105 protein-coding genes, 9 tRNA genes and 1 pseudogene (1 of these 115 running past the window's edge) are annotated in these 111,209 nt (G+C 71.0%); 65 read left to right on the forward strand and 50 right to left on the reverse strand.

All coding sequences use genetic code 11. The features are described from left to right. Window positions 1–884: 884 nt before the first annotated feature. A complete protein-coding gene (locus I4J89_RS14010) occupies window positions 885–1,853 on the reverse strand; it encodes a pectate lyase family protein (RefSeq protein WP_196414390.1) in 969 nt (322 codons plus the stop codon). Window positions 1,854–2,009: 156 nt separating this feature from the next. Here I4J89_RS14010 and I4J89_RS14015 point away from each other — a divergent pair, with 156 nt between their 5' ends. The 4 genes from I4J89_RS14015 to I4J89_RS14030 are packed head-to-tail and all read left to right on the forward strand — an operon-like array spanning window position 2,010 to window position 7,763. After that, window positions 2,010–2,471 carry an anthrone oxygenase family protein gene (locus I4J89_RS14015; RefSeq protein WP_196414391.1) on the forward strand — a complete coding sequence of 154 codons (462 nt, stop codon included), beginning with the start codon at window positions 2,010–2,012 and terminating at the stop codon, window positions 2,469–2,471. Window positions 2,472–2,497: 26 nt separating this feature from the next. Then, window positions 2,498–3,832: a TrkH family potassium uptake protein gene (locus I4J89_RS14020; RefSeq protein ID WP_196414392.1), complete on the forward strand. Its 1,335-nt coding sequence runs from the start codon at window positions 2,498–2,500 to the stop codon at window positions 3,830–3,832. Further along, on the forward strand, window positions 3,825–4,496 hold the full coding sequence (locus I4J89_RS14025; protein WP_196414393.1) for a potassium channel family protein: 672 nt from the start codon (window positions 3,825–3,827) through the stop codon (window positions 4,494–4,496). The genes I4J89_RS14020 and I4J89_RS14025 overlap by 8 nt, the downstream gene beginning before the upstream one ends. Window positions 4,497–4,526: 30 nt before the next feature. Next, window positions 4,527–7,763, forward strand: coding sequence for an ATP-binding protein (locus I4J89_RS14030; RefSeq protein WP_196414394.1), 3,237 nt, complete (start codon window positions 4,527–4,529; stop codon window positions 7,761–7,763). On the opposite strand, the gene I4J89_RS14035 is transcribed toward I4J89_RS14030, so the two are convergent. Then, on the reverse strand, window positions 7,745–8,512 hold the full coding sequence (locus I4J89_RS14035) for an ABC transporter permease (RefSeq protein WP_196414395.1): 768 nt from the start codon (window positions 8,510–8,512) through the stop codon (window positions 7,745–7,747). The genes I4J89_RS14030 and I4J89_RS14035 overlap by 19 nt on opposite strands. After that, window positions 8,509–9,492 (reverse strand): ATP-binding cassette domain-containing protein, encoded by a 984-nt coding sequence (locus I4J89_RS14040; protein WP_196414396.1) that lies wholly within the window; start codon window positions 9,490–9,492, stop codon window positions 8,509–8,511. The genes I4J89_RS14035 and I4J89_RS14040 overlap by 4 nt, the downstream gene beginning before the upstream one ends. A gap of 269 nt (window positions 9,493–9,761) precedes the next feature. On the opposite strand from I4J89_RS14040, the gene I4J89_RS14045 reads away from it, so the two are divergent. The 3 genes and pseudogenes from I4J89_RS14045 (at window position 9,762) to I4J89_RS14055 (ending at window position 13,359) form a co-directional block, all read left to right on the forward strand. After that, the gene (locus I4J89_RS14045; protein ID WP_196414397.1) at window positions 9,762–10,541 is read left to right on the forward strand and encodes a S1 family peptidase; all 780 of its coding nucleotides are present in this window, start codon (window positions 9,762–9,764) and stop codon (window positions 10,539–10,541) included. 1,403 nt (window positions 10,542–11,944) lie between these two features. Then, a pseudogene (locus I4J89_RS14050) lies at window positions 11,945–13,060 on the forward strand (S1 RNA-binding domain-containing protein); the annotation flags it as partial. 2 nt (window positions 13,061–13,062) lie between these two features. Beyond that, a complete protein-coding gene (locus tag I4J89_RS14055) occupies window positions 13,063–13,359 on the forward strand; it encodes a CU044_2847 family protein (protein ID WP_196414398.1) in 297 nt (98 codons plus the stop codon). Window position 13,360: 1 nt separating this feature from the next. On the opposite strand, the gene I4J89_RS14060 is transcribed toward I4J89_RS14055, so the two are convergent. Beyond that, window positions 13,361–13,864 carry a hypothetical protein gene (locus I4J89_RS14060; RefSeq protein WP_196414399.1) on the reverse strand — a complete coding sequence of 168 codons (504 nt, stop codon included), beginning with the start codon at window positions 13,862–13,864 and terminating at the stop codon, window positions 13,361–13,363. Between the two features lie 80 nt (window positions 13,865–13,944). Between I4J89_RS14060 and I4J89_RS14065 the strand changes: the two genes are divergently transcribed. Then, entirely contained in the window at window positions 13,945–15,306 is a 1,362-nt protein-coding gene (locus I4J89_RS14065; protein WP_196414400.1) for a glucose-6-phosphate dehydrogenase, read from the forward strand. Here the strand turns inward: I4J89_RS14065 and I4J89_RS14070 are convergent. After that, window positions 15,290–16,078: a class I SAM-dependent methyltransferase gene (locus I4J89_RS14070; protein WP_196414401.1), complete on the reverse strand. Its 789-nt coding sequence runs from the start codon at window positions 16,076–16,078 to the stop codon at window positions 15,290–15,292. The two genes, I4J89_RS14065 and I4J89_RS14070, sit on opposite strands and share 17 nt — an antisense overlap. 48 nt (window positions 16,079–16,126) lie before the next feature. On the opposite strand from I4J89_RS14070, the gene I4J89_RS14075 reads away from it, so the two are divergent. Further along, window positions 16,127–16,711 carry a TetR/AcrR family transcriptional regulator gene (locus I4J89_RS14075; protein ID WP_196414402.1) on the forward strand — a complete coding sequence of 195 codons (585 nt, stop codon included), beginning with the start codon at window positions 16,127–16,129 and terminating at the stop codon, window positions 16,709–16,711. Here I4J89_RS14075 and I4J89_RS14080 read toward each other — a convergent pair. After that, window positions 16,683–17,057: a DUF2784 domain-containing protein gene (locus I4J89_RS14080; RefSeq protein ID WP_196414403.1), complete on the reverse strand. Its 375-nt coding sequence runs from the start codon at window positions 17,055–17,057 to the stop codon at window positions 16,683–16,685. The genes I4J89_RS14075 and I4J89_RS14080 overlap by 29 nt on opposite strands. Window positions 17,058–17,144: 87 nt before the next feature. Between I4J89_RS14080 and I4J89_RS51485 the strand changes: the two genes are divergently transcribed. The 14 genes from I4J89_RS51485 to I4J89_RS14150 all read left to right on the forward strand — a co-directional run bounded on the left by I4J89_RS51485 (window position 17,145) and on the right by I4J89_RS14150 (window position 23,103). Further along, window positions 17,145–18,752: a LuxR C-terminal-related transcriptional regulator gene (locus I4J89_RS51485; protein WP_309238310.1), complete on the forward strand. Its 1,608-nt coding sequence runs from the start codon at window positions 17,145–17,147 to the stop codon at window positions 18,750–18,752. A gap of 75 nt (window positions 18,753–18,827) precedes the next feature. Then, window positions 18,828–19,910 carry a flavin-containing monooxygenase gene (locus I4J89_RS14090; protein ID WP_196414405.1) on the forward strand — a complete coding sequence of 361 codons (1,083 nt, stop codon included), beginning with the start codon at window positions 18,828–18,830 and terminating at the stop codon, window positions 19,908–19,910. Window positions 19,911–20,102: 192 nt separating this feature from the next. Further along, window positions 20,103–20,175, forward strand: a tRNA-Trp gene (locus I4J89_RS14095). 39 nt (window positions 20,176–20,214) lie between these two features. Beyond that, window positions 20,215–20,287 (forward strand) — tRNA-Arg (locus I4J89_RS14100). 54 nt (window positions 20,288–20,341) lie between these two features. Further along, window positions 20,342–20,415, forward strand: a tRNA-Gln gene (locus tag I4J89_RS14105). A gap of 28 nt (window positions 20,416–20,443) precedes the next feature. Then, window positions 20,444–20,517, forward strand: a tRNA-Leu gene (locus tag I4J89_RS14110). A 21-nt stretch (window positions 20,518–20,538) separates the two neighbouring features. Continuing rightward, window positions 20,539–20,613, forward strand: a tRNA-Leu gene (locus I4J89_RS14115). A gap of 5 nt (window positions 20,614–20,618) precedes the next feature. Continuing rightward, window positions 20,619–20,691: transfer RNA gene (locus tag I4J89_RS14120), tRNA-Ala, on the forward strand. Window positions 20,692–20,702: 11 nt separating this feature from the next. Beyond that, a tRNA-Ser gene (locus I4J89_RS14125) sits at window positions 20,703–20,793 on the forward strand. Between the two features lie 14 nt (window positions 20,794–20,807). After that, window positions 20,808–20,879: transfer RNA gene (locus tag I4J89_RS14130), tRNA-Met, on the forward strand. 1 nt (window position 20,880) lies between these two features. Continuing rightward, a tRNA-Lys gene (locus tag I4J89_RS14135) sits at window positions 20,881–20,953 on the forward strand. 539 nt (window positions 20,954–21,492) lie between these two features. Continuing rightward, on the forward strand, window positions 21,493–21,876 hold the full coding sequence (locus I4J89_RS14140) for a hypothetical protein (protein WP_196414406.1): 384 nt from the start codon (window positions 21,493–21,495) through the stop codon (window positions 21,874–21,876). A 239-nt stretch (window positions 21,877–22,115) separates the two neighbouring features. Further along, entirely contained in the window at window positions 22,116–22,664 is a 549-nt protein-coding gene (locus I4J89_RS14145) for a helix-turn-helix domain-containing protein (RefSeq protein WP_196414407.1), read from the forward strand. Window positions 22,665–22,683: 19 nt separating this feature from the next. Continuing rightward, a complete protein-coding gene (locus tag I4J89_RS14150) occupies window positions 22,684–23,103 on the forward strand; it encodes a protein-export chaperone SecB (protein WP_196414408.1) in 420 nt (139 codons plus the stop codon). Between the two features lie 49 nt (window positions 23,104–23,152). Here the strand turns inward: I4J89_RS14150 and I4J89_RS14155 are convergent, their stop codons facing one another. Together I4J89_RS14155 and I4J89_RS14160 are read right to left on the reverse strand one after the other, a co-directional pair. Then, the gene (locus I4J89_RS14155; RefSeq protein WP_196414409.1) at window positions 23,153–23,554 is read right to left on the reverse strand and encodes a hypothetical protein; all 402 of its coding nucleotides are present in this window, start codon (window positions 23,552–23,554) and stop codon (window positions 23,153–23,155) included. Between the two features lie 822 nt (window positions 23,555–24,376). Further along, window positions 24,377–24,874: a hypothetical protein gene (locus I4J89_RS14160; protein ID WP_230858952.1), complete on the reverse strand. Its 498-nt coding sequence runs from the start codon at window positions 24,872–24,874 to the stop codon at window positions 24,377–24,379. Window positions 24,875–24,947: 73 nt separating this feature from the next. On the opposite strand from I4J89_RS14160, the gene I4J89_RS14165 reads away from it, so the two are divergent. Further along, window positions 24,948–25,535 (forward strand): dihydrofolate reductase family protein, encoded by a 588-nt coding sequence (locus tag I4J89_RS14165; RefSeq protein ID WP_309238311.1) that lies wholly within the window; start codon window positions 24,948–24,950, stop codon window positions 25,533–25,535. Here I4J89_RS14165 and I4J89_RS14170 read toward each other — a convergent pair. Next, complete coding sequence (locus I4J89_RS14170) at window positions 25,525–26,094, reverse strand: NUDIX hydrolase (protein WP_230858953.1); 570 nt, start codon at window positions 26,092–26,094, stop codon at window positions 25,525–25,527. The genes I4J89_RS14165 and I4J89_RS14170 overlap by 11 nt on opposite strands. Before the next feature lie 66 nt (window positions 26,095–26,160). On the opposite strand from I4J89_RS14170, the gene I4J89_RS14175 reads away from it, so the two are divergent. Together I4J89_RS14175 and I4J89_RS14180 are read left to right on the forward strand one after the other, a co-directional pair. Further along, complete coding sequence (locus I4J89_RS14175) at window positions 26,161–27,123, forward strand: GNAT family N-acetyltransferase (RefSeq protein ID WP_196414412.1); 963 nt, start codon at window positions 26,161–26,163, stop codon at window positions 27,121–27,123. A 196-nt stretch (window positions 27,124–27,319) separates the two neighbouring features. Next, complete coding sequence (locus I4J89_RS14180) at window positions 27,320–28,072, forward strand: class I SAM-dependent methyltransferase (RefSeq protein ID WP_196414413.1); 753 nt, start codon at window positions 27,320–27,322, stop codon at window positions 28,070–28,072. 41 nt (window positions 28,073–28,113) lie between these two features. Here the strand turns inward: I4J89_RS14180 and I4J89_RS14185 are convergent, their stop codons facing one another. Next, window positions 28,114–29,973 carry an elongation factor G gene (locus I4J89_RS14185; RefSeq protein WP_196414414.1) on the reverse strand — a complete coding sequence of 620 codons (1,860 nt, stop codon included), beginning with the start codon at window positions 29,971–29,973 and terminating at the stop codon, window positions 28,114–28,116. A gap of 224 nt (window positions 29,974–30,197) precedes the next feature. Here I4J89_RS14185 and I4J89_RS14190 point away from each other — a divergent pair, with 224 nt between their 5' ends. Together I4J89_RS14190 and I4J89_RS14195 are read left to right on the forward strand one after the other, a co-directional pair. Next, window positions 30,198–30,842: a CPBP family intramembrane glutamic endopeptidase gene (locus I4J89_RS14190; RefSeq protein ID WP_196414415.1), complete on the forward strand. Its 645-nt coding sequence runs from the start codon at window positions 30,198–30,200 to the stop codon at window positions 30,840–30,842. Window positions 30,843–31,009: 167 nt separating this feature from the next. Next, window positions 31,010–32,584 (forward strand): DHA2 family efflux MFS transporter permease subunit, encoded by a 1,575-nt coding sequence (locus I4J89_RS14195; protein WP_309238312.1) that lies wholly within the window; start codon window positions 31,010–31,012, stop codon window positions 32,582–32,584. Window positions 32,585–32,651: 67 nt separating this feature from the next. On the opposite strand, the gene I4J89_RS14200 is transcribed toward I4J89_RS14195, so the two are convergent. Continuing rightward, a complete protein-coding gene (locus I4J89_RS14200) occupies window positions 32,652–33,347 on the reverse strand; it encodes a hypothetical protein (protein WP_196414417.1) in 696 nt (231 codons plus the stop codon). Window positions 33,348–33,349: 2 nt separating this feature from the next. Continuing rightward, window positions 33,350–33,709 (reverse strand): PadR family transcriptional regulator, encoded by a 360-nt coding sequence (locus tag I4J89_RS14205; protein WP_196414418.1) that lies wholly within the window; start codon window positions 33,707–33,709, stop codon window positions 33,350–33,352. Window positions 33,710–33,778: 69 nt separating this feature from the next. On the opposite strand from I4J89_RS14205, the gene I4J89_RS14210 reads away from it, so the two are divergent. Both I4J89_RS14210 and I4J89_RS14215 read left to right on the forward strand, forming a co-directional pair. Then, window positions 33,779–34,423, forward strand: a complete 645-nt coding sequence (locus I4J89_RS14210) for a phosphotransferase (RefSeq protein ID WP_196414419.1) — start codon at window positions 33,779–33,781, stop codon at window positions 34,421–34,423. A 41-nt stretch (window positions 34,424–34,464) separates the two neighbouring features. Continuing rightward, complete coding sequence (locus I4J89_RS14215; RefSeq protein WP_196414420.1) at window positions 34,465–35,262, forward strand: alpha/beta fold hydrolase; 798 nt, start codon at window positions 34,465–34,467, stop codon at window positions 35,260–35,262. 20 nt (window positions 35,263–35,282) lie between these two features. Here I4J89_RS14215 and I4J89_RS14220 read toward each other — a convergent pair whose 3' ends face one another. From I4J89_RS14220 to I4J89_RS14230, 3 genes are all read right to left on the reverse strand, one after another. Then, window positions 35,283–36,488 (reverse strand): vWA domain-containing protein, encoded by a 1,206-nt coding sequence (locus I4J89_RS14220; protein ID WP_196414421.1) that lies wholly within the window; start codon window positions 36,486–36,488, stop codon window positions 35,283–35,285. Beyond that, entirely contained in the window at window positions 36,485–37,669 is a 1,185-nt protein-coding gene (locus I4J89_RS14225) for an AAA family ATPase (protein WP_196414765.1), read from the reverse strand. Before I4J89_RS14225 ends, I4J89_RS14220 begins: the two co-directional genes overlap by 4 nt. Before the next feature lie 95 nt (window positions 37,670–37,764). Then, complete coding sequence (locus I4J89_RS14230; RefSeq protein WP_196414422.1) at window positions 37,765–39,090, reverse strand: hypothetical protein; 1,326 nt, start codon at window positions 39,088–39,090, stop codon at window positions 37,765–37,767. A gap of 159 nt (window positions 39,091–39,249) precedes the next feature. Between I4J89_RS14230 and I4J89_RS14235 the strand changes: the two genes are divergently transcribed. The 3 genes from I4J89_RS14235 to I4J89_RS14245 all read left to right on the forward strand — a co-directional run bounded on the left by I4J89_RS14235 (window position 39,250) and on the right by I4J89_RS14245 (window position 43,330). Beyond that, complete coding sequence (locus I4J89_RS14235) at window positions 39,250–41,319, forward strand: M14 family zinc carboxypeptidase (protein ID WP_196414423.1); 2,070 nt, start codon at window positions 39,250–39,252, stop codon at window positions 41,317–41,319. A 776-nt stretch (window positions 41,320–42,095) separates the two neighbouring features. After that, the gene (locus tag I4J89_RS14240; protein WP_196414424.1) at window positions 42,096–42,701 is read left to right on the forward strand and encodes a response regulator transcription factor; all 606 of its coding nucleotides are present in this window, start codon (window positions 42,096–42,098) and stop codon (window positions 42,699–42,701) included. A gap of 47 nt (window positions 42,702–42,748) precedes the next feature. Continuing rightward, on the forward strand, window positions 42,749–43,330 hold the full coding sequence (locus I4J89_RS14245) for a VanZ family protein (protein WP_196414425.1): 582 nt from the start codon (window positions 42,749–42,751) through the stop codon (window positions 43,328–43,330). Here I4J89_RS14245 and I4J89_RS14250 read toward each other — a convergent pair. Next, window positions 43,245–44,477 (reverse strand): glycosyltransferase, encoded by a 1,233-nt coding sequence (locus I4J89_RS14250; RefSeq protein WP_309238313.1) that lies wholly within the window; start codon window positions 44,475–44,477, stop codon window positions 43,245–43,247. The genes I4J89_RS14245 and I4J89_RS14250 overlap by 86 nt on opposite strands. A gap of 454 nt (window positions 44,478–44,931) precedes the next feature. Between I4J89_RS14250 and I4J89_RS14255 the strand changes: the two genes are divergently transcribed. The 6 genes from I4J89_RS14255 to I4J89_RS14280 all read left to right on the forward strand — a co-directional run bounded on the left by I4J89_RS14255 (window position 44,932) and on the right by I4J89_RS14280 (window position 51,858). Next, window positions 44,932–46,926 carry a polysaccharide biosynthesis protein gene (locus tag I4J89_RS14255; protein ID WP_196414426.1) on the forward strand — a complete coding sequence of 665 codons (1,995 nt, stop codon included), beginning with the start codon at window positions 44,932–44,934 and terminating at the stop codon, window positions 46,924–46,926. A 38-nt stretch (window positions 46,927–46,964) separates the two neighbouring features. Then, the gene (locus I4J89_RS14260; protein WP_196414427.1) at window positions 46,965–48,221 is read left to right on the forward strand and encodes a nucleotide sugar dehydrogenase; all 1,257 of its coding nucleotides are present in this window, start codon (window positions 46,965–46,967) and stop codon (window positions 48,219–48,221) included. Window positions 48,222–48,234: 13 nt separating this feature from the next. Then, the gene (locus tag I4J89_RS14265) at window positions 48,235–48,888 is read left to right on the forward strand and encodes a sugar transferase (RefSeq protein ID WP_196414428.1); all 654 of its coding nucleotides are present in this window, start codon (window positions 48,235–48,237) and stop codon (window positions 48,886–48,888) included. Next, window positions 48,878–49,954 (forward strand): hypothetical protein, encoded by a 1,077-nt coding sequence (locus I4J89_RS14270; RefSeq protein ID WP_196414429.1) that lies wholly within the window; start codon window positions 48,878–48,880, stop codon window positions 49,952–49,954. Before I4J89_RS14265 ends, I4J89_RS14270 begins: the two co-directional genes overlap by 11 nt. 79 nt (window positions 49,955–50,033) lie before the next feature. Continuing rightward, entirely contained in the window at window positions 50,034–51,269 is a 1,236-nt protein-coding gene (locus I4J89_RS14275) for a hypothetical protein (RefSeq protein ID WP_196414430.1), read from the forward strand. A gap of 166 nt (window positions 51,270–51,435) precedes the next feature. Next, window positions 51,436–51,858: a hypothetical protein gene (locus I4J89_RS14280; RefSeq protein ID WP_196414431.1), complete on the forward strand. Its 423-nt coding sequence runs from the start codon at window positions 51,436–51,438 to the stop codon at window positions 51,856–51,858. A gap of 389 nt (window positions 51,859–52,247) precedes the next feature. On the opposite strand, the gene I4J89_RS14285 is transcribed toward I4J89_RS14280, so the two are convergent. Both I4J89_RS14285 and I4J89_RS51490 read right to left on the reverse strand, forming a co-directional pair. Continuing rightward, window positions 52,248–52,901, reverse strand: a complete 654-nt coding sequence (locus tag I4J89_RS14285; protein WP_196414767.1) for a response regulator transcription factor — start codon at window positions 52,899–52,901, stop codon at window positions 52,248–52,250. Beyond that, on the reverse strand, window positions 52,898–54,001 hold the full coding sequence (locus tag I4J89_RS51490) for a sensor histidine kinase (protein ID WP_196414432.1): 1,104 nt from the start codon (window positions 53,999–54,001) through the stop codon (window positions 52,898–52,900). Before I4J89_RS51490 ends, I4J89_RS14285 begins: the two co-directional genes overlap by 4 nt. Before the next feature lie 173 nt (window positions 54,002–54,174). Here I4J89_RS51490 and fdhA point away from each other — a divergent pair, with 173 nt between their 5' ends. Then, the gene (gene fdhA, locus I4J89_RS14295; RefSeq protein WP_196414433.1) at window positions 54,175–55,422 is read left to right on the forward strand and encodes a formaldehyde dehydrogenase, glutathione-independent; all 1,248 of its coding nucleotides are present in this window, start codon (window positions 54,175–54,177) and stop codon (window positions 55,420–55,422) included. Window positions 55,423–55,461: 39 nt separating this feature from the next. Here the strand turns inward: fdhA and I4J89_RS14300 are convergent, their stop codons facing one another. Both I4J89_RS14300 and I4J89_RS14305 read right to left on the reverse strand, forming a co-directional pair. Further along, window positions 55,462–56,403: a hypothetical protein gene (locus tag I4J89_RS14300; protein WP_196414434.1), complete on the reverse strand. Its 942-nt coding sequence runs from the start codon at window positions 56,401–56,403 to the stop codon at window positions 55,462–55,464. Window positions 56,404–56,447: 44 nt separating this feature from the next. After that, window positions 56,448–57,491, reverse strand: coding sequence for an oxidoreductase (locus I4J89_RS14305; RefSeq protein WP_196414435.1), 1,044 nt, complete (start codon window positions 57,489–57,491; stop codon window positions 56,448–56,450). Window positions 57,492–57,553: 62 nt separating this feature from the next. Between I4J89_RS14305 and I4J89_RS14310 the strand changes: the two genes are divergently transcribed. After that, window positions 57,554–57,904, forward strand: coding sequence for a MerR family transcriptional regulator (locus I4J89_RS14310; protein WP_196414436.1), 351 nt, complete (start codon window positions 57,554–57,556; stop codon window positions 57,902–57,904). 285 nt (window positions 57,905–58,189) lie between these two features. Here the strand turns inward: I4J89_RS14310 and I4J89_RS14315 are convergent, their stop codons facing one another. The 10 genes from I4J89_RS14315 to I4J89_RS14360 are packed head-to-tail and all read right to left on the reverse strand — an operon-like array spanning window position 58,190 to window position 69,962. Further along, window positions 58,190–59,206 (reverse strand): GNAT family N-acetyltransferase, encoded by a 1,017-nt coding sequence (locus I4J89_RS14315; protein WP_196414437.1) that lies wholly within the window; start codon window positions 59,204–59,206, stop codon window positions 58,190–58,192. Window positions 59,207–59,231: 25 nt separating this feature from the next. After that, window positions 59,232–60,464, reverse strand: coding sequence for an FAD-dependent monooxygenase (locus I4J89_RS14320; protein ID WP_196414438.1), 1,233 nt, complete (start codon window positions 60,462–60,464; stop codon window positions 59,232–59,234). Window positions 60,465–60,473: 9 nt separating this feature from the next. After that, window positions 60,474–61,496 carry a GNAT family N-acetyltransferase gene (locus I4J89_RS14325; RefSeq protein WP_196414439.1) on the reverse strand — a complete coding sequence of 341 codons (1,023 nt, stop codon included), beginning with the start codon at window positions 61,494–61,496 and terminating at the stop codon, window positions 60,474–60,476. 19 nt (window positions 61,497–61,515) lie between these two features. Then, the gene (locus I4J89_RS14330; protein WP_196414440.1) at window positions 61,516–62,655 is read right to left on the reverse strand and encodes a hypothetical protein; all 1,140 of its coding nucleotides are present in this window, start codon (window positions 62,653–62,655) and stop codon (window positions 61,516–61,518) included. After that, the gene (locus I4J89_RS14335; protein WP_196414441.1) at window positions 62,652–63,851 is read right to left on the reverse strand and encodes an O-antigen ligase family protein; all 1,200 of its coding nucleotides are present in this window, start codon (window positions 63,849–63,851) and stop codon (window positions 62,652–62,654) included. The genes I4J89_RS14330 and I4J89_RS14335 overlap by 4 nt, the downstream gene beginning before the upstream one ends. After that, window positions 63,848–65,143 carry a lipopolysaccharide biosynthesis protein gene (locus I4J89_RS14340; RefSeq protein ID WP_309238314.1) on the reverse strand — a complete coding sequence of 432 codons (1,296 nt, stop codon included), beginning with the start codon at window positions 65,141–65,143 and terminating at the stop codon, window positions 63,848–63,850. Before I4J89_RS14340 ends, I4J89_RS14335 begins: the two co-directional genes overlap by 4 nt. Then, a complete protein-coding gene (locus I4J89_RS14345; RefSeq protein WP_196414442.1) occupies window positions 65,136–66,794 on the reverse strand; it encodes a tyrosine-protein kinase domain-containing protein in 1,659 nt (552 codons plus the stop codon). The genes I4J89_RS14340 and I4J89_RS14345 overlap by 8 nt, the downstream gene beginning before the upstream one ends. A gap of 18 nt (window positions 66,795–66,812) precedes the next feature. Then, the gene (locus tag I4J89_RS14350; RefSeq protein WP_196414443.1) at window positions 66,813–68,048 is read right to left on the reverse strand and encodes a glycosyltransferase family 4 protein; all 1,236 of its coding nucleotides are present in this window, start codon (window positions 68,046–68,048) and stop codon (window positions 66,813–66,815) included. A gap of 8 nt (window positions 68,049–68,056) precedes the next feature. Next, window positions 68,057–69,199 carry a DegT/DnrJ/EryC1/StrS family aminotransferase gene (locus tag I4J89_RS14355; RefSeq protein ID WP_196414444.1) on the reverse strand — a complete coding sequence of 381 codons (1,143 nt, stop codon included), beginning with the start codon at window positions 69,197–69,199 and terminating at the stop codon, window positions 68,057–68,059. Further along, window positions 69,192–69,962 (reverse strand): polysaccharide deacetylase family protein, encoded by a 771-nt coding sequence (locus tag I4J89_RS14360; protein WP_196414445.1) that lies wholly within the window; start codon window positions 69,960–69,962, stop codon window positions 69,192–69,194. Before I4J89_RS14360 ends, I4J89_RS14355 begins: the two co-directional genes overlap by 8 nt. Before the next feature lie 233 nt (window positions 69,963–70,195). Between I4J89_RS14360 and I4J89_RS14365 the strand changes: the two genes are divergently transcribed. Then, complete coding sequence (locus I4J89_RS14365; protein WP_196414446.1) at window positions 70,196–71,239, forward strand: lipid II:glycine glycyltransferase FemX; 1,044 nt, start codon at window positions 70,196–70,198, stop codon at window positions 71,237–71,239. Here the strand turns inward: I4J89_RS14365 and I4J89_RS14370 are convergent. Both I4J89_RS14370 and I4J89_RS14375 read right to left on the reverse strand, forming a co-directional pair. Further along, window positions 71,187–72,389 (reverse strand): RNA polymerase sigma factor, encoded by a 1,203-nt coding sequence (locus I4J89_RS14370; protein ID WP_196414447.1) that lies wholly within the window; start codon window positions 72,387–72,389, stop codon window positions 71,187–71,189. The two genes, I4J89_RS14365 and I4J89_RS14370, sit on opposite strands and share 53 nt — an antisense overlap. Next, window positions 72,377–72,748 (reverse strand): YciI family protein, encoded by a 372-nt coding sequence (locus I4J89_RS14375; protein ID WP_196414448.1) that lies wholly within the window; start codon window positions 72,746–72,748, stop codon window positions 72,377–72,379. Before I4J89_RS14375 ends, I4J89_RS14370 begins: the two co-directional genes overlap by 13 nt. Before the next feature lie 85 nt (window positions 72,749–72,833). Between I4J89_RS14375 and I4J89_RS14380 the strand changes: the two genes are divergently transcribed. Beyond that, a complete protein-coding gene (locus tag I4J89_RS14380; protein WP_196414449.1) occupies window positions 72,834–73,256 on the forward strand; it encodes a YybH family protein in 423 nt (140 codons plus the stop codon). A gap of 67 nt (window positions 73,257–73,323) precedes the next feature. Here I4J89_RS14380 and I4J89_RS14385 read toward each other — a convergent pair whose 3' ends face one another. After that, a complete protein-coding gene (locus I4J89_RS14385) occupies window positions 73,324–74,001 on the reverse strand; it encodes an NADPH-dependent F420 reductase (protein ID WP_196414450.1) in 678 nt (225 codons plus the stop codon). Between the two features lie 91 nt (window positions 74,002–74,092). Continuing rightward, on the reverse strand, window positions 74,093–74,602 hold the full coding sequence (locus I4J89_RS14390) for a pyruvoyl-dependent arginine decarboxylase (protein WP_196414451.1): 510 nt from the start codon (window positions 74,600–74,602) through the stop codon (window positions 74,093–74,095). 111 nt (window positions 74,603–74,713) lie between these two features. Between I4J89_RS14390 and I4J89_RS14395 the strand changes: the two genes are divergently transcribed. Beyond that, window positions 74,714–74,977 (forward strand): zinc-ribbon domain-containing protein, encoded by a 264-nt coding sequence (locus I4J89_RS14395; protein WP_230858954.1) that lies wholly within the window; start codon window positions 74,714–74,716, stop codon window positions 74,975–74,977. Between the two features lie 39 nt (window positions 74,978–75,016). Next, a complete protein-coding gene (locus tag I4J89_RS14400) occupies window positions 75,017–75,580 on the forward strand; it encodes a hemerythrin domain-containing protein (RefSeq protein WP_309238315.1) in 564 nt (187 codons plus the stop codon). Window position 75,581: 1 nt separating this feature from the next. Here the strand turns inward: I4J89_RS14400 and glpK (I4J89_RS14405) are convergent, their stop codons facing one another. After that, window positions 75,582–77,075 carry a glycerol kinase GlpK gene (glpK, locus tag I4J89_RS14405; protein WP_196414452.1) on the reverse strand — a complete coding sequence of 498 codons (1,494 nt, stop codon included), beginning with the start codon at window positions 77,073–77,075 and terminating at the stop codon, window positions 75,582–75,584. Beyond that, window positions 77,072–77,821 carry an IclR family transcriptional regulator gene (locus tag I4J89_RS14410; protein ID WP_196414453.1) on the reverse strand — a complete coding sequence of 250 codons (750 nt, stop codon included), beginning with the start codon at window positions 77,819–77,821 and terminating at the stop codon, window positions 77,072–77,074. Before I4J89_RS14410 ends, glpK (I4J89_RS14405) begins: the two co-directional genes overlap by 4 nt. Window positions 77,822–77,947: 126 nt before the next feature. Between I4J89_RS14410 and I4J89_RS14415 the strand changes: the two genes are divergently transcribed. From I4J89_RS14415 to I4J89_RS14425, 3 genes are read left to right on the forward strand one after another with little or no spacing between them, the layout of a single operon-like run. Beyond that, the gene (locus I4J89_RS14415) at window positions 77,948–78,793 is read left to right on the forward strand and encodes an MIP/aquaporin family protein (RefSeq protein ID WP_196414454.1); all 846 of its coding nucleotides are present in this window, start codon (window positions 77,948–77,950) and stop codon (window positions 78,791–78,793) included. Beyond that, window positions 78,786–80,303 carry a glycerol kinase GlpK gene (gene glpK, locus I4J89_RS14420; RefSeq protein WP_196414455.1) on the forward strand — a complete coding sequence of 506 codons (1,518 nt, stop codon included), beginning with the start codon at window positions 78,786–78,788 and terminating at the stop codon, window positions 80,301–80,303. Before I4J89_RS14415 ends, glpK (I4J89_RS14420) begins: the two co-directional genes overlap by 8 nt. Before the next feature lie 2 nt (window positions 80,304–80,305). Next, complete coding sequence (locus I4J89_RS14425; RefSeq protein ID WP_196414456.1) at window positions 80,306–82,000, forward strand: glycerol-3-phosphate dehydrogenase/oxidase; 1,695 nt, start codon at window positions 80,306–80,308, stop codon at window positions 81,998–82,000. 38 nt (window positions 82,001–82,038) lie between these two features. Here I4J89_RS14425 and I4J89_RS14430 read toward each other — a convergent pair whose 3' ends face one another. The 6 genes from I4J89_RS14430 to I4J89_RS14455 all read right to left on the reverse strand — a co-directional run bounded on the left by I4J89_RS14430 (window position 82,039) and on the right by I4J89_RS14455 (window position 87,114). Further along, window positions 82,039–82,875, reverse strand: coding sequence for an SDR family oxidoreductase (locus tag I4J89_RS14430; protein ID WP_196414457.1), 837 nt, complete (start codon window positions 82,873–82,875; stop codon window positions 82,039–82,041). 56 nt (window positions 82,876–82,931) lie between these two features. After that, entirely contained in the window at window positions 82,932–83,291 is a 360-nt protein-coding gene (locus tag I4J89_RS14435; RefSeq protein ID WP_196414458.1) for a 4Fe-4S dicluster domain-containing protein, read from the reverse strand. Then, entirely contained in the window at window positions 83,288–84,889 is a 1,602-nt protein-coding gene (locus I4J89_RS14440; RefSeq protein ID WP_196414459.1) for an FAD-dependent oxidoreductase, read from the reverse strand. The genes I4J89_RS14435 and I4J89_RS14440 overlap by 4 nt, the downstream gene beginning before the upstream one ends. 211 nt (window positions 84,890–85,100) lie before the next feature. After that, window positions 85,101–85,664 carry a hypothetical protein gene (locus I4J89_RS14445; protein ID WP_196414460.1) on the reverse strand — a complete coding sequence of 188 codons (564 nt, stop codon included), beginning with the start codon at window positions 85,662–85,664 and terminating at the stop codon, window positions 85,101–85,103. After that, window positions 85,661–86,410, reverse strand: coding sequence for an ABC transporter permease (locus tag I4J89_RS14450; protein WP_196414461.1), 750 nt, complete (start codon window positions 86,408–86,410; stop codon window positions 85,661–85,663). The genes I4J89_RS14445 and I4J89_RS14450 overlap by 4 nt, the downstream gene beginning before the upstream one ends. Further along, on the reverse strand, window positions 86,407–87,114 hold the full coding sequence (locus tag I4J89_RS14455; protein WP_196414462.1) for an ABC transporter ATP-binding protein: 708 nt from the start codon (window positions 87,112–87,114) through the stop codon (window positions 86,407–86,409). The genes I4J89_RS14450 and I4J89_RS14455 overlap by 4 nt, the downstream gene beginning before the upstream one ends. 98 nt (window positions 87,115–87,212) lie before the next feature. Here I4J89_RS14455 and I4J89_RS14460 point away from each other — a divergent pair, with 98 nt between their 5' ends. From I4J89_RS14460 to I4J89_RS14470, 3 genes are all read left to right on the forward strand, one after another. Further along, window positions 87,213–88,064, forward strand: a complete 852-nt coding sequence (locus tag I4J89_RS14460) for a sensor histidine kinase (protein ID WP_309238316.1) — start codon at window positions 87,213–87,215, stop codon at window positions 88,062–88,064. Between the two features lie 50 nt (window positions 88,065–88,114). Beyond that, a complete protein-coding gene (locus I4J89_RS14465; protein ID WP_230858996.1) occupies window positions 88,115–88,717 on the forward strand; it encodes a response regulator in 603 nt (200 codons plus the stop codon). 480 nt (window positions 88,718–89,197) lie between these two features. Beyond that, complete coding sequence (locus tag I4J89_RS14470) at window positions 89,198–90,127, forward strand: type IV toxin-antitoxin system AbiEi family antitoxin (RefSeq protein WP_196414464.1); 930 nt, start codon at window positions 89,198–89,200, stop codon at window positions 90,125–90,127. Here the strand turns inward: I4J89_RS14470 and I4J89_RS14475 are convergent. After that, a complete protein-coding gene (locus tag I4J89_RS14475; protein WP_196414465.1) occupies window positions 90,100–90,726 on the reverse strand; it encodes a DUF4360 domain-containing protein in 627 nt (208 codons plus the stop codon). The genes I4J89_RS14470 and I4J89_RS14475 overlap by 28 nt on opposite strands. Before the next feature lie 275 nt (window positions 90,727–91,001). Between I4J89_RS14475 and I4J89_RS14480 the strand changes: the two genes are divergently transcribed. After that, window positions 91,002–91,364: a nuclear transport factor 2 family protein gene (locus tag I4J89_RS14480; protein WP_196414466.1), complete on the forward strand. Its 363-nt coding sequence runs from the start codon at window positions 91,002–91,004 to the stop codon at window positions 91,362–91,364. 66 nt (window positions 91,365–91,430) lie between these two features. Here I4J89_RS14480 and I4J89_RS14485 read toward each other — a convergent pair whose 3' ends face one another. Beyond that, on the reverse strand, window positions 91,431–91,640 hold the full coding sequence (locus I4J89_RS14485) for a hypothetical protein (protein ID WP_230858956.1): 210 nt from the start codon (window positions 91,638–91,640) through the stop codon (window positions 91,431–91,433). 352 nt (window positions 91,641–91,992) lie between these two features. Here I4J89_RS14485 and tuf point away from each other — a divergent pair, with 352 nt between their 5' ends. After that, window positions 91,993–93,183, forward strand: a complete 1,191-nt coding sequence (gene tuf / locus I4J89_RS14490) for an elongation factor Tu (RefSeq protein ID WP_196414467.1) — start codon at window positions 91,993–91,995, stop codon at window positions 93,181–93,183. Between the two features lie 41 nt (window positions 93,184–93,224). Here the strand turns inward: tuf and I4J89_RS14495 are convergent, their stop codons facing one another. The 3 genes from I4J89_RS14495 to I4J89_RS14505 are packed head-to-tail and all read right to left on the reverse strand — an operon-like array spanning window position 93,225 to window position 96,574. Beyond that, window positions 93,225–95,441 carry a heavy metal translocating P-type ATPase gene (locus I4J89_RS14495; protein WP_196414468.1) on the reverse strand — a complete coding sequence of 739 codons (2,217 nt, stop codon included), beginning with the start codon at window positions 95,439–95,441 and terminating at the stop codon, window positions 93,225–93,227. A gap of 9 nt (window positions 95,442–95,450) precedes the next feature. Further along, a complete protein-coding gene (locus I4J89_RS14500; RefSeq protein WP_196414469.1) occupies window positions 95,451–96,365 on the reverse strand; it encodes a DUF8832 domain-containing protein in 915 nt (304 codons plus the stop codon). After that, entirely contained in the window at window positions 96,362–96,574 is a 213-nt protein-coding gene (locus I4J89_RS14505) for a heavy-metal-associated domain-containing protein (protein WP_196414470.1), read from the reverse strand. The genes I4J89_RS14500 and I4J89_RS14505 overlap by 4 nt, the downstream gene beginning before the upstream one ends. A gap of 100 nt (window positions 96,575–96,674) precedes the next feature. On the opposite strand from I4J89_RS14505, the gene I4J89_RS14510 reads away from it, so the two are divergent. Both I4J89_RS14510 and I4J89_RS14515 read left to right on the forward strand, forming a co-directional pair. Continuing rightward, entirely contained in the window at window positions 96,675–96,971 is a 297-nt protein-coding gene (locus tag I4J89_RS14510; RefSeq protein ID WP_196414471.1) for a metal-sensitive transcriptional regulator, read from the forward strand. Between the two features lie 146 nt (window positions 96,972–97,117). After that, on the forward strand, window positions 97,118–98,032 hold the full coding sequence (locus I4J89_RS14515; protein ID WP_196414472.1) for an aminoglycoside phosphotransferase family protein: 915 nt from the start codon (window positions 97,118–97,120) through the stop codon (window positions 98,030–98,032). A 64-nt stretch (window positions 98,033–98,096) separates the two neighbouring features. Here I4J89_RS14515 and I4J89_RS14520 read toward each other — a convergent pair whose 3' ends face one another. Further along, window positions 98,097–99,149 (reverse strand): XdhC family protein, encoded by a 1,053-nt coding sequence (locus tag I4J89_RS14520; protein ID WP_196414473.1) that lies wholly within the window; start codon window positions 99,147–99,149, stop codon window positions 98,097–98,099. 124 nt (window positions 99,150–99,273) lie between these two features. Between I4J89_RS14520 and I4J89_RS14525 the strand changes: the two genes are divergently transcribed. From I4J89_RS14525 to I4J89_RS14560, 8 genes are all read left to right on the forward strand, one after another. Continuing rightward, window positions 99,274–100,161, forward strand: coding sequence for an FAD binding domain-containing protein (locus tag I4J89_RS14525; RefSeq protein ID WP_309238343.1), 888 nt, complete (start codon window positions 99,274–99,276; stop codon window positions 100,159–100,161). 4 nt (window positions 100,162–100,165) lie between these two features. Then, window positions 100,166–100,654, forward strand: a complete 489-nt coding sequence (locus tag I4J89_RS14530; protein WP_196414475.1) for a (2Fe-2S)-binding protein — start codon at window positions 100,166–100,168, stop codon at window positions 100,652–100,654. Next, window positions 100,651–103,044, forward strand: a complete 2,394-nt coding sequence (locus I4J89_RS14535; RefSeq protein ID WP_196414476.1) for an aerobic carbon-monoxide dehydrogenase large subunit — start codon at window positions 100,651–100,653, stop codon at window positions 103,042–103,044. Before I4J89_RS14530 ends, I4J89_RS14535 begins: the two co-directional genes overlap by 4 nt. Window positions 103,045–103,108: 64 nt before the next feature. Continuing rightward, window positions 103,109–104,089: an XdhC family protein gene (locus I4J89_RS14540; protein ID WP_196414477.1), complete on the forward strand. Its 981-nt coding sequence runs from the start codon at window positions 103,109–103,111 to the stop codon at window positions 104,087–104,089. Window positions 104,090–104,185: 96 nt separating this feature from the next. Beyond that, complete coding sequence (locus I4J89_RS14545) at window positions 104,186–104,764, forward strand: nucleotidyltransferase family protein (protein ID WP_196414478.1); 579 nt, start codon at window positions 104,186–104,188, stop codon at window positions 104,762–104,764. Further along, window positions 104,751–105,614: an AAA family ATPase gene (locus I4J89_RS14550; RefSeq protein WP_196414479.1), complete on the forward strand. Its 864-nt coding sequence runs from the start codon at window positions 104,751–104,753 to the stop codon at window positions 105,612–105,614. The genes I4J89_RS14545 and I4J89_RS14550 overlap by 14 nt, the downstream gene beginning before the upstream one ends. Further along, window positions 105,611–106,618 (forward strand): SRPBCC family protein, encoded by a 1,008-nt coding sequence (locus I4J89_RS14555; RefSeq protein ID WP_196414480.1) that lies wholly within the window; start codon window positions 105,611–105,613, stop codon window positions 106,616–106,618. The genes I4J89_RS14550 and I4J89_RS14555 overlap by 4 nt, the downstream gene beginning before the upstream one ends. 1 nt (window position 106,619) lies before the next feature. After that, entirely contained in the window at window positions 106,620–107,846 is a 1,227-nt protein-coding gene (locus I4J89_RS14560; RefSeq protein WP_196414481.1) for a vWA domain-containing protein, read from the forward strand. Here the strand turns inward: I4J89_RS14560 and I4J89_RS14565 are convergent. Further along, window positions 107,830–108,786 (reverse strand): LysR family transcriptional regulator, encoded by a 957-nt coding sequence (locus I4J89_RS14565; protein WP_196414482.1) that lies wholly within the window; start codon window positions 108,784–108,786, stop codon window positions 107,830–107,832. The genes I4J89_RS14560 and I4J89_RS14565 overlap by 17 nt on opposite strands. 149 nt (window positions 108,787–108,935) lie before the next feature. Between I4J89_RS14565 and I4J89_RS14570 the strand changes: the two genes are divergently transcribed. Together I4J89_RS14570 and I4J89_RS14575 are read left to right on the forward strand one after the other, a co-directional pair. Next, window positions 108,936–109,706 carry an alpha/beta fold hydrolase gene (locus I4J89_RS14570; RefSeq protein ID WP_196414483.1) on the forward strand — a complete coding sequence of 257 codons (771 nt, stop codon included), beginning with the start codon at window positions 108,936–108,938 and terminating at the stop codon, window positions 109,704–109,706. 107 nt (window positions 109,707–109,813) lie between these two features. Then, window positions 109,814–110,518 carry a GntR family transcriptional regulator gene (locus I4J89_RS14575; protein ID WP_196414484.1) on the forward strand — a complete coding sequence of 235 codons (705 nt, stop codon included), beginning with the start codon at window positions 109,814–109,816 and terminating at the stop codon, window positions 110,516–110,518. On the opposite strand, the gene I4J89_RS14580 is transcribed toward I4J89_RS14575, so the two are convergent. Next, window positions 110,515–111,209: the 3' portion of a VOC family protein gene (locus I4J89_RS14580; protein WP_196414485.1), read on the reverse strand. Its footprint extends 247 nt past the window's final position; 695 of the gene's 942 nt are visible here — the last part of the coding sequence; the start codon falls outside the window, past its right edge — the gene reads right to left on this strand; the stop codon is at window positions 110,515–110,517. The genes I4J89_RS14575 and I4J89_RS14580 overlap by 4 nt on opposite strands.

Consider the following 111,209-nt stretch of genomic DNA (forward strand, 5'->3'; position numbering starts at 1 on the left):
GAAGGCCTCCGGTGCTGGTCAGTGGTTTCTCGACAACTCCACTGCATCGCTGGAGGCCTTCATCGTTCACAGAACCAGCTGATGATCGTCAGATCGAGTGGTCACACTTCCTCGACCAACGTCCCCGAACATCACAACTAGAGAGCTTCCGTGCTCAGGGTCTTGGCCCAACGCGGGTGCTCGGCCTAGCGCTGCGCGACAAAGACCCGCTCGGCGCGGCCCGGCGCGGTCCGGGAGGCGGTGACAGCCATCAGGCACAGCCGGGCCCGCTTTTTCGGCCTGTTTGATCATTCGGCTGTGCGCGAGGGCTGCTTCCCGGCCGTTCAGGCAGCCCTCGCGCACGGCCGGCCCGCACAACCCCGCCTTGTCGACCACCGAGCTAGCAGTGGTGGCTGTCTCGCTGATCCACACCACACTCGCCATGCCCGGACGGGCGGCCGGCAAGGACCGGCCGAGCGCAGCCGGCGTCACCAACCGTGAGTGGGCACTCCGGCCGCTGGCCAGCAGCGACTGGTCGGCCGCAGCCGGCGCCACGAACCGTGAGTGGGCACCCCGGCCGCTGGCCAGCAACCACCGGCCGACCGCAACCAGCTCTGCAAACCGCAAGCGGACGGCTCCACCCAGGTCCGGCGGTCGCGGTAAGGCCAGGACACAGGCACTCAGCTCGCGCGGGAACGCGGAGTACACAGCGTGAACGCGTACCCCAAAGAAGCTGACAACCGTGACCCGGAAAGCTGCCTAGCCCCCAGCGCGCCGGCGCGCACCGAATCCGGCCTCCGTTGCGCAGCTCAGTGATGCCCGGGCCGGCCGCCGCGTGGGGAACCGGCGCGCCGGCCGAGCACTACCGAAAGGGGTGCCCTCCCACAGGGGGAGGGCACCATGGATCACACGCTGATACGCCCAGCGCCCGCGTTGGCAGTCACGATGCTCTTGACATTGGCGGGTGCGTCCGCGGTGTACGCATACGGAATGGCCCGAACGCTGCCACCCGTCTGCCCACTGCCGGAGTTGACCAGCAAATTGTTGCGGGCGACCAAACTACCCTCGTCCGAGGACCCTTCGCCGAGGTGGAACGGATCTTCCACGTTCTCGAACGAATTGGCCTCGACCAGCACGCCAGCGCCCTCGGTGGAGGCGACGCCGTACCCGCTGTTGTTGTAGTAGTAGTTGTTGTAAACATGCACCGGGTTGCCGAAGCGGACCCGCGGGTGCCGCTGCGTCGACGCGTCGAACCAGTTGTGGTGGTAGGTGACGCGCAGGTGACCGGTGTCCTGCGACGCGTTGCTGTCGCTGTGACCGAGCAACATGGACTTGTCGTGATTGAAAACGCGGTTCCACGAGACCGTGATGAAATCGGATCCGCGTTTGATGTCCACCGCGCCGTCGTTGCCGTTGCTGAAACTGTTGTGATCCACCCAGATGTTGGTTGCCGACTCCTGCACGTTGATCGCGTCGTCGTTCCAATTCCGGAAGGACAGGTTGCGGATGATGACGTTGCGGTCACCGTTGATGTTGAATCCGCAGCCGACGATCGCGGCACCGGCGTTTCCGATGATCGTCTTGTTGGACCGGACCCGCAGCATGCCGCTGCAGTTGATGGTCCCGGAGACCCGGATGACCGCGGCCGATGACGAGCCCAGCGCCGATGTCAGCGCGGATGCGCTGGTCACGGTTGTGGTCCCGGCACTGCCACCGCCGGTCGTGCCGCCGTTCTGGGTGGCCCAGCCGACCAGGTCGGTGATCGCGAAGGTTTGCACCGGTGCCGCCGAGGCGTTGGGGGTGACGCCCAGGACCGTGCCCGCGAGGACGAGCGGAAGAGCGGTCGCGGCGAATCGGGGAATTCGACCTGACATTTCTCCAGCTTTCTTTCTCGATGTGAAATACCTGGGGATGGGGAGCGCTCCCGGCCACAGACAAACATAGGCATGACTCGATGTGAAGAGATTTTCGTTTGCAGGTTTTTTGCAAACCGGTACTGTCGCGGGTGGACAACTGGGAGGGGGACCCGGGTGCGCACCACGATTCTGCTGCTCGCCGTCGTCGCGCTGGGGCTGATGGCCGGGCTCTTCTACGCGTACTCCGGCTCGGTCATGCCCGGCATGCGCCAGGCGGACGACCGCGCCGCCGTCGAGGTGATGCAGCGGATCAATGTGGCCATCCAGAACCCGCTGTTCCTGCTGATCTTCGCCGGCGCGCTGGTCTTCACCGGGATCGCGGTGTTCCAGAACGCGGGCACCACCGACGTGTTCGTCCCGCTGCTGGTCGCGTTGCTGCTCTACGCGGCCACACTGCTGGTCACCGCCGTGGTCAACATCCCGCTGAACAACCGGCTCCACGCCGCCGGCACCCCGGGCGACCCCACCGCGGTGTGGGCCGCCTTCTTCCCCCGCTGGGTGCGGTGGAACCACCTGCGCACGCTCACCAGCACCGGCGCGTTCGCCGCCGCCTGCTGGGCTCTCGTGCAGTACTGACGCGCGCCGGGTGATATTACTCAGCGGTGAGATCAGGTTGGCAGCATCCGGCGCGGATCGTCCCACTGGCGTTCCTGTGCGCGATCGCGGTGGGCACCGCTTTGATGATGCTGCCCGCCGCGCGGGCCGAGCCGGGTCACGCCCCGTTCGTCACCGCGCTGTTCACCGCCGCCTCCGCGGTCTGCGTCACCGGCCTGGCCGTGGTCGACACACCCACCTACTGGTCCACCTTCGGCCACGTGCTGCTGACCGTGCTCACTCAGGTCGGCGGCTTCGGCATCATGACCCTGGCCACGCTGCTCAGCCTGCTGGTCTCGCGCCGGCTGCGGCTGCGCGGCCGGCTGCTGGCGCAGGCCGAGAGCGCCGGCCTGGCCAGCGGCAACATCGGCGCCGTGCTGCTGCGGGTGGCGCTGGTCATGCTGATCTCGGAGAGCCTCATCGCCGCGGTGCTCACCGTGCGTCTCTGGGTGACGTACGACTACGCGCTCGGCCGAGCCCTCTGGGAAGCGGTGTTCCACGCGGTGCAGGCGTTCAACAACGCCGGGTTCGCGCTCTACTCGGACAGCATCGTCCGGTTCGTCACCGACCCGTGGATCTGCCTGTCGCTCGGGTTCGGGGTGCTGGCCGGTTCGATCGGGTTCCCGGTGCTGTTCGAGCTGGCCCGCGAGTGGCGTAGCCCTGGATGCTGGTCGACGCACACCTGGCTGACGGTCGCCGGCACCGTGGTCTTCTCGGTCCTCGGCACGCTGATCTTCCTGGCCTTCGAGTGGCGTAACCCCGGCACGCTGGGCCCGCTGAACGTGCCGGGCAAGATGCTCGCCGCCTTCACCCAGGACGTGATGACCCGCTCCGGCGGGTTCAACAGCGTCGACCTCGGCAAGGCGAACAGTGAGACGGTCGCGATCACCATCGGCCTGATGTTCATCGGCGGCGGCAGCGCCAGCACCGCCGGCGGCATCAAGGTCACCACGTTCCTGCTGCTGGCGTACGTGATCTGGGCCGAGATCCGGGGCGAGCCGGACGTGGTGATCCGGCAGCGGCGGATCGCCGAGGACACCCAGCGGCAGGCGATCACCGTGGCGTTGCTCGGCGTGCTGCTGGTCGCGGCCGGTACCGTCGCCCTGGACGCGCTGACCGTGGACGTGCCGTTCGACCGGGCCCTGTTCGAGGCCACCTCGGCCTTCGCGACCGTGGGTCTGAGCACCGGCATCACCCCGGGCCTGCCGCCGTCCGCCCACGTCGTACTCGTCATCCTGATGTACGTCGGCCGGGTCGGCACGATCGCGGTGGGCACCGCGATCGCGTTGAACACCCGCCGCCGGCAATACCGCTATCCGGAGGAGAGGCCCCTCGTTGGCTGAGAAGAAGAAGTCGCAGGGCGGCAACGTGGTGGTGGTCGGCCTGGGGCGGTTCGGCGGCGCCGTGGCCGAGCAGCTGCTCGACCTCGGCTACGAGGTGCTGGGCCTGGACACCAACGCCAAGATCGTGCAGGACTGGTCGGACCGGCTGACCCACGTCGTGGAGGGCGACGCCACCGACGAGGACGTGCTGCGCCAGCTCGGCGTGCAGGACTTCCCGCGCGCCGTGGTCGGCATCGGCACCAACCTGGAGACCAGCGTGCTGACCGTGCTCACGCTCACCGAGCTGGGCGTGCCGGAGATCTGGGCCAAGGCGACCAGCGTCAAACACGGCAAGATCCTCTCGTCGGTCGGCGCGGACCACGTCATCTATCCCGAGGTGGAGATGGGCGAGCGGGTCGCCCATCTGATCAGCGGACGGATGCTGGACTACATCGAGTTCGACGACGGCTTCGCCATCGCCAAGGTCCGGGCGCCGCGCGGCGCCGCCGGGCGGACCCTCGCGGACCTGGCGTTGCGCACCAAATGGGGGGTCACCGTGGTCGGCACCAAACGGCCCGGCGAGGATTTCGTGTACGCGAGACCCGAGACCGCCGTCCCCGAAGGAGCCGTCCTGATCGTCGCCGGGGACACCGCGAAGGTCGAGAGGTACGCCGACGAGAATTGACCGGTTGTCCGCCCGCGAGAGGATCGTGACGTGAGCGAGCACCGGTTGCGAGTCGATCTGCTCGGCGCCCTGTCGGTGCGCCGGGGCGACGACGCCGTGCCGGTGCCCGGAGCGCGGCTGCGCGGCCTGCTGACGCGTCTCGCGGTGGCGGCCGGCCACCCGGTCGCCGCGGCGTCGCTGGTGGACGCCCTCTGGCCCGCGGACCGCCCGGCCGATCCGCTCAACGCCCTCCAATCGCTGGTGTCCCGGCTGCGCCGGCTGCTCGGCGGTGACACCGTCACCCAATCCGAGGCGGGCTACCGGCTCGCCGCCGACGTCGACGCCGTCCGGTTCGACAGCCTGGCCGCCGCCGGCCGCGAGCGGCTGCGCGCCGGTGACCCGGCCGCCGCCGCCACGGTTCTCGGCGAGGCCGTCGCGCTGATGCGTGGTCCGATCGCACCCGAGGTCGGCGAGGTCGCGCCCGCCCATGCCACCCGGTTCGCGCAGGCGGTCGCCGAGGCCGTCGCCGGCCTGGCTGAGGCCGAGCTGGCTCTGGGCCGGGCCGAGGCGGCCACCGCCCGGCTGACCGTGGCCCTGGCCGAGGACCCGCTGAGCGAGCGGCTGGCGGCGCTGCTCATCGACGCCCTCGCCGCGCAGGGCCGGCAGGCCGACGCCCTCGCCGTCTACGAACGGATCAGGGAGAGCCTCGCCGACCAGTTGGGGGCCGACCCGGGGGCGGCATTGCGGGAGCGGCATCTGCGGCTGCTGCGGGGCGCTCCGGCTGGACCCGTGCCCGGCGCGAGTGGACCGCCACCGACCAACCTGCCCGCCCCGCTGACCAGCTTCGTCGGCCGCGACGACGACCTGGCGCGTATCGACACCCTGTTCACCGCCGGGCGGCTGGTGACCGTCCTCGGTCCGGGCGGGGCCGGCAAGACCCGGCTGGCACTGGAGGCGGCCCGGCGGCGCGCGGACGCGTACCCGGACGGCACCTGGCTGATCGACCTGGCTTCGGTGACCGAACCTGCCAAGGTCGGCGCCGCGGTGGTGGCCGCCGCCGGCCTGCGGGGCGCGGCCCTCTTCGAAACCACCACCCGGGTACGCCCCGAGGGCCGCGACGACCTCGACGTGCTCGCCGAGCGGCTCGGCAGCCGGGCCATCCTGCTGGTCGTCGACAACTGCGAACACCTCGTCGACGCCGTCGCCCACCTGACCACCGCGCTGCTCGTGCGCTGCCCGCGCCTGCACGTGCTCGCCACCAGCCGGGAACCCCTGGCGGTGGACGGCGAGTCACTCGTGCCCCTGGGCCCGCTCGGACTGCCGGAGCCGGACGACGAACCGGGGCAGGCCGTCCGGGCCGCCGCGGTCCGCCTCTTCGCCGAGCGGGCCGCCGCTGTCCGGCCCGGCTTCACGGTCGACGACGGCACCGTGGGCGACGTCGTACGGATCGTCCGCGGCCTCGACGGCCTGCCGCTCGCCCTGGAACTGGCCGCCGCCCGGCTGCGCACGCTCGCCCTGCCCGAGCTGGCGGCCGGCCTCTCCGACCGGTTCCGGCTGCTCACCAGCGGCAGCCGGACCGCCCAGCCCCGGCACCGTACGCTGCGGGCGGTCATCGCCTGGAGCTGGAATCTGCTGTCCGGCGACGAGCGGGTGCTCGCCGAACGCGTCGCCGTCCTGCCCGGCGGGGTCACCGCCGACTCGGCCGCCGCCCTGACCGGCGCGGCCGGGCCCGATCTGCTCGCCGCCCTCGTCGACCGGTCGCTGTTGCAGCTCACGCCGGACGGCCGCTACCGGATGCTGGAGACGATCCGGGAGTACGGCATCGAACGCCTCACCGAGCAGGGCCTCCTGGATCAGGTGCGGGATCTCGCCGCCGCCCACTTCGCCGCGCTCGTCGCCCGCCTCGACCCGCTGCTGCGCACCGCCGACCAGTTCGCCGCGCTGCGGGTGCTGCGCGCCGAGTACGACAACGCCCTCGCCGCCCTGCGCCATCTCTGCGACTCCGGCGACGCCCGGGCCGCGCTCCGGCTGGCGCTGGACCTGTGCTGGTACTGGCACATGTTCGGCCGCAACGCCGACGCCGCGTACTGGCTGGCGCGGGCTCTCGCCGTGCCGGGCGAGACCGACGCGCTCGCGGCCGACTGCGCCGAGGCGGTGCTGGTCCTGAACCGCACCGGCATGGAGCCGGGGCTGATGACCGAGACCGCTGAGCAGCGCCGGAGCCGCCTGCGCGAGCTGGCCCGGCGTATCCTGACCCACCCGGAGCCGCCCGGCCCGATCGGGGTGATCGTCGCCGCGGTGCTCTACTTCGCCGAGGAGAGCGCGGCCGCGATCGAGCGGATCGACCGGATCATCGCCGGCCCGGATCTCTGGCTGTCCTCGATGGCCCACCTGTACCGGGCCCAGGTCGCCGAGAACGCCGGTGACCTGGGGCAGCTCAGCCGGGACGCCGCCGCCGCGCTCGACGGGTTCCGCACGATCGGCGACAAGTGGGGCCAGGCCACCGTGCTGCCGCTGCGTGCCCTGATCCGCCAGTACGACGGTGACCTCGACGGCGCCCTCGCCGACCTACGCACCGCCCGTGCCCTGGCCGGCGAGTTCGGCTCCCTGGACGCCGCCGACGAGATCTTCATCCACCTGCGCTGGGCCGACCTGCACCTGCGGCGCGGCGAGCCGGCCGAGGCGACGGCCGCGATCGCCCGGGCCCGGGCCCGCGTCGACGGGTCCGCGTCGGGTGAGCTGGCCCTGCTGGTGGACGCCCTGGAGGCCGGCATCCTGATCTGGCAGGGCGACCTCGACCGGGCCGGGGAGCTGCTGTCCCGGGCCGCCGCCGGGCTGGGCCGCGACGGTATGCCGGTGATGGGCGGCGACCACGGCACCGCCATCGTCGGCGCGATCCGGGCCTCGCTCGCCCTGCGCCGCGGTGACCCGGAGACCGCGGAGAAGGCGCTCGCGGTGGCCTATGCGGCGGCCCTGGAGACGCAGGACATGCCGATCGTGGCGATGGTCGCGGTGACCGCCGGTGGGCTGGCCGTGCTGCGTGGCCGGCATCGCGACGCGGCGGTGCTGCTCGGCGCGGCGGCCCGGCTGCGGGGTTCGCACGACCACACCGACCTGGGTGTGACCGATGTGTCCGGCAAGGCGCGGGCGGTGCTGGGGGACGAGGTGTTCGGGGAGGCGTACGCGGTCGGCTGGTCGCTGGACGCGGCGGCCGCGCAGAGTCAGGTCGACCCCGCGCGGCTCACCCAGCCGTCCCTGCCGCCGGCCCCTCAGGCCCGGCGCGCATAGGCCCGCAGCGCCAGCGGCACGAAGACCACCAGCAGGCCGGCCATCCAGGCCAGCGTCGCCGCCAGGTGCCCGGCCACCGGGCCGCCGATCAGCAGCCCGCGGATCGTCCCGACCAGCGGCGTGATCGGGTTGACCTGCACGAACGCCTGCAACCAGCCGGGCAGCGTCTCGGTCGCCACGTAGACGTTGCTGCCGAACGCGAGTGGCAGCACCAGCAGGAACATGATGCCCTGCACGGCGCCGGAGGTTCGGACCAGCATGCCGACCCAGACCGAGATCCAGCAGAAGCAGAGCCCGAACCCGATCGACAGCGCCACCGCGGCCAGCGCCGGGACGAACCCGGTCTCCACCCGGAAGCCCATGATCGTGCCGAAGCCGAGCATCACCACGCAGACCGACAGGTAGCGCACCACGTCCGCGAGGACCGCGCCGACCAGCGGTGCCGACCGGGACACCGGCAGCGACCGGAACCGGTCGAAGACGCCCTTCTCGATGTCGGCGTTGAGGTTCTGGCCCAGCGCCACCCCGCCCATCGCCAGCGACTGCGCCAGCATGCCGGGTAACAGGAATTGCAGGTACGCGTGCCGGTCGCCGTCCGCGATCGCACCACCGAACAGGTACGTGAACAGCAGCAGGAAGATCACCGGCTGGATGGTGACGTCGATGAGCGCCTCGGGCGTCCGCAACGTCTTGATCAGGCTGCGCTGCGCCAGCGCGCCACTGTGCCGTGCCAGAGCCGTCGCGGTCATACCAGTTCCTCCGCCTTGACCGAACCCGTGAGGGTGTGGAAGACCTCGTCCAGGCTGGGCAGGTGCAGGGCCAGTTCGGTCACCTCGACCCCGATCCGGCGCAGCTCGGGCACCACGTCGCCGAGCGCGGCGTCGCTGGTCACCGGCACCGACGCGGCTCCCGGCCGGCTGCCCGCCGCCGCGTCCTTGGTGGCCGTCGTGCCCGGTGCCGCCACCGCGTCCAGCACGTGCAGCACGTCCGGCAGCCGTTCCGGGTCGGCCGGCCGGACCCGCAGCGTCTGGCCACCGACCCGGCGCTTCAGACCGTCCGCGGTGTCGTGCGCGATCACCCGCCCGTGGTCCACCACCACGATCTCGTCGGCGAGCGCGTCCGCCTCCTCCAGGTACTGGGTGGTCAGCAGCACGCTCGCACCCCGCGCCACCTGCGAGCGGACCACACCCCACATGTCCTCGCGCTTGGCCGGGTCGAGCCCGGTCGTCGGCTCGTCCAGGAAGATCACCTCGGGCCGGCCGACCAGGCTCGCCGCCAGGTCGAGGCGGCGGCGCATGCCACCCGAGTAGGTCTTGGCCGGCCGCTGCCCGGCCTCCGTCAGCTCGAACCAGGCCAGCAACTCGTCGGCCCGCAGCCGGGCCTGCTTGCCGGTCAGGTCCAGCAGACGACCGATCAACACCAGATTCTGTACGCCCGTCAGGTCCTCGTCGACCGACGCGTACTGACCGGTGAGGCCGATCCGGCGGCGTACCTCCTGGGGGTTCTTGAGCACGTCGACACCGGCCACGAACGCGCTGCCCTCGTCCGGCCGCAGCAGGGTGGCCAGTACGCGTACCGCGGTGGTCTTGCCGGCCCCGTTCGGCCCGAGCACGCCGAGCACGGTGCCCCGCCGCATGGCCAGGTCGACGCCGTCGAGCGCCTGCGTCTTGCCGAACCGTTTCCGCAGCCCTTCGGCGCGGACCACGAGATCTTCCACGATGTGTCGCATCCCTCCGTGTGTGCCGGGCGGATCGCCGCCCGGCTGTCTCAGAGGTTCGCGGGTCGCGCTGGCACGGTCCGCACACGCCGCTGTCAGCCGCCGCATGCCGCTGTCACCCCGCTTGTGCGACGACTTTTGCGGTTCTGAAGGACCCCGGTACCGTGTTCCTTCTGGCAGTCGTCGCAATTCGCCGCCGATCGGATCGGTCAATGCCATATTCGTCGCAGAATCTCGGCGATCCGCCGAAGCGAGCCGTCGGACCCGATGATTCCTATTGGGTGACCATCGAGCAGGACTCCCGGATATTGGGCGGTGGGTTCCTGCTCTCACCGGCGTACGTGCTGACGGCTGCCCACTGCGTCCGCGAGGCCTGGGCCGCGGACCGGCCGGACGTGCAGCTCGCCGGTGCCGGCCGGAGCGCGGTTCCGGCGCAGGTGATCGAGGTGCTGCCGGAACCCGATCTCGCGCTGGTCGAGGTGGCCGGGCTCGACTTCGCCGGTGTGGGCGTTCCGGACACCGACCGATGCCAGAAGGACGACCTGTGGTCAGCGCCCTATCGGCCGTCCGACGGGGACGCCCTTCTCTACGGCTTCGTGGAGAACGGCGAGATGGACTTTCAGGCCGCGTCGGGTGCCCTGATCCGGGCGCTGCAACTGCGTGCCAACTCATCGTTCGGCGACTATTCCGGCTACTCCGGCGGCCCGGTGGAGCGCCATGCCTCCGGCTCCCGGACCCTGGTGGGCCTGCTGATCGAGCAGTACCCGGATCGGCACAGTCCGGATCGCGCCGCGCCCGTCCTGTTCGCCGCCACCATTCAGGAGGCGCTGCGCCAGTTCACCCGGTTCCGTGACCTGCTACAGGTGGCGACTCTCTTCGGTGAGACGGCCGCGCCCGAGCGGAGCGTCCTGAGCGACGCGGCGAAACTCACCATGGCCAAGGCCGACCAGGTTCTGGAGTACCTCCGGGACGGCGTGCAGGCCGGGACGGTCGACATCGCGGTCAGCTGCCAGATGCAGGTCAAGGTCCTGAACCGTGTGATCGAGGAGGCCTTCGAGTGAGGTATCCGCTCGCCGGTCTGATAACCCATGCCGAACGTGAGCTGCTGTCGGGCGACACCGACGCGATAGGGCGCGAATTTCTCCGGGTAAGCGTCCCTGGTGCGATCCTCGAGACCGACCCGGCGCGGCCGGCCATCGACGACTGGTGCTATCTGGCCGGCCTTCTGTCGGGACTCGGCAATACCGATCTGGCGGTGGACGCGCTCCAGGCACTGGGGGCCCGGAGCGCGGATCCGGCGGTGCGGGCACGACTCAGCAACCTGCGCGGAGTGCTGCTGACCGAGGCCGGACGCCTGCACGAGGCCCGTGCCGCGTTCCAGGACGCGTTGATCGACATCGCCGGTGACCCGGTGGCCGCCTACCGGACCTACGCGAACCTGGCGGCGCTGGAATTCCAGCTGGGTGATCCGGCACAGGCCGAGACACTCGCCGCACGCGCCGAGTTCTCGGCTCTGGACCTGCCGGTGGACCCGAGGTGCACCTTCACGATCCAGATGACGAAGCTTCAGGTCGTCGTGCTGCGCGAGGACGGGGGGATGGCGGAGAGCACGGTCCGGTTGCTCGCCGCGGCATGCGAGAAGGTGCTCGCTTCTCTGCCCGCGCAGCATCCGACCGCGGTGGCGGCGATCGCCGACCTCGCCTTCGCACGGTTCCAGGCCGCCCGCCTGGCCGGCACGAACCCGCCGCTCCCGCCCCTGGTCTCGGTGCTCGGTGTCGCCGTGCAGATGCTCGGCGCGATGCTGGGCGCCGACCATCCCCGCGTGCTGCTGAGCCGCGTGCGCCAGCACGAGTGCGACCTCCATGTCGGGGTCAGCCGGGGTAGCGAGGACATCTGCCGCCGGGTGGCCGCCGACACGGCACGCACGGTCGAGCGGTCGATTCTCCGGCTCGGGTTCAAACACCCGCAGACGCTGATGGCCAGGGCGCAGGCCGGCCGGGCCGGCCTGGCGGTGGCCCGTCTGGACGAGTCACCGGCGTCGCTGCGGAGTGTGGCCGCCGACCTCAGCCAGGTCGCGGACCAGGCCGCCGAGGTGCTCGGATCCGAACACCCGGTGCCGGCGATGCTGCTGGCCGACAGCGCGGTCGCCGAACTCGAGCTGGCCACCCGCCTGCGATCCGTCGCGCTCGCCCGCCGCGCCGGGGAGGCGCTCGCCACGGCCGCCGACCGGGCCGGCCGGCTTCTGGGCGCGGAGCACTCCACCACCGTCCTGGTCGGCCGGACGCTGACCGCCTGCCGGCGCCTGGTCGGGGCCGCCGACGACGAGAACGGGGACGGCCGCGAAGAGGGGACGGTGCTCGCTCCGCCGCGGGAGGTGTTCGGGACCGAGCCGGGTCTCGTCGAGCTGTGGGAGTCGGTGGAGGCCTCGCTGCGGGCGGCGCCGGCCGCCGACGGCCTTCCCTCGGAGGCGGCCCTGCTCCTATCGAGGAAGCAGGCCGACTTCGAACGTGCCTGGGCCGCCATCGAGAAGGTCAAGGAGGACGACGGTGTCGTCCGTGGCGAGGTGGTCGAGGTCGTCAAGGGCGGTCTCATCCTCGACATCGGCCTGCGTGGCTTCCTGCCGGCCTCCCTCGTGGAGCCGCGGCGGGTCCGTGACCTGCGGCCCTACCTGGGCCGGGAGCTCGAGGTGAAGGTCATCGAGCTGGACAAGAGCCGCAACAACGTGATCCTGTCCCGCCGCGCCTGGCTCGAGCAGACCCGGTCCGAGATTCGCGGCGAGCTCCTCCACAAGCTCCAGTCGGGCCAGATCCGCAAGGGCGTGGTCTCCTCCATTGTCAACTTCGGCGCGTTCGTGGACCTCGGTGGCGTGGACGGGCTGGTCCACATCTCCGAGCTGTCGTGGACGCCGGTCCGGCACCCATCCGAGGCGGTACGGGTCGGCCAGGAGGTCGAGGTCGAGGTGGTCGGCGTCGACCTGGGCCGCGAGCGCGTCTCGCTGTCGCTCAAGGCGACACAGGACGACCCGTGGCACCGGTTCGCGCGGACTCACGCGATCGGCCAGATCGTGCGCGGCCAGGTCACCAGGCTGGCTCCGTTCGGTGCGTTCATCCGCGTCGACGACGGCATCGAGGGCCTGGCGCACGTGTCCGAACTGGCCGGGCGCCGCGTGGAGCTGCCCGAGCAGGTGGTGCGTGCCGGGCAGGAACTGCTGGTCAAGGTGATCGACATCGACCTGGAACGCCGCCGGATCTCGCTGTCGCTCAAGCAGGCCGACGAGGACTACCTCGCCGAGGAGGAGTATTTCGACCCGGCCCTCTACGGCATGCCGGCCACCTACGACGACGACGGCAACTACATCTATCCGGAGGGCTTCGACCCGGACACCGGCGAGTGGATGGAGGGCGCCGACGAGCAGCGCGTGGCCTGGGAGGAGCAGTACGCGCGGGCACGCGAGTTGTGGGAGGCACACGGACGGCAGGTCCAGACACTCCACGCCCGGCCGGAACCCGAGGCGGGCGCGCTGTCGGTGGAGGAGTCGCTCCAGGCGCTCCGGGACCGGCTCGCCGACGGGAGGGACTGAGGATGACCGACATCAGCATCGAGGTGGTCGACTCGGACGGCGCCCGGCGGCGGCAGATCAATCCGCGGCACCGCGAGATCCGGACCTTCACCGAGCGCCGCGCGGACCTGGAGGAGGTCATCGCCACCGCGATCGGCATCGGCGAGAGCGCGGCGAAGCATCTCTCCGAACAGGGCGAGGGCACCCTGAGCGTCGAGATCAAACTCGGCATCGCGCTCGCCGGTGACGGCGGCGCCCTGATCACCGGTCCGGCCACGGACGGAGCCATCCAGCTCACCCTCAAGGTGGAGCGGCGGTGACCTAGGCAGTGGCGGCCGGGCGGGGAACCGGCTGCGGGGCGTACTCGGGCAGGCCGAACTCGGCCCGCGCCGCCCGCTGGAAGCCGGTGTGCGCCTGGTTGCAGGCCTGATCCGTGGCCGGCCAGTCGGCCGCCGGATCACCCCAGAGCCGCTGCGCCGCCGCCAGCATCCGGTCGAGCGCCGCCGAGGTGCCGCGATCCTTGGCGATCAGGGCCGCGGCACTGTAGGCGGCCAGGAAGTCGGTGCCGCGTGCGTCGGCGAGCCCGGCGGTGACGGCGGGCCGCCCGCGGGTGTCGAAGCCGTCCCAGAGCAGGTAGAACGTCTCCGACACCTTCGCGTACGACTTGTGGCGGGCGTCGTCCCACTGGCGGCGGGAGCTGGACCGGGCGTTCAGCGCCTGTCCGACGAGGTTCGCCAGGAAGGCGCCGAGGATCGCCCCGAAGGCGCCGACCGTTGCGGCGGCCAGAACGGCCTGCGGCTGCGTCAGCGTGTCCCAGAAGTTCACGCCCTCATGCTAGGAGCCGGGGACGGATCGAGGCGGGTCGAGCCCGAGTACCGCCCGGCCGGTGCGGGTACCGGGAGTCCATGACGGACCAGACTCTGATCATCCTGGGCGCCAGCGGCGACCTGACCGCCCGGCTGCTGCTTCCCGGCCTGGGCGCGCTGCTCGCGACCGGCCAGGTACCCGGGCTGTCGCTGATCGGCGCGGCCCGCGACGACTGGGACGACGATCATTGGCGCCGCCGGGTCGCTGAGTCGTTCGGCGACGGCGTGGCCACCGACGTGGCCGAGCGGGCCCGCTACCTGCCGACCGACGTCACGAAGGCCGACGACCTGCGGCGGGTCCTCGGCGAGGCGAACGGCCCGGTGGCGATCTTCTTCGCGCTGCCGCCCGCGATCACCGCCCGGGCCTGCGACGCCCTGCTCGACGTCGAATTGCCCGAAGGCACCCGCCTGGTCCTGGAGAAGCCGTTCGGCATCGACGGCGACGCCGCGGCCGCGCTGAACAGCGTGCTCGCCCGGTTGGCGCCCGAGGAGCGCATCCACCGGGTGGACCACTTCCTCGGCAAGTCCACCGTGCTCAACATCCTCGGACTGCGCTTCGCCAACCGGATCTTCGAGCCGCTGCTCGACGCCGGCCATGTCGCCTCGGTCGACATCGTCTTCGACGAGAAGCTCGCCCTCGAAGGCCGGGCCGGCTACTACGACCACGCCGGCGCGCTCGCCGACATGATCCAGAGCCACCTGCTGCAGATCCTCGCGCTGCTCGCCATGGAGGCGCCGACCACTCTGGAGGCCGGGGAGTTCCGCGACCGCAAGGCCGACGTGCTGCGCGCCACCCGGTTGTGGAGCAAGGATCCGGCGGCCTGCAGCCGCCGGGCCCGGTACACCGCCGGCGAGCTGGACGGTCGCGACCTTCCGGCGTACGCGGACGAGCCCGGCGTCGACGAGTCCCGCGGCACCGAGACGCTCGCCGAGCTGGTCGTCACGGTGGACACCTGGCGCTGGGCCGGGGTGCCGTTCCGGCTGCGCTCCGGCAAGGCGGTCGGGAACAGCCGCAAGGAGGCCGTGATCACCTTCAAGCACCCGCCCCGGATCCCGGACGGCCTGCGCGGCTGCGACCAGCCGGACCGGCTGCGCATCGGCTTCGGCCCGGACCGGCTCGCCGTCGACTTCAACATCAACGGCCCGGGTGACCCGTTCGAGCTGGACGCGGTCAGCCTGGAGGCGGCCTTCGGCCCCGGCGACCTCCCGCCGTACGGCGAGGTGCTGCGCGGCGTCTTCGACAACGATCCGACCCTGTCGGTACGCGGTGACACGGCCGAGCAGTGCTGGCGCATCGTCGAGCCGGTGGTCTCCGCCTGGCGTGCCGGCGACGTGCCGCTCCTGGAGTACCCGGCCGGCAGCGACGGCCCGGCCGACTCGCTGCTCAGCGAGTCGCCGTGACGGCCACCGTCGTGTACGACACGACGAAGCTGTCCTCGAGCGCGGCGCCGACCGCGTCGAGGATTCCGGCCAGTTGCCGCGGCGGCAGCCGGGTCAGAATGCCGGAGGTCGGCAGCTGATCGAGCCACTCGGCGCGGGTGTACCGCCGCTCCCAGCGAAGCTGCCACTGCTCCGGCTCGGTGAACCCGCCGGTCCGCCGGATCCCGTCGGCTGCCTTGTCGAGCAGCAGCTGATAGCCGTCCAGAGCGGTACGCCCCGGCCGCGGGGTCAGGTCGAACGGCGAATCCGGGAGCATCCGCCGGACCGCCGCCCCGAGCGCCTCGGTGGCCGCGGCGGGTGGCTCCGGCACGTGCCAGAACGCGGCGAGCAGGCCACCCGGGCGCAGGATCCGGGCCGCCTTTGCCGCGCCGGCGACCGGATCGACCCAGTGCCACGCCGTGCCGGCGACCACCGCGTCGAACCGGCGCCCGGCCGGATCCCAGTCCTCGAAGGTCGCCGTCTCGACCGGCAGCCCCCGGTCCCGGGCGAACCGGGCCATCCGCTCGTCCGGCTCGACCCCGAGCACCCGGCATCCGGCCGCCTGGAACTGCCGCGCGGCCGTACCGGTGCCGCAGCCGACGTCGGCCACCTCGGGCCCGGGCGCCGCGGCGACGATCCGGGCGATCAGTTCCGTGGGATAGGCCGGCCGGGTCCGGTCGTATCGCTCGGCGTCCGCACCGAACGACTCGGCGATCCGCCGCTGCTCGTGCGGGGTGCTCGGTAGAGTGGGCATGCGCCCACCATAGTGGGCAAGCGCCCACTCAAGGAAGGGGAGTCTTCGGTGCCGACCGGTGTGGCCCTGCGCGACGTGCGCGAACAGCTCTTCGCGGCAGCCGACCGGATCCTGCTCCGGGACGGGCCGCACGGCCTGACCAGCCGGGCCGTCACCGACGACGCGGGCTGCGCGAAAGGCGTCCTGCACCGGCACTTCGCCGACTTCGACGCGTTCCTCGCCGAGTACGTGCTGGACCGCGCCGGCCGGATGGACGAACAGGCGGCCGTGCTGCGCGAAGCCGCCGGGACCGGCACGGTCACCGGCAACCTCACCGAGGCGCTGACCGCCCTGTTCGGCTCGGTCGCGGTGGCCATCGTCGCCCTGATCACCTTCCGCGACGAGTTGCGGGCCCGCCTCCGGGAGACCTGGCCGGCCGGTGTTCCGGTGCTCACCGAAGGCGCCGAGATGATCGCCGGCTACCTCGCCGAGGAACGCGATCGCGGCCGGATCGCGGCCGGTGCCCACGTCGACACACTCGCCGCCGTGCTGATCGGCAGCACGCACCTGCTCTTCGCCGACCGTACCGGTGCCCGCCCCGAACCGGAGGCGGTCCGGCACACCGTCACGACAGTTCTGGCCGCTGTGCTCTGACCCGCCACCGGTACGCCGCACCCGCCCACGAGACCGCCACCACCACCGCCACCAGGGCCTGCATCAGTCCGGCGTACCGCTCCGGGTAGATGATCCCGGTCAGGTAGGTGTCGATGAACCCGCGCTCCAGCCCCGCGCTGCCGGCCTGCTCCCTGGCCCGGTCCTCCACCCACGTCAGCGGGCAGTTGAAGCCGAACAGCACGGTCGAAAAGCCCCACACCGCGGTGAGCAGGTGCGGCCAGATAGCCCACGGCCGGCGCCAGGCCAGAAAACCGCCGAACACCACCCAGGCCAGGAATGCGAAATGGACGACCATCGTCGCATCGGCCAGGATCCGGTATCCCATACCAGCCAGTGAACCTTTCTCAAGGTGGCGAGGGCAATGGAACCCTCTGGCCCACCCGTATCGTGCTTGCAAAGGAGGGCAACGGCCGTGGAATCGGCGGGCGATCCGCAGCAGGCCCGGGCGGCATATGCCGGCCAGGCATGGCAGCGCGCCGTCACGCTGTTCGCACGTGCAGACGCGGTCACCCCACTGACGCCCGCCGATCTGGAACTGGCGGCCGAGGCCGCCGAGATGTGCGGGCGTGGCGACGAGGCGGTGCGCCTGCTGCGCCGGGCCTATCTGGGGTACGCGGAGTCCGGCGCGATCGGTGCCGCCCTGCGCTGCGGCTACTGGCTGTGCAAGGCGCTCTTCTGGGCCGGCGACCTGGGCCACTCCAACGCCTGGCAGTCCCGCGCCCTGCAACTGGCCGCCACCGCCGGCCCCGAGCCGGAGTGCGGCTACCTGGAGCTGCTCGCCGGTGAGCAGCACCTGCGGGCCGGCCGCCGGGCCGCCCTGCTGGACACCGCCGCCCGGCTGGCCGAGCAGGCCCGCACCGGAGACGACGCCGATCTGCGCGCCGCCGCCGCGATGCTGTACGGGATCGCACTGCTCACCCACGACCAGGTCGACGCCGGGCTGGCCCAGCTGGACGAGGCGATGGTGGCCGCCGTCGACGGCCTGCTCACCGCCCGCGCCACCGGGATGGTCTACTGCGCGGTCATCGGTGCCTGCCAGGACCTGCACGAACTGCGCCGGGCCAAGGAGTGGACCCGGGCACTGGCCGGCTGGTGCGACGCCCAGCCCGAGTTCACCGGCGCGTACCGGGGACTGTGCCGGGTGCACCGGGTCGCCGTGCTGACTCTGACCGGCGGCTGGCCCGAAGCCGTACGCGAGGCCCGGGCCGCCTGCGCGCAGCTCACCGCGGGATACGGCGAGATGGTCGCGGGCGGCGCCTACTACCAGCTGGCCGAGGTGTGCCGGCTGCGCGGGGAGTTCGGCGAGGCCGACCGGGCGTACCGGGAGGCGTTGCGCCGCGGCTGGAACATCCAGCCCGGTCTCGCCCTGCTGCGCCTGGCCCAGGGCCGGACCCGGGCCGCCGAAGCGGGTGTCCGCCGCGCGCTGGCCGAGGCGGACCAGCCGCTGAACCGGGCCCGGCTGCTTCCGGCCGCGGTGGAGATCCTGGTGGCGGCCGGCGACCTGGACGCCGCGGAGCGGTGCGCGGCGGAGCTGACCGCCGTCGCCACCCGGTACGGCACCACCGCCCTCGCCGCGATGGCCGCCCACGCCACCGGTGCGGTACGCCTGGCCGCCGGGCAGGCCGCCACCGCACTGCCGCCGTTGCGCGAGGGCTTCCGGCTGTGGCGGGACCTGGAAGCGCCCTACGAAGCGGCGCGCAGCCAGGCGCTGATCGGCGCGGCCTGCCGCGACCTGGGCGACGACGACGCCGCGGCGATGGAACACGACGCCGCCGAACAGGTGTTCCGCCGGCTCGGCGCGACCCCGGCGGTACGCCGCGCCGAGCCGCACGGCCTCACCTCCCGGGAGCTCGAGGTGATCCGGCTGCTCGCCCAGGGCGGCACCAACCGGGAGATCGCCGGACAGTTGCGGCTCAGCGAGAAGACCGTCGCCCGGCACGTCAGCAACATCTTCGGCAAGCTCGGCGTCGGGTCGCGGACGGCGGTGGCCGCGTACGCGTACGAGCATCGCCTGGTCTGAATTGCCCACCCGCCGCCGGGCGGCTGGGTATTGCTGCCGAAGCGCGCGCCGCGCGCGACGGCGCACGCTGAGCCGATGGAACAGATCGAGACCGTGATCATCGGCGGTGGACAGGCCGGGCTCGCCGCCGGCTATCACCTGCGGCGACGCGGCCGCCCGCACGTCATCCTGGAGGCCGCGCCGCGGATCGGTGACTCCTGGCGGCAGCGCTGGGACTCGCTGCGGCTGTTCACCCCGGCCCGCTACAGCTCGCTGCCCGGCCGCCCGTTCCCGGCGCCGGCCTGGACGTTTCCCACCCGCCTCGAGTTCGCCGACTACCTGGCCGACTACGCCGCCCAGTTCCGGCTGCCGGTGCGCACCGGCGATGCGGTGCGCCGGCTGAGCAGCGACGGCGACGGCTACCAGGTGGACACAACCCATGCCCGGTACGCCGCGCGCAACGTCGTCATCGCCACCGGCTTCGACCGGCTCCCGCGTCTGCCGGACTTCGCCGCCCGGCTCGACCCGCGGGTGCCGCAGCTGCACTCGGCGGACTACCGCGAACCCGGCCAGTTCGGCGACGGGACCGTGCTGGTGGTGGGAGCCGGGAACTCGGGGGCGGACATCGCGCTCGAGCTGGCCCGTACCCATCAGGTGTTGTTGTCCGGGCGGCATCCCGGCCACCTGCCCTGGCGGATCGAACGCGGCCTCACGCCGCTGCTCTGCCCGCTGACCTTCTTCGCCTTCCGGCATCTGCTGACCGTCCGCACGCCGCCGGGCCGGCGGCTGCGGCCGTACGTCTTCGCGCACGGCGGCCCGCTGGTCCGGGTCAAGCCGGCCGATCTCGCCGCCGCCGGGATCACCCGGGTCCCGCGCGTCACCGGTGTCCGCGACGGCCTGCCGCTGCTGGCCGACGGCCGCGCCGTACCGGTCAGCGGCGTCCTCTGGTGCACCGGCTACCGGCCGGATCTGAGCTGGATCGACCTGCCGGGGTTCGGCGGCCCGGAACCGGCGCACCGGCGCGGCGTCGTCATCGGACATCCCGGCCTCTACCTGGTCGGATGGATCTTCCAATACGCCCTGGCGTCATCGATGATCCAGGGCGTCGGCCGCGACGCCGCCCACATCGCGAAACGGATCTCGATTAATTCGATTGCCGGTACCCGGGCCGCGGCTTAGCTTTGTCGTCAACACCGGCCGAGCCGACGGGAAGGAGACGAAGTCATGATGCGCAATTCCGCGATCGCCATGTGGCAGCGTCTCGCCCTGCGCAAGGGCAGCCGACAGCTGCGACGGTGGCGCGATTCAGCCGGATGATCCGGTGATCCTCGCGCCGCCCCTCCTTCCAGGAACGGGCGGCGTTCTTCTTTTACGGGTGTAGCTCAACTGGCAGAGCACCAGCCTCCAAATCTGGCAGATGCGGGTTCGACTCCTGCTGCCCGTGCGCGCGTTACTTGAAAACTCCACAGCGGATCGCACACATGTCCTCGTAGCTCAGTGGATAGAGCACCGGATTACGGATCCGGGTGTCGGGAGTTCGAATCTCTCCGGGGACACGATGTGGCTGTAGCTCGCCGTCCCGGGCCCGAGGCCCGGCAGTCACTCGTTGATGCGGGTTGGTGCAATCTGGCAGCACGTCCGGCTCTGAACCGGAAGGTTGGAGGTTCGAGTCCTCCACCCGCAGCTGCCCGGCCGTCTCCGGCCGGGCCTTCGCCCTCGTGGCCCAACCGGCAGAGGCACCAGGCCGAGGACCTGGACGGTGCGCGTTCGAATCGCGCCGAGGGCACTGTTCCGACGATTTCAACAAGCCCGGGTAGCCCAATTGGCAGGAGGCACGCCGCTCAGAACGGCGGAAGTGCGCGTTCGAATCGCGCCCCGGGTACGCATGGGCTCGTAGCTCATCTGGTAGAGCGCCCGCCTTGCAAGCGGGAGGTGGCCGGTTCGACCCCGGCCGGGTCCACGAAAGGCAAGGGAGAGCTGGCCGAGCGGCCTAAGGCGGCGGATTGCTAATCCGCAGCAGTGGCGTATGCCGCTGCCGAGAGTTCGAATCTCTCGCTCTCCGCATTCCTGTTCCACGTCGCCGTAGCTCAGTGGGAGAGCGCTGCCCTCATAAGGCGGAGGCCGGTGGTTCGAAACCACCCGGCGACACGTGCCGCTAGCTCAATTGGCAGAGCTGCTGACTCTTAATCAGTAGGTTCGGGGTTCGACTCCCCGGCGGCGCACTCAAGGTCGCGGTGGGTATCTGTACGGCAGCGTGGGCCGGCCCGCGTGCGTTGGCCAATATCTATCAGTTGGGGTGGCCGGTTACCGTTGGCCCGGCGACGTAGTCGACGGCGTCTCGAGCGGCGTCTCGAGCGGTAAAGAAAAGACCGGCGGCCCGATCAACGGTCCGCCGGTCCCGTGGCACGGGCCGGTAGGCGCCGGATCGTACCACTTACTCCAGCCGACCATCTCACTGTTCGCCGGAGTCGAGTGCCAGGTTACATGATCAAACTGTGCAGTCGGAACTGGTCAGATCGACGAATGTGCAACTATGGCGACAGATGGGGATCCCTCGATCGGACGACTCCCCTTGCGTCTGACCGAAGAGCTAACGATAACCCGATTTCGGAATCAAAAGGCTCAATCGTGCCTATCGGGCAATCGGACCTCGTGTGCGATTGCCGCGGAGTGGGGGCTGGTTATCTACGGCGATGCCCCACTACCGTGAAAGAAGACACGTTGCGTAGCCAAAGGAGAACTCTTCGTGCCAGGGCGGTGGATGGCGTACCTCAAGCCCCATCCCGGGCTCGACGAAGATCTCCGCCGGATCGGTGACCATGCCGAGGCCGGTTGGATTGAGCTTTGCACCTGGGACTGGTCGGAGCGTCCGATGTGCGAGGGCTTCACTGTGGACGATCTCCTGATGGGCCTGTGGCTGCCCAACACCGGTAAGGACGGCCTGCGATGCGGCATCCTCTTCCGCTTGATCGAATTACAGAGAGTAGAAGTCGGATTGGCTTTGCATGCGTTTGAGGCCGATTTCGATCACTACGCTGAGCAAGCCACCGACTTGGGGATCCCCGCCGAAGCGGTTAAGACAGCAACCTTCAGGTATACCACGTGGGTCCGGCAACTCGTGGATGAACGACCGAATGACGTTTAGCTAAAAGAGGCAGAAATGCTCTTAGGCCTTCCTAACAGGCCATGCAGGTGACAGTATCGGTTAGGACCGATGTGGCCACGGGGGGCCCAACCGGGACGGGAGAGATCGCCGTGAGCGATACGTCTAGCAAGAGGGACAGTGCAGTCTCCGACGCCCTTGTAGCCTCCGACGCACTTTTAACAATCAGCAAAGCCCAATTGGAGTCGCTTCTACAGACGCAGTGGGCTGAGCAGAACGCGATGGTGCGCCGCCGGCTCAGAGACGCACAAACTCGAGCTGACGTCGAGGACGCCCGTACCCGTCGGTGGCTGGCTTGGACTCTTGCTCTGGTGCGGAAGCAGCGAGGTGTCACCCAGACGGAACTCGCGCGAAGGACCGGCACTCACCAGTCCGCTATTTCGGATATCGAGCAGGGGCAAATCGACTTCCGGCTTTCGACGATCCAGAAGATTGCTCGGGCGCTCGGCGTGACGCTGGAAGTCCACCTGCGCAGCGACTCCTGGACGAGTCTCTATTCCTGGACGCAGCGGTCGTGGCCTTACGACTCTTCGGTAAGGCAGGCCAAGGTCATCGAGAGCCCCGACGTCAAGGAACTCCGCAGCGGCCTGCCCCCTCGCCAGCGCGCCGGACCGCAGGACGAGGGCGAGCCCGAGGCCGGCCCCAGTTCCGTGGTGAACCCCGCCGTCGTCGAGCTCGAGGGCAATCAATATCTCAGCGGTGAAGACCTCGTCGAGATGGCGATCTCGCGGGTTTCGAGTGCTTCTGCCGAGGTGAGTGACGTTGCCTAAGGGCGTGGAAGATCCACGCGTGATCTCCGACGGAGTGGCCGCCAAGTCCTCCATCGTTGATCTCAGGATGACTCACTTGAGTACCGATCTTCTGGTTCGTAGCCCGGTTCGGCCGCTCAGTGTCGGTTCACAGGTCGTTATTCCGGTGATATCCCGGGCGTCTGATGGGGTCTTCTCCTACCATGCCACGTACGAGTTGGACGTAAGAGACCATCGAGACCGAAAAGTTTTGAACGCGACCATCACGATGAGCGCGGTGTTCCAGATTGCGGACGAAAGTGTGTCCGACGCGGCTCTGCAGGCATTCGCTGAGTACGGTGCGCTCGATGTGGTGCACCCGTACATGCGAGAGATACTCCATAACCTCACCAACAGGATGGGTATTCCGTCGCTTCTGCTCGACGTCAAGCCTCCGCTCGGATCACGTCTCAGGAATTAGAGTCAAAAGGAGAGGCCGGAATGAATTCCGGCCTCTCCGCATCTGCTTATTATTTACGCGCCTTTCGCCGGAGCAGTTTGCTGAGGACGCCGAAGGCGAGAGCGCAGACCCCTAGCGTCACGCTCAAGCGGTGGTGTCCGCCGACGAAAAGGAGAATTGCTGAGGCGCCGTGTGCCAGGAGGCCGAGGTCGTGCAAGGCGCGGATGGTTCGAGCGAATCGCTGAGTATTGCAGTGGGGTGCGTTGATGATGTTCACGGTCAGACGGAGCGTAATGCTGATCAGCGCGACGGCTAGTTCGGCCTGACCAACATGAGCGACCGCGCCGAGCATGGTCATGGCGCCGTCGGCGATGTAGCTCCCTGACTGAAGGCGGTTTGCGGCGCGGCTTCCGTGGACCTTGAAAAGTTGCCGTAGAGTCGCTAACCAGCGGCGTGGATCAATCGGGGCCACGACGGACCCCTCCTTTCAACTCCGAGCGTCGTGAGATGGCCGGCTGTAGTTGTGGCGTGACCGACGCTCTTGATTTGCGGGTGCATTGCCGATCTTTGTGCCCTGTCGTTGCCTAAGCGTCAGGGCCTGATCTTGGCCGTGTTGGGTCATCAATCCTTTCGCATCAGTCTTGACCCATGAGTACGGTAGCACCACGCATCCCAATGCAAGCGAAAGAGCGCCTGCGCTAGGTTCACTGTTCCTGTGAACTTGCTGAATGCGTGTGTCATTTACCCACAATTCGGACACATCTCGCACTCTTTGTGAGTCATTCTCGATTCGATCATGCGAGCAATATGCCCGAAACATGAAACGGGTCATATAGCGTATGTAGGGCATTCTCGGTCGAGAGGTAAATGGATCTTGTATTTTTGTCGTCACCCCGCGTGTAACTGAAGCATTGCCGATAGACCGCCATAAGATCGCAATCACGAATGACGATCAGCCGCGCGTACCGCGGACCTGAATCTTAATCATGAACGTTAATCTTGATTGCGTTCCCGGCGTTATCGAGGTGCGGGTCGTCGCGCGCGTAGCTTTTCGACAGGCTTGAGCGGCCTGCGCGAGTCAGAAGAAGCGCTCCGGCCTGGGTCGCCCGAATGATCAGCGCTTCCCGGCGACGGTGCGAACCTCGTCAACCTGGCGAGGATGTGGCGCCCTGGTCCGTCGGCCTCGTGCGCGGGGTGATCACGCATACTGCCGTCCGGTGTGGACCGGCCACGATCCCGCTGCCGCGGGGGTGAGACCAAGTTCTTACCGCGAGGTCGCCATGGGTGGCGTCGCCTACAGCGCGACAATCCCGCCTCGCGGCGTCTGGGCCCTGCTTCCGGTCGGGGTCGCGTGTGCGATGGGGACGTTGTTGAAGGCGGCGTCGCTTCGCCGTTTGCACTCCAGGACGGCGGCGAAAGGCCGCCCGATCCGGCCCTGGACGCCTGCCGCTGTGTGGCGCTGCTCCAGCCGTCCTGGACGGCATGCGCTGCCCGTCTCGGCCACCTGACCGTAGACGTCGGTCGCCGTGAAGTGAGGCGGGAAAGCGACCGGCTCCGGCCCGTCGTGCTCAGCCGCTTTCGCGATGAAGAGGTCGCGGCTCACCGTTCCCAAGCCGGCGAGAACGTGCAGCAGCGCAACCGCCAGCAGCTCGCCGAGCCGGATGTGCATCGTTCCCCCCGCCGTGGTGATCGCTTCAGCGAAGCCGTACCCGGGACGCCCATTGCTATGCCGCAAGTGCACATGCGACATCTTGTCGTATGACGGCAGGCCGGTCAAGACTACGGCTTTCATTCATCCGCAGTGCCTTGCCTGCCCGGCGCGGCAGGACGATTCTGCGGGTGAGACCGCTCGAAGGAGGTGCGCCGTGGGCAAGGTCGTCGCCGCCCTGTCCATGTCGCTGGACGGCTTCGTCGCCGACGAGTACGACAGCGTCGCCCCACTGTTCGGCTGGTACCAGAACGGGGACGTCGAAGTACCCAGTGCCGATCCGCGGTGGACGTTTCATATGACCGAGGCGAGCGCCCGGTTCCTGCGCCGTGCGCTGACCGAGTGCGGCGCGCTGATCTGCGGCCGGCGGCTGTTCGACCGTACCGACGGGTGGGGCGGCCGGCATCCGCTGGGCTGCCCGGTCTTCGTGGTGAGCCACAGCATCCCGGCCGGCTGGCCACGCGGCGGCTCGGCGACCACGTTCTATCCCGACCCGATGGCCGCCCTGGACGCCGCACGAGCCGAAGCCGGCGACCGGATCGTCGGAGTCTCCACGCCGACCCTCACCCGTCTGTACCTTGACGCCGGCCTCCTCGACGAGCTCACCGTCTCTCTGGTGCCGGTGTTGCTGGGCGAAGGCGTCGGCTTCTTCGACACGCTCACCGTGGCGCCGATCCACCTCTCCGACCCGCAGATCATCGCCGGGTCGGGCGTCACCCACCTCACCTACCAGGTCATGCGGTAGTCGCCGTACTCCGCTCCAGCTTTTCCAGGAACCGGAAGAAATGCGGATCGAACCGCGCCGGATCGGCCGAGCGCAGCTCGGCCGGCGACCACCAGCGCACACCGTGAAACTCACCCTGATCCGGGGTCAAGGTCTGATCAGACCGCAGATCGAGTACGAACCACAGGCTCACATCGGTGTGCCCCGCATCCATCCCGACGGTGCGGGTGACGGTCAGGAAGAGCGGCTCCCCGACCGGGACCGTGCTCACGCCGAGCTCCTCCTCGGCCTCGCGCACCGCGGTGACCGCCGGATGCTCGTCCACCTCGACGTGCCCGCCCGGAGGCAGCCACAGCCTGGCGTTGATGTGGTCCACCAGCAGGACCGCCCCGGTGGCCGGGTCGACCGGCACCACGTACGACACCAGGTGCTGTGCCGGCGTGGCCGGCTTGACCCGCCGGAACACATCGTCGGTGCTGAGCAGCCAGGTCCGCGCGTGCGCCCGGTGCTCGGCCTCCAGATTGTCGCCCGGCTCGCACGCCGACACCATTTCGTAAACCACCGCCACCGAGGGACGCATCCGAGCATGATGGCATCCCCACCGGCCGCACGGGCGCACTGACGCGCTGCCTGCACAATTGCCACCATGATCGTACGCATCACGCCGCTCACCGACCCGGCCCGCAGCTCGTCCGGCCACCGCCTGGCCTGGCTCGCCACCGAAGCCGACGGCCGCCCGCTGGGCACCGCCTTCCTACGGGTCCCCGCCGACGGCGGCGTTGCCGACCTGGAGCTGCGGGTGCACCCGGCCGAACGCCGATCCGGCGTCGGCACCCAGCTGCTGAACGCGGCCACCGAGGCCGCCGCCGGCCTGAACCTGGACGGCGTGCTCACCGAGCCGGTACAGGAGGGCAGCGAGGGCGACGAATTCTGCCGGGCGCGTGGGCTGCGGCGGGTGCTCGCCCTGACCTACACCCGCCTGGTGCTGAATCCCGCCATCACAACCCCGGACGGCACGGCGCCGGGCATTGCCACCTCTGGCGCGGCGGCCGCGGCGCCCGCCGGCGCGGCATCGAGCGATCCCGTGCTGGGCCGGTCCCAGGTCGGCCAGCCGGTGGATGGGTACCGGTTGGTGCACTGGGAGGGCACGGTTCCGGACGAGCTGGCGGAGACGTTCGCGCGCTCCCGCCGGGCCATGGACGACATGCCGATGGACGATGCCGGCTACACGCCGCAGCCGTGGGACGTGGCGCGCCTGCACGCGATCGCCGAGGCGGTCGCCAAGCGCGGCGAGATCCTCTGCACAACGGCAGCGGTCACCGCCGACGGGGAGATCGCCGGATTCACCGAGCTGGTGGTGGCCAGCGACGGCAAGGGCGACGGCCAGCACTACGGCACGGGCGTGCTGCCGGAACACCGCGGCCGAGGCCTGGCCCGCTGGATGAAAGCCGAGGCGATCGCACTGGCGCGGGTCCGCTTCCCGAACCTGGAAGGCCTGCTCGCCGACACCGCCGACAGCAACACCGGTATGCGGCGGATCAACGACGAGCTCGGCTATCGCCCCGTCTACCGCAGCTGCCTCTACCAACTCGACCTCACCCGGTCCTGACCGTCGCACTTGCTTTGAGCCGCCAGCTACGGAACGGAATGCAGCGTTCCGCTTCGGCGGCGGCCTCGCGGCTGGGGCGAGAGTGACCTGAGCGATCGGGACTGAACGGAACGAAGCGTTCCGGTCTGTGGCGCGAGTGCAACGCGGCGTGAACCGCCGGCGGTAAAGGCGTTGACGGCCGCGGGAGCATGACGGGGTGCGTGACTTCCAAGGTCTTATCGAGGAAGCGACCACCGCCGACGTGTCGGGGTGGGACTTCGGGTGGCTGGACGGGCGGGCGACCGAGGAACGACCGCCGTGGGGCTATGCGCGGCAGCTTGCCGATCGCCTGCCGCGTGCCGAGGCCGCGCTGGATCTGGATACCGGCGGTGGGGAGATCATCGCGGGCGTGCCGGAGCTGCCGTCGCGGATGGTGGTCACCGAGGGGTGGCAGCCCAATGTGGAGCGCGCCCGGCGGTTGCTGGAGCCGCGTGGCGTCGAGGTGGTGCCGGTGGAGCAGGGCGCGCCGCTCCCCTTCGCGGATGGGGCGTTCGACCTGGTGTCGAGCCGGCATCCGGTGGCTCCGGCCTGGGGCGAGATCGCGCGGGTGCTGCGGAGCGGCGGGACCTACTTCGCGCAGCATGTCGGGCCCGCGTCGGCGTACGAATTGATCGAATTCTTTCTGGGGCCGCTGCCGCGGGAAGATCTGGACCGCGATCCGCATCGCGAGGCCGCGGCGGCCCGCGCTGCCGGTCTGGAGGTGGTGGCACTGCGCACCGTGCGGTGCCGGATGGAGCTCTTCGACGTCGGTGCAGTCGTCTACTTGCTGCGCAAGTGCGTCTGGTGGGTGCCGGGCTTCAGCGTCGAGCGGTACCGGGACCGGCTTGCGGAGCTCGACGCGCGCATCCGGGAGCATGGGCCGTTCGTCGCTCACTCGAGCCGCACCCTGTTCGAGGCGGTGAAGGGCTGAGGAAGGGGCCCGGTACTCGGTGAGTACCGGGCCCCCGGGTGTTACGCCGCCGGGCGGTAACCGGCCGGGCGGCTGGTGAACGTGCCCCGCCCGTGGGTCCGGCTGCGCAACCTGGTCGCGTACCCGAACAGCTCCGCCAGCGGCACGATCGCGGTGACCGCGCGTACGCCCGAATCCGTCACCTGGCCGCGCCGCGCGGCCAGATCGCCGAGCACCGCGCCGAGCGCGTCCGTGGGCGCGCTCACGGTGACCTCCGCGACCGGCTCGAGCAGTTCGAGCGTGGCGGCGCGCAGCGCGGCCCGCAGGCCGAACCGTCCCGCCGCCCGGAACGCCATCTCCGACGAGTCCTTCACATGCGTCTGCCCGTCGGTGAGTGTGACCCGCAGCCCGACCACCGGGTGACCACCTAGCGGACCGCCGGCGAGGGCTTCGCGGCAGCCGGCCTCGACCGCACGGACGTACTCGGCCGGCACCCGCCCGCCGGTCACCGCCGAGACGAACTCGAAGCCGGTGCCGCCGAGCGGCTCGACGTCCAGCACGACGTGCGCGAACTGGCCCGCGCCACCGTCCTGTTTGACGTGCCGGTAGACCAGGCCGGTGACGCCGGCCACGACCGTCTCGCGGAACGCCACCTGGGGTGCGCCCGTGGTCACGGCCAGGCCGGTCGCCTGGCGCAGCTTCTCCACGGCCACCTCCAGGTGCAGCTCGCCGAGTCCGGAGAGCAACGTCTGACCGGTTTCGGCGTCCGTGCGTACGGTCAAGGATGGATCCTCCTCGACCAGCGCGGCGAGCGCGCCCGGCAGGCGTTGCGCCTCGGCGCGCGTGCGCGCCTCGACCGCGACCGAGACCAGCGGCTCGGCCGCCTGCGGCGCCTCCAGCAGCACGGGGTGCTGCCTGGTGGAGAGCGTCGTGCCGGCCTTGGCGGCCTTCACTCCGGCGACGGCGACGATGTCGCCGGCCACCGCACGGTCGATGTCGGTGTGCCGGTCGGCCTGCACCCGCAGGATGCGGGAGATGCGTTCGGTACGCCCGGCGCCCGCGTCCCACACGGTGTCCCCCTTCGTCATCGTGCCGTCGTAGACGCGCAGGTAGGTGAGGCGTTCCCGGCGCTTGAACACCAGCGCCGCCAGGTCACCTCCCGGGTCTCCGGTCGGGGCCGGCAGGTAGTCGACCACCGCGTCGAGCAGCTGTTCCACGCCGATGTCGCGGTAGGCGGAGCCGCAGAGCACCACCACCGCCTCACCTTTCGACGTCAGGTCGCGCAACGCGGATCTGAGCGTCGCGTCCGACATGTCGTCCAGCTCTTCCAGTGCGCCGGGATGCCGCGACGCGACCTCCTCCTCCAGCAGCCGTCGTGCCGCGGCGACCGTCGGCGGAGGTTGATCGACCAGGTCGATCACGCCGGAGAAGCCGCCCTCCCGGCCGACCGGCACCTGCACCACGAGCGGAGTGACGTCCAGTTTGTCGCGGATCGAGGCGACCGCCGCGTCGAGGTCGGCGCCGGCCCGGTCGAGCTTGTTGACGAAGGCGATCCGTGGCACCTGATAGTGGTCCGCCTTGCGCCAGACCGCCTCGGACTGCGGTTCGACTCCGGCGACACCGTCGAAGACCGCGACCGCCCCGTCGAGGACGCGCAACGAGCGCTCCACCTCGTCGGAGAAGTCGACGTGACCCGGCGTGTCGATCAGGTTCAGCCGGTGGTCGTTCCAGTCGCAGCTGACCGCCGCCGCGAAGATGGTGATGCCACGGTCGCGCTCCTGCGGATCGAAGTCGGTGACGGTGTTCCCGTCGTCCACCCGGCCGCTCTTGTAGGTGGCGCCGGTGGTGAACAGGATCCGTTCGGTCAGGGTGGTCTTGCCGGCGTCGACGTGCGCGAGGATGCCGATATTGCGGACATTCATGATCTGTGGGTCTTTCCTGCATGATCGGACGATGGACGGCGCCGACCCGCCTCGCTGTCAGAGAGCGAGGTCAGGAACGTCCAGCCCCGGTGGCGCGGCCGGGGCCGGGCACACCAGACACGAGGATCAACTCGAAACGCGACACCGGGATGACGACGGCGATGCGGTAACGCACGGCGGTGTCTCCCTCCTGGTCGCGATGATGGGGGAGAGGCTATGCGGGCATGATCGCGCTGTCGATCGGTTTTCTGCTCCTCGTCCGGATCTGGAACTACACCGGGCCGCGCTGGGCGCAGCCGATCACCGGGCCGCTTGCCGCGGCCCTGCTGGTCCTGCTGGTCCTGCTCTCCGGGCTCACTCCCGCTGAGGCGGGACTCACCCTTTCCGGTTCGGGGTACGCGCTGAGCGGCGTCACCGCTATCGCGGCGGGGTACGGGCTGGCGCTGCTGATCCGCCCCGCCCGCCGTGCCCTGGCCGCCGCCGACCACCCGCGACCGGTTTTCACCGCGTTCGTCGGCGTACCGCTGGCCACGGTGACCTTCGAGGAGGTGGCGTTCCGCGGGGTCCTGTGGGGGCTGATCGCCCGCGACCATGGTCCGATCTGGGCCACCGGAGTCACCGCGGTGCTCTTCGGCCTTTGGCATCTATCACCCCAATCGGATGTACGAGAGAACCTCGGAACAGTGGCGTTCACCACGCTGGCCGGAATCGCCCTGGGTGAGCTGCGACACGTCACCGGCGGCCTGCTCGCACCCTTCGCGGTGCACTGGGCGGCCAATGGCCTGGGAATTCTCGTATCCGCAAGGGTCTCGGGTATACCGCGTGACCAGGCGGGACGGTCCGGCCGGCCGGAAGAAAAGGGGCGGTGAAGCCGGGGACGCATGGTTAGGCTCACGGCGTGCATCCCGGGCGGTTGCCGTAGCCGCGTTGGGGGGAGATGGCTGGCGACCCGGATGTGATCTGATCGACGATCATGCCGCGTACGGACCGTGCGCGGCCGCTCGGCGTTTTCGCCCAGCTTCCCAGGAGTATCGCTGTGAGCAGTCAACCAGAGGCGGCACCGGCCAAGCTCGACGCCGCCGTTTTCAAGATCGCCGGGGTCGTGGTTCTCGGCGCGATCATGTCGATCCTCGACATCACGGTGGTCAGCGTCGCGCTGCCCACGTTCCAGGTCGAGTTCAACGCGACCTACGCCGAGGTCGCCTGGACGATGACCGGCTACACGCTGGCGCTCGCCACGGTCATCCCGTTGACCGGTTGGGCGGCTGACCGGTTCGGGACGAAACGCCTCTACATGACGGCGCTCGTCCTGTTCACCCTCGGCTCGGTGCTGTGTGCCACCGCCGACAGCATCGGCCAGCTCATCGGATACCGGGTGCTCCAGGGCCTGGGTGGCGGCATGCTGATGCCGCTCGGCATGACGATCATGACCCGGGCGGCCGGACCGGAGCGGATCGGCCGGCTGATGGCCGTGCTGGGCGTTCCGATGCTGCTCGGCCCGATCGGTGGCCCGATCCTCGGTGGCTGGCTGATCGACGTCGCCAGCTGGGAGTGGATCTTCCTGATCAACCTGCCGCTCGGCATCGCCGCGCTGGTCTACGCGCAGTTCGTGCTGCCCAAGGACAACCCGGAGCCGTCCGAGTCGTTCGACTTCATCGGCATGCTGATGCTCTCGCCGGGTCTGGCCCTGTTCCTCTTCGGTGTCTCCTCCCTTCCGGAGGAGGGCACGATCAGCGCCACCAGGGTGTGGCTGCCGATGCTCGTGGGCGGGCTGCTCGTGATCGGGTTCGTCCTCTACTCGTTCAAGCCCGCGCACCCGCTTCTCGACCTGCGCCTGCTGCGCAACCGCAACCTGACCGTCGCGTCGATCACGCTCGCCGTGTTCACCGTCGCGTTCATGGGTGCCGGTCTGCTCTTCCCGAGCTACTTCCTGCAGGTGCGGGGCGAGTCGACGCTGGACGCCGGTCTGCTGATGGCCCCGCAGGGCATCGGCGCCATGGTCACCATGCCGATCGCGGGCATGCTTGCCGACAAGGTGCCGGTGGGCCGGACCGTGCCGTTCGCGCTGCTGTTCATCGCGGCCGGCTTCTTCACCTTCACCCAGGTGGGCACCGACACGTCGTACGTGCTGCTGTGCGGTTCGCTGTTCGTGATGGGTCTGGGCATGGGCGGCACGATGATGCCGATCATGACTTCGGCGTTGCGCACGCTCACCAACCACGACGTGGCCCGCGGCTCCACCCTGCTGAACATCCTGCAGCAGATCGCCGGCTCGGTCGGTACGGCCGTCATGTCGGTCATCCTGACCAGCGCGCTCAACGACTCGCCTACGGTCCCCGGCGTGACCAACCCGCAGAACGGCGAGCCGATGACCGAGGCCGGCCTGGCCATCGCCGCCCAGCAGAACCCGGCGATCGCCCAGGGAGCGCCTCCGGGCCTGCTGGAACAGGGCCTGCAGTTCGCGGCCGACTCGTTCGCCAGCACCTTCATGGTGGGCTTCGTGCTGGTCTTGCTCACCCTCATCCCGGCGTTCTTCCTGCCGCGGAAGAAGGAGGAGTCGCACTTGCTGGACGACCAGGGGACCAAGGCCGCCCCGGTCGTGCTGCACTGACACACCGCCCGGCGCGGGGTGGGCGGATGACGCCCATCCCGCGCCGTGTTCTTTTCCGGAGCCGGGGTCAGGCGGGGCTGGTGCTGGCGGCGTTCTCCGGTGGCACCGTCGTCCTGGGCCGCGGTTCGCGCAGTGCCCAGCGGCGGGCCAGATAGGTCGCCCCGGCCAGGGCTCCCAGCACTATCGCGATCTCGCTGAACACGACCGTCGTGGCGAGGCTGTAGTCGAAGGCGTATCCGAAGGCCATCACCACGGGCGTGATCAGCAGGCCGGTCAGCGGCCACAGCACGGCGATCGCGTTGGCCGTCTGCCGGATCCGGGCCACCTCCCGCATCCGCACCCGGACCGTGATCACCGCGCCCAGGACCACGATGGCGGCGGGGATCCCGTAGAAGACGCCGACGGTCAGCTGAACCGGGACATCGAACGCCGGCGGTTTGTCGAACATCCGGATCATCAGCGGGTAGAGCAGCGCGAACACCGCGTATCCGGCGGTGGCGCCGAGGGCCGCGCCGACCAGGGCGGTGCCGAGCAGCCGCGGGTACTCCGGGTGGCTGCGCGGCACCCCGGACTCGTCGGCCAGCCGCCGGGCGAAGTCCCCGACGTCCGGACCGATCAATTGATCCGGGCCGGCGCCCTCGGCGACCGCGGCCTCCAGGTCGGCGCGCAGGTCGGCGGCGAGAGCGGCCCGATCGGCGGAACGCACCCCGTAGGCCTGCCAGGCCCGGTCGGCGGCGGTCAGCACGCTGTCGATGGTCTCCACGGTCAGCTCCTCGGGGAGGGGTCGGATGCGGCCAGAACCGCGGCGACGGTGTCGGCGAACCGCGTCCACTGCTTCTGCCAGGCGTCGAGGCGTACCTGGCCGGCCTCGGTCAGCGCGTACACCTTGCGGGGCGGGCCGGCCGGGCTGGCCTGCTGCTCGTCGGCGACCAGGCCGAGCCGGCGCATCCGGGTCAGCAACGGGTAGACGGTGCCGTAGCTGACCGCCCCGAACCCGGCCGCCTCCACCCGCCGCACCAACTCGTATCCGTGCGCGGGCGCGCCGGCCAGCAGCGCCAGCAGGCACATGTCCAGCGCGCCGCGCAGCAGCTGGGTATGCCGCTCGGCGTCGTCGGTCTCTATCATGCGACGCATAATAGCTGACTATTAGGCGCCGCGATATACCGCTTGCGGCATCCGGTTAGGGTCGCGGTCATGACGGGGCTTCTCGGATCGGGCCGGGAGGCCGACGTCTACGCCCTCGACGAGGGCCGGGTGCTGCGCCGCTATCGCGGCGGCGGCGACGTGACCGCCGAGGTGGAGATCATGGCGTACGTCGCACGCTTCGACTTCCCCGTGCCGCGGGTGTACGAGTCACGCGGCGCCGACATGGTCCTGGAGCGGCTCGACGGTCCCACGCTGGCCGCGGCGGCCGTCACGGGCGAGGTGACCGTCTCTGAGTCGGCCGGCCTGCTCGCCGATCTGCACCGGCGGTTGCACGACCTCCCGGCCCGGACCGGCCGCGACCCGGGGGATCGGATCCTGCATCTGGATCTGCACCCGGAGAACGTCATGCTGACCGCGCGCGGACCGGTCGTCATCGACTGGCGCAACGGCACCGAGGGACCGCCGGACCTCGACCTGGCGATCTCCGCGCTCATCCTGGCCGAGGTCGCCGTCGACCGGACGCATGCCCTCGCCCAGCCCGCCGGAGCGCTCCTCGCCGAGTTCCTGCCGCTGGCCGGTGGCGACCCGCTGTCCATCCTGGACCGCGCTCTCGACGTACGCCGCAAGCAGCTCGCCGGTGAGCAGCCGGCACAGCTCGCCGAGGCTGCGGCGTACGTCACCAGCTGCCGCTGAACGCCCGGTTTTTGTCAGAGGTGGATGGCAGCATCCCCTGCATGCATCACGTCGAACACGGATCCGGGATCCCGGCCCTCGCCCTGCACGGGTGGACTGTCGACCACCGCCTCATGCTCGGCTGCCTCGAGCCGGTCTTCGCCACCCGGCCAGGCTTCCGCCGCCTCTATCCGGATCTGCCCGGCATGGGCGGCTCGGCCGCTCCGCCCTCCATCGCGAGCTCCGACGACATGCTCGCCGCCGTGCACGACTTCATCGACGACCACCTCGGTGACACGCCGTTCCTGCTGCTCGGCGAGTCCTATGGGGGATATCTGGCGCGGGCGCTCGCCCACGACCGGCCCGCGCAGGTGCGTGGCCTGGCGCTGATCTGCCCGGTCGGCACCGCCCTGCCGCGCGACCAGCGCGACCTGCCGGAGCACCGGGTGCTGCGCCGCGACCCTGATCTGCCGGCCGGCGACGACGCCCGGTCGACCGCGGAGTTCGAGTCCATCTCGGTGGTGCAGACGGCGGAGACCCGACAGCGGTTCGGCGATGAGATCTGGTCCGGCCTGGAGGCCGCCGATCGCACCGCGACCGAGCGGATCGGCCAGCGTTACGCGCTCACCAAGGAGCCGGAGAACGGCGTTCCCTTCACCCGCCCGACGCTGATCCTGGCCGGCCGCCAGGACAGCATCGTGGGCTATGCGGAGCAGTTCGCCCTGCTCCCGCACTATCCGCGGGCGTCGTTCGCGGTGCTCGACGTGGCGGGACACAACCTGCAGATCGAGCAGCCGGCCCTCTTCGGCGCCTTGACCGGCGAGTGGATCGATCGCGCGATGACGGAGTGGGACAGCTGATGCCGCCGGAGCACGGGTCGTCATCCGATGGTGACCACCCGTGCCCAGGCCGGCGGACGCTCCAGAAATCCGGCTTTCCGCCGGCGGAAGAGCCCGACGACCGTGCGGCACGGAGGTGGTGTGCCCGGCCACGGGGTCTCCCCGTCGGTCAGTGCGACGATCACGTCGGGGCGCGGTGTGCTCCGCAGTGCCTTCTCGAAGCCGGCGCGCAGATCCGTTCCGCCGCCGCCTACCAGCGGGATCCCTTCCGCCTGGCACAGCGACGCCGTCGTCTGGGCGGCGGCGTCGCAGGAGATCACGGTCACCGAGTCACGGCGGCCACCCACCGCCCGCCCGATCGCGGCCACCTCCAGCAGGGCACTGCCCAGCTCGGCGTCGCTGACCGAACCGGAGGTGTCGATGACCACGCACACCCGCGGTGGTCGCCGTCGCAGGCTGGGCAGGACCACGCCGGGCAGGCTGGCCGACCGGCGGGCCGGCCGCGCGTAGGAGTAGTCGCCGCCCGAACCCGATCCGGAGGCCGCCGACCGTACTGCCGCGCCCAGCAGGTCGCGCCAGGGCTGCGGCGGGTGGAACACCTCGTCGGCCCACCGCTTCCAGCCCGCCGGCACACTCCCCGGCGGACCCTGCATGCCCCGGGCCACCCGGAACCGGATCGCGTCCTGCTCCTCGCGGGTGAGCCCGTCCGCACCGGCTTTCCCGAGATCCCACGGCCGGCCGAAGCCGTCGGCGCCGCTGCCGCAATCCAGCCAGGCCCAGCACTGGGCGTGTCCGCCGAGCGTGAACCGGCCGAGGTACTGCTCCATCAGCAGGTCCTCCGGCAGGTTCAGCGACTTCGGCTGGGCGGCGTCCGCCGGCCAGGGCAGCCCGTCGCCGTACACGTCGTCGTTGATCTCGAAGTCGGCGGCGATGTTCATCCGCAACCGCTCGCCGGGCCCGTCCCGGCCCGAGCGCGCCGCGTAGCGGTCGCCGCGCCCGTGGTGATCACGCAGGAGATGCGACACCTCGTGCACCCACACCCCGGCCAGGTCCGCAAGCGGCGTCCGCGCCACGAATCGAGGTGAGATGTAACAGCGCCAGTGCGCGTCCACGGCCATCGTCGGCACCCGGGACGACTCCACCGGCTCCAGCGCGAACAGCGCCGTCGCCAGGTAGGGCCGGGCCCGGGTCGCGTACAGGCGGGCCGCGAACAGCTTCTCCCGATCCAGTTCCGCGAGCCCGCTCATGCCGCGGCCCGCTGCGACAGCGTCACCGCGCTGCCCAGCCGTTCCATCGTCACCGGCACCTCCCACCCGTCCCGGCGCAGCTGGGCCAGAGTGGACGCGGGCACGACGACCAGGTCCGGTGCTCCGGTGTCGAGCGCCCGGGCGAGCACCGTCCAGGCGGCCTCCCAGCGGGACCGTTCCGGTCGTCTCCGGACCGCCTCCACCACACCGTCGAGCACCGCCTGACGCAGGTCGCCGCGCTCGGGCAGCACAGCCGACGCCGGGTCGGCCAGCAGGTTCTCGGGGTCCGGCAGGTCGAGCCGGTCCAGCGCGGCCAGCAGTTCCAGCCCGGGTCCGTCGCCGACGGTGCCGCGTACCAGCATGGAGAGCGCGTCCCGGGAGGCGCCGGCCGCGGTGCCGAACGCCAGCAGCCGCAGGGTCATCTCCCAGCTGCGCGGCGACGGCCAGGGCCCGCCGCGCCGGGTCTCGCTGGTCGGCAGCTGGTGCACCAGGGCGGGCCGGGTGCTCAACAGGCCGCACACCGCCCGCCTGGCCAGGGCCACCGCGTCCGGCAGCCGTCCGGCGTCGAGCCGGGGCAGCGCCGCCCGGGGCCAGGTGCCGCCGAGCCCGCGGACCACCACATCGTGGTCGAAGCCCCACTGGAGATGCACGAACCGGTTGGCCAGCGGCGCGCTGAGCTCCCAGCCGTCGGCGGCGGAGGCCCGCGGGTTGGCGGCGGCCACGATCCGGATGCCGGGCGGCAACCGCAGCGCGCCCACCCGGCGCTCCAGGACCACCCGCAGCAGCGCGGCCTGTACCGCGGGCGGTGCGGTGGAGAGCTCATCAAGAAAGAGCAGACCCGTTCCGGTACGCGCGAGGCGCACCGCCCAGTCCGGCGGCGCCATCGGTACACCCTGGACAGCGGGATCGTCCCCGACCACCGGTAGCCCGGCGAAGTCCGACGGCTCGTGCACGCTGGCGATGACGGTGGTCAGGGGCAGGCCGAGGGCGCCGGCGAGCTGGTTGAGGGCGGAGGTCTTGCCGATGCCCGGTTCACCCCAGAGCAGTACCGGCAGGTCCGCGCTGACGGCGAGGGTGAGCGCCTCCAATTGGGTGTCCGGGCGGGGTTCGGTGGCGGTGTCGCCGAGCAGCGCCAGCAGGTCGGCGGCGACGTCGAGGTTTCCGGCGGTGGACAGAGTCATGGTCAAGTTCGATCACCTTGGCTTTCGTCGGGCGCCGTTCGCGGCGCTGGTGTCCGGAGGGCACTAGTCCGGCCCGCTCGGCGGGCCGGAGCGGGTCAGCGATTGATCGCCTGGCGGGGCCGGGAGCGCACATCGCGCCGCCGGCGGACTTCCTGTTCGTGCCGGGGCGGGCCGAACCCGGTGAACCCGGCCCGGAACATGCCGTGCGTCAGGCGCCGGAGCGCGGCCGTCTCCAACTCGTCGCGCAGCGCACCGTCGCGCAGCAGCGCGTCCGGACCGAGCAGGCCCTCCACCAGGCGCAGCGCACCGGCGAAGTCGCCGTGGTCGAGCCGGGCGCGCACGTCGGCGAGGGACGCCGGATGACGGATGGTCTCGTCGACGGCCCGCAGACACGGCAGCGGGCTGCCGCCGAGGGCGACCAGGATCGCCTCACGCCGCAGCTCAGCCGGATCGTGGTCGAGCGGGGTGAGCACCCCTCCGGCCAATCCGATCCGATGCCGGGCTCCGCCGCAGTCGACGATCCGCTCGACCGCACCGGCTGAGTGCCGAGGGGCAGGCGGCACACGAGTGGGCCTGGCGCGTGGTCCGTCCGGTGTCAGGGCGGTCGCGACCAGCGGATGCAGGCGGTCGGCGTCGATCAGGCCGGCGCGGAGCAACTCCAGGTCCGGTGGAATGCGGGTGGCCGCGTCGGGCAGGACCGGCCGGCCGGCTGCCGAACCGGGTCCGGTGGGCCGGGGCTCCGGTCCGTCCGGATCGAGCAGCAGGCGGCGGCCGTGGTCGAGCCGGACGATGACCGGCCCGCCGGAGATGCCGTCGCCTCGGAGAAGGAGACGGGCCTCCGCCGCCCAGCGATGCACGGCGTATCCGGAGGTCCAGCCGGGGGCGGGCAGCAGGTCGGGGCGGGTGCGCTGCCACAGCTCGCCGGCGCGGTGGGCGTCCCACAGGTGCCGGTGCAGATCGAGCCGGAAACGCCGGTCCGGGCGCGGACGCGGGTGCGCACACGACCGGTCCGCGGACCGCGTCCACAGTGCCAGGCTGATCCGCTGCCCGGCATCCGCCCAGGCCGGGGGAGTGCGAGCCACCAGGTACAGCGGCGGGGCGGCCGGCGGATCGTACCGGGCCAGCGCGACGGTCAGGCCGGGCCGCAACAGGCCGTCCGGAGCGACCCGCGGAAGGTGCCAGCGGAGCAGATCCGGCGCGAGGGCGCGGAGGTCGGCGCGGATCTGGGACGCGATCCGGTCGCCATGGGTGCGCGCGGCAGCGCGCGGATGCAGGTCGACGTCGACGCGTGCGGCGGCACACGCCCCGGCCCAGTCACCGGCGAGACGCCGGGCCGTCGCGGTCTCGATCATCGCGGGCGGCACGGCGAACTCGCGCACGCGCAGCCAGATGAGAAGTCGGGTGTCGTTCGCGGAGCGCATCAGCACTCACCTTCAGCGAACGAGACCCCCAATCCGTACGAGGAGGTAGTCATCGCGGGCAGAGTACCGCCGGGCGCAAGATCTGGCCAGCAACATTGACAGATCCCAATCCGTGGACTGCGGTGGACATCAACATCCTTCGACGTAGCAGGAGGTTCGATGTCGTCCGGACACCGTTGGTCGGCCACCGTCGCCACCGCAGTCCTGGCCGCCGCAATGCTCACCGTCCCGCTCGCGACCCCCGCCGCGGCGCGAGCCGAAGCGCCGATCGCGCTGTCCGCCGGTGAGCGGGCCCTCATCCGATTCCAGCTCCCCGACGAGGCGGCGTTCGACCGCCTGCTCGCCCGGGGCGCCGACGTGGCCGCACGTCCACGTCTCACCGCCGGTTCCGTCCTGGCCGACGTCGTGGTCGACGACCGCGAACTCGCCGCACTCACCGCGGAGGGGGCGAAGCCGGTCCAGCTGATCCAGCAGGAGTCGAGCGCAACCCGCAGCCGCGCCGCCGTGCGGACGATGGCCGCCGACACCCTGCAATTCCTCCAGGCGTACTGGTGGACCAGCAACGGCCGGACCTTCCTCCAGACGCAGGTGGCGACCACGGCCACCGACGACCCGGACGTGGAGATCACCGTCACCTGGACCACCGCGGACGGGACCACCGGGACGTACCCGCTGGTCCGCTTCGAGGACGCGGACGAGTACCAGTACCACTACGCGCTGCCGCAGCCGCTGCCCGGCCAGCCGGTGAGCGTCAAGGCGGTGTCCAGCCTGGGCGGCGCGTCCCGGGCGATCACCCCGCAGAGCTGGCCGGGCGTCACCCCGCCGGCGCTGCCCAGCGGGTACCAGAAGGACTTCATCGACGCCTACATGACCCCGACCGACATCAGCGCGCGGATCAAGCGGCTGGCCCGGCAGTACCCGCAGCTCGTCGACGTCATCAATCTGCCGAACAAGACCCAGGGCTATCGGCGTACGGCTGTCGCGTACCTCGGCGACCCGGCCACCGCCGCGATCGTCGTGGAGTCGGTGAAGTTCGGTGACCAGGGCATGAACGGCGTCCAGGTACGTACCGTGAATCCCGGTGCCGCGAATCGGCCGCTGTCCGCGGCGTACCGTGACCGGGTTTTGACCGTGCGCCTCGCGACTGATGCCGCCGGCGCGGTGATCAGCACGACCGACCAGGTGGCCGCGTTCATCTCCGCGCGCTACCCGCAGCGGTTCCGGGCCTTCGTCGAGCAGGGCTCGGCGGGCCTGGTGATGCCGGTCGCCGGACCGGCGCGGCTGGACGACGGCCTGGCCGGCGCCGAGGTGCCGAAGAAGCCGTGGACCGTGCAGGCGCTGCGCATCGGCAAGGTCCGCGACGGTTCGAAGCCCGGCGTGCTCGCCTACTCGCAGGAGCACGCCCGGGAGTGGGCGACGCCGCTGGTGACGCTGGAGTTCGCGGAGCGGCTGCTGGCCAACTACGCGACCGATCCGGCGACGAGGTCGCTTGTCGACGAGGTGGACGTGTTCATCATCCCGACGGTGAACCCGGACGGGGCGAACTACTCGTTCAACGACTTCAACTTCCAGCGCAAGAACCTGGTCAACCACTGCACCGGCGCGGCCCGGGACCCGGTGAACCGCAACTCGTGGGGCGTCGACGTGAACCGCAACTACGCCGTCGGGTCCTACTTCGACGGTTACTTCGGTGCCAGCCAGAACTGCCTGTCCGGCACGTACGCGGGCACCGCGGAACTCTCCGAGAACGAGAGCCGCAACGTGATCGCCCTGGCGTCGGCGAACAAGAACATCAAGTTCTCGATGAACGTGCACAGCTACGGCGGCTACTTCATGTGGTCGCCGGGCGCCTACAAGGTGCCCGGGCGGATCACGCTGCCCCGGCCGTCCATCGACGAGTCGAAGTTCTTCCTGGACAGCGCCCGCCGCATCGTCTCCGCGATCAGCGCCGAGCGTGGCACGGTCACCTGGCCGGCGTACACCGGTCCGGTCGCCGACGTGCTCTACTCGGCGGCCGGCAACTCCGCCGACCACCTGTACTACGACCTGGGCATCACCGCGTGGAACTTCGAGGTCGGCAACGACCGCTGGAACGAGGCCACCCAGCAGTGGGAGGGCGTCGGCTTCCAGCCGCCGTTCGACGAGGCGCACGCCGAGTCCCAGGAGTACGCCTCCGGACTGCTGGAACTGGTCCGGATCGCCAAGGAGGGCGGTGCCGATCTCCGTTGACGGGTGAGCGGGGTGCCGGAGGGCACCCCGCTCCATCACCGTCGTAGCAACGGGATCGCGCAGGCCAGCCCGAGTCCGGATCATCGCGTCCACACGCCCGTCGCCGCGGCTGCCTACTGGAGGTCGACGGCGAGGAACCCCGGCACCTGGCGGCCGGGAGTCTCACCCTGCTCCCGCACGGCCCCCCGCCCCGGTGGCGCCGCTCTCCCGTTCGGCCTTCGCGGCCCGGTTCACCCTTCTGCCGGGCGTTCAAGCGCACCTTCGGGGTACCGCCCGGCCGGGTTCGGGACGAGGGTAATCCTTTCCGGTCAGGTGCCTGAGGAATGGATCATGAATTGATTACCGGACGGTCCGCTTGCGGAGCCGGAATCAATATCACTTTCGGGTGAGGGCAATGACGAATAAGGATCACTTTAGCGTCCGCTTATAGGGCATAAAGTCCGATTTGCGGTAAGTTACCGGGTCGTATCTGATCGATATCGCGGGTCTTTCCGGCCGGGGATTCGTAGATCCGGTAAACCTCAGTCAGTCGATCGGCTATGGCTATGTGCGAAGTGTGCCTCCGACCGTTACGTTAAGTACGGCAGCGCAGCGATCTCCGTTGGCACGAATCGGTTTTGAGCTGGGGGAACTCGCGTTCCTCCGGATCATTGGAAGATCTCTCGCCCCGGCGTCCACAGAATGGACACGAGGCGATAGAAAGGTAAGTGCATCCAGCGTTCCTGACATGGCGGCGCTCCGGCTCATCGCCGGCGTCCATCGACGAGGGTGGTGTGATGATCCGGGTCGTGGTGGTGAGAGACGAGGGCTACTTCGGTGTCCCCGTGCGCGCGTTCCTGGAGACCGAACCGGACATGCACTACGTCGACACCCTGCCCATCGGTGGTGACCTGGCCCAGCGCGCGGCGCAGCTGTGGCCGACCGTCGTCGTGATCGACACGCAGTACATGGTGAGTCAGGTGCTGCCGATCGCCGACGAGCTGCACGCCGCCATACCGTCCTGCTCCATGCTGCTGCTCTGCGACCCGTCCAAGCGCGGCATGCTCCCGCCCCGCCGGTGGAACGGCGGGCTGAACTTCCTGGTCAAGGATTCGTCCCCGCCGATGCTGGCGGACGCGGTCCGCCGTCTCGCCCGGGGCGAGCGGGTGGTCTCGCCGATGCTCCAGGCCGCCTCGCTGAACACCGACCGGGGACTGAGCACCCGCGAGCTCGAGGTCCTCGGGCTGGCCGCCGAGGGTGAGTCGGTCAAGGAGATCGCCGGTCGCCTCTACCTGTCCGGCGGGACGGTGCGCAACTACCTCTCCGCGATCATCAGCAAGACCGGCGCCCGCAACCGGCTCGACGCGATCCGGATCGCCCGCAAGCAGGGCTGGCTGCGCTGAGCGGTTTTTCATGGCCCTCCCAGTCCGGCGGCGTATTTTCAGAACCGATGCCATTCCACCAGTTCACCGTGCCGGCGCTGCCGGTTCTGCTGCCGCTCGGCTTCACCCTGATGGTTCTGGCCGCGGTCCTGCTGCACCGGCGGGGCCTGCTGACGCCGAGCCGTCTGGGGGTCGCGTGGCTCGCCGGGTGGTACGCGGTGGCCGTCTTCGGCGCGACGATGCTGCCGATGCGCCTGGCCTGGGGCCCGGGCGCCGGCTACTTCGAGCCGGGCCGGTTGGTGCTGGAGCCGGTGGTCGGCATGCGGCCCCTGGACTTCATGCTGAACATCGCCATGACCGTCCCGCTGGCGGCGGTGCTGCACGTCTCGTTCGGCGTCCGCGATGTGCGGCGGGTGGTGCTCTGCGGCTTTCTGCTGAGCCTCACGATCGAGTCGGTCCAGGCGATTCTGGCGGTCACCCTGCACGGTGACCGGTGGGCCGACGTGAATGATCTGATGTCGAACACACTCGGGGCGTATTTCGGTTATCTGGCGTTCCGGCGGCTCATGCGTTTCGCACGTTTCCGCCGGGCAGTGGAAAACTGTTCTTTCGCCCGAACCGGCCGCGATACGCCAGCAGCGGTGCGATGATCCGGCGCCGGCCGGGACCCTCCGCCATCCGCTCGTAGAGTCGTCCGACCGAGGCGGCCAGGTGGTCGGCGTCGTACCGGAAGCCGGTCGATCGGGCCGGCAGCCGCTTGCCGTCGCGTTCGGCGAGGCAGAGCAGTTCGGCGCGCAGCGCCCGGGGCAGCGACTCCCGGTCTCGGGAGAGCCGCTGGGTGCCGCGGACCGGCGCGCGGGCGGCGGCCCGCTCCTCCAGCGGGGCGCACGCCGCGTACAGGGCCGGCAGCCCGGATGCGATCGCCTCGAGCGTGGCCAGCCCGAAGGTCTCCTGGCCCGGTGAGGCGAACACGTCCATCGCGCAGAGCATCTCGCGTACGTGACCGACGACCCCGGCGAACCGCACCCGGCCGGCGACCCCCTCGATGTCGGCCAGCCGTTCCAGGGCGGCCCGGGCCGGCCCGTCGCCGACCAGCAGCAGGGTGGCCCCGGGCACCTCGGTGAGCGCCCGGATCAGCAGGTCGAACCGTTTGTCCGGCTCCAGCCGGCCGATCCCGCCGATCACCGGCACGCCGGGTGCGATGTCCAGCCGGGCCCGGGCGGCGTCCCGCAGTTCCGGGTCGAACCGGTACTCGCGGGCGTCGATCGCCTTGGGGATCGTGGTGAGCCGGGTGTCCGGCACACCCCACGCCCGCAGCCGTCCGGCGATGGCCGGTGAGGCCGCGATGGTGATCTGGCCGAGCCGCTCGCCCGCCAGGTAGAGGGCACGCACGCCGGGCGAGATCCGGCGGCCCTCGATGGCCTCGGCACCCAGGTGGTGCTCGGTCGCCACCACGTGCGGTACGCCGGCCAGCCGGGCCGCGATCCGGCCCAGCACGCTCGCCCGGTAGAGGTGGGTGTGCACGACGTCGTAGTGGCCGGCCCGCATCAGGCGGCGCAACCGGCCGATCGCCGCCGGATCGTGGTCTCCGCGGGAGCTCAGGTGGTGCACCCGGGCGCCCTCCGGCCGCAGCATGTCCGTGGAGGCGGCGGGTGGCGACAGCGTGACCACCTCGCTCTCGTGCGGCAGACGGCGCACCAGCAGGCGCAGCTGGTGCCCGGCCCCACCCGGTCCCAGCGTGCTGATGACGTGCAGCACCCGCATCTCGTATCCCCCGGTCGCGTCACGCTTCCTCACGGCGGCGGAGATCGACTACGTCACCCGCTCGTGAAATAAGCCTGATTTTAGACAGAACGCTTGCGACACCCGCGGTGACGACGCTGCCGGAATGTTCGCCGGAATGTAAGTCGCAGATGTCATGCCTAAGGTGAGAGCTTCTCACTCTCCATATGACATCCTCCGCCGAATGGTCCTCCGGCGGGCCTGAAAGTATTCTCCGGGAACGCCGATCAAGGCCGCGTTCTCGGCTAATCGACGAACATGAAAGCTTCTCACGTAGCCCATGACAATTGCTACTGTAAACCGCCTTCCATGCCTGGAACCCTGATTTTTGCGAAAGGTTTAAAGGCGATGTGACGGCGAGTGTCGGCGGGCGTTCCCATTGGGAAATTGCAATTCAGGCCAACTCGTTTTTCCTTGTCGAGCGAAGGATCCGCGGCCGGCTGCGCCGGCGTCGTACGAGGGGGAATCCATGCAGGTTAGGCGAACCCGGCCCGGTGACACCGCGGCCGACGCCAATCCCGGTGAGTGGCGCGACCGGATCACCGATCCGGAGTCGTGGGCACGCACCGTTCTTCCGGGCCGGGCCGCCCGGGCCGGCACCGACGCCCTCGCTCTGGCCACCGCGCTGCTCATCGCCACGCTGCTGCGCCACGACGGCCAGATCGGCGATGTGGACGTCCGCGGACTGGTGATCCTCTCCGCCGTCGCCGCGGCGGTGCAGATCGTCGCCGGCATCCGGCTCGGGCTCTACATCGGCCGCTGGTCGTACGGGTGCTTCGAAGAGATCGCCGCGCTGGCCAAGACCGTCGCGGTCACCGTGCCGGTGGTCTTCGTCCTGGACACCCTGCTGGGCCGGCTCGTGCCCCGCTCGGCGATCATCGGCGCCGGCCTGATCATGATGGTCCTCGCCGCCGGCGTCCGGTACTTCGTCCGCCTCTTCCAGGACAGCCGGCTGCGTCCCTCACCCGAGCACGGCATCCGGGTCGTGGTGATGGGCGCCGGTGAGGGCGCCACCCAGGTGATCCGGGCCATGCTGCGCAGCCCGTCCAGCCGGTACGTCCCGGTCGCCCTGCTCGACGACGACCCGGCCAAGCGCGCCCTGCACGTGATGGGCGTCCCGGTGGCCGGCAACCGGTACGCGATGAGCGAGGTGGTCCGCCGGTTCCGCGCCGAGGCGGTGGTGATCGCCATCCCGAGCGCGAGCGCCGACCTGATCCGCAAGCTCACCGACCTGGCCCAGCCGCTCAACGTGGACCTCAAGGTGGTTCCGCCGGTGGTGGAGCTGTTCGGGCGGACCGTGCGGGTCGAGGACATCCGCCCGGTCAGCCACGAGGACCTGCTCGGCCGCCGCGAGATCACCATCGACCTGGCCGCGGTCGCCGGTTACCTGGCCGGCCGGCGGGTGCTGGTCACCGGCGCCGGCGGCTCGATCGGCTCCGAACTGTGCCGGCAGCTGGCCCGCTTCAACCCGGCCAAGCTGATCATGCTGGACCGGGACGAGTCCGGCCTGCACGCCGTACAGCTATCCCTCGACGGCCGCGGCATGCTCGACGACCGCAATCTGGTCGTCGCCGACATCCGCGACCAGCAGCGCCTCGACGAGGTGTTCGCCGAGCACAAGCCGCAGGTGGTCTTCCACGCCGCCGCGCTCAAGCACCTGCCGCTGCTCGAGATGCACCCGTCCGAGGCACTCAAGACCAACATCATCGGTACGTACCAGATCCTGCAGACCGCGCTGCGGCACAACGTCGACCGCCTCGTGAACATCTCCACCGACAAGGCCGCCGACCCGTGCAGCGTGCTCGGCTACTCGAAGCGGATCACCGAGCGGCTCACCGCCGCGGCCGACGCCACCGCCTCCGGCCGCTACAGCAGCGTCCGGTTCGGCAACGTGCTCGGCAGCCGTGGATCGGTGCTCACCGCGTTCGCCGCCCAGGTCCAGGCGGGCGGTCCGATCACCGTCACCGACCCCGACGTCACCCGCTACTTCATGACCGTGCAGGAGGCGGTCCGGCTGGTCATCCAGGCCGGTGCGCTGGACAGCAAGGGCGAGGTCCTGGTCCTGGACATGGGCGAGCCGGTCCGCATCGCCGACGTCGCCCGGCGCATCGCCGACGCCGCCGACCAGCACATCCAGATCGTCTACACCGGGCTGCGCCCGGGCGAGAAGCTCGCCGAGATCCTGCTCGGCCCGGACGAGCCCGACCACCGGCCCAACCACCCGCTCATCTCGCAGGCACCGGTCCCGCCGCTCGACGGCGCCGTGCTCTCGCTGCTCGACCCGTCCGCGCCCCGGGAGGACCTGATCGCCGTCCTGCACTGGCTCGCCGAGTCGCCGGCCCTGCCCACCGGGCGGGAGAAGCCGATGGCCGGCGGACCGATCCACACCGAGTGGCACCGCGCCGCCGTCGGCAGCAAACGGCACCCCGAGACCGCCGCCGTCCCGCCGGGACGGCGGCCGTGAGCCCCCGGCAACGCGCGAAGAAGAAGGAGAGCACACCCATGCGGGTCGTCATCGCCGGTCAGGGATACGTCGGGCTGCCCCTGGCGGTCCGCGCCGCCCAGGTCGGCCACACCGTCGTCGGCTTCGACGTCGACGAGGAGCGGATCAAGCGGCTCGCCGCCGGTGAGTCGTACGTCGACGACATCTCCTCCGCCGAGCTCCAGGCGATCCTCGCCGCCGGCAACTTCCAGCCCTCGTCCGACCCGCGGTCCTGCGCCGGCTTCGACGTCGCGGTCATCGCGGTGCCCACCCCGCTGCGCGACGGCACACCGGACCTGCGCTACATCGAGGACTCCGCCCGTACTCTGGCCCGCTACCTGCGGCCCGGCGCCACCGTCGCGCTCGAGTCGACGACCTACCCGGGCACCACGACCGAGCTCGTCGCGCCGCTGCTCGAAGAGGGCTCCGGCCTGATCGCCGGCGTCGACTTCCACCTCGGCTACAGCCCCGAACGGATCGACCCGGGCAACCGCGAGTGGAACCTGGTCACCACGCCCAAGGTCGTCTCCGGCATCGACCCGCTCTCGCTGGAGAAGGTGGAGGCCTTCTACGCCTCGGTGGTCGAGCGGACCGTCCCGGTCTCCGACCCCAAGGTCGCCGAGCTGGCCAAGCTGCTCGAGAACACCTTCCGGCACGTGAACATCGCCCTGGTCAACGAACTCGCGGTGTACGCGCACGACCTCGGCATCGACGTCTGGGAGGCGATCGGCGCCGCGTCGTCCAAGCCGTTCGGCTACATGCGGTTCGTGCCCGGCCCCGGCGTCGGCGGCCACTGCCTGCCGATCGACCCGTCCTACCTGTCCTGGCGGGTGCAGCGAACCCTCGGCCAGAGCTTCCGCTTCGTCGAGCTGGCCAACGACATCAACAACCACATGCCGGACTACGTGGCGCGCCGCCTGGTCGCCGCGCTCAACGAACGGCGCAAGGCGGTCAACGGCTCAACGGTGCTGCTGCTCGGCCTCGCCTACAAGAAGAACAGCGGCGACGCGCGCGAGTCGCCGGCCCGGCGCGTCGCCGCGCTCCTGCTGGACATGGGAGCGGAGGTACGCGCAGCCGACCCGCACGTCGTCGAGGACGCCCACGTCGACAGCCGGGTGACACGCGTAGCGCTCACCGCCGAACAGGTGGCCGCCGCCGACGCGGTGATCCTGCTCGCCGATCACGACGACTTCGACCTCGACCTCGTCGTCCAGCACGCCCAGTACGTGCTGGACACCCGCCACCGCCTGACCGGACCAACGGTCGAGTCACTGTAGAGGGGACAAACTCGTGCGCTCCTTCTGGAACGGCCTGAACCGCCTGGTCGCCGCCGTGTTCCTGATCCTGCTCGCCCCGGTGGTACTCGCGATCGCCGCCTGGATCCGGATAGCCGACGGCAAAGGTGTCCTCTTCGTCCAGGACCGGGCCGGCAAGGACGGCAAGCCGTTCCGGATGCTCAAGTTCCGGTCCATGGTGCACAACTCGGTCGCGCTCAGCGCCCAGCTCGGCATCGACGACCCGTTCGGCCTGATCCAGGACGACCCGCGGATCACCCGGTGCGGCCGCTTCCTGCGGCGGACCAGCCTTGACGAGCTGCCCCAGCTGATCAACGTGCTGCGCGGCGAGATGAACCTGGTCGGACCCCGGCCCGACGTGCTGCCGCAGGTCGCCGGCTACTCCGCCGAGGACGCCCGGCGGCTCGAGGTCAAACCCGGCATCACCGGCTGGGCGCAGGTCAACGGCCGCGACGACATCGACTGGCCGCAGCGCTTCATCCTGGACCGCTGGTACGTCGACAACTGGTCGCCGGCGCTCGATCTGAAGATCCTCTGGCGTACCGCACTGACCCTGCAACGCGGCGAGCCGCCGGTGCACGTCGACACCCTCAACATCCAGCGTGCTTCCAGCCGGTCCGAGACCGGAGACATGAGCCGTGCCGCCTGAACCGTCCCGCGAGATCGGGTCGGAGTACCACTGGGACCCGGCCGCCCTGCTCAGCGCCGAGCGGGGCGGCCTGCCCGGATGGCTTCCGGCCCGGCGGGCGCTCTACGCCACCGCCTCGGGCGCGCTCAGCGAGCTGCTGCGCCTGCTCGCCCCGGCCGGCCGGCTGCACGTTCCGTCGTACTTCTGCATGGGCGTCGCCGAGCTCCTCTCCGAGCGGATACCGATCTCCTGGTACCGGCACCTGCCGGACGGGCGCGGGCCGCGGCTCGACACCTTGCGGGCGGCGGACGGCGACGTCGTCCTGGCACAGAACCTGTTCGGCCGGGATGCCGGGGCACCGTGGGAAGCGTGGACGCGGGTGCACCCCGGGGTGACGGTGATCGAGGATCACTCGCACGATCCGCTCAGCGAGTGGGCGTGTGCCAGCACCGCGGCGTACGCGGTCGCCTCGCTCCGCAAGACCCTGCCGCTGCCGGACGGCGGCCTGCTCTGGTCGCCGCGCGGCCTGGACCTGCCCCGGCCGGTAGGCCCGGAGAGCCCGGGCGCCGCGCGGAAACTCGCGGGCATGCTGCTCAAAGCGGCCTGGCTGGCCGGGCGGCCGGTGCCCAAGGACCGCTTCCGGGCCCTGCAACAGCAGGGCGAGCAGGAACTGCTGGGCAGCACGGCGCCGGCCAGCGCGGTCACGGTGGCGACGCTGCCGCTGCTCGACACAGCCGGATTGCGTACGGCGAGCGCACGTCACGCCGCTGACCTCGCGGAGGCGTTGTCCGCGCGTACCCCTGCTTGGTGGGTTTCGGGTGCGGGGCCGTTCCGGGTGCAGCTGGAATGCGCGTCGGAAAGCGTGCGTGACGCACTGCTCGCGCACCTGGCGCGCAACGGCGTCTACGCGCCGGTGCACTGGCGGCAGGAACGTGATCGTTGGTGGAGCGGCGACGAGGAGGCCGCCGCGCTGGCCGCGCGGATGCTCACCCTTCCGGTCGATCACCGGTGCGGTCCCGGCGACGTGCGGCGGATCGCCGAGGTGGTGCGGGCATTCGTGCCATCGCCGGTCGCCGGGGCCGCATAGGCTCGCGTGGATTCATCTCGCGTCATATCATCGGGGCGTGATCGGTCGATCTACGCTGAGTGATCTAGGGCGGTAGGCGATGGCCACCGCGGGCTGGATAGCGCTGGGCCTCGCCGTGTACGGCGCCCTGAGTTACGCGGTGGGATCGATCCTCCAGGCCGTCGGCGCCAAACGCAGCACCAGCACGGTCAGCACGCTCGGCCATCCGCTGTACATGGTCGGCATCGCGCTCGACATGTCGGCCTGGGTCGCCGCGATGTTCGCGTTGCAGCAGCTCGCGGTCTACGTGGTCGAGTCGGTGCTGGCCGGCTCGCTGGCCGTCACCGCCGTGCTCGCCTGGCTGTTCCTCAAGTCCCGGCTGCGCCACCGTGACGTCGTCGCCATCATCGCCACCAGCACGGCGCTGACCGTCCTGGCGATGTCCGCCGGTCAGCAGCACGAGATCACGCTGACGTCGACGATGCGGATCGCCTTCTGCGCCGGCGCGGTCGCACTCGTGGTGCTCGGCTGGGCCACCACCCGCGTCGGCATCCCCGGACTCATGGCGGCCGTCGGCGGCTTCTCACTCGGCGGCGCCGCGCTCTGCGGCCGGGCCCTGCACATCCCGCCCGAGGCGATGGCACAGACCTCCACCGCGATCGTCGCCATCGCCACCGAGCCGCTGGTCTGGGCGCTGCTGATCTACCCGGTCAACGGCATGATCATGTATGCGAACGCCCTCCAGCAGGGCGAGGTCGGCCGGGTCACCGCGGTGCACTGGACCGGCGAGGTCGTCGCCCCCTCGGTGATCGCCCTGACCCTGCTCGGCGACACCGTCCGGCCCGGCTGGGAACCGGCCGCCCTGATCGCCGGCGTGATCACCATCGCCGCCGCCGTCATCCTCGCCTCCGCACCCGCCGCCACCGCACCCGCCGACGCCGTACCCGCCCCCGCCGGAGACCCCCGCCTGGCCGGCACCACCTCCGCGCGCCTGCCCGTACCACCGCCGCAGGCCGGCCTGGCCCTGCTGCCGGCCGAGGCGTGGCGCCTGGCGATCCCACCGGAAGCCCACTGGCCGGCGTTGCAGCCTCCGCTGGTCCGCGGCTACGGCACGTTCCGGTGGTGGGGTTCGCCCACGGCGCCGCAGCCGCTCTGGGTGCCTCCCGACCGCACCCTCACCCCACCCGGCGCGATCCCCGCCTGGGCCGGCCCGCAACTCCCGGAGACCCGCCAGACCGGCGCCGACCGCCCGGTCATCCGCCGCGCCCGCAGGCTGGCCGGTCGCAAGCCGGCGCACGCTTTGCCGCCGGGCCGCCGGCGTTCCACCGCCGCCTGACCCGCCCGCCTGCCGGCTGCCCGGTCGTAGGCCCGCGCACGCCTTGCCGCCGCGGCCTCCGATCGTCGGTTGTGCTGCTTTGCTGTACGAAGGCTGGGTGCCAACTTCAGACCGCATCCATCGGATCGGCGAGACCGTCGTCGATGCGCAGTAGCATCGGGGCACCATGAATTTGCAGTGGTGGTCCATCGAGGTTCTGGACGGCGCGCACCAGTCCGCGGCGCGCTGGCAGGACTCCTACGGCAACGTTCTGGTCGAGGCCGCCATCGCGCACGGTGCCTACGAATGGCGCTGGCACCGGTTCTCCTGGGGCGTCCTCTTCGAAATCGGCTTCCGAAGCGACGACCGCTGGTCCTCCTACCGCGACGTGCCGATCGTCCGCGCGGCCCTGGACGCCGTGCCCGACCCGGTCAACGGGTTGCTGATCTATCCAGGCCGTGGCGGCAGCGCCGGGCGGGTCCAGCCCCGCCGTCCCCGGCCGATCGCCGGCTCGGGAGCCGCGCCGATCCCCGAGGAGCCGGTCCTGGCCCGGCTCACCCTCGCCACCGCCAGACCGCCCACCATCACCGGCACGGTGATAGCGGCCTGACGGCTTCCCGTCTGCCGTCGCCTGCCGCCCGAATTTGCCGGCGATCTTGTGAACCTGTTGTGCGCCGATTCCCGCCAACCCCACAAGATCGCGGCGGGGGCGCGGCAGGCGGGCGGGGGCGCGGCAGGTAGGCGGGGATGGGGTCCGCCGACGGGCGTCGGCAGGAGCTGGACAGAGTCCGGGTCCGTTCGCCGGTCACGCTCCTTCCTCAGTACGCGTCACCGGCCGTCCCGCCGGAATCTTCTCGTCCCCGCTCTCCCGACGCGAGCCATCCGCCCCGTCACGGCTCCACCGCGACCGCCGGGAAACACCAATCCGTCCCGGCCGCCCCGGCGCGCCTCATAGTGTTCGTGGGCGACGGCTGGGCGCTGTCGGACGTAGCTCGCGGTTCAGGCGGCCAGGCCGGACTGGAAGGCGAACACCACCAACTGCGCCCGATCCCGGGCGCCCAGCTTGACCATGGCCCGGCTGACGTGCGTACGCGCGGTAGCCGGACTGACCACCAACCGCCCCGCGATCTCCTGGTTGCTCAGCCCTTCCGCCGCCAGCGCCACCACCTCGCGCTCCCGCTCGGTCAGCTGGTCCAGGCGCGGATGCGGGACCAGGCGCCGCGGTCCTTTCGTGACGAACTCCCGGATCAGCGTCCGGGTCACCGACGGTGACAGCAGCGCGCCGCCGTCGGCCACTGTGCGGATCGCGTCCAGCAGTGTCACCGGCGGGGTGTCCTTCAGCAGGAAGCCGCTCGCTCCGATCCGCAGCGCCTCGAAGACGTACTCGTCGCGTTCGAAGGTGGTCAGCACGATGACCCGGGTGCCGGTCAGATCGGGCTGGGCCATGATGCGGCGGGTGGCTTCCAGGCCGTCGATGCCGGGCATCCGTACGTCCATCAGCACGACATCCGGCCGTATCGAGCGGGCCTGTTCCACCGCGGCCAGCCCGTCGGCCGCCTCGCCCGCGACGGTGAACCCGTCCTCGCTGGTCAGCAGGGTGCGCAAGCCCAGCCGTACCAAATCTTGGTCGTCGACGAGAAGCACCGAGATCATGACGTGCTCACCGGAAGCCACGCATCGACGATGAATCGCGCGCCGGGCGCCGGCCCGGCGGCGAATCTGCCGCCGTGCGCGGCGACGCGTTCGCGCATGCCGGCGATGCCCAGGCCGCCGCTGGGCGGCGCCTCCGTCTCCGGGTGGGCGCTGATCACCCGGATGCGCAGGGCGCCGGGTTCGTTCTCCAGCACGATGTCGGCCTCTTTCGGGTACGCGTGTTTCAACACGTTGGTGAGCGACTCCTGGATCGTCCGGTAGGCGGTCATGTCGGTCTCGGCCGGCAGGGTGCTCGGCGGTCCGATCGTGCGGACCCGCACCCGCAGCCCGGCGTCCCGCATCCGCTGGTAGAGCGCCTCCAGGTCGGCCAGCCCGGGCATGGACGCCTTCGACTCGTCGGCCGAGCGCAGCATGCGCAACGTGGTGCGCAGCTCGTCCAGGGCCTGGGCGCTGGTGGCGCTGACCGCCTCCAGGGTGGGCCGGGCGATCTCGGGTTGCTTGGGCAGCACGTGCAGGGCGATGTCGGCCTGCATCTTGATCGCGGCGAGCCCGTGGCCGACGATGTCGTGCACCTCCTGAGCCATCCGCAGCCGTTCCTCCTGGATGCCGCGTTCCAGAGCCTCGCGGCGGTCCCGGGCGACCGATTCGGTGCGCTGTGCGACGGTGGTGCCGATCGCGAACGGTACGGCGATCCAGCCGGCGGCCGGGAGGAAGCCGACCACGTCGGTGAGGGCCACGCCGTCGTTCAGGTTGTGCGAGGCCAGTACGGGCCAGGCGAGCCCGGCCGCGACGGCCGCGGTGCGCCACGGCAGATACCGGGCGACCGTGTAGACGGCGATCGCGAACGGCAGCAGCGCCGGTCCGTACGCGTACTCGAACCACATGTAGGCGGCCGACGCGACGGTGGTGACGGCCAGCACGCGCCGCGGGGCGACGCGCCGCCAGATCAGGGCCAGGGAGTTGGTCGCGACCAGCAGGTACGCGCCCGCGTCCACCTCACGCCCGTACAGCATCTGGGGTGCGACCCAGCGGGTCCAGGCAAGCAGCGCGAGGCACAGGACGAGCGTGCCCGCCAGGTCGCGGGTCCGGACTGTTGCCACGGAACCACTCTGACCGACGCCGGCGACACCGTCATCCGTTCCGGAGCGTAGATCCAGCCGCCAGAAATGGGACTATCGACATTTATCGAGATTACCGAGGGTTCTGTTCCGGTCACGCCGCGAGAAATATGACGCCAGGAGGCTCGTTCCAAGCTCGAGGATGGGAGCGCACCATGTCAGGCAACAAAGCCGTTGTCTACCAGGGGCCCGGCCGGGTCGAGATCCGCGATCTCGACTACCCGACCTACGAGATGAAGGACGGACCCGGCGTCAACAAGATGAACGTCGGGCGCAAGACACCTCACGGGGCGATCCTGAAGACGGTCGCGAGCAACATCTGCGGCAGCGACCAGCACATGGTCCGCGGGCGTACCACCGCACCGGAGGGACTGGTGCTCGGCCACGAGATCACCGGTGAGGTCATCGACGTCGGTCCGGACGTGGAGTACATCCGGGTCGGTGACGTCTGCTCGGTGCCGTTCAACATCTCCTGCGGCCGGTGCCGCAACTGCAAGGAGCGCAAGACCGGCGTCTGCCTCAACGTCAACCCCGACCGGCCCGGCTCGGCGTACGGCTACGTCGACATGGGCGGCTGGGTCGGCGGGCAGGCCGAGTACGTGCTCGTCCCGTACGCGGACTGGAACCTGCTCAAGTTCCCGGACCGGGATCAGGCGATCGAGAAGGCCCTGGACCTGGCCATGCTGAGCGACATCTTCCCGACCGGCTACCACGGTTGCGTCAGCGCGGGCGTGACGACCGGCTCCACGGTCTACATCGCCGGCGCCGGCCCGGTCGGCCTGGCCGCGGCCACCTCGGCGTTCCTGCTCGGCGCGGCGGTTGTCATCGTCGGTGACCTCAACGACGAGCGGCTGGCTCAGGCGCGCAGCTTCGGCTGCGAGACGATCAACGTGTCGCAGGGTGAACCGGCGGAGCAGGTGCAGCAGATCCTCGGCCGGGCCGCACCGGCGATCGGCCAGCCGCTGGTCGACTCGGCGGTCGACGCGGTCGGGTTCGAGGCCCGCGGCCACGGCCGGGACTCGCAGACCGAGATGCCCGCGACGGTGCTGAACTCGCTGATGGACCTCACCCGGGCCGGCGGCGCGATCGGCGTACCGGGCCTCTACGTCACCGGCGACCCGGGCGGTGTCGACGAGGCCGCCAAGGTCGGCTCGCTGTCCCTGCGGCTCGGCCTGGGCTGGGCGAAGTCGCATTCCTTCGTCACCGGTCAGTGCCCGGTGATGAAGTACAACCACGGGCTGATGATGGCGATCCTGCACGACCGTGTGCAGATCGCGAAGAACGTCAACGCCATGGCGATCCCGCTGGAGCAGGCCCCTCAGGGCTACCAGGAGTTCGACCAGGGCGCGGCCCGCAAGTACGTCCTCGACCCGCACGGCTACCTGCGCGGCCGGTCGAACTGAACTGAGCCGGACGCCGCGCCGGGGTGACCTGGCGCGGCGTCACCCGGTCAGCCGCTCCCGGATCTCGGAGATGGTGCACCCGGAGTACTCGTAGAGCTGGCCGCGATCGCGGCAGGTGAACGGATGATCCGGCGAATCCGTCGGGGAGACCATCACGGTGTGCTCATGTCCCCAGCCGGGCAGGTGGAAGGTGTCCTCCTCGCCGAAGAGGCGCAGCGTGACGTCCTGTTCGGTGTCGCCGTACCGGGCGGTCACCACCAGGCGGCCGGAGTAGTCGGCGCCGCTCTCCTGGATGACGGTGGTGAGCAGCCGGCCGCCCTCACCCGGGTCGAGGCTGAACGAGAACGCAGCCCCCGGAACCGTCTCCTCGTCTTCCGGGTACCAGACCTCCACGCCGCCCTGCCGATCCAGGTTCAGAGTGGCGATCAGGCCGTCGTCCGCGCCGGCGCTCGGGCAGGCGAAGTAGATGACCGGCTTCGGTGCCGTTCGCTTCAGCCCTTCGATCCGCAGGTCGGACAGGTTCAGCTTCGCACCGGTGGTCCCGGCGTTGCGGATTCGGATGAAACCGTCGCCGGTCGCCTCGTCACCGTGCCTGCGCAGCCAGTCGGTCTGCTCGTCGGTGCAGAAGCCGATCCCGTTGCCCTCCGGGAGGTTCTCCAGGGGCACGTCCGCGGGTAGCGCGAACGAAGCGGCTCCGTTGCCCGTGCCGCGCACCGACTGCCGCAGGAACTCCAGGCCCTCCGCGGTGGGCGCGGGCGGGGGTGGAACACAGGTGATGCTGATCTCCGAGCCCTGCGCGACGCAGGCGCCGTTCTCCACAAGGCTCCCCGAGCCGGGACCGGGCCGGGCGGACGCCGCCGGCCCGGGCGCCGCCGGTTGCTCGTCGTCCAGGACGATCGTGACAGCGACGGCCACCATCGCGACGACCCCGGAGACCCCCAGCCACCACTTGTGCGTCAAGATCCGGTCGAGCAGCGTCATGTGTGACCAACGAGGACCGGCCGGACACGCTGTGGGCTGATCGGTCAGAAGTAGGTGTCCTCGTGGGACTTGTCGTAGTCGCGGATCTCGTCGAGCCGGCCCTCCTCGGCCAGCCGGACCCAGGCCGGGTTGCCGAGCAGGATCCGGCCCAGCGCGACCAGGTCGTAGTCGCCGCCGGTCAGGCCGGCTACCAGCCGGTCCATCGACTCCGAGACCGGGAAGGACCGGGTCAGGCCCACCGAGCCGACCGTGATCGTCGGCAGGCCGGTGATCCGCTTGGCCCAGCCGGCCAGGTTGAGCGGTGAGCCGTCGAACACCGGCTCCCAGAAGCGGCGCTGCGAGGCGTGCAGGACGTCGGCGCCCGCGGACACCAGCGGAGCCAGCAGGGAGGCCAGCTCGTCCGGCGACGCGGCGATCCGTGCGCTGTAGTCGCGCTCCTTGAACTGCGAGAACCGTACGATCAGCGGCATCCGGGCCGGAAGCTCGGCCCGGACCGCGCCGACCACCTCGGCCGGGAAGGCGGCCCGGCCGGCCGGGCCGCCGCCGTACCGGTCGGTGCGCCGGTTGGTGTGCGGCCAGAGGAACTCGTCCAGCAGATAGCCGTGCGCCGCGTGGATCTCCACCGCGTCGAAGCCGGCCCGGACCGCGACCCGCGCCGCCTCCGCGTAGGCCGCCACGATGGTGCCGATGTCCGCGGTGCTCATGGTCGCGGGAGTCCAGGCCGGGTAGCCGTCGACCGGCTCGCGCTCGCTGCCCAGGTGCCAGAGCTGCGCGGCGATCCGGCCGCCGGCCGCGTGCACCTCGGCGGTCACCCGCCGCCAGCCGTCCTCGGCCGCACCGGCGGTCATCCGCGGCACGGTCGTCTCGTGGCTCGCGCTGCGGTGTCCGACCAGCACCCCCTCGGTGACGACCAGGCCGATCCCGTTCTCCGCACGCCGCCGGTAGTAGGCCGCCACCTCGGGCGTCGGCACGCCGCCGGGCGAGCGGAACCGGGTCATCGGCGCCATCACGAAGCGGTTGCGCAGATCGAGGCCGGCCAGGGTGGCCGGGCTGGTGAGCGGGCCGAGGAGGCTGGTTGTCGTCGTCATGCGAGCACGCTAAAACTTGACATAGATGTGAGGTTCAAGCCTTTGTGACCCGGGAGACAGTGATGCGGATCGGTGACCTGGCCGCGGCGACCGGAGCGAGCCCGCGCTCGCTGCGCTACTACGAGGAGCAGGGCCTGCTCAGCAGCGAGCGCGGCCCCGGCGGCCAGCGAACCTACGGCGCGGCGGACGTCGAACGCGTCGCACTGATCCGCTCCCTGCTCGGCGCCGGCCTCACCACCGCCACCATCCACGACGTGCTGCCGTGCGTCGCCGACGAGACCATCCGCACCCCCTGGCTGGCCGGCCGGCTCCGCGACGAGCTGAAGCGCATCGAGGAGCAGATCGCCGACCTGAAGCACACCCGCGACATCCTCGCCGACCTGGTCGACCGCTACGACGTCGGGCGCGCTTGATCCCCGAGCTCACGCTTCGCGTAAGCCTCCCGCGAGGTACGCGCGACCGCCCCGCACCGCCCGGCCCAACGCCAGTGCTGCCTTAACCCGCGGGACACATCGCTCGCGTTGGGCCGGTTTGGGGCGGCCCAACGCCAGTGCTGTCTCGACCCGCGCGACACATCGCTCACGTTGGGCTGGCGGCCCGGCGGGCGCGTTGCGGCCGCGAGCGGGCTGGTGATCGCGCGGGAGAGCGGGGACGGGGTAGGTGGGGTTGGGGACTGCGGGCACGCGTACCGAAAAAGATCAGCGGTAGGGCGGGAAGCGCCCGGTCATGGCCTCGAGCGTGGGCGGGCCGGCCAGTTTCTCGAAGGAGATCAGGTCGGTGATCACCCGCCAGGTGTGGAAGGGCTGCCGTCCGGCGGCGAAGGCCGCCTTGTAGCGGAACAGCGAGTCGTCGGCGCCGCCGACGCCGCCGCCGAGGTGGTAGGTCTGGTTGCCGCGGTCGCGGCCCCAGAGCCGGACCTCGTGGTAGAGCAGCTTGTCGGCCCACCAGATCGGGCCCTCCCGGGTGGACTGCAGGTGGGTGTGCATGATCCCGCCGAGTTCGAAGAACAGGTTGCCGCCGAGGACCTCGCCGTCGGGATCCAGCGCCACCGCGAGGTGCAGATGGTCGCCGAGCGCGCGGCGCAACCGGTGGAAGTGGCCGCGTTCGAAGAAGTAGAACTCGGCCGCGCCGACCCGGCGCATGGTCGCGTGGTAGGTGGCGATCCACTCGTCCAGCCGGTCCCAGTCGTCGAAGACCACCCGCACGCCGGCCCGCGACGCCTTGTTGATCTGGTTGCGATGGGTGCGGTGGGTCTGCTGCCAGATCTGCTCGGGGGAGAGGGTGAGGTCGACCGAGACGGTCGCACCGTGGTGGACCACGGTGCCGACCCGTTCCAGGGAGACCAGCGGCGCATGCAGCAGTGGATGCAGCCGGGTGAACACGGTGATCACGTCGTGGGTCCGCAGCATCTCCACCATGGCGCGGGCGGCGCGCGCCCAGAAGCCGGTGCTGGTGGATGGGACGTCGCTGATCGGACCGGGGTATCCGTACGGGGAGACGGCGTCCCGCAGCCCGGTCCCCGGGATCGAGCGCAGGACGAGGGGGAGGAGGAGCACATGATCCGCCTCGTCGTACCGGAACGCGGCCGGCGTGCCTCCGGAGAGCCGGGCGTCCAGGCTGACGTAAGCGGGAAGGTGGTACACGTCGTGCCGGACGCGTTCAAGTGCGTCCATCCACGCCGTGTCGTCGGGTTCCAGTAGGGCGCCTTCGGCCATCGGTCATCCCTTCCGTTTTCACTTGTTACGCGGTATTGGGTATCGCCTGCCCCGCCGCCACGGAGTGACTCGTGTTCGGCCGGCGCCGGGCCCGGCTCCACCGCCGGGCACTCAACGTCCAGCGCAAGAGGGTGCGCGCCACGATGTTCTGCGTCGCCATGTGCAGCACGAACCGCCACATCGGATACTCGCCGCGCCGGTTCGACAGGGCGTACGAGAAACGTTTGGCCGGCAGGTCGGCGTACTCCGGCATGCGCTCGAACCAGGCGCTGCTCGCCCGCGCCGCCCGCTGGAGCGGGGCCAGTGCCGCCTTGCGCCGGTGCTCGTACCGTTCCAGCGCCACCGCCAGATCGTCGCCGGAGGCGACGGCCTCCGCCAGCGCCATCGCGTCCTGCATCGCCAGCTTGGTGCCGGAACCGATCGCGAAGTGCGTGGTGTGTGCCGAGTCGCCCATCAGCACGACGTTGCCGTGGTCCCAGCGGTGCGCGGTGACCCGGCGGAAGTTGAGCCAGCCGGTGCCGCCGACCTCGGCGCGGTGGTCGATCAGCGCCTTGCCGTTCAGGTGCTCCGCGAAGATCTCCTGGAGCTTGACGCAGCCGTCCCGTGCGTCGAGCGTGTCGAAGCCCAGCGCGGCCCACGTCGACGGCTGGCACTCCACGATGAAGGTGCTGGTCCGGTCGTTGAACGGGTACGCGTGGAACCAGATCCACCCGGCCTCGGTCTTCTCGAAGCCGAAGGTGAACGTGTCGAAGACGTGCGTCGTGCCGAGCCAGATGTACTTGTTGCGGGCCACCTCCACCTCGGCGCCGAAGTGCTCGGCGTACTGCTCCCGGATCCGGCTGCGGGCGCCGTCGCAGGCCACCACGAGATCCGCCGGCGGCAGGTCGGACAGGTCGGTCAGCTCGTCGCGGTAGCTGATCCGCACGCCGAGCTCGGCGGCCCGCTCGGCGAGGATCTCCAGCAGCCGGTGCCGGCCCAAGCTGAACCCGTAGCCGGCGAGGTGGGTGACCGGTTTGCCGGTGGCCCGTACCTCGTACTCGTCCCACTGGCGTGCCGACTCCCAGATCCGTTCGGCGCTGACCGGGTCGTACCGGAACAGGTCGTCGAGCAGGTCGTCCCAGAAGACCACGCCCCAGCCCCAGGTGACGCCGGCCGGGTTGCGCTCCAGCACGGTGATCTCGTGGCCGGGGTCGGCGAGTTTCGCCAGCACCGCGAAGTACAGGCCGGCGGGACCGCCGCCGACGCAGGTGATCCGCATGGCGGTCTCCTATCGGTAGGAGGGGAACGTGGTGGTCAGGTCGGCCGGGTCGGCGTCCGGGCGGCGCTCGTGCACCAGCCGGGCATAGGCGCCCGGATCGGCCACCACCCGCCAGGTGTGGAACGGGTGCCGGCTCGGCGAGAAGCCCGCCTTGTACGTGAACAGCGAGTCGTTGCACCCGCCCTTGCCGCCGCCGAGGTGGAAGACCCGCGCGCCGCGTTGTTTGCACCAGCGGCGGACCTCGTCGTACAGCAGCTCGTCGGCGTAGCGTTTCGGGGCCCGGCGGGTCGACGACACGTACCCGGTGGCGATCCCGTCGTACTCGAAGAAGGTGTTGCCGCCGACCACCTCGTCGCCTTCCATGGCGACCGCGAGGTGCATCCGGTCGCCGACCGCGTCGTGCAACGCGGTCAGGTGCTCGGTCGTGAAGAAGTAGTACGACGTGGCACCCACCCGCCGCATGTTGTCGTGGTAGACCTCGACCCACTCGCCGAGCCGGTCCCAGTCGTCGAACACCACCCGGGTGCCCGCGCGTCTGGCCCGGTTGATGTGGTTGCGGTGATCGCTGCGGGTCTGCTTCCACATCTGTTCGAGAGAGACGGTGAGGTCCATCGACACCGTCTCACCGTGGTGCACCATCGCGCCGAACCGTTCCAGCGTCGGCGACGGTGCGTTCAGCAGCGGATGCATCCTGATGAACGCGGACACGACGCCCTCCCCGCGCAGCGTGTCCACGAACCGGGTGCAGGCCGGCTCCCAGAACGCGGCGTCCCCCGGCACCGCGTCACTGACCGGGCCGGGATACCCGTACGGCGAGAGCGCGTCCCGCAGGTCCGAGCCGGGTATCTCGCGCAGGATCAGCGGGATCAGCAGGCGCCGGCCGTTCTGTTCGTACCAGAATGCGGCCGGTGTGCCGCCGTAGAGCCGGGCGTCGAGGACGACGTAGTCCGGCACGTGGTACATGTCGTGGCCGACGTGCTGGAGCGTTTCCTTCCACTCACGTGCCGCTGGGTCCAGCAGCGAAGCCGTCATGGCAATCCCTTCCGGCGCCTCACGACCGCAGCACGCGGGCGTTGAGCGCCATGTTCGCGGCGAACTGATCGTTCACCACCTGGTGTTCCTCCAGCCGCAGTTGCACGGCCGGGTCGTAGCGGCCCAGCTTCACGAAACCGTCGGCGAACCAGCCGTTGTCCTCGCCGGTGCCGTCCACATAGGCGTGATAGGTCTTGCCGCCGGGCCAGATCACCTTCGTGAGCAATGCGGAGAAGGCCGCCATGTCGGCGTCGGTCCAGCCGGCGCCGCGGTCGCGCGCCTCCACGACGTACGTGAGGACGCCGTTGCCGTGCCCGACGTCCTGGCCGGGCCGTTCCGCCGAGCCCCAGACGTCGCTCCAGAAGTAGGCGGTCGCCTCGACCGGGTTGCGCCGCAGCTGAGCGCGCAGCCGGGCGCTGATCGTCTCGGCGACCGTGGTGTACCGGGTGCGACGGGTCTGGTCGTTGGTGAGCCGGGACAGGTTGAGCGAGATCAGCGCCCAGTGCGCGGCCATGTGCGTCCGCTCGCGGTAGATGTAGTCGTTCGTGCCGCGGGAGTACCACTTGTCGAAGATCTGCTCCTCGGCGAAGGCGAGCAGCCGGTCGTAGCGGCCCCGGTAGCCCGCGTCGGCGTAGACACCGGGGCTGTCGCGCATGGCGACCAGCAGCGTCGTCGCGTACCGCCAGAAGTAGCTCTCGTAGAGCGGCACCTCGTTGCCGTCCTCGCCGGACCGCGACGATGCCCAGCCGCGGTACTTGTCCTTGAACCGGCTGTCCGCCAGCGACGACGACGGTTTCGCCGAGGCCACCACGTTCTCCACGAACGTCAGCGCCCGGTCCAGGAACCGGCGCTGGTCGGTGGCCCGGAACATGGCGACACAAGCGTCCACGTCGTACGCCAGGTCATAGTGGTCCCGGCTGTCCGCCGACTTGCTCAGCGGTAGCCCGTTGCGGTACCCGTAGTCCCAGCTCTTCATGAAGACGCCGGTCCAGAACGCGACCGTCTTCACCTTGAGCCGGTCCTGCGTGGCCGGGGCCGACCCCGGCATCGGGTCGCGGACCTCCGGCACGTCGTCGTCTCGGACCACGTGCGCCGCGGCGGTGGTGGCGGCGGCCGCCGAGCCGAGGCCCAGCGTGATCAGCAGGGTACGGCGTTTCATGTGGACACCAGCTCGCGGTCGGGGTGGGTGACGCCGTCCGGCGCCAGGGCTGCCGCGGCGGCCAGCGCGGCGAAGATCCAGGCCAGCCGGGAGTCGTAGTAGTCACCGGAGAACAGGCTGCTCAACGCCACGAACACGGCGGACGCCACGGCCAGCCCGGTCAGCTGCGGCCGCTCGCCGCCGCCGCGCACGATCCGGGTCCACAGCACGATCGACGCGGTGAGCAGACCCAGCCCGATCAGACCGCCCTCGCCGGCCACGCCGAGCACGTAGTTGTGCGGGTACTCGACCATCTGGTTGACGCCGATCGCACCGTAGAACCCGTCCAGCCCGGCTCCGATGATCGGATGGTCCAGGAACAGGTTCCACGCCGCCGCCCAGATCGAGGTCCGGTCCGACAGGTACTGCTCCTGCACGGTCTGCTCGACGAACCGTTCCTGGAACAGGTCGGTGAACGATGGCGGGGCGAACGCCCAGAGCGCGGCACACACGCCCAGCAGCACCACACCGGCGGCGACGGTCGGGCCGGTGCGCAGCCGGCGCCGTAGTTTCAGCAGCGCGGCGAAACCCACCACGCCGCCGGCCAGCAGGCCGGCCCGCGAACCGGACAGCACCGCCGCGAGCATGAACAGCGGCGTCACCAGCAGCGGCCAGACCCGGCCCATCAGCAGGAACATGGCGACCGCGCTGATCACGCCGAGGATCTGGATCCGGACGAACACGTTCGGCCCGCCGCCGAACGCCGAGTAGCGGCCCTGCTCGCCCGGGCCGCCGAGCAGCGCGGCCAGGGCGAACACCACCGCGGCGACGAACATGAGCACGAACACCGTGCGGATCACCCGGTCCGGGTCGCCGAGCGCGTACGCGTAGAAGGCGAGGACCAGCACGCCGAGCAGGACCAGGTCGAGGGTCTGCGGGCCGACCCGGGCGGCCGGCGGCGCCCACAACCCGGAGGCGATCTGGTAGAGGAAGAACAACATGGCCGCCACCAGCCAGCCCTCACGTCCCGGGCCGCCCGTGCGGCGGGGCCGGTGGGCGGCGTCGAGAGCGAGCAGCACCAGCGCGACCGCCAGTCCGATCACCCGCAGGTCCACCCAGGCCAGGTCGAGCAGCCCGGCCCGGTCCAGGGTGTAGCGGCCGCCGATCGTCACCAGGACCAGCAGCAGCCCCGGCGCGAAGAACACCCGTGATCTCACGACCGGTCCCTGGTGAGGGCCGTGGTGACCATGGCGAACAGCAGGCAGGCGCCGTAACCGAGCAGCGAGCCCCAGGCGGCGCCGAGGACACCGAGCCGGGGGATCAGCAGCACGTACGCCGCGAAGCTGACCGCGAAACCGGTGATCTCGGCGGCCGAGACCAGCTTGGCGTGCCCCTTCGCGATGAGCAGGCCCAGGCTGACCCGGGAGATGCCGTACAGCCCGGCGGCGACGACCAGTGGCACCACGATCGACTTGGCGGGGTGGTACTGGTGGCCGAAGACCGGCTCGATCAGCAGGTAGAGCCCGCCGGCCGCGATCGGGACGACGGCCAGTGTGTAGGCCACGGTACCCAACATGATCGGCCGGGTCCGCAGGCTGCCGTCGTGGTGGGCGGCCCGCCACCGGCCCAGGCGGGAGTCCGCGTACGCCCGCAGCGGCCAGGCCAGCAACTCGGTCATGGTGGCGACCGACGCGTACAGGCCGAGGGCGGCGGTGGACGCCAGCGCCGGGATGACCAGCCGGTCCACCCGCAGCATCGCCATGTTGGAGATCGCCGCCGGGAACAGCGCGAGACCTTCCCGGCGGACCTGGCGGTTCTGCTCGGGCCGCACCGCGACCGCGCCCGGCGCGGGTGCCAGCCGCAGCCAGATGACCAGGAAGGTGACCGTGGGCAGGGCACCGGCGATCAGGTACGCCAGCAACCAGGCGGCCGGATCGCCGGCACCGGTCAGGTAGAGCCCGATCAGCATGGTGAGCAGCAGCAGCGCCTCGATCACCCGGGTGAGCAGGAAGTCACGGACCCGGCCCACCGCGATCGCGATCGACCGGGTGGCCAGCGCGGTGGCCTCGACCAGCGCGAACCAGGCCACCATCGCGACGACCGCCGCGCCGGGCGTGAGCCGGTCCGGAGCGGCCACTCCCCAGATCAGCGCGGCGCTGAGGAACAGCCCGGACGGGACCGCGAGCAGCCGGGCGTACTCGCGGACCGCGGACGCCGGCGTGACGTTGTGGTAGCTCGCCACGAAACTGCGCTCGGTGCCGAGCAGCAGTACCTGGGTCGACAGGTAGACCACCTGGAGCAGCAGCGCGACCTCGCCCCGGTGGGTAGGCGTGAGCGAACGGACCATCAGGATGTTCGCGGTCAGCGCCACCGTCCCGGTGAGCACCTGCGACGCGAGCAGCAGCACGGTCGGCTCGCGCAGCAGGGCGCCCACCCAGGTGACCGGACCACCTCGGCGTGGCGGGCTGAGTGGCTCGGCCTCCGGCCGGTCCACCTGGACCTCACTCACCGCGTCGCTGCTCCTCGTCGGTGTCCGTCGGTGCCGGATCCGGAGCTGTCTCGATCTCGCCGGAGTTGCGCTGTACCGGCAGGTGAGGCGGTTCCGGCGCGTCCACGTCCCCGGGCTTGGTGGTGAACACCTTCGCCCAGCCCCGTACCACCACGTCTTCGTCCGGCTCGGCCTTCTCCTCGACCGGTTCCGGCTCCGCGTTGATCACCGGCTTCACCACCCGGGCCCGGCCCCGCGCGGTGCCGACCGGGGGCAGCGAGACGAACGTGTCGTCGGGCCGGGCGACCCGGCCGGGGTCCGCGTCTGCGAACAGCCCCAGCCCGGTGTCCGCCGCCGGGACCTCGGCCACGCCCTCGTGCCAGTCCTTGCCGGTCGGCAGCTTGCGGGGCAGCGCGTTGAGCACCGCCCCGGCCAGTTGGGCGCCGACTCGTTCGAGCAGGTCCATGGAGCGCCGCACGTCGGCGGTCCGGGTCCGGTGGGCGCGGACCACCAGCAGCGCGCTGTCGGTCACCCGGCTCAGCACGGTCGCGTCCGCCACGCCGTGCAGGGCCGGTCCGTCCACCAGCACCACGTCGAAGCGTTCGGTGAGCGTACGCACCGTCGCGCCGAGCCGCGGCGAGGCGAGGATCTCGCCCGGGTCCGGAGCGTGCTGGCCGGCCGGCAGCACGGTCACCCGGCCGTTCAGCGAGTTCTGCAGCACGTCCGGCACCCGTGCCGTGCCGGCCAGGACCTCGGCGAGACCGGGCGCCCCCTCCAGCGCCAGGTAGCGGCCGACTCCCGGGTGCCGCATGTTGGCGTCGACCAGCACCACCCGGGCGCCGGTCTCGGCCATCGCGATGGCGAGCCCGCAGGTCACCGCGGTGGTGCCCTCCTTGCGGTGCGAGCCGGTGAGCAGCAGCGACCGGCCGCGACCGAAGCCACGGTTGGTGTCGGCCAGCGCCGGCATCAGGCTGCGCAGCCGCCGGAACGCCTCGGCGAGCGCCTGGTCCGGGTGGCCCGACCGGATCGTCCGGCCACCGAGGGAGATCGTCCCGACCGTGCCCAGGCCCAGATCGCGCAGGTCGTCCTCGTCGCCGACGGTCTTGGCGGTGGCCTCCCGGACCGCCACCGCGATCGCCCCGATCAGCAGGCCGAGCACCGCCGAGAAGCCGACGTTGCGCAGCAGGTTGTCCGGCTCCCGGACGGTCACCGCGTCCTGGACGATCGACACGGCCGGCGCCGGGCCGTCCTCCTCGGTCGGGGTGCCGATCTGGCGGGCCAGGCCGACCAGCACCGAGGCCGCCGTCGTGACGATCTGCCGGCTGCGTACCGACTCCGAGTCGGTGGCCGAGATGACCAGCAGGTCGGTGCCCTCCTGCACCTGGGCGGAGAGGCTCTTCTGTACCTGGTCGGCGGTGAGATCAGACCCGAGCCGGTCCACCACACCCTGCGCCACCCGCGGCCCGGTGACCAGTGCGATGTACGAGTTCAGCCGGCGCGCCCCGGCGTCCGGATCACCGTTGCCCCCGGTCACGAAGAGGATCATGGAAGAGCGGTAGGAAGGCGCCGCCGTCAGCGTCAGTCCCGCCGCGATGCCGACGGCGAGCAGTACCGGCACCGCGAGCCAGAGCCATCGACGCCGGCAGGCCCGTACGTACGCACGCAGTTCCACGCTGACTTCCCCCGATCGTCAGACCCGCTCGGCGAGAACCGGGCGTTTTCCCGCCGCCCGGTTCAGGACTTCCTCGAAACGCGCGAAGAGCAGGTCCCGGGAGAACCGCTCGACCGCCAGCCGGTGCGCCGCCTCGCGCGCCCGCTTCAGCCACAGCTCGTCGCGTAGGTGCCGGACCAGCAGACCGGCGGCCGACTCGGTGTCCTCCGGGTCCAGCACCAGCCCGGCGCCGGACTCGCGCAGCAGGTCGGCCTGCCAGCCGCCGTAGTTGATGGCGATCGGCCGGGAGGCGGCGAGGGCGTCGAAGAACTTGTTCGCCGAGTTGTCCCAGAGCCCGCGGATCGGCCGGACGAAGCTGGACGACATGGTGGCCGCGCCGAGGATCACCGGCAGCTGCGATTTCGGCACCTTCTCCCACATGTGCACCACGTCGCCGAGCAGGCCCTGCTCGGCGGCGAGCTGCTTGGTCGGCTCCCACTCCTTGCCGTGCCCGACGATCAGCACCCGGATGTCCGGGTCCAGCTGCCGCATCCGGCCGGCGGCCCGGACCAGGTACTCCACGCCGTTCACCGCGCCGAGCGCTCCGGTGTAGACGATCAGCGGCCGGTCGCCGAGCCAGCTGTGCTCGGCCCGGAACCGCCGCACCCGCTCCGGATCCACCGCGAACAGGTCCAGGTCGGCGGCGTTCGGGATGATCGTGGTCGGGGTGCCGGGCCGGCGCGCGGCGATCCCGGCGGCCATCCCGGGGGAGAGGGCGATGACCTCCTTGGCGTTGCGGTACGCGAAGTTCGCCAGCGCCCCGGCCAGGCCGCGGGCCGCCGGGTTGCGCAGCGCGCCCATCTCGATCGGCACCTCCGGCCAGAGGTCGCGGACCTCGAAGACGAACGGCACCCGGCGCAGCCTGGCGGCGAGCACGCCGGGCACGGCGACGGTGAGCGGGGTGCTGGTGGCGAAGACCAGGTCGGCCCGGAGCCGGGCCGCCTTCGTCCCGGCCAGGACCATGAACTCGGCGAAGGCGCGCAGGCGGCGGGCGTACGACATGTCGTTGGAGTACGGCACGCGGAACCAGTGGACGGTGACGCCGTCCTCCTCGGTGACCCGCCAGCCGAGCTCCCGGGTGCCCGGGGTGATGTCCGTGGTGATCACGTCGACCGTGTGCCCCCGCTCGACCAGCCGGCGTGCCTGCTCGTACGAGCGGATCCCGCCGGCCATCCGCGGGTTGCAGTAGTACTGATGGATGTAGACGACGCGCATCCGGCCCGTCACCCCTTCTGTTCGCAGGTGACCGATCGGACCGCGTCGACGACGCGATCCCGGTCCCGGTCGGTGAGGGCGGATCCGCTCGGCAGGCAGACCCCGCGGTGGAACAGGCTGGCGCTGACCTCGCCGCCGCGCATCACGCAGTCCTGGAAGACCGGTTGCAGATGCATCGGCTTCCACGCCGGCCGTCCCTCGATGTCGCGGGCCGCCAGTGCGTCGAGGATCCGGTCGCGGCCGGCACCGAAGCGCTCGGCGTCGACCAGCAGGCAGGTCAGCCAGTAGTTGGGTACGCCGTAGGCGGCGATCGGCATGAACTCGATCCCGGGCAGGTCGCCGAGAGCCGCGCGGTAGTGCTCGAAGGTCCGTCGGCGTGCCTCGATCATCTGCCCGAGGCGCTGGAGCTGACCGCGGCCGACGGCGGCCAGCAGGTTGCTCAGCCGGTAGTTGTAGCCGACGCTGCGGTGCTCGTAGTGCGGCACCGGCTCGCGGGCCTGGGTGGCCAGGTGCCGGGCCTGTTTCGCGACGCTGCCGTCGTCGGTGACCAGCATCCCGCCGCCGCCGGTGGTGATGATCTTGTTGCCGTTGAAGGAGAGCACCCCGGCCAGCCCGAACGACCCGGCCGCCCGCCCGCGGTAGGTGGCGCCGAGGGCCTCGGCCGCGTCCTCGATCAGCGGCACGCCGTACCGGTCGCAGGCGGCCAGCAGCGGGTCGTAGTCGGCGCACTGCCCGTACATGTCCACGGCGATCACCGCGCGCGGCAGCTGACCGCGTCCGGCCCGGGCCCGCAGCTCCCCGGCGACCAGCTCCGGGTCGACGTTCCAGCTGTGCGGGGTGCTGTCCAGGAAGACCGGGCGGGCACCCAGGTAGGCGACCGCGTTCGCGGTGGCGGCGAAGGTGAACGACGGCACCAGCACGGTGTCGCCCCGGCGCACACCGGCCGCGATCAGCGCCAGGTGCAGGGCCGCGGTCCCGCTGCTGAGCGCCACCGCGTGCCGGACGCCGACCAGCTCGGCCACCCGCTCCTCGAAGGCGTCCAGGTCCGGGCCGACCGGGGCGACCCAGTTCGAGTCGAACGCGTTGAGCAGCAGCTTGCGCTCGACGTCGGTGACGTCCGGCGGGGACAGGTAGATGCGGGTGTCAGTCATGGACCCGGGTCCTCATCGCCAGGATCGGCCAGGCCGGGTGCAGGCCCTGGCGGTGGATGAACATCGGGGAGTCGCCGGGACGCATCGCGGGCCGCAGGGTGGTGGCGAAGCTGCGGTATCCCGCCTCGCGGGCGACCTCGACGTCGCGGTCGAGGAAGTCCACCGCGGGATTGCCGTACGGCGCGGCGAAGTCCCGCACCTCGACACCCAGCTGGTCCTCGATCTCCCGTTTGGAGTCCACGATCTCCCGGGCCGCGGTCTCGTCGTCCTGGTCGGCCAGCCGGTGGTGGGTGACCGTGTGCGACCCGAAGGCGAAGCCGGCGGCCACCAGGTCCCGGCAGTCCTGCCAGGTCAGGTTGCCGGGCTGCCCGACCAGCCCGGAGGTGAGGAAGAACATCGCCGGCACCCGCATCTCCAGCAGCACCGGTGCGGCCACGTCCCGCCAGCTCAGGTGGGCGTCGTCGAAGGAGAGACAGAACACCGGCCCGGTCAGCGGCCGCTCGCCGGCCAGGATCCGCAGCGACTCGTCCCAGGACACCATCGGCCCGATCCGCCGCAGGGTGTTCAGGTGGCGCCGCAGGTCGGCGCCGTACTCCGGCAGCACGTCGTGGTAGAAGGGGAAGTAGAGACCGGGCGCGCTGGGCAGCCGGCGCCGGAGTCCGGCCGGTGCCAGGATCCGGCCCTGCAACCGGGGCCGGGCCCGCAGGCGGCTGCGCAACCCCAGCTCGTTCAAGCGTCGCTTGATCGCCGTCGGCGGCTGCATGCGTTCGGCATCCTCCCGCTAGTCGTCGATCCGCTCGCGGCCACGGCGCAGCGTGGCCCCGCGGCGGCCTTCACCAACGATTGCAAATGCGTACGGGCGGCGGCAGTAGCAATTGTCATAAGGAACGCGAGTATTATTCACTTCAATTAGAAATAGCCCGATCGGCTTCTTGTGGAATAGCCTCGCGGCGGAGCATCATCCGGCAATAGGCCTAATTTCCAGCGGGGAGCGTCATGCTGCGTCTGCACCGGGTGGAGCCGTCGGCCGCCCTCTGGTCGGATCGGGCCGGCTACCCCGATCGGCTGATCTTCCACACTCCTGAGTGGATCTCTTTCGTGGCGCAGTGCCAGGGCGCCGAGCCGGTGCTGGCCACCGTCACCGACGGCGACACTCCCGCCGGCCACTTCACCGGCCTGATCACCAAGAAGTACGGACTGCGCATCCTGGGCAGCCCGATGGCCGGCTGGACCACGTCCTACGTGGGCTTCAACCTGGATCCGGCGGTGCCGCGGCGGGCCGCGCTGGAAGCCCTGCTGCCGTTCGCCTTCAACGAGCTCGGTTGTGCCCATCTGGAGATCCGCGACCGGTTCCTGGCCGAGTCGGAACTCGGCGGGCTGGGCCTGGTCTGGGACACCGCGCCGACCGCGGTGATCGACTTGACGCCGTCCGAGGACGAGCTCTTCGGCGCCATGGCCAGCGCCTGCCGCCGCAACATCCGCAAGGCGGCGAAGTCGGGTGTCGTCATCGAAGAGGTGCACGGCGATCCCGCATTCGCCGACGAATTCTACGATCAATTGCGGGACGTTTTCGCCAAGCAGAATCTGGTGCCCACCTATTCGGTGGAAAGAGTTCGGTCGTTGATCCGTCACCTGGAACCCGCCGGGCGGATCCTCCAGTTACGCGCCCGCGATCCGGAGCACCGGTCCATCGCCACGGCGATCCTGCCCTGGTACCACCGGACCATGTACTTCTGGGGCGGCGCGAGCTACCGCGAGCACCAGCACCTGCGCCCCAACGAGGCGCTGATCTGGCACGCGTTGCGGTGGGCCAGGGAGCGCGGCGTGACCGAGTTCGACTTCGTCGGCGGTAACGCGTACAAGGCGAAGTACGGCACCACCGAGGTGCCGGTGCCCTGGGCCCGGCGGTCCCGGTCGCCGCTGGTGGCCCGGCTGCGTGACGCGGCGAAGCAGGGATTCGCCCTGAAACAGCGGGCGGCCGCCCGGCTCACCGGAGTCTCGAGGCCCGCGACTCCAGATAGCGCTGCTCGGGCCGGCTGAGCGTGAGCCGCGCCGCCCGGCGGTACTGCTCCCGCGCGGCGGCCCGGTCACCGGCCATCTCCAGCAGGTGGGCGCGGACCGCGGCGGTCCGGTGATGCCGGCCCAGCACCGGATCCCCGGCGACCCCGTCCAGGGCGGCGAGCCCGGCGGCCGGCCCGTCGACCATGGCGCGTGCCACGATCCGGTTCAGCGTCACCATCGGGCTCGGGGCGAGTGCGTGCAGCATCCCGTACAGGGCAAGGATCTGCGGCCAATCGGTGTCCTCGGCGCGCGCTGCCTCGTCGTGCACCGCGGCGATCGCGGCCTGTAGCTGGAACGGGCCGATCGGGGCCCGCGCCAGCGTCCGGGTGATAATCGCGACGCCTTCGGCGATCGCGGCCGCGTCCCACCGGCTCCGGTCCTGCTCGGCGAGCGGGATCAGGGTGCCGTCCGGCCCGGTACGCGCGGGCCGGCGCGCATCGGTGAGCAGCATTAACGCCAAGAGCCCGGCCACCTCCCCGTCCTGGAACAGGCGCCGGTGCAACTGGCGGGTCAGCCGGATCGCCTCCCGGGTCAGCTCCACCCGGCTCAGCGCGTCGCCGGAGCTGGCGGTGTAGCCCTCGTTGAAGATCAGGTAGAGCACGTGCCGCACCGCGGTGAGCCGCTCGCCGAGCTGTTGTGGAGCGGGCATCTCGAACCGGGTGCCGGTGTCGCGGATCCGCTGCTTGGCCCGGCTGATCCGCTGGCCCACGGTGGCCTCCGGCAGCAGCAGGGCCCGGGCGATCTCCGCGGTGGTGAGCCCGCCTACCGCGCGCAGGGTGAGCGTGACCTGCGCCGGCACGCTCAGCGCGGGATGGCAGCAGAGCAGCAGCAGGGCGAGCTCGTCGTCACCACGGACCGCGGGGGCCGGCTCCTGGCACAGCGCCTCCTCGCGCCGCCGCCGCGCGGTCTCGTTGCGCAGCAACTCCACCCGGCGGCGGCCGGCGACGGTGATCAACCAGTTCCGTGGCTGCTCGGGGACGCCGGTCTCGGGCCACTGCCGGGCGGCCGCCAGCAGCGCCTCCTGGACCGCGTCCTCGCAGGCTTCGAAGTCGCCGTAGCGGCGCACCACGGCGGCGAGGACCTGCGGCGCGCACTCGCGCAGCAGGTCCGGCAGCTCTAGATCTCCCACGTGCTCATGTCCAGGACCGGCCGCACCTCGACCCTGGTGTACGCCGCGTCCGGCGCCTTCGCGGCCCAGGCCACGGCTTCGTCGAGATCCGCCACGTCGATCAGGTAGAAGCCGGCCAGGTGCTCCTTGACCTCGGCGTACGGGCCGTCGCAGGTGATCGTCTTCCCGTCGCGGACGGAGACCTGGGTGGCCAGTGCCGGATCGCCGAGACCCTCGCTGACCACCAGGACGCCGGCGTCGCGCATCTGTTCGGTGAGCCGCAGGTGGCCGAGACCGAAGTCGGTGCGCTGCTCGTCGGTAAGCGTCTCCCACACGGCCAGCGACTGCGGGTTGGACTGGATCAGGATCACGTACTTCATGAGGTTCTCCTTCTCTCTCGCCAAGGATGTCGAAACCGGCCGGCCCGGATTCGACGTCCCCGGTGAGAGAAAGGAAGGATCCGCCATGAACGAGATCCAGGAAGTCGTCGAACGCAAGGCCGCGCTGCTGGAGACCGGCGACGCCAAGGCCATCCTGTCGCACTACGCCGACACGTTCGTCGAGTACAACCTCGCCCCGCCGCTGCGCCAGCCGGGCGACGGCCGCGACCCGGCTCCGCTGGAGGCCTGGCTGGCCGGCTTCGAGGCGCCGCCCCGGCGCGAGGTCACCCAGCTGGAGATCACCGCGGACGGCGATGTGGCCTTCGCGACCAGCATCGACTGCCTGACCGCCACCCCGCGCGGCTCGGCGGAGAGCTTCAGCCTCTGGTTCCGGGTGACGCTGGGGCTGCGCCGCATCGACGGGCGCTGGCTGGTGACACACGAGCACGAGTCGGTGCCGTTCGAGATGGACGGCTCGTTCCGCGCGTCCGTCACGCTGCAACCTTGAGGCGGGAGATGCGCTGGGCCCGCCGCCGACGCCCCTCGGCGGCGGGCCACAGCCTGGAGGAAGGTTCTCAGGCCCCGGCGCGCTTCGCCGCGGCGACCAGATCGCGTACGCCCCGCGCGCTCGCCGGTGTACCGGGAAGTACCCCGAAAGTTCCGTAGGGATGCACGTAGACCGGGGTGTCCCGCTGGGTACGCCAGTTCTCGGCGAGCGGCCCGGCGTCCACGACGTCGTACCCGATGCTGTCGAAGAACTCGGTGACCGTCTGCTTGGCGGCCGGATCGTCACCGGCGATCGGCAGCGCCGTCCGGTCCGCGCTGCCCGACGGACGCGCGAGGGACCGCAGGTGCTCGAACCAGATGTTGTTGAAGCCCTTCACCACGCGAGCTTCGCCGAGGTGCTTCTGCAGCAGCTCGCCGGTGGTGGACGAGCCGTCCTCCAGCTCGGGGAAGACGCCGTCGCGCTCCGGGTAGTAGTTGTTCGTGTCGATGACCACCTTGCCGGCCAAGGGCTCGGCCGGAACGTCCCGGTACGCCGCCAGCGGCACCGTCACCACCACGACGTCCCCGGCCGCGGCCGCCTCGGCGGGAGTCGCGGCGCGCGCCTTCGGGCCTAGTTCCGCCACCAGGTCCCGCAGCGTCTCCGGGCCGCGCGAGTTGCTCAGCACCACGTCGTGGCCGGCGGCCACCGCGAGCCGAGCCACGGTGCTTCCGATGTTGCCGCTGCCGATGAATCCGATCTTCGTCATGTCAGCGCGAACCTCCCGGGCCCCGAACCGATTCCGGCCGGCGGCACACCGTGACGGGTGGCACACCGGCCGGACGGGCGGTTCGAAAGGGTCAGCCGCGCGCGGCGCCGGCCCAGGAGGCGGACTCGTAGGGCGCGATCACCATGGCGCACACCGGGTCGCTCTCGCAGACCACGCCGTGCACCACGAAGTCGGGGTCGGTGAAGGCCTCCTCGTGGCCGCGGACCAGGTCACGGAGGCTGTCCTTGATCGCCTGGGTGACATAGCCCTCGCTGGTGCCCTCGTGCTCGACGAACAGGCCGCCCTGCCCGTCGAGACGCTGCACCCAGCCGATGCCGGCCCAGGCCTGCTCGCCCGGCAGGGTGGCGTACTGGTCGGCGTAGACGACGTACATCCGGTCGCCCCAGGCGCCCTGCGGCACCGGCGCCTTGCCGGTCGCGTCGACGGTGGTGCCGGGCGGGATCACGCTCGACAGCCGGACCAGGTTGTAGACGGCCAGGTCGGCCTGCACCAGCGCGTCGTGGAACGCGGAGAGAGTGGTGGACCCACGACCGGTCGCCTTGACAACGGGGATCTCGTCGTTAACCGCGGAGGTGTGCAAACCAAGCCATCCTTTGCTCGTTGAAACGTCAACTCTCGGAGGGTTCAGTCGGCGGGCCGGCGGCGAACTGAAGGATTTCCGGCATTTTGCTGGTTGCCGGTGGGTAAGACCATGGGAACAAGTCGAGCCGAGGAGAGTCCGTTGTTCCTGCTGTTCGGTCTGCGGACCAAGGACCACATGGTCGCCACCCGCACGATGTTGTGCGAGCTCTGCGGGTGGGAGGCGCCGCAGACGATGCTGCGGCGCAGCACCAAGTTCACCCTGTTCTTCATCCCGCTCTTCCCGGTCAAGCCGAGCCGCCACTTCCTGGTCTGCGGCCACTGCCGCGGCTTCCGGGAGGCCGGTTCGTCGCATGATCTGGCCCGTCGGGGGTAGGCGGCAGTCGTTGCACCCGACTGCCCCCTGGAGGAAACCGTGACGAGCCCGCAGAACGGGGACGTGATCGACGTCCTCGTCGCCGACCACCGCGACGTGACCGCACTGATCGCCAACATCCGGTCGGTGACCGACCCGATGATCCGGCGTGACCTCACCGACACCGCGATCAGCGAGCTGGTGCGGCACGCCGTGGCCGAGGAGATGTACGTCTACCCGGTCATGAAGAAGTACCTGCCGGAAGGGGAGAAGGCCGTCGAGCACGACATCGAGGAGCACAAGGAACTCGAGGAGACGATGAAGCGTCTCGAGGGCCTCGATGTGGAGACGTCCGAGTTCGTCCAGGCACTGAACCGCCTGGAGGACCTGCTCGCCGACCACGTGCAGGACGAGGAGTCCGAGCAGTTCCCCGAGCTGCGCCGCCGGGTGCCGGCCGAGGAGCTGACCGAGCTCGCCGGCAAGGTCGAGTCGGCCAAGAAGCTCGCACCGACCCGCCCGCATCCCGGCGCCCCCAACAGCGAGCTGTTCCACAAGCTGGTGGGCCCGGGCGTCGGCCTGGTCGACCGGCTCCGCGACAAGCTGACCGGCCGCGCCACGAAGTAGGTCAGGCCGGCTGGATCCAGTCGAAGGTGCGCTCCACCGCACGCCGCCAGTTGGCGTACTCGGCGGAGCGCACCACCGGGTCCATGGCGGGCATCCACTGGCCGGCGATGTGCCAGTTGCGGCGCAGCCCGTCGAGGTCCGGCCAGTAGCCGACGGCCAGCCCGGCGGCGTACGCCGCGCCCAGCGACACCGTCTCCACCGCCAGCGGCCGGACCAGCGGCACGTCCAGCACGTCGGCGATCATCTGCATGAGCAGGTTGTCCGCGGTCATCCCGCCGTCGACCTTGAGCGTGGTGAGGGTGAGCCCGGAGTTCGCGTTCATCGCGTCGACCACCTCGCGGGTCTGCCAGGCGGTCGCTTCCAGGACCGCCCGGGCCAGGTGCCCCTTGGTGATGTACGAGGTCAGGCCGACGATGACGCCACGGGCCTCGCTGCGCCAGTACGGCGCGTACAGGCCGGAGAAGGCGGGCACGATGTAGCAGCCGCCGTTGTCGGCGACGGTCCGCGCCAGAGTCTCGATCTCCGGTGCGCTGGAGATCAGTTCGAGCTGGTCGCGGAACCACTGCACCAGCGAGCCGGTGATCGCGATCGAGCCCTCCAGGGCGTACGCGGCCGGCTCGCCGGCGATCTGGTACGCCACCGTGCTGAGCAGCCCGTTGTCCGAGCGGACCAGCTCGTTCCCGGTGTTGAGCAGCAGGAAACTGCCGGTGCCGTACGTGCACTTCGCCTCGCCCGGGGTGAAGCAGGTCTGCCCGAACAGTGCCGCCTGCTGGTCGCCGAGCGCCGCCCCGATCCGCACCCCGGGGAAGGCCGCGGTCGCCGTGCCGAACACTCCGATCGACGGGCGCACCTCCGGCAGCATGGCCCGCGGGATGCCGAAGAAGGACAGGCTCTCCTCGGACCAGTCCAGGCTGCGGACGTCGAGCAGCATCGTCCGGCTGGCGTTCGTCACATCCGTGACATGGAGACCGCCGGTGAGGTTCCAGATCAGCCAGGTCTCCATCGTCCCGCAGAGCACGTCACCGCGTTCGGCGCGTTCCCGCAGCCCGGGCGTGTGGTCCAGGATCCATTGCAGGCGCGGCCCGGAGAAGTACGTGGCCAGCGGCAGCCCCGCCCGGTGCTCCACCTCTTTCGCCTCTGGTCGCCCTTCCAGCTCGTGCACCAGCGCGTCGGTCCGGGTGTCCTGCCAGGTGATGGCGCGCCCGATCGGCGTACCGTTGCGCCGGTCCCAGAGGACCGTGGTCTCCCGCTGGTTGGCGATGCCCAGCGCGGCCACCTGGTCGAGGCCGATCCCGGCCCGGCGCAGCGCTCTCGGCGCGAGCCGTTCCACGTTGCGCCAGATCTCCGCGGCGTCGTGCTCGACCCAGCCGGGCCGGGGGAAGTGCTGCTTGTGCTCCTGCTGGGCGAGGGAGACCAGCTGTCCCCGCCGGTCGAAGACGATGCAGCGCGTGGAGGTGGTGCCCTGGTCGATCGCGACCACGAAACTCTCGGTCATCGGGCGGCTCCCAGGTCCCGGGACACCGCACGGGCGGCGTCGCGGACGTAGGTGACGAGGCGTTGGTGGGGCCGGTACCTGCTGTCGCAGATGCGCTCGACCGGACCGGAGATACCGATCGCTCCGACGACCAGGCCACCGTACCCCCGGATCGGCGCCGCCACCGCCGCCTGACCGAGCAGGAACTCCTCGACCTCGGTGGCCCAGCCGGTCTCCCGCACTCCCTCCAGCGCCGCCGCAAGGGCTTTCGGCTCCACGATGGTGAGCCGGGTGTACGCCTCCAAGTCGGAAGAGACAAAAGGCCGGTAAGCGAGCAGCACCTTCCCCAGCGCGGTGGCGTGCAGCGGCAGCAGAGCGCCGACGTCCAGGGTCTGGAAGGTGTCGTCGGGCCGGAAGACGTGGTGCACGACGAGCACCCGTCCCTCCAGGACGGTGCCGATCCGGACCGCTTCCCCGCTGCGCGCGGCGAGCGGGTCGGCCCAGTTGATCGATCGCGAGCGCAGCTCGTTGATGTCCAGATAGCTGGTGCCCAGGTGCAGCAGGGCCCCGCCGAGCTGGTACTGCCCGGAGACCCGGTCCTGCTCGACGAAGCCGACCACCTGCAACGTGCGCAGGATGCCGTGCGTGGTGCCCTTGGCCAGGTCGAGTGCCCGGGCGATCTCGCTGAGCCCGAGCCGGCCCGGCCCACCGGCCAGGATCCGCAGGATCGCGGCCGCTCTCTCGATCGACTGCACCGTACCGGGCATGTTTCGGACTCTATGCCAGCGGATGACGACGCGCCGTGGTCGATGTTCGACAATGCCGACCGACGTTCATTGCCCCATACCGATGCCCTTCCTAGCGTCCGAGACATCGGAATTCAGGGAGGGAGCATGGCTACACGACCCAAGATTCCCGGCATCCTCGGCGAGTTCGCCGCCGAGTTCGCCGGCACCATGATCCTCATTCTGTTCGGCGTCGGCGTGGTGGCGCAGGTCGCCGGTGCCGGCATCGGAGACCACGACAGCATCGCCTGGGCCTGGGGCCTGGGTGTGGTGTTCGGCGTGTACGTCGCGGCGCGGATCAGCGGCGCGCACCTCAATCCGGCGGTCACCATCGCACTCGCCGTCTTCCAGGGCTTCTCCTGGCGCAAGGTGGCGCCGTACATCGTCGCCCAGTTCCTCGGCGCGTTCGTCGCGGCGCTGATCGTGCGCTGGAACTACACCGAGGTGCTGAACGCCGCGGACCCCGGACTGACCATCAAGACGCAGGGCGTCTTCTCCACCCTGCCCGGCAACGGCACGCTGCCGATCAGTGAGTGGGGCGCGTTCCGCGACCAGATCATCGGCACCGCCATCCTGCTGTTCCTGATCCTCGCGGTCACCGACGTGCTCAGCACGCCGCCGCAGGCCAACCTGGCCCCGTTCATCATCGGCCTGATCGTCGTCGGCATCGGCATGGCGTGGGGCACCGCCGCCGGCTACGCGATCAACCCGGCCCGTGACTTCGGGCCGCGACTCGCCAGCTTCCTGACCGGATATGAGGACGCGTTCCGAGATCAGACGGGGTATCTCTACTTCTGGGTGCCGATAGTCGCGCCCATCCTCGGTGGTGTTCTCGGCGCCGGCCTGTACAAAGTTCTGGTGGGACGATTCCTGCCCGCCGAGGGACCCCCGGAACCGGGCAGGGTGCCGACACCCCGAGGAGACGACGACAACGTGGAGGCACGCCGTGGCTGACTTCGTCGGTGCTGTGGACCAGGGCACCACCAGCACCCGCTTCATGATCTTCGATCACAGTGGCAACGAGGTGGGGCGGCACCAGCTCGAACACGAGCAGATCCTGCCCCAGGCCGGCTGGGTGGAGCACAACCCCATCGAGATCTGGGAGCGGACCGTCGCGGTGGTGCGTACCGCGATGCAGAAGGCCAACCTGTCGGCGAGCGACCTGGCCGCGGTGGGCATCACCAACCAGCGGGAGACCGCGGTGGTGTGGGACCGGCGCACCGGCCGGCCGTACTACAACGCGATCGTCTGGCAGGACACCCGTACCGACCGGATCGCCTCGGCGCTGGACCGGGACGGGCGCGGCGACGTCATCCGCCGCAAGGCCGGCCTGCCGCCGGCCACCTACTTCTCCGGCGGCAAGATTCAATGGATCCTGGATAACGTCGACGGGGTCCGGGAGGCGGCCGAGCGCGGCGACGCGATCTTCGGCAACACCGACAGCTGGGTGATCTGGAACATGACCGGCGGCACCGACGGCGGCAACCACCTCACCGACGTCACCAACGCCAGCCGCACCATGCTGATGAACCTGGAGACCCTGGACTGGGACGACGAACTGCTGTCGTTCTTCAACATCCCGCGGCGGATGCTGCCGGAGATCCGGCCGTCGTCCGACCCGAACACCTTCGGCACGGCGCACTCGCCGGGCCCGCTGGGCGGTGACGTCCCGATCACCGGGGACCTCGGCGACCAGCAGGCCGCCACGGTCGGCCAGGTCTGCTTCGCACAGGGCGAGGCCAAGAACACCTACGGTACGGGCAACTTCATGCTGCTCAACACCGGTACGAACCTGGTGCGCTCGGAGAACGGCCTGCTCACCACGGTCTGCTACAAGTTCGGCGACGCCGCCCCGGTCTACGCCCTGGAGGGCTCGATCGCGGTGACCGGGTCCGCCGTGCAGTGGCTGCGCGACCAGTTGCACATCATTCACGAAGCCGCCGAGAGCGAGTCCCTGGCGGCCCAGGTCCCGGACAACGGCGGCGTCTACTTCGTGCCGGCCTTCTCCGGCCTGTTCGCGCCCTACTGGCGCTCGGACGCCCGCGGCGCCATCGTCGGGCTGTCCCGCTTCAACACCAGCGCGCACATCGCCCGGGCCACCCTCGAGTCCATCTGCTACCAGACCCGCGACGTGGTCGACGCGATGGCGCAGGACTCCGGGGTGACGCTGGACGTGCTCAAGGTCGACGGCGGCATCACCCAGAACAACCTCTGCATGCAGATCCAGGCGGACGTGCTCGGCGTGCCGGTCAGCCGCCCGGTGGTGGCCGAGACGACAGCGCTCGGTGCCGCGTACGCCGCCGGCCTCGCGGTCGGCTTCTGGAAGAACACCGACGAACTGCGGGAGAACTGGAACGAGTCGCAGCGCTGGCAGCCGAACTGGTCGCAGGAACAACGCGAGCAGGGCTTCGGCAAGTGGAAGAAGGCGGTGCAGCGAACCCTGGACTGGGTGGATGTGGACTGATCATGACGGCTCTGTCACCTAACTACCGGGACGCCGCCCTGGCCACCCTCGCGGAGGCCGAGGTCGACGTGCTGGTGATCGGTGGGGGAGTGGTGGGGGCGGGTTGCGCGCTCGACGCGGTCACACGGGGACTCACCGTGGGCCTCGTCGAGGCGCGCGACTTCGCCTCCGGCACGTCCAGCCGGTCCAGCAAGCTGATCCACGGCGGCCTGCGCTACCTGGAGATGCTGGACTTCGGGCTGGTCCGCGAGGCGTTGCGGGAACGCGGTCTGATCCTGCAGCGCCTCGCGCCGCACCTGGCCCGCCCGGTCCGGTTCCTCTACCCGCTGAAACACCACGCCTGGGAGCGCCTGTACGCCGGGCTCGGCGTCACCCTCTACGACACCATGGCCTGGTCGCATTCGCTGCCGCGGCACCGGCACCTGACCCGGCGCGGTGCGTTGCGGGCCTGCCCGGCGCTGCGTAGCGACTCGCTGGTCGGCGCGTTGCAGTATTACGACGGGCAACTCGACGACGCCCGGCACACGATGTTCCTGGCCCGCACCGCCGCCGCGTACGGGGCACACGTCGTCTCCCGCGCCGAGGTGGTCGGCTTCCTGCGCGAGGGCGAACGGGTCACCGGGGTACGCGTCCACGACCTGGAACACGACCACACCTTCGAGATCCGCGCCCAGCAGGTCGTCAACTCGACCGGCGTGTGGACCGACGACACCCAGTCGCTGGTCGGCGAGCGCGGCCAGTTCCACGTCCGCGCGTCCAAGGGCATCCACCTGGTCGTACCCCGCGACCGGATCCAATCCTCGACCGGGCTGATCCTGCGCACCGCGACAAGCGTGCTCTTCGTCATCCCGTGGGGCCGGCACTGGATCGTCGGCACCACCGACACCGACTGGTCCCTGGACAAGGCGCACCCGGCCGCCTCCAGCAAGGACATCGACTACCTGCTCGGCGAGGTGAACAAGGTGCTGTCCCGGCCCCTCGAACGGGCCGACGTGGAGGGCGTCTACGCGGGGCTGCGTCCGCTGCTCTCCGGCGAGTCGGAGTCGACGTCGAAACTGTCCCGGGAGCACACGGTGGGCAGCCCGGTCCCGGGACTGGTGGTGGTCGCCGGGGGCAAGTACACGACCTACCGGGTGATGGCCCGCGACGCGATCGACGCCTGCGTCCACGGTCTGGCCCGCTCGGTGCCGCGCTGCGTCACCGACGATGTGCCGCTGCTCGGCGCCGAGGGCTATCCGGCACTGTGGAACCGGCGCGGTCTGCTGGCCGCCGACTCCGGGCTGCACGTGGCCCGCGTCGAGCACCTGCTCGGCCGGTACGGCACGCTCACGCTGGAGCTGCTCGACCTGATCCGGGAGGATCCCGACCTGGGCCGGCCGATCGAGGGCGCCGACGACTACCTGCGGGCCGAGTTCGTCTACGCGGCCGCGGCCGAGGGGGCCCGGCATCTGGTGGACGTGCTGACCCGGCGTACCCGGATCTCGATCGAAACCTTCGACCGGGGCACCGTCGCCGCGCGGGACGCGGCCGAACTGATGGGACGGGTGCTGGGGTGGACACCCGAACAACGGGACCGGGAGGTGGAGAACTACCGGCTGCGGGTGGAGGCCGAACGCGCCTCCCAGGAGCAGCAGGACGACGAGACCGCGGACGCGACCCGGCTGGGCGCCCCGGACGTCGTACCCCTGCGGTTGTGAACCGACGGCGGCGGCCGGACCGGCCGCCGCCCGCCTGCTCAGCTGAAGGCCGCCAGGTTCTCGGTGACCCACGTCCGGTACGTGCGCGCCGGCCGGCCGGTCACCTCCTCGACCGTGGGCAGCACCGTGTAGCCCGCCTCGGGCGGGTCGGTGCGCATGGCCAGGAAGAACTCGATGTCCTCGGCACCGAAGCCCTCCGCCCGCCAGTGCGCGACGACCTCGTCGCGGGACAACTCGACGAAGCGGATCTCACGGCCGAGCGCTTCGCCGATGATCCGCGCCTGGTCCGGCGGGGTCAGCACCTCCGGCCCGGTCAGCCAGTACTCCCGGCCGTCGTGGCCGTCGCGGGTCAGCACCACGGCCGCGGTCTCGGCGATGTCCCCGTCGTGGATCATCGCGCTGCGGGCGGTGGCGAAGCCGGCCCGGATCGTCGACTCGGTGCGGACCGATTCGGCCCACTCCAGGGTGTTCGACATGAACTCCACCGGGCTCAGGAACGTCCAGCGCAGACCGCTGGCCTCGATCGCCTCTTCGAGAGGGCTCCTCGTCACGTCGCCCTTGAGCACCGACACCTTGGTGACACCGCTCTTGAGCGCCAGCGCGGCGATCTCGTCGCCGTTGGTCAGCGGGGCATAGCCCTCGCCGAAGGTGATCAGATGAGCGGCGTCGGCGCCGTCGAAGGCCCGGGCCAGGCCCGCGGTGTCGGACAGGTTGCCGGCGATCACCTCCACTCCGGCCGGCAGAGCGGCCCGCGACGGGTCGCGGGTCAGGGCGCGGACCCGGTGACCGGCGGCCAGCAGGCTGTCCACGAGCGGACGGCCCACGTTGCCGGTGGCGCCGGTGACCAGGACGGTACGGGTATCAAATCCAGTCATGTCCGGGACCGTAACCACCATTGCGGACGAATCCCGTCCTAGTTTCGCTCGGGGACTCAGGACAGGGCGGCCGGCGTGATCCGGGCCGCGCCCAGCTCCGGGCCCACGGCCAGCCGGGCGCCGGGCTTGCGGCCGCGCCCCCAGCCGATCTCTTTGCGGTAGCTGCCCAGCAGGCCGCCGGTGACCAGGTGCGTCTCATCGACGAACGGTGAGTCCGCCGGCGCCGGATGCGTCAGCGGCGCCACGAACAGCGCGTCCGCCGGGCAGTGCGCCTCACACATGAAACAGGTCTGGCAGTCGCCCTGCCGGGCGATCACCGGAACGCCGTCCGGGCCGCGGTCGAAGACGTTCGTCGGGCAGACCGCGACGCAGACGTCGCAGGTGACGCAGCGGCTGCCGGAGACGATCTCGATCACGACGCCACCGCCACGGTTTCGCGGGCCTCCGGGCGTACCCATATCTCGTCCAGGCCGCCCACCGTGAGCCGGTGGTGCTGCGCCGGGTCCAGCCCGGGAAACTCCTGGCGGCGGGCCATCCCGCGGCTTTCCGTGCGGGCCAGCGCACTGTGGTACATCCAGCGCGCGTGCGCCACCATCGCGGCCGCCTGCCGGGTGCGCACGGCCGCGGCGCCCGCAGCGCCACTCCCGGTCCGCAACGCGGACCAGGCGGCGTCCAATTCGGCGAGAGCCGGGCGCAGCCGGTCACCGTGCCGCAGATAATTCTTGTCGTACGGGTGAACCTGCTCTCTGACCACCAGGATCGCCTCCTCGCCCCACCCGGCTCCACGCGGAGTCCCGGTGGGCCGCAGTCCCGCACCGCCGGCCGCCGTCAGCCGGCGCCGGTGCGTCCCCGCACCCAGCCCCGAGGCGAACTGGGCCGCGCCCCGCCCGGCCCAGGTGCCCGACGACATGGCCCACGCCGAGTTGTGGCTGCCGCCCCCGGTGAAACCGCCGCAGATCAGCTCACGGGTGGCCGCGTCCCCGGCGGCGAAGAGCCCCGGCACCGAGGTGGCGCAGTCGTCGGCCGCGATCCGGATCCCGCCGGTACCCCGTACCGTGCCCTCCAGCAACAGCGTGACCGGGAACCGGTCGGTGAACGGGTCGATCCCGAGCCGGTCGAAGGTGAGGAAGAAGTTCGGCTGGCCGAGACGCATCTGCTGTCGCTGCTCCGGGGTCGCCTGATCCAGCGTGCACAGCACGGTCCCGGCGCGCAGCAGCTCCCGGGCGATCACCGAACGGCCGCCCTGGCTGCCGGCCCCCTCCAGCGGAGTGCCGTCGCCGCGGAAGAACGTCGCGAAACCGTAGTACGCGGTCTTCGTCACCGAGGTGAACGTCGGCGCGATCCCGTACGCGTTGGAGAACTCCATGCCGGACATCTCGGCGCCCACCTCGGCGGCGTAGAGCGCGCCGTCCCCGGTGTCGACGTCACAGCCGAGCGCCTTGCTCAGGAACGCGCAGCCGCCGGTGGCGAGGACCACGGCCCCGGCCCGGACCCGGTAACCGGTGTCGTGCTGGCGCCGGTGCCCGCGTACCCCCGCGACCGTCCCGGCGTTGTCCACCAGCAACTCCAGGACCGGGCTGTGGTCCAGGATCCGCACTCCGGCCCGCTTGACCCAGGACCGCATCCGGCGCATGTACTCCGGGCCCTGCACACCCCGCTTGTAGAGTTCCCCGTCCACCACCGGGAACGGGTAGCGGGCCTCGGTGGCCAGGCGGTTCATGTTCTCGTACGTCTGATCCAGCACCCGGGCCATCCAGCGCCGGTCGGCCAGATAGCCGCCGAGACCCTCCCGGCTCGCCATCGCCTTCTCCCGGGCCGCCGGCTCGGGATCCACGTACCAGACACCGGTGCCCCCGGACGCGGTCGGCCCGCTCGTGCCGCAGTAGCCCTTGTCCAGCAGCAGCACGTCGGCGCCGGCCTCAGCGGCGGCGAGCGCCGCCCAGGTGCCGGCCGGTCCGCCGCCGGCCACCACCACGTCAGCGGTCAGATCGAGCGGTACGGGTTCGCTGGTCATCACGTCTCCTCGGCGTTTCGCCGGTCTCGCGGCCATCGGCGTCCTCGGCGTGGCCCCGCCCGGGTGCACGGCGCGGGCCGCTGCCCGTGCCGTGCATGGTCGGTCGTCGGGCCGGGGGTCCGCGGTGGCGGACCTCGGCCGCCGGACGTCGGTCGCCGGAGTGGTGTCGCCGGCCCATCCCGAGCATTAACCCCCAAACCCTATATGTCAACTAGGTATTGGCGTCACGATGGCGCAGGACCGTCGCCCAGGCCGCGACCATCGCGACGGCCCAGACGAACGCGGCCGGCCAGGCGGTGTCCGGCAGCCAGCGCGCGCTCGCCGGCACGCGCGCCGCCAGCAGCGGAACCACGATGAGGTACGCCGTGAGCACGATCCCGACCGCCGCCACCGCCTGCCGCACGATCCCGCCCACCCCGGCCGCCACCAGCATCGACAGCGTCACCCGAGGGGTCGCCGGCACCTCACCGGCCAGAACCGCTGCCGCGCCCGCGACGGGAAGCGCCACCAGGGTCAGCGCGACCGTCTTCGCCGCCGCGAGCGCCAGCCGCCGCGGCGTCGCCAGCAGGGTTGTCCGGATCTGGCCGCCGCCCTGATACTCGTGGGCCGTGGCCAGCACGCCGAAGACCAGCAGCCCGGCCTGAGTGTGCAGCAGCACCGATCCGGGCAGTCCCAGGACGCGCAGCAGCAGCGTCACCGCGAGGGTGAGTGAAGCGGTGATCCACAACGACGGCAGGGTGACGAGTTTGCCGATCTCGGCGCGGACCGCGTTCACGCGTCGCGCCGGTGGAAGAGGTACCCGGCGACCGCGAGCAGCCCGGCCACCCAGGCCGTCATCACCACACCGGCGGTCACCGGTGTGATCCGCACCGGGACGTCGATGCCGCGCAGGAACATGTGTGCCCCGACGATGTCCGGCAGGTACGCGGCCAGCGGCGTCACCTTGGTCAGCAGGTAGGAGAACGACACGACCGCGGAGTTCACGATCAACAGGGTCAGCGTGATGATCCCGTTGCGGGCGATGAGCGTGATCGCGTACGCCAGAAGCCCGATCATCGTCCAGTACAGAACCGCCGCCACCACGCGGACGGGCTCCGGCGACGGTACCGCCGTACCGTGCATCTGCCTGGTCAGCGCGAGCGTCGCGATCGCCGTGAGCGTGCCCTGGACCGCGACCACCAGGCTCAGCGCGGCCGCCTTGGCGGCCAGCAGCCGCGTGCGGCGCGGCACCGCCGTGAGGGTCGTGGTGAGCTGGCGTGCCCCCGGGCTGTCCTCCCCGGTCGCGGTGTATTCGCTGCTCACCGTGACCACGCCGAGGATCATCGCGCCGAGCACGCCGATCCCGAGATTCTGCAAGCCCAGGTCGGACACGTCGCTCACGATGCCGTCGGCGATCGCCCGGCGGGTGGCACCCGCGTTCAGGATCACCAGGGCCGGCGCCGCCAGCAGGCCCAGCAGCAGGCCCACCCAGGCGGTCGGCAGGCCGAGCAGTTTGCGCAGCTCGGCGCGGACCGCGCTCACCACGGCTGCCCGGCCGCGGTCAGCGCGAGGAACGCGTCCTCCAGCGTCGGATGCCCGCCGGTGACCTCGTCGAGGGTGCCCCGGGCCACCACCCGCCCCCGATCGATGATCACCACGTCGTCGGCGATCTCGGCCAGCTCGCCCATCAGGTGGCTGGAGAGCAGCACGGTCCGGCCCTGGTCCGCGCTGTCCCGCAGGAACGTGCGCATCCACCGGATCCCGGCCGGGTCGAGGCCGTTCACCGGTTCGTCCAGGACCAGAACCGGTGGGTCGCCGAGCAGCGCCGTGGCCAGCCCGAGCCGGCGGCTCATGCCGAGCGAGAATTTCCCGGCCCGCTTGCCCGCGTCGGCGGTGAGACCGACCAGGTCGAGCACCTCCTCGACGCGGGTGCGGGGCAGCCCGTTGCTCGCCGCCACCCAGCGCAGGTGGGCGCGGGCGGTGCGGGCCCGGTGCGCGCCGCTGCCGTCCAGCAGCGCTCCGGCGACGGTGAGCGGGCGGTTCCAGGCGGCGTACGGCCGGCCGTCGATCAGCGCGGTGCCGCTCCGCGGGCGGTCCAGCCCGAGCAGGACCCGCAGCGTGGACGTCTTGCCGGCGCCGTTCGGCCCGAGGAAGCCGGTCACCCGGCCGGGCCGCGCCTCGAAGCTCACCTCGTGCAGGATCCGGGCCCGGCCCTTGTGCTTGGAAACCTGGTCGATCGAGATCATAGGGTCAGTGAACCGGTGTCGCGGGCCGGGCACATCGGACTCCGCTCCGACTTCCTCGGCCCGCCTCGGACCTGGGTCCGAGGACTACAGTCGGGCCCGTGCTCGCCCACCCGCGCCCGGCCTGGCGCACCCGTGCCGTCCCGGTCGTCGCCGTGGTCGCCACCGTGCTTGTCCTGGCGATGTGCACGGTGGGCGCGTCCGGGCCGGCCACCAGGATCATCCCGCCGCTGATCGGGGGCGCTGCCGCCGCCGCGGTCTTCTGGGCCGTGCGCCGGTGGCGCGCCGACCGGGCCGACTACGAGCGGCGGCTCACCGAGTGGGCGGCGACCGAGGCGGTCCTCGAAGAGCGCCTGCGGATCGCCCGGGACATGCACGACCTGGTGTCGCACGGACTGGGGTTGATCACCGTGCGGGCGGCGAGCACCCGGCACCTGCCGAAGCCGCCCGAGGTGGGTGCGGCGCTCGCCGACATCGAGGAGGCCAGCCGGCACGCCACGGCCGAACTGCGCCGGATGCTCACGGTTCTGCGCGAACCGGGGACGGCCGGTCCGCGTACCCCGCTGGAGAGCCTGGACGCCCTGCCGGAGATCGTGCGGGCCGCCGAGGCGGCCGGGCTGCGGCCGCGGCTCGTGTGCGAGCCGCTGGGCGAGGTCACCCAGGGTGTGCAGGTCGCGATCTGCAAGACGGTACGCGAGGGGCTGAGCAACGCCGCCCGCCACGCCGGCCCGTGTGACGTGCTCGCGCGGGTGCACCGGGACGGCCGGTTCGTGGTGGTGAGCGTGGCCGACCGGGGTCCCGCCACACCGGGCTGGCGGGCGGTGCCGGGCGCCGGTCACGGCCTGGCCGGGCTGCGCGAACGAGTCGCCGGCCTGAGCGGGACGCTCTCCGCGGAGCCGGTCGAGGGCGGCTTCCGGCTGACCGCCCGCATCCCCGACGAGACCTGCCCGTGATCCGCGTGCTGCTGGTGGACGACCAGCCGCTGCTCCGGCGATCGCTGGCCATGATTATCGACAACGAGCCGGACCTGACCGTGGCGGGCCAGGCCGGCGACGGCGCTTCGGCTGTCCGGTGCGCCCGCGCGGCCCGGCCCGACGTGGTGCTGATGGACGTACGCATGCCGGGCCTCGACGGCCTGGAGGCGACCCGCCGGATCTGCACCGATCCGGCCCTCACCGGCTGCCGGGTACTGGTGCTGAGCATGTTCGAACTGGACGAGTACGTCTACGAGGCCCTGCACGCGGGCGCCTCCGGTTTCCTGCTGAAGGACGCCCGCCCCGAGGAACTGCTCGACGCCGTACGCCGTACCCACCGCGGTGAATCGCTCTTCGCGCCGTCGATCCTCACGCGCCTGGTCGCCCACTACGTGGCGGCACCCCGCCCGGAACGCCCGCCCGCGGCGCTGCGCGGCCTCACCCCGCGTGAGGTCGAGGTGCTGGCACTGATCGGTAATGGCCTGTCCAACGACGAGATCGCGGCGGCCCTGGTCATCTCGATCAAGACGGTCAAGACGCACATCACCCACCTGCTGGCCAAACTGGCCGCCCGTGATCGGGCGCAGCTGGTCATCGCCGCGTTCAACGCCGGCCTGGTCCGGCCCCGCTGACCCGCCTGCCGGCTCGCCCGGCCCGCCACCTGCCCGGCTCGCCCGGCCCGCCACCTGCCCGGCCCGTTTCTTGCCCGGCCCGGCCGCTCGCCAGCCCGGCCGGCTGCCTCACCGGGCAAGGGTGCGCGCGGCGTAACAGCCACAGCCGACAGCTCGGTCCGAATTTCAGCCCTAGTTGATCACTCGGCTGTGTCCTGGGCACCCTTCCGGGCCGATCAAGCAGCCACAGCCCATAGCCCACGCTCCGGAGCCCGTCTGATCGATCACCGAGCTGGTAGCTGCGGCGGTCACGGCCTTCGGGTGGCGTTTCCCGGCGGCCGCGTTGGGGCCGCGACCAGGCGGCGCGCTCGCGTGGGGAGAGCGGGGACGGGCCCGATTTCGGCGGGACGGCCGGTCACCCGTACCCCGAAGGTTGTCCACAGTTCTTGCCTGTCCACAGCCTCCCGGGCCGGCTCCGGCGGTCTGGGCCATGCTGGCGCGATGCCTCACTCGCCCAGAGTTCCGCGGGAGCTCCGGCATCGCCCGTTCCGTGGTTCGGCCGCGATCCGCGCCGGCCTCCTCAGCAGGTCGATGCTGCGCAGCTCATGCTGGCGACGGCTGCTGCGCGACGTTTACGCGCACCGGGACATGCCGCTGGACCACCGCGCGTTGTGCCGCGCCGCCGTTCTGGTCCTGCCGGAGGGCGCGGCGATCGGCGGGCTCAGCGCCGCCTTCCTCTGGGGGTTCGAGTTCCGCACGGATCGGGTTTCCGTCGTCGTCCCGCGTGACCTCGGGATCCGCCTGGATCATCGACTCTCGGTTCAGTACACGACCATCGCCGGCGGCGACCGGACGATTCATGACGGCATGCCGGTGACGACGCCGGAGCGGACCGCCTTCGATCTCGGCCGGAGGCTGCCGCGGTCCGATGCCCTGCCATTGCTGGACGCGATGCTGCACCGGCACGTGCTGAGACGGGATGTGTTGCATGCCATGACGCTGGAGCGCCGGGCGTGGCCGGGGAGCACCGGGTTGCTCGACCTGCTGGCGCTGGCCGATCCGCGAGCCGAGTCCCCGATGGAGTCCCGGCTGAGGCTCATGATCGCGGACGCCCGGCTGCCGCCTCCGGTGCCTCAGTTCGAGATCCGGCTTCCCAGCGGCCGGTTGCTGGCCCGCGCGGACCTGGCCTGGCCGGAGTCCGGGGTGATCGCCGAGTACGACGGCGACCACCACAGGGATCCGGCTCAATTCCGTCGGGACGTCGCTCGGCTGAACGCCATACGGATGGCCGGCTGGACCGTCCTGCGCTTCACCGCGGACGACGTGCTGCGCGCGCCGCAGCACATCGTCGTCACGGTGTCGGCCGCCCTGGCGGAGGCGGCCGACCGGCGATCTCCCGCCCGTCAGCACTTCATCCAGGAGACGTGGTAAACGGTTTCCAGGTTGCCGTCGGAGGAGTCCATCGTCAGGAAGTTGGTGGCCGACCTGGCGGTCCCCGCATTGACCCGCAGTTCCGTGTTGACGTTGAGATAACGCTTCTCGCCGCACGGCAGGAACGACATCGAGCTGATCTCGACCTGGTCGCTGCGCTGCCAGTTCTCGGCCATGAAACCCTTGAACTCGTGCCGGATCCGGGTGGTGTGCGGCTCGCCCTGAAAGTAGTAGTACGCGGTTTCCGACCCGGTCGCGCCCTCTTCCAGGTTGGCGTATCCGCGATAATCGGCGCCGGCGACCGCGTACGTGTAGCCCTCCGGCACGTGCACGTCCAGCGCGATCTGACAGTTCTTCCGGAAGTCGGTGCGTTTGGCGTCCGGCCCCACCTGGGCGACGAATTCGCTGTAGGCGACGGTGAACGCCTTGTTGTCCGGGGATACCGACACCACCGCGGTGTCACCCGGGCAGCCGGAGCCGTTCGCCGCGACCACGTCGATGGCCATCTGATCGGGCGGTGGCGGCGCGATCGCCCAGCTCGTGGACGGTGCCCCCAGCGACGAGAAGAGCATGGCTCCGGCGGTGATCGCGCTCAGCATGAATGTCCTCCACAAACGTGAAACGGGTTGGGAATGCGCCCCACGAATACCGAGGGCGCCGCTGAGAAACGTACGTTTCGGCAGTTGAGCGGCGCAGGAAATAGCGCGAGGGAAACGCCTGCCGGTGTGCCGGCGTACCCGTTTATTGGCCGTCCGGGCGCATCGCCGCCGGACGTCCGGACAGACATTCCGGAAACGCCGGACAAACGTGCCGGTCGATGCTATGCCCGGCCGGACGGTCGACAGGCACGCGTGCCCGGTGCCACCGTGGAGGCATGACTGACATCGATGTCGCGGCAGAGAACAAGAGACGTTTCCTGGAGGCGTTCAGCCGGTTCGCCGAGGGTGACACCGAGGTGCTTCGCGAGATCATCCGAGAGGATTTCGTCACCCACGTCCCCGGCGCGCCGTCCGGCCGGGACGCCTGGATCGAGTTCATCAAGAACTCCCCGATCGCGTCCGCCACGCTCGAACTGATCCACGTGGTCGCCGACCCGGAATTCGTGGTCGCCCACTACCACATGACCCCGGCCGACGGCCCTACCGAGGCGGTGGTCGACATCTGGCGTTTCGAGGACTTCCTCATCGTCGAACACTGGGCGGTCAGTGGGCCGTTGGAGGCGGCGCCAGCCCGGTGAGGTCGGGGCGGCCGCCCGGGTCGCCGACGGTGGCTCCGGAGGCCGCGAGCCTGTGCGAGCAGTCCCTCACCGACCCGGTCGTCGCCGCGAACCGCCACCAGCACCGTGGCGCGCGCCCAGCTGGGCGAGCGCCACGGCCTGGTTGGCTCCCTTGCCGCCGAGCATCTCGCGCCGCACCCGGGCGTCGGCCGAGGTCCCGGCCGCCGGCATCTCGTCGATGAGGAGCACCAGGTCCCGGGCCAGCTGCCCGGCAACCACCACGCGTTCCGAAGTCACACCCCTGCCGCTACCCGATCAGTGCGGCGTGACACGCGGATCGAAGAATCCACGGGGATCACGGTGAGCCCGCGCCGGCCGGAACGTCCGGGACCGCGGAGGAATTCGGTCGCGTGGGTGAGCGTTCGGGCCTATCGTGCTGTTCATGTTCGCGCCCGGTCTGCAGCTGCCCCCCACGGTGGCTCCCGTGTGCGTTCTCCCCGGCGCTGATACCCGACTCTGACCCTTCCCCACCGGCAGCAGAACCCCGGGGAAGGGTGGCTGCTCCCTGCCTGGGTTCTGACGCCTCCCGCCTGGCGACGGGTCGTGTAACACCGCAATGCCTCGCATCCAGTGAGGACTGAAAAAGATCATGGCGAAGAGCCAATTCATCCGTACGAAGCCGCACGTCAACATCGGCACGATGGGTCACGTCGACCACGGCAAGACGACCCTGACCGCCGCCATCACCAAGGTTCTCGCCGACCGCGACCCGGTCTCCAACCGGTACGTCGCGTTCGAGGGGATCGACAAGGCCCCGGAGGAGGCCGCCCGCGGCATCACCATCACCATCGCCCACGTCGAGTACGAGACGCCGAACCGCCACTACGCCCACGTCGACATGCCCGGCCACGCCGACTACGTGAAGAACATGATCACGGGGGCGGCGCAGGTGGACGGCGCGATCCTGGTCGTCTCGGCGCAGGACGGGTCGATGCCGCAGACCCGCGAGCACGTGCTGCTCGCCCAGCGGGTCGGCGTGCCGTACCTGGTGGTCGCCCTGAACAAGAGCGACGCGGTGGACGACCCGGAGCTGCTCGACCTGGTCGAGCTGGAGGTCCGTGAGCTGCTGACGCAGTACGGGTTCCCCGGCGACGAGGTCCCGGTGGTGCGGGTCAGCGCGCTGAAGGCACTCGAGGGCGACCCGGGCTGGACCGCGAAGATCGTCGAACTGCTCGACGCGGTCGACGACTACGTGCCGGTCCCGCCGCGTGAGCTGGGGGAGCCGTTCCTGATGCCGATCGAGAACGTGCTGTCGATCAGCGGCCGCGGCACCGTGGTCACCGGCAAGGTGGAGCGTGGCGAGCTGCGCGCCGGCGAGCCGGTCGAGGTGGTTGGCCTCGGCCCGACCGTCGCCAGTGTCGCCACCGGCCTGGAGATGTTTGGCAAGGTGCTGGAGTCGGCGCAGGCCGGCGACAACGCCGCCGTACTGCTCCGCGGGGTCAAGCGCGAGCAGGTGCAGCGCGGCCAGGTGGTCGCGGCGCCGGGCAGCGTGCGGCCGCACCGGGTCTTCAAGGCCCGGATGTACGCGCTGACGAAGGAGGAGGGCGGCCGGCACACGCCGTTCGAGGCGAACTACCGGCCGCAGTTCTACTTCCACACCACCGACGTGTCCGGCGGGATGGACCTCGGCGACCGTGACCTGGTCATGCCGGGCGACACCCTGGAGGAGGTGACCGTGACCCTGGGCAAGGAGATCGCCCTGGAGGTGGGTCTCGGCTTCGCGGTCCGTGAGGGCAACCGCACGGTCGCCGCCGGCACCGTCACCGAGGTGCTCGACTGAAAGACGGGTGGCCCGGCGAGAGCCGGGCCACCCGTTCGGCGCTAGCCGGGGAAGACGGCCCGGAAGCGGCGCAGCCGCAGGCTGTTCGCGACCACGAAGACCGAGCTCAACGCCATCGCCCCGCCGGCGATCATCGGGTTGAGCAGGCCGGCGGCGGCCAGCGGCAACGCCGCCACGTTGTAGGCGAACGCCCAGAACAGGTTGCTCTTGATGATCCGCAGGGTGCGCCGGGACAGCCGGATCGCGTCCACCGCAGCGGTCAGGTCGCCGCGGACCAGCGTCAGGTCGGACGCCTCGATGGCCACGTCCGTGCCGGTGCCCATGGCCAGGCCCAGGTCGGCCTGGGCGAGCGCGGCGGCGTCGTTCACCCCGTCGCCGACCATGGCGACGACCTTGCCGGATTCCTGCAACCGCTTCACCACGTCGACCTTGTCGGCCGGCAGCACGTCGGCGATCACCTCGTCGATGCCGACCTCCGCGGCCACGGCCCGGGCAACCGTGGCGTTGTCGCCGGTCAGCAGGACCGGGTGCAGGCCGAGCCGGCGCAAGCCGTCGACCGCTTCGCGGCTGGTCGGCTTCACCTCGTCGGCGACCGAGAGGACGCCCCGGGCCACACCGTCCCAGCCGGCCACGACCGCGGTCCGGCCTGCCTCCTGCTCGGCGGTGGCGGCCTGCTCCACCGCCTCCGGGACCTCGAAACCTTCCCGGCGCAGCAGGGCGATCCGCCCCACCAGCACGTCCCGGCCGTCCACCGTTCCGCGTACGCCGAGGCCCTCGAGGTTGGCGAAACCGCTGACCGGTGCGGCCGGCTCGGCCGCGATCGCCTTGCCGATCGGGTGTTCCGACGCGGCCTCCACCGATGCGGCCAGCCGCAGCAGCTCGTCGCGGTCCTGGCCGGGCGCCGGCACGACGCCGGCGAGCGCCATCGTGCCGGTGGTGACCGTGCCGGTCTTGTCCAGCACGACGGTGTCCACCCGGCGGGTCGACTCGAGCACCTCGGGCCCCTTGATCAGGATGCCGAGCTGGGCGCCGCGGCCGGTGCCGACCAGCAGCGCGGTGGGCGTGGCCAGGCCGAGCGCACACGGGCAGGCGATGATCAGGACAGCCACCGCGGCGGTGAACGCGGCGGCCCAGCCGGCGCCGGTGCCGGACCACCAGCCGAGGGTGCCCACCGCCAGGGCGATCACGATCGGCACGAAGACCCCGGAGATCCGGTCGGCGAGCCGCTGCACGTCCGCCTTGCCGGCCTGCGCCTGCTCGACCAGCCGGGCCATCTGCGCCAGCTGGGTGTCGGCGCCGACCCGGGTGGCCCGTACGACCAGCCGGCCGCCCGCGTTCACCGTCGCGCCGACCACCGCACCGCCCGGGCCGACCTCGACCGGGACGCTCTCGCCGGTGAGCATGCTGCGGTCCACCGCCGAGGAGCCGTCCTCGACGACCCCGTCGGTCGCGATCTTCTCGCCGGGCCGGACCACGAACCGGTCGCCGACGGCCAGCCGGCCGATCGGGACCCGTACCTCGGCGCCGTCGCGCAGCACCGCCACGTCCTTGGCCCCGAGCTCCAGCAGAGCCCGCAGGGCGGCGCCGGCCCGGCGCTTGGAGCGGGCCTCGAAGTACCGCCCGGCCAGGAGGAACGTCGTCACCCCGGCGGCCGCCTCCAGATAGATGTTGCCGGCACCGTCGGTACGCGAGATGTCGAACTGGAACGGGTGCGTCATCCCCGGCTCGCCGGCCGTGCCGAGGAACAGTGCCCACAGCGACCAGCCGAACGCGGCCAGGGTGCCGAGTGAGACGAGCGTGTCCATGGTGGCCGCGCCGTGCCGCAGGTTGACCGCCGCGGCCCGGTGGAACGGCCAGCCGCCGTAGACCACGACCGGAGCGGCCAGGGTCAGCGACAGCCACTGCCAGTAGGTGAACTGCCAGGCCGGAACCATGGCCAGGGCGACCACCGGCACGCTCAGCACGATCGACACCCAGAGCCGGGTGCGCAGCGGATCCGCCTCCGGCCGCTCCGGTGCCTCGGCCTCTTCCGGAGCCGGGACCGCTGCCGTGTAGCCGGTCTTCTCCACCGTGGCGATCAGGTCGGCCGCGGTGATCCCCCCGTTGACCGTGGCCGTCGCCTTCTCGGTGGCGTAGTTGACCGTGGCGGTCACGCCGTCCATCCGGTTCAGTTTCTTCTCGATCCGCGACGCGCACGAGGCACAGGTCATGCCGCCGATCGCAAGCTCGATCTGCTGGGGTGCAGTCTGCAAACTCATGGCGTTCCCTCAGTCGTGCGTGTGGCCGTCGGCGTCGTGCGCCGGCTCGGTGGCTTGCGGTTGCGGGACCACGACTCCGCTGGTGGTGGCGGTGAACTCGGCGGTGCGCACCTTTCCGTCGTGCTTGAAGTCCAGATACAGACGGTAGACCCCGGCGGACGGGACCTCCGCCGCGAAGGACAGGCTCTTCTCGTCGGTCGGGTGCACGTGCAGATAGGCCAGGTCGCCGTCGCGGAGCGCGACCAGGTGGCCGGACGCACCGAGGTACGGCTCCGGGACGACCGGTTGTCCGTCGCGGCTCACCGAGAGGGTGAGCTGGGCGGACGCCCCGGCAGTCAGGTCGCCGGCGAGGGTGACGGTGTAGCCGTCGACCTCGGCGGTGCGGGCCGGAACCGGCAGCGGGCGGGGCTGGTAGTCGCCGGGCGCGGGCACGTCCACGCCGAGGGTGAGGCCCTCGTCGCGGGCGGCCGGCTGGAAGTCGGCGAACACCCGATACTGCCCGGGGGTATCCACGGCGAGCGGGATCGACCAGGTGCCGTCGGTGCCGAGCGTGGGGTGGACGTGCTGGAAGCCGGAGAGGTCGCGGCGGACCACGATCAGGTGCAGGTCCTTGTCGTGATTCGTCGTGTAGGCCGTCACCGGCTCACCGTCCGGCCCGAGCACCCGGAACCGGAACGGTTGGGCGTCGCCGGTGGTCAGGCTGGTGGTGATCAGGGTCAGGCGGTAACCGTCCTGCGCGACCTGCAGCCCGCCCGGCACATGAGCCGCCGCGGACTCGGCCGCCGGCTCGGCGTGGGCCTCGGTGTGTGCCGGCGGCGGGGCCGGCTTCTCCTCGGGCCCGAACACCCGGCCCGCGCCGGCCGTCGCGCCGAACACGACGACCAGGCCGAGGGCGTAGGCGCCCAGTTTGACGGACGTCCTCACGACGGCACCCCCAGCTCGTATCCGGCCTCGTCGACAGCGGCGCGAACAGTCTCACGGTCGACCGGTCGCTGCGAGGTGACGGTCACCGAGCCGCCGGCCAGGTCGACTGCGACGCTGGTCACGCCGGGGATCAGGCTCACCTCGGACCGCACCGACTCGACGCAGTGTCCGCACGTCATGCCGAGGACGGGGTAGGTGGTGGTCTGCATGGCTGGCTCCTCTCGCCGGTCTCTCCGCCCACCATACACATACCCCGTAGGGGTATGAAGCACCGGCGCAATACCCCCCAGGGGTTGTATCATCGCGACCATGACCAACCCTGCGCCGACCCGCGGTTACACGGCCACCAAGGACAACCTGCAGTCCCGGCTGCGCCGCATCGAGGGCCAGGTGCGGGGCATCGAGCGGATGGTCGAGGACGACCGCTACTGCATCGACATCCTCACCCAGATCTCCGCGATCCAGGCCGCCCTCGACAAGGTGGCGCTCGGCCTGCTCGACGGGCACGCCCGGCACTGCATGCACGAGGGCGCCCAGGAGGGCCGCGCGGACGAGATGGCGGGCGAGCTGATGGCCGCGGTGGGCCGCCTCATGAAGCGCGGCTGACCCTTTTACAGTACGAGCAGCCGCACCGTCCCCGCTCTCGCGGCGGGCCGGCCATGCACTCCGTCCCGGTCATAGCCCGCCGCCGGCTCATGCCTGCCGTCGAAATTCGGTTGGGCGCGGCATCCGCGACGGCGATGATCCGGAACATGACTTCGACAGCTCCCGATGGCCGTGCCGGCATCGACGTGGCGTTGGTGCGGCGCCTGCTCGCGGGGCAGTTCCCCCGGTGGCGCGATCTGCCGGTGACCCCGGTCGCGGTGGACGGCTGGGACAACCGGACCTACCGGCTGGGCGACGACATGACCGTGCGCCTGCCGACCGCGCCCGGCTATGTCCCGGCCGTCGCCAAGGAGAACGAGTGGCTGCCCCGCCTGGCGCCGCAGCTGCCGGTCGCCGTCCCCCGCGTGCTCGCCGTCGGGATACCGGGGGAGGGGTACCCGCACCCCTGGTCGGTGCGCGCCTGGCTGCCGGGGGAGACGGCCGGGCGGGAGCGGATCGCCGACCTTCCGGAGTTCGCCCGATCGGTGGCCGGGTTCATCCGGGCCTTGCAGCGTTGTGACCCGGCCGGCGGGCCGCCCGGCGGCGAGCACAGCTGGTTCCGGGGCTGTCCTCCCGCGCACTACGACGATCAGGCGCGCACCGACCTGGCCACGCTCGGGGCCCACATCGACACGGCGCGGGCGGCCGAGGTCTGGGCGGCCGCCCTGGCCGCGGAGTGGCGTGGCGATCCGGTCTGGTTCCACGGCGACATCGCACCGGGAAATCTCCTCGTGGTGGACGGCAAGCTCGCCGCGGTCATCGACTTCGGCACCGCCGGGGTCGGCGACCCGGCGTGCGACCTGGTGATCGCCTGGACGATGTTCGCGACCGAGGACGGCAGCCGCGAGGCGTTCCGGGAGGCGGTGGCGCAGGACGCCGGCACCTGGGCGCGGGCGCGCGGCTGGGCGCTGTGGAAGGCGATGCTCGTGCTCGGCGGCGCCATCCGCGCCGGCGACCGGGCGGAGGCCGAGGAGAACCGGCACGTGATCAACGAGGTGCTCGCCGACCACGCCGCGCAGTGAACGCCGGGCAGTGATCACCGCGAGGTGAGCGCCGCGGTGATCGCCGGGCGGCGAGAGCGGCTGCTCAGGCCGGGCCGTGGATGGGTGCGGTCAGGTCGGTGAGCGGCGCGCCCGACCCGCCCCAGGACAGGGCGACGATCTCGGCGGCCACGGCCACCGCGGTCTCCTCCGGGGTCCGGGCGCCGAGGTCCAGCCCGATCGGCGCGCGCAGGCGGGACAGCGCTGCCTCGGACACCCCGGCCTCGCGGAGCCGCCGCACCCGGTCCTCGCAGGTACGCCGGCTGCCCATCGCCCCGATGTACCGGGCCGGGGTGTGCAACGCCACCTGGAGCAGCGGGATGTCGAACTTCGGGTCGTGGGTGAGCACGCAGAGCACCGTGCGCTCGTCCACCTCGGTGCTCTCCAGGTACCGGTGCGGCCACTCCACGATCACCTCGTCCGCGTCGGGGAAGCGGGCCGGGGTGGCGAAGACGCCGCGGGCGTCGCAGACGGTGACCTGGTAGCCGAGGAACTTGCCGATCCGGGCGACCGCCGCGGCGAAGTCGATCGCGCCGAAAACGATCATGCGGGCCGGGGCGGCCAAGGACTGGACGAAGACCTCGCGCTCGCAGGCGGTGATCATGGCGGTGCGGCCGTGTGCGAGCAGGCCGGCGGCCCGCTGAGCGGCGATCCGATCCAGCTCCGCGTCGCCGAGAGAGCCCTCCACCCGATCCGCCCAGACGACCAGCTGGGCGCCCGGTAGCGAGACGGTGGCGACCGGCTGCCCGGCGGCCACTGCCGCGAGCACGGCGTCCAGGCCGGTCAGCGCCGACCCCGGCTGGATCATCACCTCGATGGTCCCGCCGCAGGTCAGCCCCACCTCGAAAGCGTCGCCGTCGCTCACCCCGTACGCCTGGGTCTGCGCTTTTCCGGTCTCGATCACCTCGCCGGCGGCGGCGTAGACGGCGCCCTCCACGCAGCCGCCGGAAACGCTGCCGAGAACCTCGCCGTGCTCGTTGACCGCCATCGCCGCGCCCGGCTGCCGGGGCGCCGACCGCCAGGTGTTCACCACGGTCGCCACCGCGAAGGTGACCCCCGCAGCACGCCAGGCGAGGAGGCCGTCCACGATGTCGCGCATCCCAGCAGATTCCGTGATCTCCGCGATCGAGTCAACGACTAGTTAAGAGAACGCTTAGGTCGCTGTTGACATTGGACGCCAAGCGCGCGAGGGTCGGCCGAATCACGGGAGGTGCAGGGTGCAGGTGCCGGCTCCGTTCGAATACGAACGTGCCACGAGCGTGGATCAAGCCATCGGTCTGCTGGAACGTCTGGGCAGCTCAGCGCGGCTGGTGGCCGGGGGCCACAGCCTGCTGCCGATGATGAAGCTCCGCCTGGCGAACTTCGAGTATCTGATCGACATCAATGATCTGCACGGCGAGCTCGGCTACATCCGGGTGGCCGCCGACGAGGTGCGGATCGGAGCCATGACCCGGCACCGGGAGCTGCTGGAGTCGGACGCGCTGGCCCAGGTGTTCCCGATCTTCCGGGACGCCGAGCGGGTGATCGCCGACCCGGTGGTGCGCAACCGCGGCACGCTGGGTGGCTCGCTGTGCCAGGCGGACCCGTCGGAGGACCTGTCGGCGGTCTGCACGACGCTGGACGCCAGCTGCGTCATCCGCGGCTCCCGGGGCGAGCGCGTCGTCACCATGGAGGAGTTCCACGTCGGGCCGTACGAGACGGCGGTCGGCGACGGTGAGATCCTCACCGAGATCCGGATTCCCATCAAACCCGGGAAGTCGGGCTCCGCGTACGCCAAGGTCGAGCGCCGCGCCGGTGACTGGGCCGTGGTGAGTGCCGGTGCCGCCGTCTGGCTCGACGAGCAGGGCCAGATCTCCGACGCCCGGGTGGGCCTGGCCGCGGTCGGCCCCAACACCACCGGCATCCCGGAGATCTCCGCCTCGCTGCGCGGTCGGGCCCCGGACGAGAGCCTGTACGAACTGGCCGGCGCGATCGCGGCACGCAGCTGCGACCCGGTCACCGACACCCGCGGCAGCGCCGACTACAAGCGGCACCTGGCGGACGAGTTGACCCGGCGCACCCTGCGCGGCGCCGTGGAAAGAGCAAGCGCCGTGGAACGGGCGAGGAGCTGAGCTGATGCAGGTCACCATGACCGTCAACGGGGTCGAGTACACCCGTGAGATCGAGGGCCGCATGCTGCTCGTGCACTTCCTGCGCGACGTGCTCGGCCTGACCGGGACGCACTGGGGCTGTGACACCAGCAACTGCGGCGTCTGTGTGGTGTGGATGGACGGCGAGCCGGTCAAGTCGTGCACCGTGCTCGCGGCGATGGCCGGTGGGCGCGAGGTGCGTACCGTCGAGGGCCTGGCCAACGGCGCCGAGCTGGACCCGATCCAGGAGGGCTTCCGGCAGTGCCACGGCCTGCAGTGCGGTTTCTGCACGCCGGGCATGCTGATGACCTGCCGGGCGCTGCTGGACAAGAACCCGGACCCGACCGAGGGCGAGATCCGCGAGGCCATCTCCGGCCAGATCTGCCGCTGCACGGGCTACTCCTCGATCATCCGGTCGGTCCGCTGGACCGCGGTGCACGAGGCGAAGGCGAAGGAGGAGGTGGCCCAGGCATGACGACCGTCTCGGAGAAGAAGCTCACCGAGTTCGAGGACAACGACCAGAAGCCGGTCGGTTTCGGCCGGATGCTCCGCAAGGAGGACGCCCGTCTGCTGCGCGGCCGCGGCCGGTTCGTCGACGACGTGCAGCTGCCCGGCATGCTGCACCTGGCGATCCTGCGGTCGCCGTTCGCGCACGCGAAGATCGTCAGCATCGACACCAGCGCGGCCGAGGCGTCGCCCGGTGTGAAGGCCGTTGTCACCGGCGAGACCCTCAAGGGGCTCGGCCTGGCCTGGATGCCGACCCTGTCCAACGACGTGCAGGCCGTGCTCGCCACCGACAAGGTGCGCTTCCAGGGCCAGGAGGTGGCGTTCGTCGTCGCCGAGGACCGCTACCAGGCCCGCGACGCCCTCGAACTGATCGACGTCGAGTACGAGGTGCTCGACCCGGTCATCGACGTCCGCAAGGCGCTCGAGCCGGACGCCCCGCTCATCCGCGACGACCTGGACGGCAAGACGAACAACCACGTCTTCGACTGGGAGACCGGCGACGCCGAGGAGACCGACCGGGTCTTCGCCGAGGCGGACGTGATCGTCAAGGAGGACATCGTCTACCCGCGGGTGCACCCGGCCCCGATGGAGACGTGCGGCTCGGTCGCCGACTTCGACCCGGTCGAGGGCCGGCTGCGGCTCTGGTCGACCACTCAGGCACCGCACGCCCACCGCACCCTGTACGCGATCGTGGCCGGCCTGCCCGAGCACAAGATCCAGGTCATCGCACCGGACATCGGCGGCGGCTTCGGCAACAAGGTGCCGATCTACCCCGGTTACGTGCACTCGATCGTCGGCTCCATCGTCACCGGCAAGCCGGTGAAGTGGATGGAGGACCGCTCGGAAAACCTGATCAGCACGGGCTTCGCGCGTGACTACATCATGCGGGCGGAGATCGCGGCGACCCGCGAGGGCAAGATCCTGGCGATTCGGACGAACGTGCTCGCCGACCACGGCGCGTTCAACGGCACGGCCGCCCCGGTGAAGTACCCGGCCGGTTTCTTCGGCGTCTTCACCGGCAGTTACGACCTGATGGCCGCGCACTGCAAGATGACCGCGGTCTACACGAACAAGGCGCCCGGCGGTGTCGCGTACGCCTGCTCGTTCCGCATCACCGAGGCCGTCTACCTGGTCGAGCGGATCGTCGACTGCCTCGCCGACGAGCTGGAGATGGACCCGGCCGAGCTGCGGTTGAAGAACTTCATCCAGCCCGACCAGTTCCCGTACACCACCAAGACCGGCTGGGTGTACGACTCCGGTAACTATGAGCCCACCATGCGGCTGGCCATGGACATGGCCGGTTACGAGGAGCTGCGCAAGGAGCAGGCGCTCAAGCGGGCCAAGGGCGAGCTGATGGGTATCGGCATCGCGTTCTTCACCGAGGCGGTCGGCGCCGGTCCGCGCAAGAACATGGACATCCTCGGCCTCGGCATGAACGACGGCTGTGAGCTGCGGGTCCACCCGACCGGCAAGGCCGTGGTCCGGCTGTCGGTGAAGACACAGGGCCAGGGCCACGAGACGACGTTCGCGCAGATCATCGCCGAGGAGCTCGGCATCCCGCCGGACGACATCGACGTGATCCACGGCGACACCGACAACACGCCGTTCGGCCTGGGCACGTACGGCAGCCGGTCGACACCGGTCTCCGGTGCGGCGGCCGCGCTGGTCGCCCGCAAGGTACGCGACAAGGCGCAGCTGATCGCCTCCGCGATGCTCGAGGTGTCGGTCGCCGACCTGGACTGGGTCAAGGGCGCGTTCCAGGTCAAGGGCGACCCGGGCCGGTCGGTCACGATCCAGGAGATCGCCTTCAAGGCACACGGCGCGGGTGACCTGCCGGAGGGCATGGAGGGCGCGCTCGAGGCGCAGATCTGCTACAACCCGTCGAACCTGACCTACCCGCACGGGGCGTACATCTGCGTGGTCGACATCGACCCGGGCACCGCCGAGGTGAAGGTGCGCCGGTTCATCGCGGTCGACGACTGCGGCACCCGGATCAACCCGATGATCATCGAGGGTCAGGTGCACGGCGGCCTCACCGACGGCGTCGGCATGGCGCTGATGGAGATGATCGCCTTCGACGAGGACGGCAACTGCCTCGGTGCCTCGCTGATGGACTACCTGATCCCGACCTCGCTCGAGGTGCCCGACTGGGAGACCGGCTTCACGGTCACCCCGTCGCCGCACCACCCGATCGGCGCGAAGGGCGTCGGCGAGTCCGCCACGGTCGGCTCGCCGCCGGCGATCGTCAACGCGGTCGTCGACGCGCTCAAGCCGTTCGGCGTGCGGCACGCGGACATGCCGCTGACCCCGAGCCGCGTCTGGGACGCGATGCGCGGGCAGGCGACGCCGCCGATCTAGGCACATGCTGTGGGTGCCGCGCACGCGCGGCACCCACATGCTCAGAACCGTGAGGGAGTACGCGATGACGACGAGCATCGCCGAGCGGGCGCGGGAGCTGACCGACGCGCGACGGCCGTTCGTGCACGCCACCGTGGTCCGGGCGCAGGAACCCACCTCGGCCCGGGCCGGCGACGACGCGGTGATCCTCGCCGACGGCTCCATCGAGGGCTTCATCGGCGGCGTCTGCGCGGAGACGTCGGTGCGGGCCGCCGCCATGGACACGCTGCGTGACGGCAACTCGATGCTGCTGCGGGTGCTGCCCGAGGACGCCGCCGACTTCCCGGAGACGCCCGGCGCGCTCGTCGTCGTCAACCCCTGCCACTCCGGCGGGGCCATCGAGATCTTCCTGCGCCCGGTGCTGCCCAAACCGCTGGTCGCGGTGGCCGGCAACACCCCGATCGGTGCGGCGGTGGCCGACCTGGCCGAGTTCCTCGACTTCGAGGTCGCGCCGGACGGGTCGTACGCGGGTGTCACCGCGACCGTCGTCGCCGGACTCGGCCGCGACGAGGAACGCGCCATCCGGGCCGCTCTGGACGCCGGCGTCGGCCTGATCGCGCTGATCGCCAGCCACCGGCGGTCGGCCGTGCTGCTCGACGCCATGGAGCTCAGCGCCGGCGAGCGAGCCCGGATCCGGCCGCACGCCGGAATCGACATCGGAGCGCGTACACCCAAGGAGATCGCGCTCTCCGTGCTCGCCGAAATCGTCCGGGAAGTGCGGGTCGGCGGCCTCGCCGCCGGATCCGCCGAGCCGGCGCCCGCGCGCACCGCCGCGCCGCACGCCGAGGCCGCGGCCCTTGCCCAGGCCGGACCGGAACTCATCGCCGGCCCGACACTGCCCGTCGGGCCGGTCTCGCTTCCGCCGGATACGCCGGCGGCCACCGCGATCGACCCGGTCTGCGGGATGACCGTGGTGATCGGGCCGGACACCCCGCACGGCGTGGTGGACGGCCGGGACCACTGGTTCTGCTGCCCCGGCTGCCTGAAGAAGTTCACGGCGGCCTAGCCTATGAACCTTTTTCAACCTGTCATCGGGCCGAAGGCTTCCGGACCGCTGACCGGCGCCGGGCCGTGCGGCCCTCGCCACGTTGAAAAAAGTTCAATGGGCGTGACCGGTCTGGTGCTGGCGGCCGGCGGCTCCCGCCGGCTCGGCGAGGCCAAGCAGCTGCTGCCGTTCCGCGGCCGGACGCTGCTCGACGCCACTCTGGACATGGCACGCGCCTGCGGCTTCGACGACCTGGTGGTCACCCTGGGCGGTTCGGCGGCGGCCATCCGCGCCCGGGTGGACCTTTCCGGGGTACGCGTGATCGAGAACCCGGCGTTCGCCACCGGCTGCGGATCGTCGATCAGCTCGGTGATCCCCTCGATCCCGGCCGCCTCGCACCGGCTCGTCCTGCTCCTCGGCGACCAGCCCGGCGTCCGCCCGTCCGACGTGCGACGGCTGGTCGGCGTGCCGACCCCGCTCGGCGTCTGCCGCTACGCGGACGGCCTGGGCCACCCGTTCCTGTTCCACCGCGACGTGTTCGGCGAACTGACCCAACTGCACGGCGACAAGGCGGTGTGGAAGCTGCTGCACTCGGGCAGATACCCGGTGACCGAGATCGATACCGCCGGTACCGTGCCGATCGATGTGGACACCCGGGAAGACTACGAGCGGCTGCTGACGAATGAACAATCCTGACGAGGTCATCCAGCGGCTGGACGCCGTCGACTACCTGGTCGACGACGGCCTCGCCATGGCGGTCTTCCTGGCGTTGCGGCTCGGCAAACCGCTGCTCCTGGAGGGCGAGCCCGGTGTCGGCAAGACCGCCGCCGCGAAGGCGCTCGCCCAGGCGCTGGACACACCGTTCATCCGGCTCCAGTGTTACGAGGGCCTGACCGCCGGCGAAGCGCTGTACGAGTGGAACTACCAGCGCCAGCTGCTGCACATCCGGCTCGCCGAGGCCCAGGGTCGCGCGGTGCACGACGCCGACCTCTTCGGCGCCGAGTTCCTGCTGGAGCGGCCGATCCTGCGGGCGGTACGGCACACCGGACCCACCCCGCCGGTGCTGCTCATCGACGAGATCGACCGGGCCGACGACGAGTTCGAGGCGCTGCTGTTCGAGTTCCTCGGCGAGGCCGCGATCACCGTTCCGGAGCTGGGCACCTTCGCCGCCACCCGGCCGCCGATCGTGGTGCTCACCTCCAACCGCAGCCGCGACCTGCACGACGCGCTGCGCCGCCGCTGCCTCTACCACTGGATCGAGTTCCCGGCTCCGGCCCGGGCCGCCGAGATCGTCCGCCGGTCGGTACCGGGCGCGGCGGCACCGCTGATCCGCTCCACCACCGAGTTCATCGGCAAGGTCCGCCGCCTCGACCTCGACAAGGCGCCCGGACTCGCCGAGACCATCGACTGGGTGTCCGCCCTCGCCGCGCTCGGCGTCTCCGAACTCGCCGACGCCGACGTCCTGCGCACCATCGGCACCATCGCCAAGACCCCCGACGACCGGATCCTGGTCGCCGACGCCGTACACCAGGAGACCCGCGCATGAAGATCACCAACGAGTTCACCGTGCACACCTCGATCGACCGGGCCTGGCAGGTGCTCACCGACCTGGAGGGCATCGCACCCTGCATGCCCGGCGCCCAGCTGACCGGCGTGGAGGGGGAGGTCTACCGCGGCAAGGTGAAGGTCAAGGTCGGGCCGGTGATCTCCGACTTCACCGGCACGGCCCGGTTCACCTCGAAGGACGACGCGGCCTACCGGGCGGTGATCGACGCCAAGGGCCGCGACGCGCGGTCGGCGGGCAACGCGTCGGCGCTGGTCACCGCGGCACTCACCGCGGAAGGGCCGGACAGCACCAAGGTCAGCGTGGACACCGATCTGAAGATCAGCGGGAAGCTGGCGCAGTTCGGCAGCGGAATGATCAAGGAGGTGTCGGCGAAGCTGCTGGCCCAGTTCGTGAGCAACCTCGAGGCCAAGCTGGCGGCGGACGAGACCGCGACTTCCGGGTCGGCTGCTCCCGCCAGCGGGTCCTCGCCGGCTTCCTCCTCCTCCAGCTCGGTGGGTGACGGAGCTGGGGCGGCGGCCGAAGGCGCCGTGTCGGCTGCCGCGGTCGATACCGCGCCGGACACGTCCGTGGCGCTGGGCGCGGTGAGCCCGGGCGTTCCCGACGGCGGCACCTCCGGCAGCGAGCCGGTGGCGCCGGACCCGTCCGCCGGCACGGTCGAGCCGGCCGCGGGCCGGCTCGAGAACGCCGAGGGCACTCCCGACCCGATCGCCCCGCTCAACGTCCCGCCGGCCAATCTCATCGAGGCCGCCGAAAGCCCGGCGGCGGCGGCCGCCCGCACCTCGGCCGATAGCCCGGCAGCCGCCACCGACGTGGCGGCCTCGAGTGGCGCGGCGCCGGTTGAGCGGAAGATCGAGTCTGCCGAGCCCGAGCCGCTCGACCTGCTCGGCATCGCCGGCAAGTCGATCTACAAGCGGGCGATCCCGGTGGTCGTCGGCGCGGCGGTGGCGGCCGCGGTGATCATCTGGGCCGTCACTCGCCCCTGACGTGCCCGCCGCCGAGCCCACCCCGGTGCTACTGCGCGGCATCGACCGGGCCGCGTTCGCCGTCGCGTTCGTGGCCCGGTTGCGCGGCGCGGGTCTGGCCGCCGGGATCACCGAGACCGACGACCTGGTCCGGGCTCTGGAGATCAGCCCGCCCACCTCGCGCGACGCCCTCTACTGGACCGCGCGGGTGGCCCTGGTCCGCAAACACGCCGACCTGGCCGTCTTCGACCGGGTCTTCGCCGCGGTCTTCGACGACGCGGCCCCGTTGCCGCTGAACCGCTCCTCGCTGCCGGCACGCAGACGCGACGACGACGTGCACGTCGCGGTCCCGGCCGGTGGCGGCGAGACGGTGGCCGGTGACGGACTCCCGTGGGCCACCCTGCCGCCCGCCGTGGCTGCCGACGAGTCCGGCGAGGACTCCGGTCTGCGGGTGCCGGAACTGCGGCCCAGCGCCCTCGCGGTCCTCGCCGACCTGCCCTTCGAGGAACTCGACGCTCAGCAGGCCGAAGCGCTCGGCGACGCCCTGCGGTCCGCCCTCACGCACTGGCCGCAACGCCGCAGCCGCCGGCACGCCGCCGACCCCGGTGGGCGCCGCGTCGCGCTGCGGCCGACCATCGCCCGGGCCCGGCGGACCGGGTGGGAGGCGGTGACGGTGGTCCGGGAACGACCGGTACGCCGCCCGCGCCGGGTGGTGCTGCTCTGCGACGTGAGCGAGTCGATGCGCGCCCAGGCGACCGCGTACCTGCACCTGATGCGGGCGTTCACGCTGGTCGCCGATGCCGAGGTGTTCGCCTTCGCGACCACGCTGACCCGGCTCACACCCGCGTTGCGGCACACCTCGGCGCAGGAGGCGATCGAGCAGGCGAGTGCCGCGGTGACCGACCGTTTCGGCGGGACCCGGATCGCCCGCAACATCGGGGCGCTGCTCGACTCGTACCACGGGAACGCGGTCCGCGGCGGTCTCGTGCTCGTCGCCTCGGACGGCTGGGACAGTGACCCACCCGAGCGGATGGCCGCCGCGATGGCCCGGCTGCGCCGGCGCGCGTACCGAATCCTCTGGCTCAATCCCCGCGCCGGCGCACCCGGCTTCGCCCCGCGCGTCGGCGGCATGGCCGCCGCCCTGCCCTTCTGCGACGAGCTGCTGCCCGCCGCGACCTTCGCCGACCTGGCCGGAGCCGCGACCTGCCTGCAAACCCTGAGTTCCAGGGGGTTCAGCTCCAGAGGGTGACGTGCACGGAGGGGCGGAATCGGGCGACGTTGACGCCGGTGCCGCGCATCATGGCCTGGATGGCGCGCGGTGTGGAGGCGAAGCGGGCGAGCTCGGCCGCCGCAGACGGGGTGCCCGGCTCGGCCAGCGTGAGCGAGTGCCAGACCTCTTCCAGGCTCGCGTGCGGCCCGCAGAACTGCACGAGGTGACCCTTGCGGACCTCCGGCGCCACGGTGAAGGAGAGGGCCGCGGCCACGCCCCGGCCTCGCTTCGCCTCCTCCAGCGCCGCCGCGTGGCTCTGGAAGATCTGCTGGCGGTCGTCCGGCACGCCGAGCCGGCGCACCAGCGTGCGGATCGCGCCACAGTCGGCGGCGGCGGACGGGCCGAGCAACCAGGTCTGCTCGCGGAGCTGGCGCGGGGTGGGGTGGGTCCCGGCCAGCGGGTGTTCCGGCCCGGCGACCGTGACGACCCGGTAGTACATCACCGGGCGGCACATCATCGACGGGTCCGGTGCGGCCGGGGGCGGGCCGATCGCGATGTCGATGGTGCGCTCGATCAGCAGTTCCCGGAAGCAGCCGGGGTTGCGGACGGAGAGCTCCAGGTCCAGATCGGCGGCCCGGCCGGCGAACAGCTCGATCAGGCCGGGGGCGGCGTGCTCGGCGAACAGGCTCGACGCGCCGACCCGCAGCAACCGCCGGCCCTGGCCGGCCGAGCTGACCTCCAGGACCGTGATGTCCTGCAATCCGAGCATCTCGGTGGCCCGGCTGGCCAGCCGCAGGCCGCCGGGGGTGAACGCCAGGCCGCCCGCGGTACGCGAGAACAGCGGGTCGCCGAGCTCCTTGCGCAGCTGTCCGATGTGCAGCGAAACCGCCGACTCGGACACCTCCAGCTGGGCCGCGGCCTGCTTCACCGAACCTAACCGGACAACAGCGGAATACGCGCGTAACTGAGTGGGGGTCACGGCCCGTCCATCCCCCTACGGAGTGGTTGGAAGCTCACCCGCAATCTATCGCGCTCGACCCCTCGGCGTGACACCGGCGATCTCACCGATCCGCCACCGCCGATGCCGCGGCTAGGCTTCGGGCCGCGCAGATCGAGAGAGGACCGCCCATGCCCACGTTCCAGGCCACCGACGGTGTCGAGATCTTCTACCAGAGCTGGGACGGGCGCTCCGATCGGCCGCCGGTGCTGCTGCATCACGGGTTCATCGCGAACGGCGTCACCAACTGGGTGCTGACCGGGGTGGTGGACGCGCTGAACTCGGCCGGCCGCCGGGTGATCACGATCGACGCGCGCGGGCACGGCCAGTCCGGCAAGCCGCACGACCCGGCGTTCTACGGCGAGGTACGGATGGCCGAGGACGTGACCACCCTGCTCGACCTGCTCGGCGTGTCCACGGTCGACCTGGTCGGCTACTCGATGGGCGCCGTCGTCTCGCTGATCACCGCGACCCGCGAGAGCCGCGTCCGGCGGCTCGTGATCGGCGGCGTGGGAGCGGCGGTCGTCGAGCTCGGCGGTGTGGACACCCGGGTGATCGGGCCGGCGCCGCTGCGCGAGGCTCTGGACGCGGAAAATCCCGCCACGATCACGGATCCGGCGGCGGCCGGGTTCCGCGCCTTCATCGACGCGGTCGGCGGGGACCGGGCGGCGCTCGGCGCGCAGGCGCAGCGGATGCACGCTGAGCCGATTCCGCTGGACGCGATCTCCGCGCCGGCTCTGGTGCTGGCCGGCCGCGACGACGTACTGGCCGGGCGGCCCGAGGTGCTCGCGAAGGCGATCCCCGGGGCGCGGCTCAAGGTCATCGACGGTGATCATCTCGGTGCGGTGCGGGAGCCCGCCTTCATCGCCGAGCTGCTCGGTTTCCTGAGCGACGACAAATAGTCAGCGAAGTTGTCAACAACTTTTCGGAGGGCGCGGTATCGTACCGGCACCGGGCGGGGCGCCGCTGTGCGGCACCAGCTGTCCGGCACCAGGGCGACGGGACGTACATGTCTGCGGAGAACAACCTCACCGGCGTACGCCGGTCACGACCGCGCAGGACGGATGAGGGAAAGGACAAGGCGACCGCGCGCGACGAACTGCGCAAGGCGATCCTCGCCGGCGAGTACATGCCGGGGGAGCGCCTGGTCGAGGCCCAGCTGATCGAGCGGTTCGGGGCGAGCCGGTTCAACATCCGGCTGGCCCTGCAGGACCTCGCCGGCGAGGGCCTGGTCGAGATCCAGCGCAACCGCGGAGCGCAGGTCCGCAAGATCTCACTCGCCGAGACGATCGAGATCACCCAGGTCCGGATGGTCCTGGAGGGACTGGTGGCGGCGCAGGCGGCGACCCGGGTCACCGACGAGGAGGCCAGCGAGCTCGACGAGATCGGCCTGCTGATGCGGCGTGCCGTCGAGGCCGGCGAGTTCCGCCGCTACAGCGATCTCAACCAGCAGCTGCACGCCCTGGTCCGCCGGATCGCCGGGCATCAGACCGCCGACCGGCTGATCGGCACGCTGCGCGCGCAGCTGGCCCGGCACCAGTTCATGCTGTCGCTGCTGCCGGGCCGTCCGATGGTCTCCCTGCCGCAGCACGAGCGGATCATCACGGCGATCCGCGGGCGCGATCCGGGCGAGGCCGAGGCGGCGATGCGCGACCACATCGCCAGCGTCATCGAGGTGCTGCGCACCCTCGACGACCAGGGGATCATTCCCTAGACCGGCGGGGTGCCGTGGGTGTGGAAGCTCTCGATCGTCTGCAGACCCCACGCCTGGCCCTTCGCCCGTTCCGCCTCGGTCCAGGTCACCACCTCGTGGTCCGGGGCGAGCAGCAGCCGGGCGCCGGCGTTGCAGAGCTCGATGCGGTTGCCGCCGGGCTCCCAGACGTACAGGAAGAACGTCTGCTGGATGGCGTGCTTGTGCGGACCGGTCTCGATGTGCACGCCGGCCTCCAGGAACACGTCGGCGGCACGCAGGATGTCCTCGCGGGTGTCGGTCGCGAACGCCACGTGGTGCAGCCGGCCCCTGGTTCCGGTCCAGTCCCGGGTGTAGACCAGGTCGTACGACTTGTCGGAGAAGGTGAACCAGATCGCGGCCGTCGTGCCGTTGTCCAGCACGATCTGCTCGCTGGCCCGCCCGGTCAGCACGGTGGGGACGAAGTCCGACGGCACGTCCTTGGCGAGGAAGTTGACGTGGTCCAGCCGGCGCACGTTGGAGCCGCGGCCGGGGAAGCGGGCGGCCTGGTTCTTCAGCGACGGGCGGGTGGCGTCCGAGGCGACGTAGCGCTGGGTCTCGTAGTAGAGGCCGAACCGGTGACCGTCCGGGTCGGTGAAGTGGTAGACCGGCCCGTACCCCGGCTCGTCCTTGCTCCAGCCCTCGCCGAGCCCGGCCGCCTCGATCTCGCGCACCC

Origin of the sequence: Actinoplanes aureus, assembly GCF_015704865.1 — a bacterium.
GTDB lineage: Bacteria > Actinomycetota > Actinomycetes > Mycobacteriales > Micromonosporaceae > Actinoplanes > Actinoplanes aureus.

Excerpts from the sequence above, each read along its gene's own strand:
- I4J89_RS14010 (WP_196414390.1), bottom strand. The coding sequence starts at position 1,853 with ATGTCAGGTCGAATTCCCCGATTCGCCGCGACCGCTCTTCCGCTCGTC.
- I4J89_RS14035 (WP_196414395.1), bottom strand. The coding sequence starts at position 8,512 with ATGACCGCGACGGCTCTGGCACGGCACAGTGGCGCGCTGGCGCAGCGC.
- I4J89_RS14040 (WP_196414396.1), bottom strand. The coding sequence starts at position 9,492 with ATGCGACACATCGTGGAAGATCTCGTGGTCCGCGCCGAAGGGCTGCGG.
- I4J89_RS14055 (WP_196414398.1), top strand. The coding sequence starts at position 13,063 with ATGACCGACATCAGCATCGAGGTGGTCGACTCGGACGGCGCCCGGCGG.
- I4J89_RS14065 (WP_196414400.1), top strand. The coding sequence starts at position 13,945 with ATGACGGACCAGACTCTGATCATCCTGGGCGCCAGCGGCGACCTGACC.
- I4J89_RS14070 (WP_196414401.1), bottom strand. The coding sequence starts at position 16,078 with ATGCCCACTCTACCGAGCACCCCGCACGAGCAGCGGCGGATCGCCGAG.
- I4J89_RS14080 (WP_196414403.1), bottom strand. The coding sequence starts at position 17,057 with ATGGGATACCGGATCCTGGCCGATGCGACGATGGTCGTCCATTTCGCA.
- I4J89_RS14090 (WP_196414405.1), top strand. The coding sequence starts at position 18,828 with ATGGAACAGATCGAGACCGTGATCATCGGCGGTGGACAGGCCGGGCTC.
- I4J89_RS14140 (WP_196414406.1), top strand. The coding sequence starts at position 21,493 with ATGGCGTACCTCAAGCCCCATCCCGGGCTCGACGAAGATCTCCGCCGG.
- I4J89_RS14145 (WP_196414407.1), top strand. The coding sequence starts at position 22,116 with ATGGTGCGCCGCCGGCTCAGAGACGCACAAACTCGAGCTGACGTCGAG.
- I4J89_RS14160 (WP_230858952.1), bottom strand. The coding sequence starts at position 24,874 with ATGAAAGCCGTAGTCTTGACCGGCCTGCCGTCATACGACAAGATGTCG.
- I4J89_RS14170 (WP_230858953.1), bottom strand. The coding sequence starts at position 26,094 with ATGCGTCCCTCGGTGGCGGTGGTTTACGAAATGGTGTCGGCGTGCGAG.
- I4J89_RS14175 (WP_196414412.1), top strand. The coding sequence starts at position 26,161 with ATGATCGTACGCATCACGCCGCTCACCGACCCGGCCCGCAGCTCGTCC.
- I4J89_RS14185 (WP_196414414.1), bottom strand. The coding sequence starts at position 29,973 with ATGAATGTCCGCAATATCGGCATCCTCGCGCACGTCGACGCCGGCAAG.
- I4J89_RS14190 (WP_196414415.1), top strand. The coding sequence starts at position 30,198 with ATGATCGCGCTGTCGATCGGTTTTCTGCTCCTCGTCCGGATCTGGAAC.
- I4J89_RS14205 (WP_196414418.1), bottom strand. The coding sequence starts at position 33,709 with ATGATAGAGACCGACGACGCCGAGCGGCATACCCAGCTGCTGCGCGGC.
- I4J89_RS14210 (WP_196414419.1), top strand. The coding sequence starts at position 33,779 with ATGACGGGGCTTCTCGGATCGGGCCGGGAGGCCGACGTCTACGCCCTC.
- I4J89_RS14215 (WP_196414420.1), top strand. The coding sequence starts at position 34,465 with ATGCATCACGTCGAACACGGATCCGGGATCCCGGCCCTCGCCCTGCAC.
- I4J89_RS14220 (WP_196414421.1), bottom strand. The coding sequence starts at position 36,488 with ATGAGCGGGCTCGCGGAACTGGATCGGGAGAAGCTGTTCGCGGCCCGC.
- I4J89_RS14225 (WP_196414765.1), bottom strand. The coding sequence starts at position 37,669 with ATGACTCTGTCCACCGCCGGAAACCTCGACGTCGCCGCCGACCTGCTG.
- I4J89_RS14230 (WP_196414422.1), bottom strand. The coding sequence starts at position 39,090 with ATGCGCTCCGCGAACGACACCCGACTTCTCATCTGGCTGCGCGTGCGC.
- I4J89_RS14235 (WP_196414423.1), top strand. The coding sequence starts at position 39,250 with ATGTCGTCCGGACACCGTTGGTCGGCCACCGTCGCCACCGCAGTCCTG.
- I4J89_RS14240 (WP_196414424.1), top strand. The coding sequence starts at position 42,096 with ATGATCCGGGTCGTGGTGGTGAGAGACGAGGGCTACTTCGGTGTCCCC.
- I4J89_RS14245 (WP_196414425.1), top strand. The coding sequence starts at position 42,749 with ATGCCATTCCACCAGTTCACCGTGCCGGCGCTGCCGGTTCTGCTGCCG.
- I4J89_RS14255 (WP_196414426.1), top strand. The coding sequence starts at position 44,932 with ATGCAGGTTAGGCGAACCCGGCCCGGTGACACCGCGGCCGACGCCAAT.
- I4J89_RS14260 (WP_196414427.1), top strand. The coding sequence starts at position 46,965 with ATGCGGGTCGTCATCGCCGGTCAGGGATACGTCGGGCTGCCCCTGGCG.
- I4J89_RS14275 (WP_196414430.1), top strand. The coding sequence starts at position 50,034 with ATGGCCACCGCGGGCTGGATAGCGCTGGGCCTCGCCGTGTACGGCGCC.
- I4J89_RS14280 (WP_196414431.1), top strand. The coding sequence starts at position 51,436 with ATGAATTTGCAGTGGTGGTCCATCGAGGTTCTGGACGGCGCGCACCAG.
- I4J89_RS14285 (WP_196414767.1), bottom strand. The coding sequence starts at position 52,901 with ATGATCTCGGTGCTTCTCGTCGACGACCAAGATTTGGTACGGCTGGGC.
- fdhA (WP_196414433.1), top strand. The coding sequence starts at position 54,175 with ATGTCAGGCAACAAAGCCGTTGTCTACCAGGGGCCCGGCCGGGTCGAG.
- I4J89_RS14300 (WP_196414434.1), bottom strand. The coding sequence starts at position 56,403 with ATGACGCTGCTCGACCGGATCTTGACGCACAAGTGGTGGCTGGGGGTC.
- I4J89_RS14305 (WP_196414435.1), bottom strand. The coding sequence starts at position 57,491 with ATGACGACGACAACCAGCCTCCTCGGCCCGCTCACCAGCCCGGCCACC.
- I4J89_RS14310 (WP_196414436.1), top strand. The coding sequence starts at position 57,554 with ATGCGGATCGGTGACCTGGCCGCGGCGACCGGAGCGAGCCCGCGCTCG.
- I4J89_RS14315 (WP_196414437.1), bottom strand. The coding sequence starts at position 59,206 with ATGGCCGAAGGCGCCCTACTGGAACCCGACGACACGGCGTGGATGGAC.
- I4J89_RS14320 (WP_196414438.1), bottom strand. The coding sequence starts at position 60,464 with ATGCGGATCACCTGCGTCGGCGGCGGTCCCGCCGGCCTGTACTTCGCG.
- I4J89_RS14325 (WP_196414439.1), bottom strand. The coding sequence starts at position 61,496 with ATGACGGCTTCGCTGCTGGACCCAGCGGCACGTGAGTGGAAGGAAACG.
- I4J89_RS14330 (WP_196414440.1), bottom strand. The coding sequence starts at position 62,655 with ATGAAACGCCGTACCCTGCTGATCACGCTGGGCCTCGGCTCGGCGGCC.
- I4J89_RS14350 (WP_196414443.1), bottom strand. The coding sequence starts at position 68,048 with ATGCGCGTCGTCTACATCCATCAGTACTACTGCAACCCGCGGATGGCC.
- I4J89_RS14355 (WP_196414444.1), bottom strand. The coding sequence starts at position 69,199 with ATGACTGACACCCGCATCTACCTGTCCCCGCCGGACGTCACCGACGTC.
- I4J89_RS14360 (WP_196414445.1), bottom strand. The coding sequence starts at position 69,962 with ATGCAGCCGCCGACGGCGATCAAGCGACGCTTGAACGAGCTGGGGTTG.
- I4J89_RS14365 (WP_196414446.1), top strand. The coding sequence starts at position 70,196 with ATGCTGCGTCTGCACCGGGTGGAGCCGTCGGCCGCCCTCTGGTCGGAT.
- I4J89_RS14375 (WP_196414448.1), bottom strand. The coding sequence starts at position 72,748 with ATGAAGTACGTGATCCTGATCCAGTCCAACCCGCAGTCGCTGGCCGTG.
- I4J89_RS14380 (WP_196414449.1), top strand. The coding sequence starts at position 72,834 with ATGAACGAGATCCAGGAAGTCGTCGAACGCAAGGCCGCGCTGCTGGAG.
- I4J89_RS14385 (WP_196414450.1), bottom strand. The coding sequence starts at position 74,001 with ATGACGAAGATCGGATTCATCGGCAGCGGCAACATCGGAAGCACCGTG.
- I4J89_RS14395 (WP_230858954.1), top strand. The coding sequence starts at position 74,714 with ATGGGAACAAGTCGAGCCGAGGAGAGTCCGTTGTTCCTGCTGTTCGGT.
- glpK (WP_196414452.1), bottom strand. The coding sequence starts at position 77,075 with ATGACCGAGAGTTTCGTGGTCGCGATCGACCAGGGCACCACCTCCACG.
- I4J89_RS14410 (WP_196414453.1), bottom strand. The coding sequence starts at position 77,821 with ATGCCCGGTACGGTGCAGTCGATCGAGAGAGCGGCCGCGATCCTGCGG.
- I4J89_RS14415 (WP_196414454.1), top strand. The coding sequence starts at position 77,948 with ATGGCTACACGACCCAAGATTCCCGGCATCCTCGGCGAGTTCGCCGCC.
- I4J89_RS14425 (WP_196414456.1), top strand. The coding sequence starts at position 80,306 with ATGACGGCTCTGTCACCTAACTACCGGGACGCCGCCCTGGCCACCCTC.
- I4J89_RS14430 (WP_196414457.1), bottom strand. The coding sequence starts at position 82,875 with ATGACTGGATTTGATACCCGTACCGTCCTGGTCACCGGCGCCACCGGC.
- I4J89_RS14440 (WP_196414459.1), bottom strand. The coding sequence starts at position 84,889 with ATGACCAGCGAACCCGTACCGCTCGATCTGACCGCTGACGTGGTGGTG.
- I4J89_RS14455 (WP_196414462.1), bottom strand. The coding sequence starts at position 87,114 with ATGATCTCGATCGACCAGGTTTCCAAGCACAAGGGCCGGGCCCGGATC.
- I4J89_RS14465 (WP_230858996.1), top strand. The coding sequence starts at position 88,115 with ATGATTATCGACAACGAGCCGGACCTGACCGTGGCGGGCCAGGCCGGC.
- I4J89_RS14470 (WP_196414464.1), top strand. The coding sequence starts at position 89,198 with ATGCCTCACTCGCCCAGAGTTCCGCGGGAGCTCCGGCATCGCCCGTTC.
- I4J89_RS14475 (WP_196414465.1), bottom strand. The coding sequence starts at position 90,726 with ATGCTGAGCGCGATCACCGCCGGAGCCATGCTCTTCTCGTCGCTGGGG.
- I4J89_RS14480 (WP_196414466.1), top strand. The coding sequence starts at position 91,002 with ATGACTGACATCGATGTCGCGGCAGAGAACAAGAGACGTTTCCTGGAG.
- tuf (WP_196414467.1), top strand. The coding sequence starts at position 91,993 with ATGGCGAAGAGCCAATTCATCCGTACGAAGCCGCACGTCAACATCGGC.
- I4J89_RS14495 (WP_196414468.1), bottom strand. The coding sequence starts at position 95,441 with ATGAGTTTGCAGACTGCACCCCAGCAGATCGAGCTTGCGATCGGCGGC.
- I4J89_RS14505 (WP_196414470.1), bottom strand. The coding sequence starts at position 96,574 with ATGCAGACCACCACCTACCCCGTCCTCGGCATGACGTGCGGACACTGC.
- I4J89_RS14510 (WP_196414471.1), top strand. The coding sequence starts at position 96,675 with ATGACCAACCCTGCGCCGACCCGCGGTTACACGGCCACCAAGGACAAC.
- I4J89_RS14515 (WP_196414472.1), top strand. The coding sequence starts at position 97,118 with ATGACTTCGACAGCTCCCGATGGCCGTGCCGGCATCGACGTGGCGTTG.
- I4J89_RS14520 (WP_196414473.1), bottom strand. The coding sequence starts at position 99,149 with ATGCGCGACATCGTGGACGGCCTCCTCGCCTGGCGTGCTGCGGGGGTC.
- I4J89_RS14530 (WP_196414475.1), top strand. The coding sequence starts at position 100,166 with ATGCAGGTCACCATGACCGTCAACGGGGTCGAGTACACCCGTGAGATC.
- I4J89_RS14535 (WP_196414476.1), top strand. The coding sequence starts at position 100,651 with ATGACGACCGTCTCGGAGAAGAAGCTCACCGAGTTCGAGGACAACGAC.
- I4J89_RS14540 (WP_196414477.1), top strand. The coding sequence starts at position 103,109 with ATGACGACGAGCATCGCCGAGCGGGCGCGGGAGCTGACCGACGCGCGA.
- I4J89_RS14545 (WP_196414478.1), top strand. The coding sequence starts at position 104,186 with ATGGGCGTGACCGGTCTGGTGCTGGCGGCCGGCGGCTCCCGCCGGCTC.
- I4J89_RS14550 (WP_196414479.1), top strand. The coding sequence starts at position 104,751 with ATGAACAATCCTGACGAGGTCATCCAGCGGCTGGACGCCGTCGACTAC.
- I4J89_RS14555 (WP_196414480.1), top strand. The coding sequence starts at position 105,611 with ATGAAGATCACCAACGAGTTCACCGTGCACACCTCGATCGACCGGGCC.
- I4J89_RS14570 (WP_196414483.1), top strand. The coding sequence starts at position 108,936 with ATGCCCACGTTCCAGGCCACCGACGGTGTCGAGATCTTCTACCAGAGC.
- I4J89_RS14575 (WP_196414484.1), top strand. The coding sequence starts at position 109,814 with ATGTCTGCGGAGAACAACCTCACCGGCGTACGCCGGTCACGACCGCGC.